Origin of the sequence: Haloarcula marina, from assembly GCF_024218775.1 — an archaeon.
In the GTDB taxonomy this organism is placed as follows: Archaea; Halobacteriota; Halobacteria; order Halobacteriales; family Haloarculaceae; genus Haloarcula; species Haloarcula marina.
Genome location: NZ_CP100404.1, coordinates 2306248 through 2416103, shown reverse-complemented (window position 1 = coordinate 2416103; position 109856 = coordinate 2306248). Strand labels below are relative to the sequence as shown.

Below are 109856 nucleotides of genomic sequence, written 5' to 3'. Positions count from 1 at the left end.
CGGGTGTTCCATCACCGTCTGCGCCGTCGACGACGAACTCAAGGACCTGCTGAGTGCACCGGCCGACACTCCCGCGCTGACGGTGAAATGAGCGCGGACGGCGAGGCGGTGGTCGCGGCGGTCCGAGCGGTCGCCGACCGCATCGAGGCCGAGCGGAGCTATCTGACCGACCTCGACTCGGCCATCGGGGACGCCGACCACGGCGGGAACATGGCCCGCGGGTGGACGGCGGCCGCCGAGAAAGCCGCGGAGATGGACGACCCGGAACCGGCCGACGTTGTCAAGACCGTCGGGAAGACGCTCATGTCGGAGGTCGGCGGCGCGTCGGGACCGCTGTACGGCGGGTCCCTCGTCTTCGCCAGTCCGGACCTCGAAGACGGTATCACCGCCGAGAGCGCCGTCGCGTTCGCCGAGACGTACTTGGAGAAGGTCCAAGACAGGGGCGACGCCCGCGTCGGCGACAAGACGATGGTCGACGCGCTGACGCCCGCGGTCCACACGTTCAAGAAGTCAGTCGAGACGGACGACCTCACGCCGCTGGAAGCGCTGGCGAAGGCCGTCGACGCGGCCGAACGCGGCGTCGCGTTCACCGTCCCGATTCGTGCCTCGAAAGGCCGTGCCTCCTACCTCGGATGGCGCTCTGTGGGCCATCAGGACCCCGGCGCGACGAGCACGCTGTACATCATGGAGGAACTGCTCGGCGTCGCACAGGAGCGGGTAGACGGCACCGAGGAACTCGACCGGGACGCCGCGTCGCCGACTATCCCCGACGGCGAGGAGGGCGCGGAGGACTGATGGTCGGTCTGGTCGTCGTCTCCCACAGCGCGAAAGCGGCCGAGGGTATCGCGGAGGTGGCCGCAGAGATGGGCGGGGACACCCGCATCGAACCGGTCGGTGGCGACGGGCAGGGCGGGTTCGGAACCGTCCCGGACGCCATCGAAGACGCTCTGGACGCGGCCGACGGGGGCGACGGCGTCGTCGTCCTCGTGGACCTCGGGAGCGCGGTGATGAACGCCGACGTGGCTATCGAGATGAGCGACGTGGACGCGGTCATCGCCGACGCCCCGGTGCTGGAGGGCGCGGTCAACGCCGCCGTGGCCGCGACGAGTCCGAAGGCCACGCTGGACTCGGTCCGCGAACAGGCCGAGGCGGCCCGCGACATCGCCAAACTCTGAGTCAGGTCCCGTCGTGGCCCTCCGCGATGCCGTTGAGTTTGGTCACGCGCAGGCGGACGACGTTGAACTCCAAGTCGTCGACCGGGCGGTCGTGGACCTCGAAGTACGGAATGTCGAGTTTCTTGGTGGCCTCCTCGACGGCGGAGTCGATGTTGCTCTCGGTCAGGACTTGGAGTTCGCCCTCGGCGACGACGCTCGTCCACCCCTCACCGGTCTGGTCGTAGACGACGAACGTCGCCTGTTCGGTCGCGTCGAGGAACTTCCGTTTCTGACTGCCGGGCGCGTAGCCCATCCGGAAGTAGATGCTCGAATCCTCCTCGCGGTACATGTACGAGAGCGGAACGCCGTAGCCGTCGTTCTCGCGGCCGAGACAGATGACGCCGGTTCGGTGACTCTCCAAGAAGTCGGTTATCTCGACGGCGTCGAGGTTGATTCGACTCATACGGTCGTTCCTTGGGCCGCCAGTTATCTATAGTTCTAGTGTCATTTCCGGGGCGCGGGTACTACCCAGCGGTTCGGTAGCAATCCCAAAGGAAACCGGTCGCGCTCTCTGTCGTCCCAGACACGCTAGTCAACGGTTCGAATCGTACTCCTCAGCGTCGTACTCATCCGTCAGCGACAGGAGCAGGAGCATTCCGAAACCGGCGACGGCGGCGTAGAAGACGTCGACGTGAACGAATCCGACGGTGACCACGTGGGTTCCCGGTTCAGCGAGGAGGACCGTCGCGGCGAGGCCACAGAGGCCGACGACCGGATACAGCGAGTGGTGAACGCGTGTCAAGACGTGGAGCCACCGTTCCATGTGGCGGCCAACGCGCGTTTCGCCCATGAGCCTTGTCGAAACTGGTACCCTGATAACGTCTACAGACCCAACGCCCCGCCCACCTCGGCGCGCGTCTCGCACGCCAGCACCTCGCTCGCGAGCGCTTCGGCGGCGTCGGTGTCGGTGTCCCGAACCCGCTGTTTGACCGCGGGGACGGTGACGGCGCTCATAGAGAGTTCGTCCAACCCGAGGCCGACGAGCAGTTCCGTCAGGTCGGGATCACCGGCCATTTCGCCGCACATCCCGACCCACGCGCCGCCCTCGTGCGCGGCGTCGACGGTGCGGTCGATGGCCCGCAAGACGGCCGGATGAAGCGGGTCGTGCAAGTCCGCGACCCCATCGTTCTCGCGGTCGGCGGCCATCACGTACTGGGTGAGGTCGTTCGTCCCGATAGAGAGGAAGTCCAGTCGTTCGGCGAGCGCGTCGGCGACGAACGAGGCGGCGGGCGTCTCGACCATCGCGCCCAGTTCCGGCATCGCGTACTCGACGCCCTCGCTTTCGAGGGCCGCCGCGACCGACTCGACCTGCTCTCGGACGGCATCGACTTCCTCGACGCGGGCGACCATCGGGACCATCACCGCGAGGTCCGCCCCGTGTTCGGTCGCCGCCGCGCGCAAGAGGGCCCGCAACTGCGTCTCGAAGAGGTCGGCGTGGTCGCCGAGCGACAGTCTGACACCGCGCTGTCCGAGGAACGGGTTCGGTTCCTCGGGGAGGTCAAGATACGGGACCTGCTTGTCGCCGCCCACGTCGAGGGTGCGGACGACGACGCGGTCGGTGGGGAAGGCGTCCAACGCGGCCGTAATCGCGTCAAACTGCTCGTCTTCGTCCGGCGGCGCATCGCGGTCCAGAAACAGGAACTCCGTGCGAAAGAGGCCGATACCGTCCGCGCCGCGCGCGACGGCGGGGTCCAACTCGGCGGGCCGACCGACGTTCGCGGCCACCTCGATTTCGCGGCCGTCGGCCGTCGCGACGTGGTCGTCGACGACCGGCGCGTCAAGTTCCGAAACCGCGGCCCGCCGCCCTTCGCTCGGGTCGAGGACGACTTCACCCGCCTCGCCGTCGACGAGGACCGTCGCGCCGTCGGGAATCTCTTCGAGTGCCTCGCCGACGCCGACGACGGCCGGAATCGCCAGCGAGCGAGCGATGATGGCGGCGTGTGAGGTGCGCCCGCCGGTGACCGTGGCGATGCCCGCGACGGCGTCGGGGTCGAGTCCGGCGGTGTCGCTCGGCGTGAGTCGCTCCGCGAGCAACACCGTCCCGTCGGGAAGCGCCGAGAGGTCGACGGCGTCCACGTCGAGCAGTTCGCGCAGAAGTCGGTCGCGCACGTCCCGCAGGTCGTCGGCGCGTTCGGCCATCCGGCCCTCCATGCCCTCGAACTGGGCAACGAACTCGCCGAACACGTCGTCGACGGCGTGCTCCGCGGTCACCCCGTCGTCGATGGTAGCTTCGATGCCGTCGACCAGTTGCGGGTCGTCGAGGAACTGCTCGTGGGCCTCGAAGACGGCGGCCTCCTCGTCGCCGACGCGTTCCGCCGCCCGGTCGTGGGCACGCCGGATGTCCTCGCGGACGCTGTCTCTGGCGCTCTCGAAGCGGTCGCGCTCCCGTTCGGGGTCGACCGCCTCGGGGTCCGGTCGGTCCGGAAGGTCCAGCGCCTCGTCGGGCCGGTACCACCGGACGGTCCCGACGCCCGACAGCGGCGTACTCCCGACGCCGGTGACCGTCGTCACGACGCCTCCTCCTCCACGGGCGTCGTCAGAATCTCCTCCAGAGCGTCGAGTACGTCCGCGGCGTCGTCGCCCTCGGCGACCAGACGGACCGACTCGCCGTGCTGGACGTTCAGGCCGGTGACCGAAAGCATACTGTTGCCCGGGACGGGGTCGCCGTCGTCGTCTGCCCTCCCGACGGTCACCGTCGCGTCGTACTGGTTGACGGTCTGGACGAACTTCGAGGCTGGTCGGGCGTGCAAACCGGCTTCCGGGACGACTTCGATGACGCGTTCCATACCCGACCTAACGTGTGCGTGAACCATTACCGTACTGCCACCAAACGGTTTAGTGGCCCCCCTCCCTCGGTGACGCTGTGAGTCGACCGGTCGGCTATCTATCGTTGGTCGTCGCTCTCCTCTGTGCCGCCGGGGGCGTCGTGGTCCAGCGAATCGGGATCGAAGGTGCCATCGAGGGGATAGCGGTGTCGCTCCTGCTCACGAAGGCGCTCTCGTTGCTGGCCGTCGCGTTCGCTACCTACGGCTGTTATCGGGTGGCGCTGGGCGCGTACGACCAGCGGACGCGGGACAAGCGCCGCCGACACGACGCGAAGAACCTCTTCCGTCTCGGGTTCGGCATCGCGGGGACGCTCGCGGCGCTGGGCATCGCCACCGAGCAGTGGGTCGGCCTGCTGTTCTCGCTGGGTGTGGTCGGGTTCGCGGTGACCTTCGCGCTCCAGCAACCGCTGTTCTCGTTGCTCGGATGGTTCTACATCATGGTCAAGCGCCCGTATCAGGTCGGCGACCGGGTGGCAATCGAGGACTCGAAGGGCGACGTGGTCGAAGTCTCCTTCCTCGTGACGACGCTGTGGGAGATAAACGGCGACCTCGTCTCCTCGAACCAGCCTTCGGGGCGGAGCATCACCCTCCCCAACAGCGTCGTGCTCTCCTCGCACGTCAAGAACTTCACGCAAGAGGAGTTCCCCTTCATCTGGAACGAACTGTCGATTCAGGTGGCCTACGAGACGGACTTCGAGTACGCCACCGAGACGATGCTGACCGTCGCCGACGATTACCTCGGCGACGAGATGGCCAACCGCATCGCGAACTACCGCGACCGACTGGCCGAGACGCCCGTCGAACTCGAAGTGCAGGACCGGCCGACGGTCAACGTCGTCCAAGAGGAGTCGTGGGTGGAGTTCCGCCTGCGCTATCTGGTTCACCCCCGGCGCGGTCAGCGCGTGAAGAACGAACTGTACAAGCGCATCCTCGCGGCGTTCAACGAGGACCCGGAGCGCGTGCGGTTCCCGGTCAGCCGCAACCGCTGAACCGGGGCTTAAGTCCCGCCGGGGCGCATCACCCGGTATGGACGAGACGCCGCTGCCAGAGGTGACCGAACAGTTCGCCCGAACGCTCGCGCCCGAACCCGACGCCGTCATCGAGGAGATGGACGCGAAGGCCGACCGAGAGGGATTCCCGACGGTCGGTCCGGCCGTCGGCGGGTGGCTTCGACTGCTCGCGCGCCTGACCGACGCCGAACGCGTCTTCGAGTTCGGGTCCGGGTTCGGCTACTCCGCGTACTGGATGGCCCCCGCGCTCCCCGCGGACGGCGAAATCGTGCTGACCGAAATCGACGCCGACGAACTCGACGAAGCGCGCGAGTTCCTCGCTCGCGGGGGGTACGCCGACCGCGCGGCGTTCGAACACGGCGACGCCATCGACATCGTCGACGCCTACGACGGCCCCTTCGACGTGGTGCTCGTCGACAACGAGAAGGACCGCTACGCGGAGGCGTTCGAGGCGGTTCGCGAGAAAGTCCCCGTCGGCGGCGTCGTCGCCGCGGACAACGCCATCGAGGCCGGACCGCTGGACTTCGACGACGTGCGGGCCCTCCTCGCGGGCGAGGACGTGGACGCCAACGACATGAGTCGCGGTATCGCGGCCTATCTCGAACGAGTGCGGGACGACCCGGACTTCGAGACGGGCCTGCTCCCGCTGGGGGAGGGCGTCGCCGTCAGCGTCCGGGTCGCCTGAGGCCACCCGATTCTCGCCTGCGAAAATGGGGGTGCATAGCTTATGTGGCAGGCCGGGCAAGTCAGCGCCAACCGACCACGCATGAGTCTGATGATAGACATCCGGAAGTTGGGGCTGTTCAACAAGATGGCCAAGGAGGGGGGCAACACCGTCGCCAACCACCTCAGCCAGATGACGGGGATGGAGACGGAGATGGAGATTACGAAGATAAACTTCATCGACATCCCGGACATCAAGACGCACGTCGGCCACGAGAAGCAAATCGGCATCAGCATCGAGATGGTCGAGAAACCGCACGGCTACATCCTCTTTCTGTTCAACGCCCAGAGCGCGAAGGACCTCGCCCACGGCATGATTGGCGACATGGGCGAGACGGACCCCAGCGCCAGCGGATTCACCGACATGGAGCGGTCGGCGATTCAGGAGATCGGGAACATCATGACCAGCGGGTTCATCGACGGATGGGCGAACGTCCTCGATACGACCATCGACATCTCGACGCCGAACTTCACGTTCGGGCCGGGCAGCGGGATGGTCGACCAGTTGGTCGGCGACCGGGAGAACGAGATGGCGCTCATGTTCGACTCGCGGGTCCACGCGCTGGACTCGAACATCAACGTCAAGGTGTACACGTTCCCCGAACTGGAGGAACTGGTCGACCTGATGCAGCAAATCGAGGTCTGAGCGGGAAAACTACTATTCCTTCACGATTAATTTACCGACCTTCATGTAGGATGAGCGCCATTGGCACGGTATGCCGGGTGGTTCACCCCAGACGCTCCGACCGTTCCTGACACGTGCGGCGCAACTGTACCCCGAGACGGAAATCGTCTCTCGGACCCACGAAGGCATGGTCCGGTACGACTACGACGAGTACGCCGACCGCGCGGCGCAACTCGCCAACGCCCTGTCTGCGGCGGGGTTCGGCGACGGTGACCGAATCGGGACCTTCTGTTGGAACCACCATCGACACTTCGAGACGTACTTCGGCGTTCCGTCGATGGGCGCGCAACTCCACACCATAAATCCGCTCCTCCCCGATAAGCACGTCCAGTACATCGTCGAGAACGCACAGGACCGCGCCATCTTCGTCGACGCCTCCTTCCTGCCGAAACTGGAAGGCGCGGTGGCCGACGACCCCGACCCGTTCGACTCCGTCGAGCAGTTCGTCGTCATGGGCGAGTCGGTTCCGGAGACGGACCTCGACGCCGTCGCCTACGAGTCGTTCGTCGAGGGGCACGCCACCGAGTACGACTGGCCCGCGCTGGAGGAGGAGCGACCGGCGGGCCTCTGTTACACGTCGGGGACCACCGGCCAACCGAAGGGCGTCGAGTACACCCAGCAGATGCTGTGGTCGCACACGATGGCCATCCAGTCCCCACAGGGGATTCCGCTGGCCGACGACGACGTGATGATGCCCGTGGTCCCGATGTTCCACGTCAACGCCTGGGGCCTGCCCTTCTCGGCGACGGCGGGCGGGGCGAAACACGTCTACCCCGGCCCGCAACCCGAACCCGCCGACCTCGCCCGACTCATCGAGGAGGAGGGCGTCACCGTCACCGCTGGCGTTCCGACGGTGTGGCTCGGCCTGATGGAGTACGTCAAAGAGAACGACGTGGACCTCTCCACGCTGGACCGCCTCGTCGTCGGCGGAAGCGCCGCCCCCGAAGCGATGATTCGGTTCTTCGACGACCACGGTGTCGAACTCGTCCACGCGTGGGGTATGACCGAGACATCGCCGGTCGGCAGTGTCGCCCACCTCAAATCTGACCTCGAAGACGCAGACTACGAGACGCAACTCGAAAAGCGGTCCAAGCAGGGTCTCATCACCCCCGGACTGGAGTATCGGGTCATCGACGACGACGGCAACGACGTTCCCCAGGACGGCGAGGCCTTCGGGGAACTCCACATCCGCGGCCCGTGGGTCACGACCGAGTACTTCGCGCGCCCGGAGGCCACCGAGGAGGAGTTCGAGGACGGGTACCTGAAGACCGGCGACGTGGTTTCCGTCGACGAGGACGGCTACATCAAAATCGTGGACCGCGCGAAAGACGTCATCAAGAGCGGCGGCGAGTGGATATCCTCACAGGAGCTAGAGAACGCGTTGATGGCCCACGACGCCGTCGCGGAGGCGGCGGTCATCGGCGTGCCGCACGAGCGCTGGCAGGAGCGTCCGCTCGCCCTCGTCGTTCCGGTGGACGGGGCCGACACCAGCGCGCTCGACGACGAGTTGCGCGACCACATCCTCGCGGAGTACCCGAAGTGGTGGGTTCCGGACGCAGTCGTCACAATCGAGGAAGTCCCGAAGACGGCCACCGGGAAGTTCAACAAACAGGCGTTACGGGCCGAATACGGCGACGAATCGCTCGTCGAGGGTCGAGTCCCGGACGACGCCGCGCCCGAGTCGTAAGCTACTGGACGCCCGCGGTGAGCGAGCGAACTTCTTCTCGGTAGGCGTCCGGCGTGAGACCGAGGTCCACGTCCACCGAGACGGCGATGCCGTTGGTCAGTTCGCTCTCGATGGTCTCCGCGAAGTTCTGTGCCGGGAACGCCCCGCCGGAGACGAGGACGTAGTCGCCGTGGTGCCAGACGGCGAGTACAGCGCCGATGCCGATGTCTTCGGCCGGGATTTCGACGCTTTCGGAGTCCGTGATGTCGAACGTGACGCCCTCGAAGGGGTACACCGCGCTCAGTTCGACCGTTTCGGCCGTCTCGCCGGTGTCGATGTCGAGGGTCCCGCTCCCGGTTTCTCGGATGTCGGTCAAGCCCTGATTCCGCATCTGCTGTTCGAACTGTTCGCGGGCGTTCGCCCGGACCTGGTCGACGATTTCGGCTTGCCCGGCCCCCGCCGGGAGGTTATCGAGATTCGGGCTGAAGTCGATTCGGGAGGCGAACCACACCGCGAGCGACGTCTCGACCTGTCCGAGGGTCCGGTCGGACACCTGCTGTCGCAACGCCGCGTCCTGAAACTGGAGGGTGTGCTGGACGGCCCGGAGTGTGACCGGTCCGTAACTCTCCTCTAGCACCGTGCCGCTGTTCTCGGCGCTCCGTTTCCACCCTTCTGACTGGAGTTCCTCGCTCGGAACGCTTGGTTCGGGCGTCTCTGCGGCGGCGAAAAACCCGGAACAGCCACTCAACGCGGCCGTACCGAGGCCTGCGCCGACTGCCAAGTATTCTCGTCGCTCCATGCCAATTAGTTACCACTTTTCTAAAAAAAAGCGTGGTGGCCGCGACAGCGATGGCACATTGAAACAACTTAGCTGAGGTTTGTCTGAGTTTCACGAATTATATGGTGGTTCCCGCCTTGGAGGGTTGCATGGAGCTACTCTCGGACCACCCAGTGCCGGAACACGCTCGCGAGGTCAAACAGGAAGCCCGCGAGTTCGCGCAGGAACACATCGAGCCGAACGCCGCCGACTACTACGCGTCGGGCGAGTACCCGTGGGAGATTCTCGAAGCCGGGATGGACGCCGGACTCGTCGCGCAGGACCTCGGCGAGGACCTCGGCGGCAAGGGGTTCGACCTCCACCAAGTGCTCGCCATCGCCGAGGAGTTCTACAAGGCCGACGCCGGTATCGCGCTGACGCTCCAGTTGGCGAGTTTCGGCGCGGAAATCGTCGAGGACCACGGCGCGGAGTGGCAGCACGAGGAGTTCCTGAAGCCGGTCGCCCAGAACGACCAGATTACGGGCCTCGCGGTGTCTGAACCGCAGACCGGGAGCGACCTCGCGGGGATGACCACCAGCGCCGAGAAGGACGGCGACGAGTGGGTCATCAACGGCGAGAAGTACTGGGTCGGTAACGCCGTCGAGGCCGACTGGCTCACGCTGTACGCGAAGACCGGCGACGACCCGAACAACCGCTACGGCAACTACTCGATGTTCATCGTGCCGACGGACGCCCCCGGCTACCACGCCGAGCACATCCCCGAGAAGATGGGCTTCCGCGCCTCCAAGCAGGGCCACATCGTCCTCGAAGACTGCCGCATCCCAGAGGAGAACCTCGTCGGCGTCGAGGGCGCGGGCTTCTACATGCTCGCGGAGTTCTTTAACCACGGCCGCGTCATCGTCGCGGGTCACGGCCTCGGGATGGCCGCCGCGGCCATCGAGGAGGCCTGGGAGTTCGTCCACGACCGCGAGGCGTTCGGCAAGACCGTCGACGAATTCCAAGCAGTCCAGCACAAACTCGCGGACATGCACTTGGCCTTCCAGTCCGCGCGCTCGCTCACGTGGGACGCCGCCGACCGCGTCGCCAATCAGGAGAACGCCGGGTACTGGGCGGCCCTCGCCAAGACCGAAGCGACCGAAGCCGCGATGGACTGCGCCGAGAAGGGGATGCAACTCCACGGCGGCCGCTCGGTCCTGACCGAGAACCGCATCTCCCGCGTCTACCGCGACGTGCGGATTCCGGTCATCTACGAGGGTGCCAACGACATCCAGCGCAACCTCATCTACCGACAAGCGCCGCAGTAACCCCTCGAAATCCCCGTCCCCAGCTTATGCGACCGGCAGTCGGAGTCTGACTTCGCCGCCGGTCTCGTCGCTATCGCCGAACCCGAGTTCGCCGCCGAGTTCTTCGACCGCCGTCTTCACGACCCAGAGCCCCAGTCCGCTGGCGTGTTCGACCTGCGTCCGGTCGCGTTCGCCGGTCAGAATCTGTCGCTCCACTTCCGGGATTCCCGGCCCGTCGTCCTCGACGACCAGCGTCACGGCTTGGTCGTCGCGCTCGGCGGTGACGCGTACCGTCTGTTCGTCCGTGTGGACGATGGCGTTCTCGACGAGGTGTCTGAGCGACGTCGACAGGTGGGTCGTCGCGAGAACGGACACGTCCGGAACCTCGGCCTCGATGGTCGCCTCCGGGTAGTCCGCCCGGCAGTCGGCGACGACGCCGTCCACGAGGTCGGGGAGCGAGCGCGCCGTCGGGGACGCCCCGTCGTCGACGATTGCCTGCATCTCTTTGAGACGTGTGCTCATCGACCCGAGGCTCTGGCTGACCGCTTCGACCCGTTCGCTCGCTTGTTCCCGAACCGCCAAATCCACGTCGGCCCCGTAGAGGTCCGCGACGCCAGCGAGCACCTGCGCGTCGTTCCGAAGGTTGTGCCGCGCGAGACGGTTCAGGACCGCCAACTTCTCCCGTTCCCGCGCCAGTTCGGTCGCGCGGATTCGCCGCACGTCGTTGATTCCGATGAGGACGTGGGCCACGGCGCTGACGCCGAGGACGCCCGCGGCGACGTACGCTGGCAGCGTCACGTCGCCCGTCGTCGACGCCAGCCCCAGCACTATCCCGAGAACGACGACGCCGAGGGCGTTCCACCCGGCGACGCGGACGACGTGGCCCGTCGAGATGTCGGTCCCGACGAGGAGCGCCGCGCCGCCGAAGAGGACGACGCCGATGACTATCCCGAGGACGGCGAGTACGGTCCCGCTCGTATCCAGCGGTCCCGTGAACGCCCGTGCGTTCGGCACGGCGACGAGAACCCCCGTCGCCGCAATCGTCGCCGCCGCGCTGGTTCGTTTGAGCCGTGTCACGGCCACCACCTACCATCGGGAATCGGCTTCGACAGCCGAGAACTGTGGCGATACATACCACTCTCTTACCACCTCGAAACCAATACTTATTGGGGCGGACGGCGGCGACCCCGACCGGTCGGCGAACGGCGGCCGACCCGACTGTGTCGGGGATGCACCTTATCGACGTTCGACCCGTACGTACTGTATGGTCGACACAACCATCACGTTCCTCGACCGCGGGCGGGTACAGGCCGACCGGAACTTCGTCGTCGACGGGACCAGCGTGGCGACCGCGTCGAACCGCGACCCTGCCCACGAGTACGAGACGTACGTCGTCTGGAACCTCGTCATCGAGACGCCGGAGACGACGATTCTCTGGGATACGGGGTCCCATCCGGACGCAGGCGACGGCTACTGGCCCGACCCCCTGTACGAGGCGTTCGCCCATGTCGACGCGGCCGACCACTCGCTCTCTGACGACCTCGCCGCCGCGGGGTACTCCCTCTCGGACATCGACGCCGTGGTGATGAGCCACCTCCACCTCGACCACGCTGGCGGCCTCTACAACTTCGCCGGGACGGACACCCCGATTTACGTCCACCGCGAGGAACTCCCGTTCGCGTACTTCAGCGCGAAGACGGCGGAGGGGTCCATCGCGTACCTCGCCAGCGACTTCGACCACGACCTGAACTGGCAGGTCGTCCACGGCGACGGCTACCGCCTCGCCGACGGCGTGGAACTGCTCCACCTCCCCGGCCACACGCCCGGTCTGCTCGGCGCACTCATCGAGCGAGAGGGCGACCCGCTGTTGGTCGTCGGCGACGAGGCCTACGTCGAGGCCAACTACGAGGGCGCGCCGATGGCGACGAGTCTCCTCTGGAACAACGGCGCGTGGAAGGAGAGTCTGGAACGGTGTCGGAACGTCCAGCGCGAGACGGGCGCGGAAATCATCCTGGGGCACGACCTCTCGGTGTTCGAGGACCTCGCGTGAACGGCGTCAGGGCTCGGGAACGAGCGTGAGCGTCTCGCCGTCCGCGTTCCGGACGGTCCAGCGCTCGCCCGTCTTCTCGACGACGCTCCAGACGCCGAAAAAGAGGTGGCAGTCGAGTTCGAGCGCGTTCACTCGCTGGCCGGTCTCGTCGATGCGGTAGGCGTCGGGGTCGTCGCTCATCGTCGGTTTCTCCGGATGACTGGAGTATTGGTGGGGCCTCGAAGCGTCTGATTCCGCGCTACTGCACCACCCTATTGCTCAGGGGCTCATTCCCTTCGCCGTTCCGCGTCGGGGCTGTCACTCCGTTCAAGCCTCGCTATCCACGAATCCGTAACTCGTCTCCAGATGCTCGATTATCCAGTCGACCGTCGATTCGTCGTAGGTCCAGAAGCCGTAGAACTTCCGCGGTTCCCGCTCCTCGGCGAGGAGCGCACACTTCTGGCTCGGGTCGTCGCCGCCGTCGAAGACGACGAACCACGAGTCCGCTATCTCCTGCGTGCGTTCGAGGTGGAGCGTGAAGGCGCTCTGGTCCGGCGGGTCGATGTCGGGGACGGCGTAGGCGTGGACGTCCACGTCCGAGTCGCCGAGGCGTTCGTAGAGGTCCAACTCGCCTTCCAGGGTGGACAGCGTCTGGAACCCGGCGTGGAGCGACCCGTTGCCGACGCGCCACGCCCGGTCCTCGATTTCGCGAGAGGCGGCGACCATCCGACCGATGGACCACGACGTGAACATCGTCTCGTCGAGGTAGTCGAGGACGGTCCGATACCCGGTGTGCGTCGTCGACAGGTGGCCGTCGTGGCTCTCGAGCGTCTCGTAGAAACTGTCGAGGTCTGTGGCCGTGAGCACGGTGTCGCCGTCACTCAGCGTCAGGAACTGCCCGGGGCGACCGCTCACCGTCTGCTCCGCGGTCACCGCGAGGTTGCGGTCGGCGAACTGCTCGCGCAGGTCGGACACGACCCGGGCGTCGGCGTTGAACACCGCGAGGGTCTTCTCGTGGTCTTCAACCCCGGTGATGAGTTCCGTCAGTGACATCCATGTGTTATTACTCGCGCGGGAGGCGCTTAGCCCTTGCGTCCACATCGAACCAGTCGACGGCGAAACAGTTCGTTTCTGGCGCGGAGACGATAACTGAGCCGCCCCGCGATATTAATAACGATTAATATACCTTGATGTAGTGGAAAATCTTTAGTCATGCCCCCCCAATCTCCCGATACGGCACCAGAGCTGGGGCCGAGGATTTCACCATGACAGACAACGAGCTAATCTGGCGAATCGCTGGGGGTTCCGGGGACGGAATCGACTCGACCAGCCAGAACTTCGCGAAGGCCCTGATGCGTTCGGGACTTCACGTTTTCACACATCGTCACTACCCGTCGCGCATCCGGGGCGGCCACACGTACGTGGAAGTACGCGCGAAGGACGAACCCGTCCAGTCGCGCGGCGACGGCTACAACTTCCTGCTGGCGCTGGGCGACTCCTTCGCCCGCAACCCGCAGGAAGAAGCGTACTACGGCAAAGAGGAACTGAAGCCGCTGTACGAGAACTTCGACGAACTCCGCGAGGGCGGCGTCCTCCTGTACGACGAGGGCCTCCTCGACGAGGACGACGTCGACGAAATCGGCCTCGAAGAGGCCGCCGAGGAGAACGGCTGGCACGTCGTCCCGATGGACCTTCGGGGCATCGCCAAGGAACACGGCCGCGAGATTATGCGCAACACCGCCGGTATCGGCGCGACGGCGGCCATCCTCGACATCGACACCGAAGAGTTCGAACAACTCATCGAGCAGAACATGGCTGGCGACATGCAGGAAGCCAACCTCAACGTTCTGCAGGACGCCTACGACGCGGCGTCGGAACTCGACATCGACCACGATATCGAGGTTCCCGAGAACTCCCACGACGAGGAACAGGTCATCCTCTCGGGGTCGAACGCCATCTCCTACGGGGCGCTCGACGAGGGCTGCCGCTTCATCTCGGGCTACCCGATGACCCCGTGGACCGACGTGTTCACCATCATGTCCCAACACCTGCCCGAGTTCGGCGGTATCTCCGAGCAGGTCGAGGACGAAATCGCCGCGGCGGCGCTGGCGCTCGGTGCGTCCCACGCTGGCGTGAAGTCCATGTCCGGGTCGTCCGGCGGTGGCTTCGCGCTGATGTCCGAACCGCTCGGCCTCGCGGAGATGACCGAGACGCCTATCGTGCTGGTCGAAGCGATGCGTGCCGGTCCGTCGACCGGGATGCCGACCAAGCCCGAACAGGCCGACTTAGAGTTCGTCCTGTACACGTCGCAGGGCGACTCCGCCCGCGTGGTCTTCGCTCCGGCGAACATCCGCGAGTGTTACACACAGACCCGTGCGGCGTTCCGAATCGCCTACGAGTACCAGATTCCGGCTATCGTCATCTACGACCAGAAGATTCAGGGCGAACTCCGGAACCTGCCTGCCTCGCACTTCGACGAGGAACCGAACGCCGACCCCGGGTCGGTCCTCACCGAAGAAGAGATTCAGGACGCGGCCCACCACTCCTCGGGTAAGTTCCAGCGTTTCCTCCACGAACCGGAGGACGGCTCGAACGTCAGTCCGCGGTCGATTCCCGGGCAGAAGGACGGCCGTTTCCTCGCGACGGGTAACGAACACAACCCGTCCGGACACATCAGCGAGGACCCCGACAACCGCATCGCGCAGATGAACCGTCGGCTGAACAAGCTCGACGACATCCGCGCGGACTTAGACGAGAACGCCGGTCACCAGACCTACCACGGTCCGGACGAGGCCGACTACGGTATCCTCGTCTGGGGGAGTCAGCAGGACACCGCCTTCGAGGCCGTCGACCGACTCAACGAGAACGGTCACTCCGTGAAGGCCCTGGGCGTCTCCGACATGATGCCTTACCCCGTCGAGGAGGTCAGCGAGTGGCTCGAATCCGTCGACGAAGCGCTCGTCGTCGAGATGAACGCCAGCGCCCAGTTCCGCGGGCTCACCCAGAAGGAACTCGGCCGGTACGGCGAGAAACTGTCGAGCCTCCTCAAGTACAACGGCAATCCGTTCGAACCCGCCGAAATCGTCGACGGGTTCGAGACGAGCATCAACGGCGAGGACCTCGCCGCGACCAACATGAAGTACCTCCCCGCAGCGGGTGACTAACTATGAGTGCATTCAGTGCAATCGGAGAAGAACGCGAGATCGACCGAGACGAGTTCACGCCCGGCATCGAGCCGCAGGCGACGTGGTGTCCCGGCTGTGGTGACTTCGGCGTCCTCAAGGCGCTGAAGCAGGCCATGCCGGAAGTCGGGAGGAACCCCGACGAAGTCGCGCTCTTTACGGGCATCGGCTGTTCCGGGAAGCTCAACAGCTACTTCAACAGCTACGGCTTCCACACCATCCACGGCCGCTCGCTGCCCGTCGCCCGGGCCGCGAAACTCGCCAACCCGAACCTCGAAGTCATCGCCGCTGGCGGTGACGGTGACGGCTACGGTATCGGTGGGAACCACCTCATCCACACGGCTCGTGAGAACCACGACATGACGTACATCGTGTTCAACAACGAGATTTTCGGGCTGACGAAGGGCCAGACGTCCCCAACGTCGCCGAAGGGCCACAAGTCCAAGACCCAGCCACACGGGTCGGCGAAGTCGCCCATCCGGCCGCTGAGCCAGTCGCTCAACGCCGGTGCGACCTATATCGCCCGGACCGCGGCGGTCAACCCCAACCAGGCGAAGGAGATAATCGCCGAGGCCATCGAACACAACGGCTTCGCGCACATCGACTTCCTGACCCAGTGTCCGACGTGGAACAAGGACGCGAAGCACTACGTCCCGTACACGGACGTGCAGCAGTCCGACGACTACGACTTCGACCTCTCGGACCGCACGGAAGCGGCCGAGATGATGCGACAGACCGAAGAGAAACTGTACGAGGGCGAAGTCCTCACCGGCCGCATGTACGTCGAGGACGCCCGCCCCTCCTACGGTGAGGAGAAGCAGGCCATCGGCGAGATGCCCGAGGAACCGCTCGCAGAGCGGTACTTCGACGAGGACGCCGAGTGGGAGCGGACCTACGACAACCTGCTGGAACACCACAAGTAAGCCCACTTCGGGCGTAGCCACCCCGTTTCCGACGGTTCGGCACGGGGGTTTCTGGTTCGGAAGATATTTTTTCATCCACGGAAAAGAAACGTACATGAGTGCTGAGTCTACGGAGCGTCGTATCCTGTCGGTCCTCGAAGAGGACGCGCAGGCATCATACGCCGACATCGCCGAACGGGCCGACGTGTCGAAACCGACGGTTCGAAAGTACATCCAGAAACTCGAAGACGAAGGCGTTATCGTCGGGTATTCCGCCGATATCGACCCGAAAAAGCTCGCCGGACAGTCTATCGCGATGGTCGGTATCGACGTCGCGAGCGAACGGTACGTCGAGGCGACCCGGCAGTTGAAAGACATCGACGCCGTCGAGTCGCTCTATACGTCGAGTGGTGACCACATGCTGATGGCCGAGGTGCGCGCGACGGACGGCAACTCGCTCGCGGCGGTCATCGAAGACGAGATTCTCTCTTTAACGGGCGTGACGGCGGCCCATCCGTCCTTCCTCCAAGAGCGACTGAAGTAACGGGTTTTTAGACGCTCCAGAGTGGAGGGTTCGCTATGCCGTCTCGGCTCGTACTCGGCGCGGGGTCGATTGCGATGGCGCTCGTCGACGCCATCAGCGAGGGGACCGACCCGCTTGCCGTCGTTACGGACGACGAACACCGGGCCGAGACACTCCGCGCCGACGGTATCGCGGTCACCGTCGGTGACCTGACCGACCGATCGCTTCTCGACGACCTCGACGTGCGCCCGGAGACGGTGGTCGTCGCGACGAGCGACCCCGCGGTCAACGCCGCCGCCGCCGAAACCGCACGCGCCGTCTTCGGGGACGCCTTCGTCCTCGGCTACGCTGGCCGAGGTGCAACGGATGCACAACTCGACACGCTCTCGGCGGCGGCCGACAAAGTGCTCGACCCCGCCAGCGTTCTCACGGACCGTTTCTCGGAGGTCCTCGACGATGAGGGGTCGCGCTGTCGCCACCTCCAGCGGGTGTTTCGCGACATCGACGGCCACCTCGCTATCGTCACGCACGACAACCCCGACCCGGACGCCATCGCCAGCGCCGTCGCGCTGGGAACGCTGGCCGAACGGGCGGGATGTTCCGTCTCGCTGTGTTACTACGGCGACATCTCCCATCAGGAGAACCGCGCGTTCGTGAACCTACTGGAGTACGACCTCGTCAACCTCGACGCCGACGACCCCGACGCGCTAGACGAGTACGACGGATTCGCACTTGTCGACCACTCTCGACCGGGGGTGAACGACCAACTCCCCGAAGACCTCTCCGTGGACATCGTCGTCGACCACCATCCGCCCCGACTCCCGGTCGAGGCCCGGTACGTCGACTTGCGGAGCGCCGCTGGCGCGACCAGCACGCTGTTGGTCGACTACTTCAGACGACTCGGCGTCGAACTGGAGGAGTCGATAGCGACGGGCCTCCTGTTCGGCATCCGCGTCGACACGAAGAACTTCCGGCGCGAGGTGTCGGCGGCCGATTTCGAGGCGGCCGCCCATCTCGTTCCGCACGCCGATATGTCGGTCCTCCAGCGCATCGAGGACCCGAGCATCAGCAACGAGACGCTGCGGACGCTTGGCCGGGCAATCGACAACCGCGAGCAGGAGGGGTCTGTGTTGCTGAGTTGCGTCGGCGAACTCTCCGACCGGGACGCTCTCGCACAGGCCGCCGACCGACTGCTGGACCTCGAAGGCGTCCAAGCGACGATGGTGTACGGCGTTCTCGACGGGACTATCTACGCCTCCGCTCGCGCCCGGGGCGCGGATATCGACCTCGGAGAAGTGCTTCGGGACGCGTTCGGACAAATCGGGTCCGCGGGCGGGCACGCCGACATGGCTGGCGCGCAGATAGCGCTCGGCGTGTTGGACTCCGTCGACGACCGGGACGAGTCGCTCCACGACATCGTCCGCTCGGTCGTCAGCGACCGCTTCCTCGACGCGGTTCAGTCTCGTTCGCACCGCCTGTTGACCGACGTGTACTCGGGGTCGGCCTACGGGTCTCAGCGCTTCGCCGAACTGGAACCCGATTCGGAGTTCAAACTCGTCGACGACGCCGCGGAGGAGGAGTAGGCGAGACTTTTTATCAGTTGCTGATGTTACATTCGATGATGGAGGACACGGGGCGGCCGACGGTTGGCGAGTACATGACTCGTGAAGTGTCGACCGTCGAACTCGACGATACGGTCGAAGAAGTCGCGAGGCGTATCGCCGAGAGCGAGGAGTTCAGCGGATTCCCCGTGACCGATGGGCGGCGTGTCGAGGGGTTCGTCAGCGCCCGAGACCTGCTTCTCGCGGAGGACCACGAACCGATGTTTCGGGTGATGAGCGAGAACATCCTCGTGGCCCACCCGGACATGGCCGTCCAGGACGCCGCCCGCGTCATCCTGCGCTCCGGCATCCAGAAACTCCCGGTCGTCGACGACGCGGGCAACCTCGTGGGTATCATCTCGAACGCCGACGTCATCCGCTCGCAAATCGAGCGTGCGACGCCCGATAAGGTGGATAAACTCGGGCGGACGCTCGAAAACATCCACGGCATCACCTCTCACGAGGAGCGGCGCAAAGTCCCGCTCAGTGAATTGACGCCCACCCAGACGACGGTGTACGCCGACGAACTCGAAGGACGGGTGTACGAACTCGAACGGGGACTGGCCGAACCCCTCGTCGTCATCGACAACGGCGGGGACCTGTTGCTCGCCGACGGGCACCACCGCGTGAAAGCGGCGGCGCGCCTCGGTATCGAAGAGATGGAGGCGTACGTCATCGTGCTCGGTGATACCGTCGAACTCGGCATGGCCGAGACGGCGGCCGACTCAGACCTCGAACGCATCGACGACATCGAAGAGGTCGACTACGCCCGCCACCCCCTCGTCGAGACGACTCAGCGGTTGCAAAACGAGAAGTAACGAGACGGCGGTCCGGCGGTCACCTATCCGCCGCGACGTGGGTTTTTACGCCATAACGAAGGAGCGGAGCGTATGTTGGAACAGACGAAAGAGACGCCTGCGATTGGGCGTCAGCTCTCCGTCGTTCGCCGAGCGTTTACACCGATGGTGCGCCACCCGCCGTCGCTCGTGTACCCCGCACTCATCGCGGTGCTGGTCCCGGGCGGTCTCCTCGTCTGGGGATGGCCGATATGGGCGATTTTCACCGGGCTCGATTCGTTTCCCGTCGTCGGTCGGCTCGCGCTGGTGTGGGGATGGACCGCCGTGTGGTACTGTAGTGCGGTCCCGGTCGTCGGAACCGTCCTCTCGGTCGCCTACTGCTACGAACTCCACGAACTCTTTCAGGGCCGTCGACCGCTCCCCGGAGCGGGACTGGCTGTCGCCATCCGACATCTGCCCGTCGTCGTTCTCGGCGGTCTCGCTGGCAGTTGGTCGTTCGTGCTCGGGTTCTACACCGCTTCGGAGACGTTACGCGTCGGGTCGAACGTCCTCTCGTTGCTGTTTCCCCCGGCACTCGCTATCGAGGGTGGCGGGGTTCGCTCACTCGTCTCGCACATCGACGCCGCGTCTACCGAGGCGTTCGGGAGCACGACCCTGGTCGTCTACGGGACGCAAACGCTCAACAGGGGTCTCGGCTGGGTCGCCATCCTCGGAAGCGTCGGTATCCTCGTCGCCAACGTACTGGGATATCTCCCGCTCGACATCGGCATCCTTCCGGTGCCCGCTGGCATCTCGCAAGCGGTCGTCCTCTCGGTCGCTTTCCTCCTCGGAGTCCTCTCCCTGTGGTTGACGCTGATAGCGCTGGTGACGGGACCGCTGTCGGTCCTCCTGTACTACCGTGCCACTGGGCGCGAGGTCACCGGGGAGGCGGCGTCTCCGTTACGCGGACTGTTCAGAATCGAATGACGGGAGCGAAAGCGTGGCTTACTGCGGTTCGCGATGCCGGGTCTCGTCGTCCAGTCGCCGCGAGATGAACACGACTAGCCCCAGCAGGATGCCGAGGCCGACGCCGACTGTCACAAGGCCGTAGATAGCGACGCCAACGGGCGTCGGCGGGAGCGCGATGAACCCGAACAGTTCAGGTTCGAGGTCGGCCGGTCGGATGTTTCCGAGAACGAACCCCATCACGCCAGCCAACGCGACGATGATGAGGTACAGCCAGACGACCACTTTCTCGCCGTCGATTCCCACCGACTGTTCACTCATGGCGCGGGGTAGGGGAGCGAGACGATTAGCCTTTTTCACTTCAAGCCCGTACCCTGCGTATGTCCCAGAAGGAGTTGCTGTTCATCGTCCTCGCCGGAATTGCCATCATGATGTTCGTGACGGCTATCGTCCTCGTCTCGGGTGCGTAACCCGGTGCGCGACTGCTCTCCCGTTTGACCGGGTGCGCCGCTGTCGGAGTGAGAACGGAAACCGAAAATTCAGCGTTCGCTTCGACGGCGAAACCGCCGGTGTCAGTCGTCGCCGCGTGCGCCGCCGTTCGTCAGTGCGGACTGGTCGTCTTCCTCGCCGCCGTCGGCGATGGCCGTTTCGAGTTTGCGGTCGAACCACTGGAACTCGCGGTCGAGCATCCCGTCGCGTTCGAGGTTCCACGGGTCGCCGTCCTCGACCTGCGGGCCTTCGAGCCACGATTGGACGATGTTCCAGACGAAGATGAGTTGGCCGACCAGCAGGATGACCGCGCCAGCGGTCGCCAGCAGGTGGTACGTCTCAACCTGTGCCAGCGGCGCGATAGCGCCGTTGAATTCGTAGGTCGCGTACCGGCGGGGCATGCCGAGGTACCCGAGTGCCAGCATGGCGAAGAACGTCACGTTGGTCCCGAGCATCGAGAGCCAGAAGTGGGCCTTTCCGAGCGTGCGCTGGTACATCCGGCCGGTGAACACCGGGAACCAGTAGTAGATGCCGGCGAAGGCGGCGAAGCCGATGGCGCCCATCACGATGTAGTGGAAGTGCCCGACGACGTAGTAGGTGTCGTGGAGCACGAGGTCGACGGGAATCGCGGCCAGGAAGACGCCGGTGACGCCGCCGATGATGAAGTTCGAGATGAACCCGATGCAGAACAGCATGGGCGACGTGAGGCGCAGTCGGCCGTTCCACATCGTCGTAATCCAGTTGAACGTCTTCACGGCGCTCGGGATGGCGATGGCCAGCGAGACGGCCATGAAGGATGCGCGCAGGCGCGGGTCCATGCCCGTCGAGAACATGTGGTGCGCCCAGACACCGAAGGAGAGCACGCCGATGGCGAGCGTCGAGTAGACGACGAACTTGAAGCCGAACAGTTTCCGGCCTGCGAACTTCGGCAGGATGAGGCTCACGAGTCCCATCGGCGGGAGGACGAGGATGTACACTTCGGGGTGGCCGAAGAACCAGAACAGGTGCTGCCAGAGCAGCGGTCCGCCGCCCTCGACGGCGAAGAACGTCGTCGCGAGGTTGCGGTCCAGCAGTAGCATGACGATGGCGCTCCCGAGCAGCGGGAACGCGAAGAGGATGAGCGCGGACTGGGTGAGGATGGTCCACGAGAAGATGTCGAGGTTCGCCCACGTCACCTCGCCGTCTCGCTCGGTGAAGATGGTCGCGATGAAGTTGATCGCACCCATGGTCGCCGCGACACCGGAGAGGTGCAGACCGAGCAACATCAGGTCGACGCCGGGGTTCTGCTGTTCGACCGACAGCGGCGTGTACATGGTCCAGGATGTCTGCGCCGGTTCGATCATGTTCTGGGTTATCGGCGCGAGGAAGAATCCGGCCCAGATGAGGAGTGCGGCGGGCGGGAGCAGCCAGAACGCGATAGCGTTGATGCGCGGGAACGCCATGTCGTCGGCCCCGATGAGCAGGGGAATGAAGTAGTTCGCGAACGCCGCGATGATGGGCGTCCCGAACAGGAACAGCATCGTGATACCGTGACTCGTCAGGATGGAGTTGTAGGCGTTCGCGCCGAGTATCGCTCCGCCCGGGGTGACGAGTTGGATGCGGATGAGCATCGCCATGATGCCGCCCACTGCGAACGCGATGACGGCGTAGACGCCGTAGAGGATGCCGATGTCCTTGTGGTCGACCGTCGTTAGCCAGCGAATGATACCTGCGGGTTTCTCTCTGTGGATAACGCCGACGTTCTCACCCGTCGCGGTCCCGCCCGCCAGTGGGGTATAGGACCGCCAGTTCTCGATGCGCGTGAGTAACGCGGCAATGCCGACGAGGAGCACGGCCATCAGCCCCGTCAGCACTAGGTCTCCTACTGCCATAGTCGCACGTCAGAACTGGCCGATAATGAAAGGGTCGGTTCCGCCGTCTGCCGGACTGTGAATTAGTGGTCGTCGCCGTCGTCGTCGAGTGCCCGTTCTTCTTCGACGCCGGTGTCGTCGAGGCCGCTCACTTCGCCCGAGGGTTCCTCGACGGCGCTGGCTTCCTCGGCGGACGCCTGTTTCTTCTCCGCGTTCTCGATAGCCTTGCCAGCGTAGTAGGTCAGGACCGCCAGCAGGAGGAACATCGCGATCATCAGTGCGAACTGCAATCCGCTGAACACGGGGTCCGTGCCGAACGCGGGCACGACTGCGAACGCCGCGATGAAGAAGACGATGATGCCCAGCGGAATGATGTTGACGGTGAGGTCAAGCAGGGTGTCTTTCTCGAACCCGAACAGAGCCATGTCTGTCTGCGGCTTGGCGGAGGCCAGTAAATAGGCTGTTGGTTTCGCTCAGGCGCTCGTCTGTTCTAAGATGGACGCCACGCCGCCCATCGCAGTCATGACGACGCCCGCGACGACGACAGCGACGAGTCGGGTGAGCAGTTCCCCCTCGCCGACGTTGGCGAGAGTGATGTCGGCCATCGGCACCTGCACCAGCGCTATCCCAATCGCGAGGCTGGCGAGAATCCCACCGACGGCCAGCAGTGTCGGCCACGGGCGGTCGGTGTAGCCCGACTCCGTGAGGATACCGGCGATACTGCCGCCGAAGAGGACGAGGCCGAAGACGGCCACGGGGAACAACCCGATGAAGACGCCGACCTCCGAGAGTGCCAGTCCCAGCGCGACGAACACCGGCCACGGACTCGCGGTCCGGTACTGGTCGCTCAATCCCGGTTGCTCTTCCATACCTCGACTTCGGACTCGGTCGGGATATGCGCATCGGAGTCACCGCCGGGAGTGTCGCCGCCGCCGACGCACCGAGGATGGGCGCCGCGCGGACGTGCCGCGCGGGCACAAACTATTTGTCTGCTATCCGGCTTGGTGGTGGTAATGAGTACCCGTACGGTCGAACTGGTTTCGGAGTGGGATTCCGCCCCCTTCGACGGCGGTTTCGAAGGGCTTCGGAGCCTCTCCGACCAAGACTTCTCCGGCGTCGTCGTCGCTGGACCGGCACGACTGTTCATGCTGAAGGGGACAGTCGTCGGCATCCTCGACGGCGACATCGACGACTTCGAGTCCGGTGGAACCGCTCGTGAAGCCCCGCACGAGGCACTGCCCCTCCTCGCGGTGATGCAAGAGCGTAGCGACGAGGTCAGAGCCAAGTACTACACGCAAGAGACAGCTATCTCCGAGGTCGACCGGACGCTGGCCGACGGCAACTTTACTGGGTTCGTCGAACTCTCCGAGAACGTCCTCTCGGGCGACTACTATCTCGTCTATCACCAGGGCCGCTCGATGAGCGTCGCGTGGGTGGGCAGTTCGAAGCGACTCATCACCGACGACGACGCGTTCGAGCAGGCCGACGACGAAGTGGGTATCTACGAGGTCAAACCGGCCGAGATTTCGCCGGTCGAGATTCCAGAACCGCCCGAGGACGAGACGGCGGCCGAATCAGACGCGGACACGGTCACCGGTGCGGAGGTCGCCGGGACCGACGCCGACCCGCCAGCGACCGACGCGGCGGCGTCGACGCCCGACGATTCGCCTGCGGACGAGACGGCGGCCGACGACCGACGGAACGACGACGCCGGGGGGACGGCCGAGACGACGGAGTCGGGCGGTCCCGAGCGCGGACCCGGTCCGGCGGCGGGCGGGCCGCCGGGGTCGAAAGCCGCCGGAGCCAGTCAGGGGTCCCGGGCCGGTCGAGCAGCGAGCTCCAGCGAACGGGACGAACCCGCGAACCGGACGGAGCGTCAGCGCTCCGGTCGCGCCGACGAACGCGGCGAGTCGGCCGGGTCGACGGCGGATAGCACGACGGCGGATAGCACGACGGTGGACGCGTCGGCGGCCGACTCGCCGCGGCAGGCCGAATCGACGCAACCGCCCGACCGAGCACAGGACGAGGCGACGCGGCGTGAATCCTCCCAGAACGGGGCTACCACGACCGACCCCGAACCGGTCGAAGACGGTGCGTTCGCCGACGTGGAATCGACCACGCCGACCCCGAAACAGGCCGAGTCCCCGGCGACGCGCCAACCGGAACCTGAACCCGAACAGGGCCAGTCCACCCCCTCCTCTCCCGCCGAGAGCGATAGCGGCTCGGGTTCCCTCTCGCTCGAAACGCGGGCCATCCCGTCGTTGGACCCGGACCAGTCGACCACGACGGCGGACCAGGTGCCTGACGACGCGTCGACACAATCGGCGGGCGCATCGACGAGTCGGACCCACGACCGGCGCGAGGAGGCAGAGTCGACACAGCCCACGTCTCCGCCGCAATCTACGCCCGACCGGTCGCAACAGCGGGCCGACCGAGAGACGGCGCGTCGTCAGGGGTCCGAACAGCGACAGGGGCAGGGCGGTCGACAGCAGGTAACCGAACTACAGGCGGAACTCGACGGCAAAGCGGCCGAAATCGACCGACTGGAGGGCGAAGTCGCCGACCTCGAAGCGACGAACGAGGAGCTACGGACCGAACGCGACCGCCTCGAATCGGAGTTGGAGACGGCGCAGGCCGAGATTCAGGAGTTAGAGGGCCGAATATCCGACCTGCAGAGTCAGAGCGACGACGCGGCGACCGGCGGGACGCGTCTCTCACCGGTCGAGGCCATCGACGGGACGAACCTGTTCGTCCGATACCACTCGAAGGGCGAGGCCACGTTGAAGGCGGCCCACGACGGCGACGCCGACCCGGCGCAGGTGGAGGAGAACCTCCGGCTTGAGTACCACACGCAGTTCGACGCCAGCGACACCGTCGTCGAGGGGACAGCGTTCGAGACGTACCTACAGGAAAGCATCCACTACCGGTTCGTCGAGTGGCTGATTCGCAACCTACTGTACGAAATCCGCGACACCGGCCACGCGGGCGCGATGCAAGGCCTCTACGACGCCCTGCCGGAAGTCGACCGGGCGGAACTGAACGGGAAGGTGTCGGTCACTTACACCGAGGACGGTCAGGAACACCGCTCACAGGAGCAGTTCGACGTGGTCGTCCGCGACCGGATGGGCAACCCGCTTATCGTCGCGAACATCAACGACTCCCGGCAGGCGGCGACGGACGGGCAGATGACGACAATCGTCCGTAACGCCGAGCGGGTCGGCAACGCGTCCGACTCGCTGGCGGCCGCGTTCCTCGTTACGAGCAGTTTCTTCGAACCGGAAGCGCTCGAAACCGCCAAGGAGGCGACTTCGAGCGGCCTGTTCAGTCGGGATAAGCGCAAAAGCTTCGTGAACCTCTCGCGCAAGGACGGCTACCACCTGTGTCTGCTAGAGGCACGAAACAAAGAGTTCCATCTCGCGGTTCCAGAACTCTGAGTAGCGAGAGAACGGCGTTAGCTCTCTATCTCGGCCGCGTCCTCGATTTTCATTCCTTCGAGCTTTTCGATGATCTCGTCTATCTTTTCATCTAAGTCGTCGACGAACTCGCTCGTCTGTTCGGTCGTGATTGCGCCTTGACTGGAGGGCTCGATGAGGTTCTCCTCTTCGAGGACCCGAAGCGAGTAGCGAACCTTGTGGTGGGGGTAGCCAGTCTCGTTAGACATCTTCACGATACCGATAGGCTCATTCTCGATGACCATGCGGAGCACCTGAAGGTGACGCTCCAACATGTCGACTTCCTTCTCAAGCCTGTCTATCATGGCAATTGTTAACTTGTGTTTGCAGGATTTAAAAGTTACCCCTCGAACGGTCGTCTTTGCCGGTTTTTACGTTCGTAGAGGTGGGTATTAAATGCGTCGTACTGTGTGCCATGGGAAACGGTGTCGTCCAGAGAGCGGTGGCGTGGGACCGTAATCTGTTTATCACGCTGGCCGGAACGTCCGGGCGATGACCGTAACCATCGTCGGCTCGCAGCTCGGCGACGAGGGGAAGGGCGGCATCGTCGACCTGTACGGCGACGACGCGGACGTCGTCGCGCGCTATCAGGGCGGCGACAACGCCGGCCATACCGTCGTTCACGAGGGCGAGAAGTACAAGCTCTCGCTCGTTCCGAGCGGAGCCATCCGCGGCAAGGTCGGCGTACTCGGCAACGGGTGCGTCGTCAACCCGCGAACGCTGTTCGCAGAGATAGACACGTTGCAGGACCGCGGGCTGGACCCCGACGTTCGCGTCGCCGAACGGGCACACGTCATTCTCCCGTACCACCGTATTCTCGACGGTATCGAGGAGGAAGTGAAGAGCGAGTCCGGCGACGAGGTGGGGACCACCGGTCGCGGTATCGGCCCGACCTACGAGGACAAGGCCGGTCGTCGCGGGATTCGCGTCGGGGACCTGCTGGACCCCGACGTGCTCCGCGAGCGACTGGAGTACGTCGTCCCGCAGAAGCGCGCCGTCGTCGAGGACGTGTACGGAATCGCCGTCGAGGACTTAGAGAATCCCGAGGCGCTCGACGTGGACGCGCTGTTCGAGGAGTACCGCGAGTTCGGCCGTCGCTTCGAGGAAGCGGGGATGCCGGTCAACGCCGGGCAGTTCCTCACCGACGCGATGGCCGAAGGTGAGCAAGTGATGATAGAGGGCGCACAGGGGACCATCATCGACATCGACCACGGCAACTACCCCTACGTCACGTCCTCGAACCCAACCGCTGGCGGCGCGGCGACGGGCACGGGACTCAGCCCCGGCGTCGTCGGGAGCGGGGAGGTAATCGGTATCGTCAAAGGCTATCTCACGCGCGTGGGCAGCGGCCCACTGCCGACGGAACTCGGTGGCGTCGTCGGTGACACGCCCGGCTACGAGGCGCAGGGCGAGGGCGAGAACGAGGAACTGGCCCACCAGATTCGCGAGGAAGGCGGCGAGTACGGGACGGTTACCGGCCGCCCGCGGCGGGTCGGCTGGCTGGACATGCCGATGCTTCGGCACGCCACCCGCGTCTCCGGGTTCACCGGCCTCGCTATCAACCACCTCGACGTGCTGGCCGGACTGGACGAGGTGAAGGTCGGCCACACGTACACGCTGGACGGCGAGGAACTCGCCACGATGCCAGCCCGAACCGAGCAGTGGGCGGAGTGTGAGGCGAACTTGCGTTCGTTCGACGGCTGGGAGGCCGTCGACTGGGCGGCCGCGGCCGAGGAGGGCTACGAGGCGCTCCCCGAGAACGCACGCACGTACGTCGAGTATATCGAGGACGAACTCGACACACCCGCCTACGCCATCGGCGTCGGCCCGGGCCGCGGCGAGACCATCGTTCGCAAACAGCCCTTCTGAGGCTGCCCGAACGCGCACCGTCTCCGTATCCAGACAGTATCCTTTTAGGCCTACCGCCCCGACTCGCGGGTATGAAAGAGGACCTGATGGACATCATCTGCTGTCCGCTGGACAAACACGACCTCGAACTCGCCGTCGACGAACGCGACGGCGAGGAGATTCTGTCGGGCCAGTTGGTCTGTACGGAGTGCGGCGAGGCGTTCCCCATCGAAGACGGCATCCCGAACCTCCTGCCGCCGGATATGCGCGACGAAGCACCCGCGTAATCGCCTGAACCTTTTTCTTTCACCGCCACCGACAAGAGACTGTGCCAGAGTCGTTGCCGGTCCACGTCAACCGCACCACGCTCCACGGGCTGGAGGTCCCCAAATCGTTCGAGACGAGCGAGAGCTTCGAAATCCGAATCGTCAACCACGGCGAACCGACCCACGTCCACCTGCACGTGGACGACGCGCTGTCAGAACTGGCGGCCATCGACGCGACGAACCACTACGTCAAGCGCGGGAGCGAGCGCCGCGTCCGCGTCACGCTCACGAAGGACGGTGCGACCCGCGGGAACCTGAAAGTCGCCACGGCCCACGGGGCGACGACGCGCTACGTCGAAGTGGTCGTCACGGAATCCGAAGCGGAGACGCAAGGGGTCGTGGTCGACGAGGACCTGGCGAAGCCACGGCCGAAGTCCGAAGCGGTCGAATCCGAGGACTTCTCTGGTCGCTTCGAGCGCTCGATTCCGGTCATCGTCGGTACCAGTCTGGCGCTGGGAGCCGCTGTCACGGCGACGATAGTTTTCGGTACCGACTTCGTGGCCCTCGCGGCGGGTGTGGTGGCCGTCCTCGCGTTCGCCATCGCGTTCGTCATCGCGTTCGTCGTCCTCACCGATTGACTATTACTCGTCGTCGGTTTCGACGCCACAGAGGTTCCCGTCGTCGTCGAACAGTTTCGCCCGCAAAAACCGCGTGCGGTAGCGGTTCGCGCCGTCATAGATGTCGGCCTCGCGGATGTCGGCCGTGCGACCGTCGGCCACGGCGTCGATGATTTCTTCGACCTGTTCCTTCTCGCTCGGGGTCAACTCGAACTCGTATGTCTGTGGCTCCTCGGCCTCGAGTTTCGTCCACTTGCGGGCGGCGGTGATGACCAGCGAGCAGGGTTCCCGGCAGGGGAAGGCGCCGTCCCCGCCGTCGACTGCCAACTCCGTGTCCTCGTCGTACTGCCACTCCCGACGCTTCAGACATTGGGAGTCGTCACAGCAGGCCTCGGCGACCCAGTCGACGTGCTCGTGGCCGTCGCCGCGGTCCCAGGTCTTGACGACGCCGTAGATACCGGTCTGCCGTTCGACCGTCTCGTGCCAGTGAGTAACGTCCAGTTCCCCCTCGCGCTCGCGGTACCAGTTCGGGACCGTCGCCGGGTAGACGGCGTGGACGGCGTCGACGAGTTCGGCCGGTCCGAGCGCCGGGAACTGCCATCCGGTCTGGAGCGACGGGGCGGTCTTCAGCGGCCGATACCCGCCATCGTCGTCGTGTTTCGCGATGTCGCGGGCCGCCAGCGAGTCGTCGTACGATTCGAGCGCGCTGTCCGCGTCGTCAGCGTCGTCGACGTGGCGGAGCGCGTACGAGCGACCGCCGCTTTCGTCGAGCGAAGCGGTGATTCGGAGTTGGCCCCACTCCGTCGTCAGGCCCCCGGCGAGCGCGTCGTACCGGTCGTCGAAACCCCGGTCGTCGGCCCCTTCCAGCCACCGGAGGAACGCCCAGCGGTGGTCGGTCTGGGGCGCGACGGCGTGCCAGAAGTACCAGTTCGAGACGTACGGCGAGTCGGCCGCGACCGAGCGCAGGTCGGCCTCGTCTAAACTGTCGTGGGATTCCGCGGGCGTCTCGAACGCGTATCGGTCGTCCTCGCGGTCGACAGTGAGGCCGTCGAAGGCGATACCGTCCGGCGCGGTAGCCACCAGCGCGTCCACGGGGTCCTCGTCCATACCCGAAGACGGGGCTGGCGAGAAAAAAGTTAGCCGGTTCCTCGCCGTCTTGCCGCAGTCTCAGTCGCCGGTCGCGGGATTCGCGCCGCCGGTCCGGTCCCGGATCTCCGCGATAGCGGCGTCGAGGTCGGCCCCGGCGTCGGCGGCCCGTTCGAGAATTACGTCGGCCATCAGCGGTTCCGTGCCGACCGCACCGGCGTACCAGATGTCGTGGCCGTCCACGTCGGTCGGCACGTCGTAGCCGTCGCGGTAGTCTTCACAGAGACCCATGTCCTCGGGGATGTCCTCTTGCGTGTGGTAGCCGTCGGCGATGAACAGGGGAACGACGACGACGTCCTCGCTCTCGAAGTAGTCGGTCACGTCGTCCACCTCGGGGTCTTCGTCCATGAACAGCGCCTCGACTTCGTCGAAGCGGTCCATCCCGCGGATGCGGTCGGCGTGGTACTCGATGGCCTTCGCGGAGTTCTCGTTTCGCTCCGTGCCGTGGCCGACGACGGCGAGGCCGAACCCCTCGCCCACGTCCGGGTCGTCGGTGACGGACTTGGCTCGCTGGACGATGACGTCGCTCATCGAGTCGTGGGTCCCGGCGGGGCCGCAGTAGTGGACCGTCTGCCCCGTGTCGCCCGCGGTGAGCGTCGCGTGGGTTGCGCTCGTGCCGTCCGAATCCCACATCTCGGGGTCCCAGCCGTCGAGTCGGAACTCCCGGGGGATGACCTGCTCGGTGAAGTAGCCCTCGGAGATGAACAGCGGGACCAGATACACCTCCTCGGCGTCGACGGTGCGGAGGGCCTCGCGGAACGACGGTTCCTCCTTCCAGAACGCCTCTCTGACCTCGCTGAACGCCCCGGTCGCACGGATTGTGTCGGCGTGTGCGAACGTCGGCGAACTCGACTCGGCGTTGAGGTGCGAACCGTGCGCCGCGATGACGAGTGCTGGGTCCGGGTTCATACGACGACGTTGGGACGAACCGGTCTTAGGGGCTTCGTTGGCGACGAGGTAGGCTTTTGGTGCCGCCGCGCCGCACCCTCTGCTATGTCACTCGCCGCCGAGACTCGCGACGCCGTCCGCGCCCGGCCGTTCCTCTACGACGCGCTCCGGGCGGGTGTCGTCAACTACACCGCCGCCGCGCGCACGCTCGACGTGGACGGAGAGACAGACGCCGTCGCCACCGCGCTTCGCCGCTTCGCCGAGGAACTACCGGCCGACCCGGCCCACGACAGCGAGGCCCGCGTCTCGATGCGGAGCGGCGTTGGTCCGGCCGAGGGGGACGAGGACCCGCTCTTGGTCGTCGGGGACACGCGATACGCCGACGGTTCGGGGTCGGCGACGGCAATCGTCGCCACCGGAGCCCTTTCACCGGCCGCACTCGGCGACGTGTTGGGCCGACTGCGCGCCGCCGACGTCCACGTCGAGGCGGCGGGCGTCGGGCACGAGACACTCGTGGTCGTCGTCGAGCGTCGGGACGGCCCGGACGCCGTGCGGGTCGTCGAGGGTGCGGTCGGTCGCTGACTCGGCGACGGTTCCGACGCCTTGAAGCGGCCCGGTCCTGTCCACTCCCCTAATGACGCTACGCGTGACGAACACGCTGACCGGCGAGACAGAGCCGTTCGAGCCACGCGACCCCGACTCCGTTCTCCTGTACTACTGCGGCCTGACGACCTCCGACCCGCCTCACCTCGGCCACGCCCGCGGGTGGGTCCACGTCGACGTGATGTGTCGCTGGCTGGAGTGGTTGGGCTACGACGTGCGCCACGTCGAGAACTTCACCGACGTGAACGAGAAAATCGTCGCCCGCGTCGGTGAAGACGGTGACAGCGAGGCCGAGGTGGCCCGCCACTACGTCCGGCAGGTCATCGAGGACATGCGCTCGCTGAACCTCGACCGGGCAGAGGTGTACCCCCGCGTCTCCGAGCACGTCCCCGAAATCATCTCGCTCGTCGAGCGACTCGTCGAGGGCGGGCACGCCTACGAGGCCGACGGGTCGGTGTACTTCGACGTGACGAGTTTCGAGGAGTACGGCAAACTCTCGAACCAGAAGGTCGAAGACATCGAAGCACAGGGCGAGGACACCGAGGGGGAGAAGCGCCACCCCGCAGACTTCGCGCTCTGGAAGGCCGGTGGCGTCGACCCCGAGGACATCGCCGAGCACCAGCACCCAGCGGCCGCCCCCGCCGAGGAAGCCTGCCGGACCGCCCAGACGTGGGACTCGCCGTGGGGCGAGGGCCGGCCGGGTTGGCACATCGAGTGTTCGGCGATGTCGATGTCCCACTTGGACGAAACCATCGACATCCACGTCGGCGGGCAGGACCTCGTGTTCCCCCACCACGAGAACGAGGTGGCCCAGAGCGAGGCCGCGACCGGCCAGCGCTTTGCCAACTACTGGCTCCACGTCCGCCTGCTGGAGACGAAAGGCGAGAAGATGTCCTCCTCGCTCGGCAACTACTTCACCGTCGCCGACGCCGTCGCGGAGTTCGGTCCGGACGTGCTCCGGACCTTCCTGCTCTCGACGGCCTACTCCTCGCGGGCCACCTACAGCGAGGCCACCATCGGCGAGGCCGAGGAGCGCTGGGACCGCCTCGAACGCGGCTACGACCGGGCCGTCGAGGCCTGTGACAGCGTCGACGCCTACGCGACGGTGACCGACGAACGGCTCCGGGCGGCAGTCGACGAGGCCCGTGCCGACTTCGAGGCGGCGATGAACGACGACTTCAACACCCGGGAGGCGACGACCGCACTGCTGGACGTCACGGGCGCCGTCAACGCCCACGTCGACGGCCACGATGGCGCGTACGATTTCCGCGGACTCCGACGCGCCGTCGAGACGTTCGAGGAGTTCGGCGGCGGTATCCTCGGACTCTCCTTCGGCGAGGGCGGCGAGAGCGATGGCGACGTGACACTGGCCGGTGACATCGTCGAACTCGTCCTCGACGTGCGCGAACAAGAGCGCGCCGCCGGCAACTACGAGCGGGCCGACGAACTGCGGGACGAACTCGAAGCGCTCGGCGTCGAGGTGCAGGACACCGACGACGGCCCGACGTATCGGTTGTAGGCCGGTCGTCGAGGTTCCGTTCGCCTTCGACGCCGTGCGAATCGTGATCCCTGGAGCGGAATAATGACGCGATTATCCCCGTCGCACCGTGCGTTACCCGCACAGTGTGGATTTAAGTCATCCCGAGTCGTCTCTCTCTTCATCATGAACTACATTCCAAACAGTTCTACGATACTTGCCACGTTACTATCCTTTTCGATGGTCCTCGCGGGGGGCCTGGCCGCACCCGCCGCCGCACAGGGCGACCAACCGGAATGGGGCGACCAGATGTACACCGAGTTAGAGGGCATGGTCGGTGTGTACAACGAGAACGTCAACGCCGAGGACCTCGGCGTCGCCGCCAGTCAGGTGCGAAACGAACGGGTGAATCTGGTGGTGACGGACTCCGACGGCAGTCAAGCGACGGCCTCCTTCCGGTTGGACAGCGAGTTGAAAATCCAGGAACTCCAGCAGGGAACCCGTGACGACGCGACGATGAAGATGAGCACGGACCGACAGACCGTGGACAGAATCGTCGAGTCGAACAACCCCTCCAGAGCGTTCCAGAACGCCATCCAGAACGGAGACATCACTATCGACGGCATCGGCACCATCAACGCCGTGAAATGGGTCGTCATCAACAACGCCGCCAACCTGATCCGGTCGTTCTTCTGAGTGCGGGAACTGAGCCGATTTGGGGGAGGCAGTCTTTTCAGTCGCGGTATAGTTCGAGGAGAGGGTCGGGACCGCTAACGAGAACGGTGACGCCAGCGACCACGGTATCGCCGGTGACCGGTCGAACAACGAACGGATGAACCCCGCGTCAACGGGCCGGATGGGATACAAGCAACGGCTTCTTTTCGGATGGACGGCGAACTGACGGGACGAGTAGCGCAGGTGGACTCGCGAGGACGCGACGGTGACGAGAACTCCCGACCGACAGACGGTCTAAGATATCGTCGGTCCGAACGACCGCTCGGGAGTTCCGGACCGCTATCATTGACGGCGACATCGCCATCGACCGATTCGGTACCGTGAACGCCATAATGTAGTCGGTCACCAACTTCTTCGCGGACTGCCTCCTGTAACCGGCGGCCAACAGAGATTTTTGCGGCGACGGCGTAGTTCACGCACACATGCGCGCTGGATTGTTGACCGCCGCCGTTGCCCTCCTGGTCGTCTCTTCCGGCTGTCTCGGCCTCGTTACCGGCGACGAAGTGGCGTTCGAAGCGTCGCCCGCGACAGTCGACGATAGCACGCTGGCCGACAGCGGCTACGAACTGAGCAACACGACCGAACAGAACATCACGCGACGGGTCTCCGTCCTCGGCCAAGAGCGGACGATTCGACTGGAAAATCACATTACGCAGTACCGCCGCGGGGTCGACCTCGGGCCACTCGGGACGCTTGAACTGTCCCGCGTCGTCGTCTTCTCGACGCCGAGCGCTACGGTCGCCGGACAGGACCTCAACCCCGCGACCACTTGGTCGAACCGTCGCGTCATCGAAGAAATCGCTGCTCGAACCGGAAGCGTCAGCGACGTGCAGTTCGAACGCAACCGGAGCGTCGAGGTACTCGGTGAACCACGCGACGTGAGCGTCTTCTCCGGGACGACGCGGGTACAGGGACAGGAGATAGACGTCCGCATCCACGTCACGAGCTTCGAGCACGAGGGGGACGTCATCGTCCTCCTCGCGGTCCATCCCGACCTGGTCAGTGAGCAGGAACGCGTGGACACGATGTTCCGTGGCGTCGAACACAGCGGCAACGAGGACTGACCGCGGGGAGTACGCTTTTTGAGTCGCGGCGTGACTGGTCGGCCATGACGCCGGTTTCGCTCGTGGGTCTGGTTCTCAGTGTCGGCGGATTCGTAGGGTACGTCGTCGGCGTCCTCGCCCCGTACCCCGGCCGGGCGTTCTCGCTGACCGCGCTCATGGTCGGCCTGACGGTGCTAGCGGTCGGGATGTCGGGTAACGGCGAGGAGGACCCGTGATTTCCGCGCTCGTCTTCGCGGACGACAGGGCCGTCGGGTACGACGACCTCGAGACGGCGCGGCGCGCCGTCGGGACCACGTGGGTTCACGTCGCGGATGCGACCGACCAGGAGATAGACGCCGTCGCCGCGGCGTTCGGGATCCATCCGCTGACCATCGAGGACGTTCAGACGGGCGTCAGGGCGAAAACCGAGGAGTACGCCGACTACACGTTCGTCCATCTAAAGAGCGTCAGGCTGACGCCCGGCGAAACCACCTTCGAGAAGGAGGTCGCGACCAGCCCCCTCGGTATCTTCGTCGGGCGTGACTGGGTCGTGACGCTCTCGCTCGGCCCGGCGAAACCCATCCAACGGGTGATGGACGCCGCCGAACGCGGCGACGAGCGACTGCTCAACCGCGGTCCGGATTTCACTGCGTACCGGGTCATCGACGTCATCGTCGACGCCTACTTCGACCTCTTGGACGAAGTCGAGACCGACATCGAGGAGATAGAAGAGGAGGTCACGGTGTCGACGGACATCGAGACGCTGGAGAAGATTAACGACGTGCGACGGGATTTACTCTCCTTCCGCAAGCAGGTGTGGCCCGCCCGCGAGGCCGTCGGCATCCTCGCCCGCGGCGACCCGCCGCAGATACAGGCCGAGACGGAGAAGTACTTCCGGGACGTGTACGACCACCTCGTCCAGATCGCCGACCTGACCGAGACGTACCGAGACCTGATGTCCGGCGCGCGGGACATCTACCTGAACACGCTCTCCCAATCCACCAACGAGGTGATGAAGGTGCTCACCGTCGTCGCCACCATCTTCATCCCGCTGACGTTCGTCGTCGGCGTCTACGGGATGAACTTCGCCGACAGCGCGTACAACATGCCCGAACTGGGGTGGACGTTCGCCTATCCGGCGACGATGCTCGGGATGGTTTTGATGATTCTCGTGATGCTTCTTCACTTTCACCGTCGGGAGTACCTATAAGATGAGGGGGACGAGGAGGACGCCCATCAGCGTCGCTCGCCGGCAACCAAATCGGGGCGGCAAGTGGCCGACGAGCGTCGCCGCGCCGAACGCGGCCACACCGAGTGGACCGGCGAATAGCGCTGAAAGACCGACGAGGCCCGCCAACACGGTTATCGCGAGCCACATCGGGTCGAGTCGACCGACGGTCCGCAGGTATCGGTCGCCCAGCGTCGGGACCAGCACCGCGCTGAGGACGCCAGCGACGAGGATGGTGACGACCAGGGGCGGCAACACCAGCGGTACGTCAGCGCGCTGGAGTGCGACCAGGACACCCGTCCGCGCGTCGCCGAAGGTGAGCAGCGCAAAGAGGGCGAAGACAGCCGTCGCTGTGTTGACACCGCTCGTCGCGACCACGAACGCGCGCGGCCCCCGCCGCGTCGTGAGTCCGAGCGCGAGCGTCGCCGCGATGGCGCTCGAAACACCGGGGAGGTACCCGACGACGGCCCCGCACAGCGTTCCGACGGTCGTCACGGTGGCGACCCCGCGCCGCGACATAGTCACCGCGGGGTCCGTTTGCGGGGGAACGCCGTCGCCCTCGATGGCCGCGAGCAACACCGGCGCGCCGAATAGCCCCGCGAACAGCGGAACGAGCACGTCGGTGACGGGGAGCGCACCGGAGACGGGCACGTCGAGAAACACGATGCCGAGGGCACCGCTGGCGGCGAACGAACAGAGCGCCCCGACTCGTTTCGAACGGTCTGGTTCGGTCGCGGCGAGGAGGGCGACGACGGCGCCGAGGACCAGCGGCAGATTGGCAGTCACGAGCGGGTAGCCCGCCCGCATTGCGGCGGTGAGGGGAACGGCGAGCGGCGCGGCCAGCAGCACTGCGCCGCTACTCCCGAGTGCCGATAGCCGGAGCGCCTCACGACCACGACCCTCGATGACGAGTTGATGACCCGGGAGCGACGACGCGGCCATCGCCGGGTCGGGAACCCCGAGTGCCAACGCTGGAACGACGTCCAGAAATGTGTGTGTCACGCCCGTCGCCAACATCGCGACGCCGACGTACAGCGGCGGCCCGGGAACCTCGCTCGCGGCGGCCGCGAGGAGGAGCGCCAGTGTGTTGGCGTGTAGTCCCGGCACGAGTCCGCTCAGCGTGCCGAGGGCGACCCCACCCGTGACGGCGAGGAGGAGCCACCCGACCGAGAACGGGTCTCCCGTCAGTCTGACCGGAGCCGAAACGGTAACCGGGACCATAGCGTCGCTGGTCCCGGCTTCGCACTTCAACCCTGCCAGCGGGCGCGATCAGTGGCCGACGTGGGCAGCGCTTGGGGCTATGGCTGGTGCCGTCGCTGGCGACACAGCGCGCGAAAGAAATGCTGGTTAGGCGATGTCCGACTTAGCCGAAGAGTTCGCCGAGGCCCTCGCCGCTGGCCTCGTCGTCCTCGTCGTCATCGTCGTCTTCGTCGGCGGCCTCTTCCTCGGCCGCTTCTTCCTCGTCGCCCTCGTCGTCGTCGCCCTCAGCGGGCGCGGCGGCGCCGCCACTGGCCGGAACGGGTGCGGCAGCGGCTTCCTCGACGGCTTCCTCGATGTCGACGTCTTCGAGGGCCGCGACGAGCGCTTTGACGCGGGACTCCTCGACGTCGACGCCAGCGGCCTCGAGCACGTCGGTGAGGTTCTCTTCGTTGATTTCTTCGCCCGATTCGTTCAGGATGAGTGCAGCGTAAACGTATTCCATTGTTCTGAAGTGGTGTGTTGGTTAGAACATCGCTCCGAGCGCGTCGCCAGCGTCTTCGTCGTCATCGTCGTCTTCGTCGTCTGCGTCGGCCTCTTCGGCCTCGTCGCTGGCGTCGTCCTCGGACGCGGTGTCGTCTTGGTCGTCAGCCGATTCCTCTGCGGCCGGGGCGGCCTCCACGTCTTGGAGTTCCTCCGGCAGCGCCTCTGTGTCGTCAATCTGCGCGGCGAGCGCACGGACCTGTGCGTCGGCCTTGCTCACGAGGTCGGGAACGACCTCGGGGTCCTCGATGGCGGCGTGGAGCGCGAGGCTCTTGGCGTCGCCACGAGCGGCCTGCAGCATCGTCGGGACCGTCTGCGCGGTCGGGAATCCGGCGTTGACCGAGAGGTTGAACGCCTGCCCGGCGGCCGCGCGGATGTCGCTCGCGTACTCGTCGACGTCGAGTTCGAGTTCCTCGGGTTCGAACAGGACGCCGTCGGCGAACACGCCGCGGAGGTCCAGTCCGACTTCCTTCGGTTCGATACCGAGTTCGTTGAGCACGTTCGCGAGGTCTTGGGAGACCTCTCCGCCCGCTTCGAGGACGGTCGAGTCCGAAAGGACCTGAATGGAGCCTTCCTGGATGCGTGCGTCGGCACCGATGCTCTGGAGTTCGCCGACGAACGGTCCTGGGTCGACGCCGGTGTCGCCTTCCGGCACGACGATGTCGTTCGGGGCGACTTCACCGGCACCGATGGGTGCGGGCGTCTTCGACGCTTCGAGTTCCTGGAACAGCGAGAACGGGTTGCTGTTCGTGCCGATGAGACCGACCTGGCCGGTCACGAACTCGTTGAGCTGTTCGAGGCCGTCGTCGACCTCGTCGAGCGCGCGGCGAAGGAGCGTGTTTCGCGAGACGCGAAGCTCCGCGGTGCCGTGCAGGTCACGGCGCATGTCCTGGAGCTGTCGGGACGGAATCCCAGCGATGTTGACGACGCCGACGCTCTCGTAGGATTCGATCATCTCGACGATAGCGTCGACCTCTTCGCGCTTCCACTGGGGAATCGTCTCTGTCTTGCGTTCAGATTCGGCGCTCATATCAGGCAACCTCCACGGCCGGGCCCATCGTCGTCTTCACGAAGATGGTGTCGACGTTGAGGGGACCCTTCTCGAGGTCGGCGTGCAGGCGGCGGATGATGACGTCGATGTTGTCGGCGATGTCCTCGGCGGACATGTCTTCGGCACCGACGCGGGTGTGGAAGGTCCGACGTTCACCGCTGCGGAGCTGCACGGTGTTTTTCATGCGGTTGATGACCTCGACGACGTCGTCGTCGGGGTCGAGCGGTTCCGGCATCTTCCCGCGTGGACCCAGCACGGTCCCGAGGTATCGGCCGATGTCCTGCATCATATTCTTCTCTGCGATGAAGAAGTCAGTGTCATCGGCGAGGTCCTTGGCGGCGTCGTCGTCGCCACCGAGTTCCTCGAGTTCGTTCTGGTCGAGTACGTCGTCTGCGACCTCCTCGGCACGAAGGGCGGTTTCGCCCTCGGCGAAGACCACAATCTTGGTCTCCTGACCGGTGCCAGCAGGTAGGACGACGGACTCGTCGACACGGTTCGACGGGTCGTTAAGATCTAAGTCGCGCAGGTTGACTGCGAGGTCCACCGTCTCGCGGAAATTCCGCGGGGGTGCATCCTCGAGTGCGCGAGAGACTGCGTTCTCTATTTCCTGGTCTGCCATTGTTCACCTCCGTAGTACGCCAATCGGCTTCTACGGGTCAGTGAAACAGGCGGATGCCTGTCTCGTGCGGCAAGAGGCCAATGCGACACTTAAAGCCGTCGAAGCACCGGTCCCGACGGTTTATTACACGGTAGCGTCTCTCTCGACGCAATGCGACTCCGGTCCGGATTTTTGGGGGTGTTACTGCTCGTCGCCCTAATTCTGTCCGGCTTGTTGTACACCGGTGTGTCGTTGCACAAGGCCGAGGTCACGGCCCAAGAGCGCTCGACGCTGGAAAACGAAGTCCGGAGCGTCGCCCACGACCTCGAAACGCGACTACACGAGAAGGAGTCGGCGGTCGCCCTCTGGGCGTCGAACGTCGCCGTCGCAGACCACGGCTCGGCCGCACAGCGTCAAGCGCTGGCGTCGTTTCGCCGAACGACCGTCTTCGAGGGTGCGTCCGTCGTCGCCGCCAACGGGACGATGGTCGCACTCGACGCGGCCGACCTCTCCGCCAACCGCAGGGAGGAACTAGTCGGCCAGGACTTCGGCGACCGAACGTACGTCCGAGAAGCGATTGACGGCGACTCCCACGTCAGCGACCCGTTCGAAGCCGAAAGCGGCAACTACGTCGTCATCATCTCCGCCCCCATCCGGGAGGGCGGTGATGTGGTCGGCACGCTCAACGCCGCGTTTCACCTCACGGAGACCGACTTCTTCGAGCAGTCGACGGTGTTGCTGTCGAACGAGCGCTCCTTGGCCGTCCGCACTACCGACAACGTCACGCTGTACGACCAGTCGCGGGCGTTCGACACCGCGCTGTACGCGACGGCGACCGTCGACGGGACAGGGTGGCGTGTGCGACTGCTGGCCGACAGCGGGGACCTCCGACAGCACCTCCGTCGAGCGACGGGGCTACTGGTCGGCGGGATTATCGGGACGTTGCTGCTGGTCGCGGCGCTCGGCGTCTGGGCCTCTCGGATGACCATTCAACAGATAGAGCGGTTGGACGACGGCCTGGACCGTCTCGAATCCGGGACCTACGACACCTCGCTCTCCCTCGGACCGGCCGCCGAGTGGCAGCGAATCAGCGACCGGTTCCACTCGCTGGCGACCACGCTCGACCGCCGCGAGTCACAGCTCTCGGTGTTCAATCGTGTGTTCCGCCACAACCTCCGCAACGATATGTCGGTCGTCATGCTCTCCTCGGAGCGCATTCTCGACAGCGACGAGACGAGCGAGGAAGTCGAGGCCTCCGCACAGCGGATTTACGACCGCGCCGAATCGTTCATGGCGACGACCGAACACGCGCGGGCGATTCACGAAGAACTGCTCACGGGACGGTCGGCGGACCCGGTTCCAGCGACGGTGGTGACGCTCGTTGAGGACGTCGCCCACTCACTCTGGACCAGCTATCCCGAGGCGAAAGTGGAGACGAGCGTCGAGGCGGCCACGGAGGTGTGTGGCGGCCGCCGCCTCCCGTTGATACTGCGCGAACTCGGTGAGAACGCGATTACGCACGCCGACGCGCCCATGGGCGAGCGGTCGGTTTCACTGACCGCCCGCCGAGACGGGTCGACGGTCGCATTCAGCGTCGACGACGACGGACCCGGCATCCCGGAGACGGAGCGAGAGTTACTGGTCGGCGAGCGACAGGAGACGCCCACGGCGCACGGCAACGGCTTGGGGCTGTGGATGGTGCGGTGGCTCGTCGATTCGCTGGACGGCACGGTGTCGGTGTCGACGCCCACCGACGGCGGGACGACGGTCACCGTCCGCGTTCCCCTCGCCGAGGACGAAGAGGGACTGCCGGGAGAGTGACGCTACTGTTCGGTCGCGTCGGAAATCGATCGAATACGGGAGAAAACGCCCGCGAGTAGACGGAACCGTCGCTTACGCCGACGCTTCGGCCGCGAACAGGTCGTCGTACTCGCCGTCGTCGATGCGCTCTTTGAACTCGCGGGGGTTGTTGCCCTCGATGGTGACGCCCAGCGAGGTGCAGGTCCCGACGACTTCCTTTGCGGCGTTCTTCAGGTCGTAGGCGAGCAGGTCGGACTGCTTCTGTTCTGCAATCTGTATGACCTGGTCGACCGAGAGGTCGGCGACGAACTCCTCGTGGGGTTCGCCGCTTCCGGTGTCGAACCCGGCTTCGTCTTTGACGAGTTCGGCCGTCGGCGGGACACCCACGTCGATGGAGAACGAACCGTCGTCCTCGTACTCGATGGTGACGGGGACTTCCGTGCCGTCGAACGCTTCGGTGCGGTCGTTTATCTCCTGCACGACTGCCTGCACGTCCACGGGCGTCGGCCCCAGTTCGGGACCGAGGGGCGGGCCAGGGTTGGCCTGCCCGCCGGGGACGAGCACTTCGATAGTTCCAGCCATGTACGAGCAATCCCCCTCGGAGGTTTAAAGGATTGCGTTTCGCCGAACGCCGCGTGAGGCCGACACACGGAGAGACGGACCGCGTTACACGTCGCGTCCGATGTCGTCTCAGTCGTCCTCTCAGCCTGCGTCCCGCTTTCGGTCGACGCACACGCCGAGCGAAGCGAGGCGTTTCACCCGACGCGACCACGGGAGGGTCCGGCGTTTTTCCATGGACGCTTTCGAGAAGCGGGTTGCGGGCCATTGACCCCGCAACGGCGTTGCGGCGTTGCCGTCACACCCTCCGCTCGATGCGCTCTACGTCTGCTGGAAATAAGGCGGGAAGGGAACAGTTCAGGCGAAGCTAATGCCGTTCATCGCCAAGAAGTCACCCGCTTCCTTGATCTCGACGGGCGAGCCGATGATGCGGACCTGATTCCCCTCGGAGTGGATGCTCACCACGAACTTCGCTTCGAGTTCCTCGCGCAGTCCGTCGAGGGTCCCGTCGGGGAGTAGGATTTGCGTGCTATCACGAAACCGCTCCGCACCAACCATTGTCGAATACTGATAGTGGATGTGGTAAAGGTGTGTCGAAATCCGGAAGTGGCGTGTCTGGAGGATTCTCGGTCGTCACCGCAGTCCTGCGTTCCTGCCTCCCGGTTTTCGAGATTGATACTGCGGGTCAGCACACGACCCCCGCTCCTCGGCGAGGGAAGAAAGCCTTATTCTGTGGGCGGGGCCGACGTACACCTAATGGGGCTCGAAGAGGAGATTCAGGAACTGGAAGACGAAATCGCCAGCACGCCCTACAACAAGTCGACAGAGTCGCATATCGGTCGACTGAAGTCGAAACTCGCCGAGAAGAAAGAGAAACTCGACCAGCAGTCGGGGTCCGGCGGCGGCGGTGGCTATAGCGTCGAGAAACACGGCGACGCGACCGTCGCTCTCGTCGGTTTCCCGAGCGTCGGGAAGTCAACGCTGTTGAACGCACTGACGAACGCCGATTCTGAAACCGGCGCGTACGAGTTCACGACGCTCGACGTTCACCCCGGGATGCTGAAGCACAAGGGGGCGGACATCCAGATTCTGGACGTTCCGGGCCTCATCGAGGGCGCGGCGGGCGGCCGCGGCGGCGGGAAGGAAGTGCTCTCCGTCGTCCGGACCGCCGACCTCATCGTCTTTCTCGTCTCCGTCTTCGAGATAGAGCAATACGACCGACTCCGCGAGGAACTGTACGCGAACAAGATACGGCTGGACAAACAACCGCCGCGCGTGAGCATCCGTAAGAAGGCCAAGGACGGTCTGTCGGTCACCAGTTCCGTCGACCTCGACCTCGACGAGGAGACGGTGAAGGACGTGCTCCGCGAACACGGGTACATCAACGCCGACGTAACCATCGGCGAACAGGTCGACCTCGACCGACTCATCGACGGGGTGATGGACAACCGGGTGTATCTCCCCTCCATCGTCACGGTCAACAAGGCCGACCTCATCGAACCGGACTACCTCCCGACGGTCAACGCCGACCTCGAAGAACGAGGTATCGACCCCGAGGAGGCAATCTTCATCAGCGCCGAGAAGGAGAAGGGTCTCGACGGACTCGTCGAACGCCTCTGGGAGGAACTGGGCCTCATCCGCATCTACATGGATAAGCCGGGTCGCGGCGTCGACTACGAGGAACCGCTCATCCTTCGAGAGGGCGACACCGTCGACGACGCCTGCCGGAAACTCGGCGGGAGCTTCGACGATCGGTTCCGGTTCGCCCGCGTCAGCGGTCCGAGCGCAAAACACGACGAGCAACAGGTCGGCCGGGACCACGAACTCGCCGACGAGGACGTGCTCCGTATCGTCGCCCGTCGGTAGCCTCGGCGTAGTTCGATACTCGTTCGTGATGCCACTCGATATTGTGTTTCTCGCGTACGCGCGGCGATAGCCACACTCATTTGCCTCTGGTCCCGCCTCTGGATATGGTCGCTGGTCCCCGCCGCCGTCTTCTCGCCGTCGTCGTCGCGGGTATCGTGCCGTGGACAGTCGTCGATGCGGGCGGCGGGGTGACGTTCGTGTTCGCGTTCGGCCTGTTCAACACAGACCCAATACGCCTCGTCACGGTTTCGGACTTTTTCTTCCGGTTCACGACCACCCTCCCGCCGTTCATCGAATCGTGGGGAACGGGAGTCGCGCTGTACCTCTTGGGACTTGTGAGCGCCGTGGGCGGCGTCCTCTGCCGCGAGGACCCGCGACTCACGGCGTTCGCGATAGTCGCCGCGGGACTCTCTCAGTTCGGGTTGCTCCTCGGGTTCAACAGGCGTATCGGGTATCTCGCACTACCGGTCGGATCGCTCCTCTTGGTCGTCGTCGGCTGGTGGTACTACTGGCCCCTTTTCGACGCGCCCGAACCCGCATCGCTCGTCGACCGCTGAGCGCCAGCGTCGGTAGCCTTTTCGCTCGCCCACTCGTCCACCGAAGCATGCTGACGCTCGACCACACAATGGTGCGTGTCGAAGACCTCGAAGACTCCCTCGAGTGGTACCAGACGCATCTGGACTACGAGGAGAAGGGTCGTTGGGAGGCCGACACGTTCACCAACGTGTTCCTCGGTCCCGAGAACGTCCACGAGGAGGGTGCCCTCCTGGAGTTAACGTACAACCACGACGGGCGCACGTACGAGATGGGTGATGCGTGGGGGCACATCGCTGTCCGATGTGACGACGTCTACGAGGCGTACGAGGAACTGATGGATGCCGGGGTCGAGGACTACCGAGACCCCGACTCCTGCGGTGGGTCCTACGCATTCGTCACGGACCCGGACGGCCACGAAATCGAAATCGTCGAGCGCGACCACGGCGCGGCGTGGTCCCTCGACCACACGATGCTCCGGGTCGAGGACGCCGACGAAGCAATCGGCTGGTACACGCGAAAACTCGACTACGAGATGTTCCGCCGCTCCGAACACGACTCGTTCGCGCTGTACTTCCTCAAGCCCGCGGACGCCGCCCCCGAGGCCATGTCGGTCGAACTCACGTACAACTACGACGGGCGCGCCTACGAGATGGGGGACGCGTGGGGCCACATCGCCGTCCGAACTGACGACCTCCACGAGACGTGGGACGCGCTGATGGGGCGCGACGCAGAAGACTACCGCGACCCCGAAAGCTGCGATGACCGGTATGCGTTCACGAAAGACGCCGACGGTCACGAAGTCGAAATCGTCACCAACTGACTGACGCGTCACGCTCTCACCAGCCGACGTAATCACGTTCGTCCATGCCCCGATAGCCCGAACCGCGGGCGTTGTGGGTCTCTAATCGTCGACATTTCTCTCGGCCGTCTGACGGACGAATGACACAGGTTTGAAACGAACCACAAAGCGCTTATACCCGGCCAATATCGTCTCTATTCGCTGATTTCCGGCATGTGTATCATTCTCATTCCACACGGCTGACCACAAAGCATTTATAACATCCGACGTTCGTTACGAGCGTACCCCTACCCATGGCGCCAGAAGTGAGTACACCGGTTCGGTCTACGCGTGGTCGCGGTGACCGCGTACCGACCACGTGGAAAACGGCTGACGCCGCCCGATAGCAACCTACAAACTATGACAGACAATTCAGAAAAACTCCGCAGCCTGTTCCTGACAGCGCTGATGGTCTTCTCGGTGTTCGCGATGAGCACTGCCTTCGCTGGTAGTGCTGCCGCGGCTCCGCTCGAGGCCGACTCCAGCGCCGAGTTCGGTTCAGGTAACGTGGAGATTGTATTCAACGACACAGTCTCCAGTGTCACCGTCAACAACGTTTATGTCGACGGTAACACTGGTATCGCAGCACAGTCCGGTAGTGCGTCGATCAACGGCGAGCGCGTCAACGTGCAGCTCGACCAGGACATCGACCCGAACCAGAACCTGACCCTCGACCTTAGTGTCACCGACCAGCAGGACAGTGACACCACCGACGTTGTCCTCGAGGATATCACGACGACCGCTGTCACCTTCGCTGAGGACGGCACGGAGAACAACTCCGCGTCGCGTGTCTACGGTGGCGCCCCGATTGCCATCCAGACCACGAGCGAGGACGCGTCCGTCTTCGTCGCCGAGGGTGAACAAGGTGAAGGCCAGACGGCCATCGACGGGTCGACTGGCGCGAACAGCCAGATTCTCGTGCTCAGCACGAGCGACCTCGACACCGGTACGGACTACCGCGCCGAGTTCGGCAACGACGTTCAGGTCTTCAGCCTGAACAACCTTGGCCTGTCGGCTGAAGCTGTCGACACCGAACTCACCACTCAGGACGATGTCGAAGTCGACGTCTCCGCCCGACGCGGTTCCTCGGATATCACGGCTGAACTGATCGACAGCGGCGACGATGTCGTCCAGACTGAGACGACGTCCCTCGATGGATCCGGTGAAGTCACCGTCAACTTCGGGACGCAGGACGAGGACGAGTACACCGTCGAAGTCACCGACAACCAGACCGGCAACAGCGTCACGACCGACCAGATCAACGTGAGCGAAGCCGCAGATGGTGAGGTGTCCTTCGGCACCTCCGTCGTCACGGAGAACACCGGTGACGTCGCAGAGATCCCGATCCAGATGGAGAACACGGATCAGGCTACTCTGAACATTGGGGACCGCCTCAACGACAACTACAACCTGACCCTGCACGTCGAAGACGGTAACGACGACGGCGTGGTCATCGTTGAGTTCAACACCTACTCCGCTGGTTCGACCCAGTCGTACGGGGAGGTCGTCACCACGAACGACAGCGACGACGACGTTGAGGTCCCGACGTGGGGCACCCCCAGTCAGCGCGCTGAGGCTGGCGAATTCGTCCGCGGCGGTGACGGCAGCCTCCAGGACTCCTGGAACGGCAACACCCGCGGCGAAAACCTCCTCGACGCGACCGAGTACGATATGAACCTGTCCGCTGGACACGCTTCCTCGTGGAGCAACTTCGAGGAAGACGCTGTCGCGACGCTCTCCCTTCAGGAAGCGTCCGTCGACAACGCCCAGGTCTGGACAGCCCCCGGCGGCATCAAGAGCGACCTCGAAAGCTCCGACGCTGACGCCTCGGATGTCTATGAGCTCGCTGGCAACAACAACATCACCCAGACCAACACCATCGCCCAAGACGACCTCATCGTCGTCCAGGTTGAGGCGTCCGGTCTGGAGGGTCTCTTCCAGTACCACGCTGAAGCGGATGACTTCAACGCATCGACGACCTACAAGGTCCACCACAACAACACGGTCAACGACACTGGTGTGTCCAACGGCGCATTCGCTCACACCATCGAAGAGGCCAGCGCTGGCCCGAACCAGGACGCTGGTGAGATCGGTATTTCGGCGGTGCCCTACTCCGCGATGAACGTCATCTACGACGAGGCCAACGACACACACTTCGTCGTCATCGACGAGTCGCCTGCCAGCCTTGACGATACCGAATACGTCGCGAACTTCACGGTTGACGACGCCTTCGAGCAGTTCGACGAAGACGTTGAAGTCAACGACTCCTTCACGGTCGAAGAGCGCACCTCTGAGCTGAACAACGGCAACGCTATCACGGTGCAGGCTGCCTCCGGCCAGACCATCTCCGGCACGACGAACGTCGCGCCCGGGACTGACGTCTCCGTGAGCATCCGCAGCACCAGCAGCGCCAGCCCGTTCCTGAAGCAGCCGAGCGCCACGGTTCAGGCCGACGGCACCTTCACGGCAACGGCTGACTTCAGCCAGAACAGCCCCGGCACGAACTTCACGGTCTCGACCGGTATCTCGGACGACGAGATCGACGGCACCATCGCGGCTGCCCCGACCGCGTCCGTGAGCATCAGTGACCAGGAATCCAACGGTGACACCATCGTCGTCGACAGCGCCACGCTGTCCGACGGTGGCTTCATCGCCATCCACGCAGGCTCCGCCTCCGGTGACGTCATCGGCGCCTCCTCGTACCTCGAGGCTGGCAGCCACTCCGACGTCGAAATTACGCTGGACTCCAGCCAGAGCGAGGACTTCACTGCGGTCGCCATGCCGCACCTCGACGACGATGGTGACCAGACGTACGACTTCCCGGACAACGACGGTCCGTACACGGCTGACGGTTCGCCCGTCACCGACTCGGCCAACGTCACGGTCGTCTCCGAACAGATGACCACGGAAGAGCCGACGGAAGAGCCGACCACGGAAGAGCCGACGGAAGAGCCGACGGAAGAGCCGACGGAAGAGCCGACCACGATGAGCACGGAAGAGCCGACGGAAGAGCCGACTACCACGGAAGGTAGCGGCCCCGGCTTCACCGCTGTCATCGCGCTCGTCGCTCTCGTCGCCGCTGCGCTCCTCGCAGTCCGTCGCGACAACTAACGGGAACACCTCCCGTCCCTGACTTTCGAACTTTCTTTGATGCGCTTTTCCGATAGCGGCAGCGCTATCGACGACTGTACGGGAGACGCGTATTCGCGTACGGCAAAGCATATACCGCGGATTCGCAAACGTATGGACAGATGGATTCGGCAGTGCTCCAGTCCAGCGTCACGCTCGGCGGGGCGACGTTCGACCCGCTCGTGTGGTCGGAACCGCTCATGTGGCTGGTTCTCGCGGCGTTTCTCGGGAGTGCAATGCTCCACCGAGTCGACGAGGCGTGGGCGCGACGCATCGCCGTCGGCGGATGGGTCCTCTTCGCGGCGTTCTGGCTCGTTCTGATTCCGCACTTCGCGCTGACACAGAAGAGTCTCATCGAGGGGGTCGGAAGCCTCGCCGCGGTACCGCTGTCGATGTACGCTGGCTATCTCCTCTGGAACGGACGGGACTCACTGTTCGTCCTCACGCGAGCGGTGGGACTGATGGGCGTCGTGTACGTCCCGTTCATCGCCGTCGACCCGCTTCGACAGTGGATTGTCGAACTCGTCACCGACCAGACGGCGTATCTCATCTCGCTGGTCGGAGCGGACCCGATCGTCGTCGAGGGATTCTCGCACAACGGTATCGAAATCGCGACGAAGGAGTACCCCTACGAGAGCACGTTCTGGTTCGACCACGAGGAGGGGCCGATTACGTACAACATCCTGCTCGCGTGTACCGGGATGGGTAGCATGTCTATCTTCGCGGGCGGTATCCTCGCCGTCTCCGCGCCGTGGCGGCGGAAGCTCCGCGCGCTGGCGGTCACGATTCCGGTCATCTACGTGCTGAACCTGTTCCGGAACGTGTTCATCGCCGTCTCGTTCGGTCAACAGCGGATGCAGTGGTTCGAGGGACTCGTCATGTCCCTGTTCGGACTGAGCGACCCGCGGATGGTGTCGTACTACATCGCCGACCGCATCCTCGCACAGACCGGGTCGGTCGTGGTACTCGTCGTCATCACGTGGTTGCTCGTCCGCGAACTACCTGAGATAACCGTGCTCGTGGAGGACCTCCTGTTCCTCGTGACCGGAACGGAGTACGACCTCCAGAGCGCGTTCGATACGGACGCAGAAGGCGAGGACGGGTCGGCGGTAGCTGGCGACGACTGAGCGAGGCGGCTACGGTGCGTCAGCGAGCGCGGTGAGCGCTTCCTCTTCTATCAGATGTAGCGAACCGGGTATCACCAGGAGATGTAGCGGTGATCCGAACGACCGGTCGGCCAGCGCCGAGAGCGTGTCGGCGGCCACGGCCGTATCGGGACCGCCAGCCCGCGCGACGACGACGGCGAGCGTGTCCGGAAATTCCTCGGCGAGGAGCGTTGCGGCGTGGTCCGCCGTCATGTAGGTGTCGTCGCCGTCGTCCCAGTGCGGGTCGTCGACCTTGATGTCGAGATAGACGAGGGTGTGAAGGTCGCGAGACTGGTTGTCTTCGATGGTCCGAACGACGCTGTCGGGAACGCCGTCGCCGCCGTGGGCCTTTTCGAAGGGGAGCGTCGTCGCCTTCCCGAACCGGTAGTTCTGGAGGCCGGTCAGCGACGCGGCGGCGGTCTGGGCGGTCGTCCCGTGGATGACGTGCGTCTCGATGCCGCGGTCGGCGGCCCGGAGGCGCAGGTCGGTGTGGGTGGTCGAGACCATCGTGTCGCCAGCGGTCAGGAAGACGACGTTCTCCGTCTCGGCGGCGTCGAGAATCGGGTCGGGGTCCTGTTCGACGCCCGCGCGGTCGCGGACCTCGATGGTCGTGTCGTGGTACGCTTCCAGCGATTCGAGGTCCGTCCCCACGAGACGGCTGGTGTAGAACTCGGCGAACACGCGGTCGGCGTTCCGTATCGCCTCGCGCCCGGCGACGGTGACCGACTGTTCGTCGTAGAGGCCGAGACCGACGAAAGTGAGCATACCCACGGTCGGGCGTCGGCGGGGATAAAGGGCGCGAAGCGTCAGGCTTACCGCCCGCGGCGGGGGAGTGTGGATATGGGCGTACCCTGCGTTCGCGTCGCTCGCGAAGACGGCGAGACGACCCGACAGCGATTGGCCGACGCGGACCTCGTCGACGACGGCTACGACATCACAGTCGCCGACGGATCGCTGTACGTCCCCGTCACGGACCCCACGGCGGTCCCCGAGGAGTTCGTGGTCGTGGAGTTCGACGCGCCCGTGCGGACGGGCCAGACGATGCCCGCAGACATCTTGGGATTCGACCCGAGTTACGAACGTATCGGGACCCTGGTCATCATCGACGAGGACGACCCAGAACGGGCGCGGGCAATCGCCGACGCCATCGTGGAGTCGGACCTCCCGGTCGACGGTGTCTTGAACCGCGCGTCGAAAATCAAAGGCGAGCAGCGCGTCCGTGACTGGGACGTTCTCGCCGGGGAGACGACCGCGGTGGTCCACCGCGAGTACGGGTGTGCGTTCGAACTGGACCTCGCCGAGGTGTACTTCTCGCCGCGCCTCGCGACCGAACGGCACCGTGTCGTCGAGCAAGTCGAGACCGATGAACGCGCCTTCGACATGTTCGCGGGCGTCGGCCCCTTCGTCGTCCCGTTCGCGAAACGGGGGGCGACGTGCGTCGGCACGGACATCAACGAGCGAGCCATCGAGTACCTGCGCCGGAACGCCGAACGAAACGGCGTCTCAGACCGGGTGACCGCCATCTGCGGCGACGTGCGTGATGTGGCCGTAGAGTACGAGGGATGGGCAGACCGAATCGTGATGAACCTCCCCCACAGCGCCGACGAGTTCCTCGATACGGCGGTCCGACTGGCGGGCGACGACTGCGTCGTCCACTACTACGACATCCAATCCGACGAGAATCCCTACGGACCGGGCGAGCATGCGATACGGAACGCCGCGGAACCCGAGTACCAAGTCAGCGTCGAGACGCGTCGAGCGGTTCGGTCGTACGCGCCGGGCGAACAGAACGTCGTCCTCGACGCGCGCCTCACGCGGCGGTAACGGGTGCGTTCCGACCGTGCCATACCGTCCCTCAACGGTCCCGATTCGCAATCCTTATTGCGGTTATCGGCACAAGATTGGATTGCAGACAGGCACACGCAGATGAGTTGTCGTCACGCGCGTCTGGTCGTGTGTGTCCGCGCCGGTGTAGCTCAGACTGGCAGAGCGAATCCTTCGTAAGGATTAGGCCGAGGGTTCAAATCCCTCCACCGGCTTACATCTTCTTGGCTAAATCCGGTAGTTCGATTACCGGCCGACGCCTCTGGTTCATATTTATACGGGGCGTCTACTGATCCCGCAGTTGACACTGACCTGTTTGGTCAGCTGTCAGTTTCCCTCATTTTGCGGGGTGAGGCTGGCTGTTCAAGCCTGCGGGGTGGATTGCGGTGATCCCCGACCCCCTTCGATCGGGTGCTGCCCGGTTGTTTATCGCTGTCCACGGTCCAGACGCTGATGTTGGGAAGCCGGGGAAGCGGCCGCGTGGCGGGACTGTCCACGGCGAACGGTACCATGCTGACGACTGGCGACTTTCGGCGTGGGTCGAATCGGGCGGCAACATCGGGCGGGTGCTGGACGACGATCTGGTGGCCGTCGACGTGGACAGCGCCCGACTGGCAGGGATCGCCGACACTCTCTTGCCGTCCACGTTCACCGTGCGGACCGGCAGTGGCGGCGAACACCAATTCTATCGCTGTCCGGGGTTCGACAGGAACACTCAGCTTTCGAGCGACCTCGGGTCAGTTCGATCTGATGGATGGTTCGTTGTCGTCCCGCCGTCACGCCATCCGTCGGGAACACGGTACCGAGTTCTCGACAGCCAGCGTGTTGCGTCGGTTGAGACAGACCTGCTGGAGTCACTGATCGAAGCGGCGAACGCCTCGGTCGAAGCAGACTGCTCGTCGAATGGGGCGACCGCAGACGCCACAGGAGGCTCCCCAGGCGCGTCAAGGCTGCCCGGTGACCTGGACGACCTGATCCATCACGACGACCGGCGTGCCGAGGTCTGGGAGGTTCTACGGGATCGAACCGCCGGTCACTACCGCCGGGTCTGGCTGGCGGGGTTCCTACTGGGGGCGGTCGATCTCTCGACAAGCCAGGTCGTCGCCGTCATCGACCGGCACAATCGCTGGCGGAACTACAACCGACAGGAGACGGCCCGTCAGGTCCGTGCGGTCGCGGAGAGCGCGGGGAGGTCGCGGTGATGTTCCATCTGCCTCCCGCCCCTCTTCACGGCGGTCTGGCGAGTGCGAGCGGCGCGAGCGCGAGCCAAGCGGTGCGGGGCGGGGCGTACCGGACCCTGCACTATGCGGCTGCAATGGTGAGTACCCATGAAACCACCGCGTACGGGCGCTCTATTCCGATTCAGGGGGAGTCTGCATGAGTACGCTGGAGTGGGGCGGACTGGTGCAGGACTGGACGCACCTGGACGACGAGGACGAGAGCAACGAGGTCGCGGAGATCGTTCAGCAGCCGGGGCGGTGGCAAGAGGAAATCGAGTATTCGGTGTACGCGGAATCCTCGATGACGCTGCCGGGACAGGGTGAGAAGGGGCCGAACTGCGGAGTGTGGAAACCAGCAGAGTTCTGCGACAACTGCGCGGAGATCGCGTACGCACCGAACCGCTGTGGTCGGCGCAGCTGTCCGGACTGCCGAGGCGAGTGGACGAAGGAGCGTGCGGTCGGTATCACGAAGCGGATTTCGGCCGCTCGACACACCGAACAGCCGGGCATAGACCGGCGGACGATTCACGCAGTGATGTCCCCACCAGAAGGCAAGATACGTACGCTTCAGCAGGTGTACGACGGCTACCGGGATGCGTACCGGCTGGCGGAGAAGAAGGGCGTACGTGGCGGTGTGGCGGTGTTCCACGGGTTCCGGGTCAAGAATGATGTGCAGGAGCAGTACCAGGCGGCGGACCCGGACATGGGAATCTGGCGGTGGCTGCTCGATGTTCGCCCGGAGTCGTGGCGGGATCTGACGTATTGGTCACCACACTACCACATCATCGGGCTGTGCCGGGAGTTCGAGGCGGACGACCCGGACGCCCAGGATGGGTGGGTAGCGCGGCGTGTGCGATCGTTCACGCCGTACGAGGGCCTGCGGGACCGCGAGGCGTACAACGACCTCGTAGGCGGTGTGCGCTACCTGATGAGCCACGCGACATTCGAGACGGACACGACTCGGGATTGCGTCCGCTGGTTCGGGGAATTAGCTACGACGAACTTCCAGCCGGAGGAGGCGCTTTCTGACGGTGCATACGGCGTGATAGATCGGGTGGTCCGTGAGGTGGTTGGGGCCGACGCTAAGAGCAGCGAGAACGAGGAAGAGTCCGACGAGTGCGAGTGCTGCGGGTCGCGGTCGTGGTCGCCGATCTGGGACGCTGGTGGTGCGCTCTCTGACCCCCGGTGGTGTGACCAAATCGGGCGGGAGAAAGAGCGGCGACTGGTGGCGGCGTTCGAGTGGGCGATAGGCGAGCGAGTACCGCCACCAGGACTGCGGAAGGCACGGACAGAGGAGGAGGCAAGAGACGCGCTAAAGGAATTACTGTGACGGTACTTTCATTTGACTAATCACTTGCGAGATTCGCAGGCCCGTTCTCACGGCTCATTTAGTCGCTTGTCTCTGAAATCATCGAGCCCAGATCGGTCAGTACGGAGAAGGGACTTCCCGCTCGATGGGGGCCTGGAGAGCGCAAGAAGACTTACCAGACACCATAGACGGATCCCGCCGTATCCGCCACGAAGATGGCCGAATCCACGATTGTCGCGGGTGCAGCGAGCGCGCTTTTCATTCGAAGCTCCCACTTCAGTTCTCCCGTCGCTTTCTCGATCGCATCTACATTCCGCCCCTGGTCGAGATAAATCGTGTTTTCGTCTGCGACGGGGTCTTGGAATGGCGGTCCGACGGGGCGTTCCCACTGGACGGTGCCATCCGCTTGGTTCAGTGCTACCAAGAACAGGTTCTCGGTCGAGGTCCCGGCGATGATGTACACCGACTCCTCATCGACGACTGGTGAGACGCCATCGGAGGATTCGCCGTACTCGTCGTACGTCCACAACAGGTCGCCTGTCTCGGTATCAAGGACGTACAGGACAGCATCCTCCGTCTGGGTGTAGACGGCACCGTCGACAACCGTGGGCGCGTGCAGCATATCCAAGTGATCCATCCCGGGGGAGAACGCCCACTCACGCTCGCCGGTCTCGGCGGTGAGCGCGTACAGCGAGAGATCCCAACTGGAGACGTAGACACGCTGGTCCGTCACCGCTACCGGCGCGAAAGGTTTTCCTTGGCGGCGTACCGCCGCGTGTTCATCGCTATCGCCCTCGATGCGAACGGTCGGGGGGAGTCCCTCGATATCGTGGATCCACCGAAGCGCGCCGGTGTCTGCATCTAATGCGAGGACCGCCCCGGGGTCAGCCGCGAGGTATACGACGCCATTCGCGACGCGTGGCGGCTGTAACCCCTCGATGTGAGACAGCTCCCCTTCGAGATGAAATGGAATGTGCCAGCGGGATGTCTGTGCGTGCACATCGACTGCATCGATGGCTGAGTAACTCACGAGATAGAGTGTGTCGTCGACGAGCGTCGGTGTCCGTCTGGGCGTCAATGGAAACCCATCGTAGTGCCACTGTTCATCGCCCGTTTCGGCAGCGAGAACAACGAACGAAACGTCATCAATCACCGAATGGGGTACGTAAGCGGAACCCTTGTCAATAACCGGTGTCCCAAATAGCCGCCGTTCTTGGGTCCAAGTCCACCGCGTCTCGACACACCCAGACGGTCCCGCGGCATCCGTCTGGCCGGTATTCTGCATATCGTGGAGTTCGGTCGGCCACGAGCCGTTACCGGGCCCGCTTGACGAGCTCGGTGGGAGGTCAGCGGTGCAGGTAACTTCCCCAGGACTTTGGCGGGGGTTCCCGGTGAACCTCCCGTGACATCCACTGAGGGCGACAGTCCCTGCCGCCGTCAAGTATGTCCGTCGGTTCATACCACGAGATGTCGCTACAAGTCCGTGAATAGCCGCAACATACTACCCGTCTACGCCCTGACCACACATTCGCACACCTACTGAGCGGTCGATACAGTGTGTGTAGGTAGCACTTATCTGAAGGGTACATTAGAGTTGATGAAGTGGGGATAACAGGCTATCTGGAACGGATTGTTTCGGAAATTCGCGTTCGGGACACGAAGTGATGAATCCCCCAGAAGGAAATAACCACACCGAGAGAGACGATGAAAAATCCGACGAGGCCGCTTCCTGAGCTATCCCACGTTATGAAATTATAGTACGTTCCATTATAGTTGATAAAATAGCTCATACTGTCATCAGCTGGGTAGGAAAACTCGGGTGGCGGGTTCTCATCAAGTACAACTGTCGGTAGAGAATTGTCAGAAGTGCTTATATATACTTCCAATGACTGACGGAAAACTCTCTTGCCCGATTCTGAGAGTTCAGAGTAATTCAAGACTCTAACTTGGCTGCGCTCGGCAATCGTATCAGGACCGACAGTCCCAGCAATTCTATGTGAATACTCACCTCGTGCCTCATGCATTAAGAACCCACCCTGCAGAATGAGGAGCAGTCCAAAAAGCACCATCAGGACCCAAGGCACCTCATAGATGTTGAACATCGTGTAGTACTCCATGTTTCTATGACAAATCTCTTGTGCGGAGTATGCAGTGACGTTCTAACAGTTCATTCGCTCGCTCTGGTCTGTAATCAGTGACCCATATCGATCAATAGAGACGAAACAATAGCCGTCTTACTGATATACGCCGATAGAAATACTATCAGGGCGGACTTCGACACGAAAGTTTCGACCGTATTCGATATGATATTCTCCGAGTGTCACCGACCCGGTATCACTCATACCGTTGCCCTCAACGCTCAGTTCGTATGTCCCCTGTTGGCGGATACCCGCTTCAACTACCGTGGCTTCGCCAGACTGGACTGTCACTGTCTCTTGTACAATCACTGAAGAGTCTGCTGACACCGTGATACTGATTGATTGTTCTGTCGAGGTGTTATTGATAACTCTCACATCTACCGCTGTTTCCTGTTCGGTTGTCTCGGTTGGTGAAGCTGATTTTGCTCCGGGAACAGAACACCCTGCGAGGGCGAGCATCGCACTTGACAGACCGTAGATAGCCTCTCGACGAGAATGGTCCATTATGTTGGATTTGACAATAGGATTGTAAGTGTTTTCTGTACCCTCGCTCTGTTCGCACGCACACTGAGAAGATATTTCGATTCGGAATGGTTGAATATTAATGAGGTTGCAGAGAACCGAAGGCACTATGCGCCGGAGGTCTTTTGTAATTCTCCGATGTGGCGATTTTTCGGTCCTGTAGTACCGTTGTGATTAATTTTATGTGTAACCGCGGTAACAGTGTGGGTATGGCTCGGTCGACGAAACCGATGCGAGTATTTGAGGAGGATGCGGAGCGCATCCAGCAGATCGCTGAGGCAACGGACCGTCGACCGGCAGAGATTGTCGCGGAACTCCTTCGAGAACCAGAGTACGAGTGTCCTCACTGTAGTGCACGATTTCATCCCGATGAGATCGACGGTGAGACAATTGAGGTACACAGTATCGTCAAAACGTCGGTGAACAGGCTTGTGCGAGGACAACGAGAGATCGCACGATTTGAGTGTCCCCACTGTTCGGAGGGTGTTACACCTCAAGAACTGGGAGTCGTTGACCGGTTGGACCAGGCCACAGCCGAGGAGATCGGCATTGACGAAGGGGAGAATTGACGTGGTACACCCGCTCCCTGTTGAGGTGACTCAGCAGGAATGATGATCGTCCGGGGCGAGGAGAACCCCGGTTGTCACGTTGGTTGGGAAGGAGTGACAACCGGTGGTACGGATGCTGTTCAGATGAACGCATCGGTGAGTGACAAGTCCGCGGTTGCTGATGACACGACTGGCTCAGAGCGTGTCGCTTTCGGCGGTGCCCCCCTGCAATTCGGCGATCCAGCCCTGTACGATATCCGATTCGACTGCTCCCCGAGCGTGGTCATGTGTGACGAAAGCTTCGGAGTCCATGACGATACTACGGACGAGACGATCTATATCCGGGTCATATGGCTCCTCGGCGTCAGAGGGCCAGAACAGCCGTTGTGCAACGTGTTTGGCGAGTACGTCAACGTCACCCGTGTAGGAACCAGCTTCGTATGCATCAAGCGGGTCAAACGGGAGGCTGCAGTGCTGGCACTGATCCCGGTCGCGGGGGGTCAACTTCCCGCATCGGGAGCACTCGCGAGGGCCGAGTTGTTCGGGTTCGTTCTCCTCCTCAACCTGACCAAACAGGCTCCGGTATTGAGTATCAGCATCTTCCTTGCCGAACCGGGCGACGTAACGGCTAGCGACATCACTTCCACGTGTCCTGCCTTGTCGATCCTCGATCAGGGCCTCGGTCGCGCCACGGTTGGCGAGCCAGTATGCATTCGACTTCCGGAAGTTAGTAGGGGTGACCGGCTTCGAGACGCCTGCCCGCTTCCCGGCGCGCTTGAACCACTTGATGAACGTCTGGTACGATGGACGTTCGGGAGTGTCGAGCTTCGACCACAGAGGAGCGCTTGGGTCGTCGCTGGGATGATCCTGTTCAAGCCAGGTGGTGAGGTGGGCAATCGCGTCACCGATGAGTTGAACATCCCGCTCGCCGGTTTTGCCGTTGGCGCGAATCCAAATGCCATCCTGGCCCTGGTGGACATCGCCACGGGTCAAGTCGTAGAGTTCACCGCCTCGGAATCCGCCTTCGTAGGCGACGGCGAACAGTGCTTTGTTGCGTCTGTTTCGGGACGTGTCAATCATCGGGATCACGTCCGCGTTCCAATCGAGCATATCCCGGTGGTTCGGGACGGGATTGTAGTTCTTCGGTGTCTTCGCCGGGACCCATCGAATACTCTCGGGCGGACCGTCCGTCTCTGGGTCACGCTTCAGAACGCGGGTACCGAACATACGAAGGGCAACTCGGTAGTCGCGATTCGTCTCGGGGTTGTCGTACTCCTGATTGATCCAGCGTACGATTTCCTCAGCAGCGCTTTTGTCTTCGAGCGCGTCGGACAGGCCGCCAACCTCCTCTGCGATGATGGTACAGTGGCGGAGGAGCTTCTCGTGGCGGTCGTCACTGTACTCCGCCTGTCCCAGCGTATCAAGCGCATCGCTGAAGGCGAGAAGACTCTCTCGGTCTTCGTCGGAGAGAGATTCCGAGGTCTGGATACGGTCCCTGAGCCGGTCGATCAACTGACGTTTGTCGGACACCATACACTCTGTAGCCCTCCACCGGATTTAGCCACCGGGGCTAGCTCCCTCCACCGGCTCTTTCTGACGAACGGCGTGTTGTTCCAGTGTCTTCTGTAGGTGAATCCGAACGAGTAACGAGCGGCTCCGATGGGCTAGAGCCACGTTTTCCGCTGCCGTCCGCATCGAACCGACGGTTCGGGTCAGCCGACGGGGTGGTGTTCAACGTCGGTAATAGTCGCCCGCCAGTACTCCAGAGGCCCATCCGGTAGCGTCCACTCGACACGGCCCCGGGTCGGAACGAGCACCCTGCCTCGCCGGTCGTAGTCACCGAAGTAACCGGTCCAGCGCGTCGTCTCGAAACCGTTTTCGACCGCTCTCGGTCGGTCGGCGACGACGCGACGAATCAGTCCGTCGTCGTCGAAGTGAACGGTCATCGACACCGTCGTCCCGCGGTGGGAGAGCGTCGCCAGCGCACTGGTGTCGTCGATGCCCGTCCACTCGACGCCGCTCGCTGGCAGGAGCGCCGTCGGGAACCAGACGGCTTCCGCGAGGTAGCGACTCAGTTCGGCCGCGTCGAGTTCGGGAGTGCGCTCGGCATCCGCGAGTGTGACCGTCCAGAGTGCCCGCGCGCTGAGGCTACCGACGCCGTCCACGTAGGCGTCCCGTACCTGTACCGGGAGAAGCGACCCGAGGCGAATCTGTGCCGCCCAGACGAATCCGGGCGGGTCGACCGAGTAGTGCTGTGTCGCCGTGAACGGATGCCACGCCGACTCCGCGTCTCCCAGTCGGAACTCGCCGGTCTGGGCCAATCGCGCGGTCCGGGTGCGGGGTAGGCCGGGTTCGAGAACGGTCTCGAAGTATCGCCTGACGGGCGACGGCAGGTCGGCGAACTCCGCAGTCGTGACTGTCTCGGACTGTTCGCTCGCGCCGTTTTCCAGGGCCGTCACCGACTGGTCGGTCTGTCGCCGCCACCGGCGTCGGTTCAGCGCAAGACCGAGAACCGCTCCGGCAGTGAGGCCGATTAGCGGCCGTATCGACTTCTGAGAGACGATTTCGGCGTCGTCGTCCGTGGTCGCTCGGTGGTCGGTCGGAGGCATCGTCTCGGGACGACAGTTGTCGCTCGAACGATAAATACCGGTCGGCGGTGTGTCGCGGTCAGTGAACAGTGGGTGTCGGTATAAACCCCCCTCAGGAGTGGTGCAGTAGACACAGGGTGTGCGTCGACGATTATCCGTCTGAACGATGCCACATTCGCACCGCTGTCCTGCTGTCGGGAGGCGATAACGCGTGTCCTCACGGAACGCGTGGCACCGCGGCAACGACGACGTGACCTGCATCGCGTGTGGCGCGTCGGTGTCACGAGACGACGCTCGCGAGTACGACAAGCAGGGTGACCGCTGGAACCGCGCCGAAAAAACGTTCGAGTTCCTCTGTAAGCCTTGCTACCGCGAGTGTTGTCACACCCCGCGGCGGGGATTGGAGGAGACGCTAGTCGCTGCGAACGCCGGAGAGACAAATCGCGAGACGTTCCTGCGTCGGTACTGCTCGCTTGCGCGCCGGGACGCGAGAGAGGCCTCGGAGTAGTTCAGGGCGTGATGACCGCGCGGCCCTCGATTTCGTTGTGTTCGAGTTGGACTGCCACGTCGTTGATTTCGTCGAGTTCGTACCGGGTCGTGTGCAGTTGGACGGCGTCGCGTTCGACCAGTGCGACGAGTTCCTGCAGTTCGGTGTAGCGGCCGACGATGTTGCCCTGATAGGCGAACTCGCCGTTGACGAGCGCTTGGGCGGGTTCGTGAATGTGGCCGCCGTAGCCGATGATGTGGTGGTCGCCACCGGCGGCACAGATGTCGGGCGCGAGCGCCGTGGTTTGGTCGGCCCCGACGAAGTCGAGTACCTGCGCCGCGCCCACGTCGTCGGTGATGTCCATGACCTCGCTCGCTACGTCTTGGCTCTCGGGGTTGATTGTGTAGTGCGCGCCGAGGTCCGTCGCCAAGTCGAGGGCTTCCTGCTTGATGTCGACGGCGACGATGTCCGCGGCGCTCATCTCGTCGATGCACTGCAGGCCGATGTGACCGAGGCCGCCGATACCCACGATGACGGCGGCGTCGCCGGGATTGAGGCCGTCGACGGCCTTCTTCGCGGCGTGGTAGGCGGTGATCCCGGCGTCGGCGTGGGGCGCGATGTCGGCCGGGTCGACGCCGTCGGGCAGGGGAATGACCGACCGCTCGCTCGTGTGTAGCAGGTCGGCGAACCCGCCGTCGGTGGTCAGCCCGTTGAACGCCGAATTCTCGCAGTACATCGTCTCGCCCTGTCGGCAGGGGCGACAGGTTCCGCAGGTCTGGACCGGGTGGCAGATGACTTGGTCACCTTCCGAGACGAGTGTCACCTCGTCGCCCGTCTCGACCACGGTTCCGGCGTTCTCGTGGCCCAGTGTCATCGGGAGAGGTTGGTCGACGTACTCGGTCCACATCCCCTCGATGATGTGATTGTCCGTCTGACACCAGCCGGCGCCTTCGACGTCGACGATAACGTCCTGACTGTTGGAAATCTGTGGCTCGTCTACCTCGTCGAGAGAGAGTCCGTGCGCCATCTCGTCCGTGTACTCGTGAAGTCTTGCTGCGCGCATCCCGTGACACTACGTGACAATCTAACAAAAAGACTTGGCGCGAACTCGTCTACGACCGCCGGGCGAGGACGGCGGCGATAACGCCGAAACCGGGGCTGAACGCCGAACTCGGGGTCTCGCTCTGGACACGGATGGGGTCCTCGAGGGGTTCGTTGGCCCGTTCTCCCAGACGGCGGTTTCGTTCTCGACGGTCGTGTTCACGTCGCTGTCCGGTCCCGGATTCCACCCGACGAACTGCATCTGAACGGAGGCGGTATCGCCGTCGAACGTCTGCTCGTAGGTGAGGTTCTCCATCCGATTCTCGGTGACGCCGTCGGTCAGGGACGCCTCGACGGAGTCGTCCCCCTCGCCCGCGGCAGTGCACTGGATGGCGTCGAAGCCGGTGCCGCTCATCTCCAACTCGGTTTCGTAGGCGGAGACAGTGCCGTCGGCGTCGACAGTCGCGTCGCCGGTGGCGGTCATAAGCCGGAGAGGGCGAGCAAGGCGGTCACTGCGACGAGGAAGCGTCGCTTTCGCAGACGCTCGTCGCAGGAGGGTCGAAATAAGTCTTGGTCCACGCAACACGAACACACTACGGTTTATCCGTGGGTCAACACGAGCACCTGGTCGTCGGTACGGACCAGACAGAACGGCCCGCCGGGATTCCCGAACGTGTTCTCTCGCTTCTCGCTGACGAACAGTCGCTCGAACGCGTCGCCGCAGGCGGGACAGGCGAAGTCGTTCCGGTTCTCGAGCGCCATCGTCTCTCGGTCTTGCTTGAGGAGTTTCAGGCCGTGGCGGTACTCGTGAACGTCGAAGCCGTCACCGACGTCGAGACGGGTCATAGCGAACAGACGGGCGAGTCCGGTTTGAAACTGCGGGGGTCACTCCGCGACGGACATCCAGGCGTCCGGCCCGTGCTCTTTGACGAGCGTGAGTTCTTCCTGTGCCTCCGCGCGGGTCGGGAAGGTGTCGACGCTACGGGCCATCTCGTTGCCGCCCTCGTCGACCAGTCGCCAGTGCCAGCCAGCCTCTCCTTGGTGGAACTCGAAGGCGGCGGAGTCTATCTCGATGACACTGGCGTCGGTAATGTGGGTTCTGACGCCGTCCAGTTCCTCGCGAGCGGCGGCCTGGCCGTCGTGTCGACTGGCCCCGGTGGCGATGACGCGCTGGTCCTCGTCGATGAACTGCCACGTCCAGCCGTCCTCGTCCTGAAACAGTTCGAACGCCACGTCGTCGTAGTCGACGAGTTCCGCCTCACCGGCGAGATTCCGAACGCGGCTGGCGGCCGCTTCGGCGTCCTCCAATCGCTCGTAGGTGTCCGGCGAGGTGGCGACCACGTCGTGGTCGGCGTCGACCAGTCGCCATCCCCACGCGCCGTCGTCCCGAAGGAAGCAGTCGAACGCGGCGGTCCGTATCTCGTAGACGGTCGTCTGGGTGGCCTCTCGCTGGATGGTCTCGACGGCGCTCTCGGTGGCGGTCCGGTCGGTGTGCTCGCGGGCACCGACGGCGACCCGGTCCCGGTCGGCGTCGACCAGTTCCCAGTGCCAGTCGGTCGGGTCGAGCGAGACGGCCAGCGAACCGATGCGTTCGATGTCGGCGGCGTCGGCGGCCCTCTGAACGTCTTCGACGGCGTCCTCGACGGCGTGGCGGGTCCCGTAGCTCACGGGGGCATCGGCAAGCACGTCCCCGGTCGGGGTGACGAAGCGCCACCACCACTCGTCGTCGCTGTCGGCGTACACTTGGAAGATGGCACGCCCCATCGACCGCTGGTCGGCCTCGCTCACGGTGGCGATGAGGCTGTCCATCGAGTCGTGGGCCCCGGCCTCCGTCTCGTGACGGTCGCCGCCCTCGGCGATAGTATCGCCGATGTCGTCGACGAGGCGCCACCCCCAGCCGTCGTCGTCCTGGAACAGTTCGAAGGCGGCAGTCTCTATCTCCAGGTGTTCGGCGTTCGGGGCGTGTTCTTTCAGCGTCGTCATCGCGCCCATGGCACCGTCTTTGGAGTCGTACTCGCCCTGTCCGCTGTCGGAGACGACGTTGCCGTTCTCGTCGATGAGACGCCACCGCCAGGCGCCCTGGTCGGCCTCGTACACCTGAAAGGCCGCGGTGTCGAACTCCAGTAAGTCGGCGTCGGGCGCCTCGTCGCGAACTCGTTCGACGCTCGCGGCGGCCGCCTGCTCGCTCTCGAAGGTGCCCGTACTGCGGGCCCGAACCTCGCGGTCCGAAGAGACGAGGCGCCAGCGCCAGACGCTCCCGTCCCGGTAGGTTTCGAACTCCAGGTCCTCTATCTGGACCACGTCGGCGTCGGCGGCGTCGGCCCGCACCTGCTGGGCCACCTGCGTCGCACTCGACGCGTCGCCGAAGTCGCTGTCACCGGCGGCGACGGGCGCGCCCGTCTCGTCGACGAGGCGCCATCCCCACCCGGTGTGGCCCGCGAACACGTCGAAAGTCGGCTGGCCAGCCTCGATGACGGTCGCGTCCGTGAGGTCGTCCAGCAGGTCGTAGACGGTGTTCTCCGCGACCCCCTTGGACTCGAAGGTGCGGGCGCTCTGGGCGACGTGACCGTGGCCGCTGTCCCGTAGCTCCCAGGTCCACTCGTCGCCGTCCTCGACGAGTTCGACCCCGTAGGACTCCACGACGAGGTCCATCGCGTCGGCCGAGAGCCGCTGGAACCGCTCTAAGTCCTCGATGGCGACGCTCCGGTCACGAAACGTTTCAGGTCCCAGTGCGACCGAGGAGCGGTCCTCGTCGACGAGGCGCCACCCCCACTCGCCCTCGGTCCGGTAGCAGTCGAACCGGGCCTCGTCGAGGACGAACGTATCGGCGTCTGCACCGTGGTCTTTCATCGCGTTGATGGAGTCCTCGGCGCCGTCACGCGAGGCGTAGTCGTCGCCGCCCTCGGCCAGCACGGACCCGTCCTCGGACATGAGGTACCACTGCCACGTGTCCGCGCTGGCCTCGTACAGGCGGAAGGCGGCGTGTTTGATTTCGAGCAATCCGGCGGCGGACACCTGTTCTTTGACCGTCTCCACGCGGTCCTCGGCCTCGATACGCGAGAGGAACGACTCCGTGCCAGCGGCCACCGCGCTCTGGTCGATGAGGCGCCACGTCCACTCCGTACCGCGCTTGAACACCGCGAAGAGGCCGCCGCGGTCCGTTTCACCGATCATGATGTCCGGGTGGTCGTACTCGGTGCCCTCGGCAGTCTCGGAGAAGTAACTGCGCTCGCCGGTGACGACGGGCACCATCACGGCGACCCCGGCAACCAGCGCTAGCCCGACAGTATAGATAGTGATAATTGGACCGCTGTAACTCGGCGTCCCCTGTGACCAGTTCTGCGGGTACGCGAGGGTGAACCACACGACACCGATGAGACAGAGTCCGGTGCCGACGAGCGCCAGCAGTGTCCCGCGGCGGCGGACGGGCAACATCAAGACGATGCCCAGTAGCGTCGCGGCAAGCCCCACCGCCGCTGGGGTGATGGCGACTTTCTGCACGAGGTACGCGAGGCCCGTGCTCCCGTCGGCGGGTCCGAGCAGATAAAGCGCGATACCGCTCATCGCCAGCAGGTACCCCATGACGAGCAGCGTGTACCCGTAGACGTGTTTCGTCGACTCGGGTTCGCTGACGTACTTGGTGTAGAGTTTGAACAGTTGTCCACTGACTCCGGTGTGTGCCTCGGCTTCGACGGCCATATGACCGAGACGAATCTCCCGACCGGAATTAACCCCTGTGACCGTTTAGCAGGGATAGGTGAACTTGACGCTCGCGGGTCCGATTGTCAGCTGTGAGAATTGCGGTGGTGACGCCGGTCAGACGAGGTTCGCGCCCATGTAGAGGACGACGACGAGGAACACCCAGACGACGTCGACGAAGTGCCAGTACATCGATGCCGTCGAGACGGAGGTGTGCCGCTCGGGCGAGTACTGTCCGTAGTAGGCCCGGACGAAGACGATGGCCAGCAGGACGGCCCCCATCGAGACGTGGAGGCCGTGGAGGCCGGTCAGGCCGTAGAACGCGGAGCCGTAGATTCCCTCCGTGATGGTGAACTGCTCGTGGACGATGAACTCGTAGTACTCGTACACCTGCCCGGCGATGAAGACGGCCCCCAGCAGGAGGGTCGTTCCGAGCAGTTTCATGAACCGCGAGCGGTTGCCGTTGAGGAGCGCGATGTGACTGTAGTGCAGCGTCACCGAGCTAATGAGCAGGATGACGGTGTTGACGACGACGAGCGAGCCCCACACTTCGGGAATCGCCGCATCGAGCCACACGTCCGTCCCCCGGACCATGAAGTAGTAGATGAACCCCGCGCCGAACGTCGCGACTTCCGAACCGAGGAAGAGGAGCATCGCGAACTTCAGCGTCCGTTCGGAGTGGTGGTTCGTCCCGCGCTCCCAGAAGTCCGAGACGAAGGCGTGGTATAGCCAGCCGTAGATGCCGACGAGGAACAGGCCGACGCTGGCGACGGTCGCTCCGGCCCCGATGGTCGTACTCACGAGCGCGTTCTCGCCCATGGAGAGGACGAGCAGCGCCATCCCGACGTAGATGCCCGAACCACCGATTGCCGTAACGAAGGGCCACCAACTCGCCTCGCCGAATCCGCGAGGCCAGTCCTCCGTCGCCGGGAGGTGGTGCTCCCCGTGTCCGCCCTCGGTGTGTTCTTCTATCTGGCTCATATCGACTCCTTACGAAGCGATTACTAAAAGCCCATCCAATTCGGTCCGGCGCGCTCACGCGGGTGCCCGTGAAGATGTCGGAAAGTACACGGACCGGAGTCACCTACGGCAACCGATGACAGCACACCGACGCCTCGCGGGCGTCGTCTCGGGGGCGGCCGCCCTGCTCCTCGTCGTCGGCACGGCGAGCGCCCACGGCGGGAGCCTCGCCGCCGGGGCCCGCGAGTCGCTGACGATTCCGACGTGGCTGTTTCTGACCACCGGCGGGGCCGCCGTCGGCGCGTCGTTCCTGCTCGCGTCGTTCGTCACCGACCGCGCGTTCGTCGAACGAGTCCACGCGTGGGGGCGGCCGCTGGTCGACAGCGGAACCAGAATCCCGCGACTGCTCGGCCGGACCGTCGGCCTCGTCGCGTTCGCCGCGGTGGTCGTCGTCGGCTTCGTCGGCCCGACGACACCCCGGACCAACCTCGCTATCCTCCTCGTGTGGGTCGGTTGGTGGGCCGGACTGGCGATGACGACGTACCTCCTCGGCAACAGTTGGCGCGTCCTCAACCCCCTGTCGACCATCGCGATGGCGCTTCCGTCGCTGGACCGTCCGTATCCCGAACGACTCGGCGCGTGGCCGAGCGTCGTCGGCCTCCTCGCCCTGGTGTGGCTCGAAGTCGTGAGCCCGCTGGCCGACGATTCGCGACTGCTCGCGACGACGATTCTGGGGTACAGCGCCCTGACGCTCGTCGGGGCCGTCGTCTTCGGTCGCGAGACGTGGTTCGCTGAGGCCGACCCCGTCGAGCGCGTGTTTCGGTACTACGGCCGCGTCGCCCCCGTCGGCCACGGCGACGAGGGCCTCCGTCTCAGACTGCCGGGGATGGACCTCTCGACGCCTCGATTAGTCGACGGCGCCGACGAAGTCGCCTTCGTCGTCGCGCTGTTGTGGGTCACCACCTACGACGGCCTCGTGACCACGCCCGCGTGGCGCGACCTGACGACGCCAATCGTCGCCGCCGGGTTCCCGCCGCATCTCCTCTACCCGCTCGCCCTCCTGGCCGGGTTCGGTCTCTTTCTGGGGGTCTATCGACTGGCGGTCCGGACGAGCACGCGGACCGCCGAGACGTACCTCGCGCCGCAACTCCTCGCCGAGCGGTTCGCCCCGCCGCTGTTGGCCATCGCCGCGGGCTACCACCTCGCGCACTATCTCGGGTACTTCCTCGCGCTCGCCCCGGCGCTCGGGACGGCGATTGCGGCCCCTCTCGCCGACCCCGCCGTGGTCCCCATCTACGAACTCCCGGGCTGGTTCGGTGGCGTCGCGCTGGCGTCGGTCATCGTCGGCCACCTCGTCGCCATCTGGGTGGCCCACGCCGCCGCGTTCGACCTCTTTCCCTCTCGCCTGCAGGCGATTCGCTCGCAGTACTCCTTCGTCGCCGTGATGGTGTTCTACACGATGACCAGCCTGTGGGTCGTCTCCCGCCCGGAGGTGCCGCTTCCCCACCTATGAGTCAGTCCCAGTACGACTACGACGTGCCCGCCGACGCACCGACCTACGAGTGCGCCCACTGCGGCCGCCCCTTCGCCCGCGAGGAGTGGCTGGCGCTCCACCGCGGCCTCGACCACCCCGCGGAACTCGACGACGAGGAAGTCGCGGCGTTCCGGGCGGCCCACGACGACGAGGAGGACGCGCTCGGGACCTTCCGGTTGCAGGCGCTCGGGGCCTTGGTTCTGTTGTACTTCGCCCTCCTGATGGTGTACGCGCTCGTCTGAACTGGCCGCTTACGCACTCGCTGGCGTTCTCACAACTCCCCGGAAGGGGTCGCTCACTCAGCGGCCGCGGGCGGTCGAGGGCTTTCGAGGGAATGTGACAGAGAGTCGGTTCGATGCGGTCGCCGACGCTCGACGTGAAGCGGGGAGTCCCGACACACCTCGCTGGGCCGCTGACAGTGGAGAAGCGACACGTTGATGGACGCCAGCCCCAGTACACGTATCCATGGACCTTCGCGTCATCGACAAATCCGACACGGAACTCTCTATCGAGATTGCTGGCGAGGACCACACGTTCATGAACGTCATCAAGGGCGCACTGCTGGAGACTGAGGGCGTCACGGCGGCGACGTACGACGTGAACCCCGAGCAGTCCGGCGGCCAGACGGACCCGGTCCTGACCATCAAGACGGACCCGGGCGTCGACGCGCTGGACGCGCTGGAGGCGGGCACGGACCGCGTCATCGAGAAGGCAGACGACCTGACCGAAGCGTTCGAGGCGGCGGCCTAACAGACGACGTAGGTGACGAAGACGCTCCCGTCGGGCGCGACGTGAACGTCGACGCCGACGGAATCTGCTTCTGCGCTCCGGAACGCCCGCCCGCGCTCGACGTAGCTATCGACCAGCGATGCGGCCAGCGCCTCGGGACTCTCGAACTCGCTCACTGAGCGGCCGGTCCGCTCGTAGGCGACCTGATAGGCGACGATACTCGGCCGCTCGCAGTCCAGCGCGAAGCGGTCGAAGGCGTCGCGGTCGGGGCCGGCCCCCTCTCCGGCGCGGGCGGCCACGACGGCCTTGTTGTAGTAGGCGGCGGCGTCGTCGACGGCCGGGTCGCGGGTCAGTTCGCCCGCGCCTTCCGCGGTCCGGCGGTCGTTCAGCGCCGCGACGAAGGCGTCCTCCGTCGCGGTGAGCGAGAGGCCGTCGACGCTTTCTGCGCTCCCGGGCGCGGTCGGAATCTCGGGTGGTCCGGCGGTGTCGCCGCCGAATCCCGGCAAGGAGACGACGCCGAACAGGCTGAGGGCGATGACGGCGATGAGGACGGCGACGGCGGCGTAGCCGAGGACGTATCTCGCCTCGATAACGTCCAGCCACCCGGTTCCGATTTCGTCCAGCGGGTCCGTCTCCGGCGGGCCGACGCGTCGCTCGAAGTCGGCCCCGCCACAGCGGTTACACGGCGGGGAGTTCTTCTGGTGTTCCCGGCCGCAGTCCTGACATACCCACACCGGCCCGCCCTCGACGACTTCGTGGCTCACCTGCGTCACCGCGCGTTCGAAGGTTCCGTGGCCGCAGTTGTCACAGGGTGGGTCGTTCTCCTCGTGTGGTTTGCCACACCACTCACACCGCCAGTCCATTGGCCGTAATACGCGGTCGAGACACAAAGAGTGCGCGAAGTGGGGGATTCTCCCCGGGGCACGGATGCACAACGACCAGATACAGTCATCTCGTCGCCGCACCTACCGCTCTACATGGCCGTGTCGCTCGACGATATCGACCGGAGAATCCTCCGCCTATTGCAGACCGACGGCCGCCACAACACGAACGCCGCCATCAGCGACCGCGTCGGCGTCTCACCGAGTACCGTCGGCAAGCGAATCGCCCGGCTTGAAGAGACTGGCGTCATCACGGGCTATCGTAGCGAGGTCGACTACGAGCGCGCGGGATACCCGCTCGAAATGTTGATTACGTGTACCGTCGGCATCGCAGACCGCGAGTGCCTCGTCGAGCAGGCGCTCGACATCGACGGTGTGGTCAGCGTTAGAGAACTGATGACCGGGTCGGAAAACGTCCACGTGCTGGTGGTCGGAACGAGCAAATCGGACATCATCCGAATCGCCCACCGACTGGACGCCCTCAACTTCGACGTGACCGACGAAACGCTCCTCCGGTCGGAGTTTTTCGGCCCGGTGGGCGACGGCGGCAGGTGGACGGACAGCGAAGCAGGGACCCCCGAGTAAGTGTCTGGAGAGCGGCCCGTCCCGCCCGCCCGCCCGGCCGTATATTCTATCGTCCGGGGACTTTGTTGCGAACGATTCGAGATGCGCCCGTGCAGTAATATTATGCCCTCACATCGGATAGTGTCACGAATTGGCATGACCACTGCATTCGGACTGCAAAATCCGCCCAGTCGGGAGGTCGTGGCTCGCGTCGCCGACGCCGAGGGAGTCGACCCTCTCGACCTTCGGATGCCACTGTTCGAGGCTATCGACCCGGATGCGTTGGACACAGTCCTCTTGGCCGGGCGCGACGAAAGGTATTCGAGTCCGGTCACCGTCGAATTTCGCTACCACGGCTACGTGGTGACGGTTCGCTCGGACGGGCGGGTCGAACTCTCGTAGGCGTCGGCGACCGTTTGCGGTGGAGAAAGACGGGCCGTCCGGGACTACAACCGGACGGGGATGCCCTTGCTGTCGAGGTACTGCTTGGTCTCCTCGATTGTGTACTCGCCGAAGTGGAAGATGGAGGCCGCGAGACCGGCGTCGGCACCGGCGTCGACGAACACCTCTTCCATGTCTTCGGGACTACCACACCCGGAGGAGGCGATGACGGGCGTCGAGACGGCGTCACAGACCGCTTTCATCAGGGGAATGTCGTAGCCGTCCTTGGTCCCGTCGGCGTCGATGGAGTTGACGAAGATCTCGCCAGCGCCGCGCTCCTCGGCCTCTATGGCCCACGTCACGGCGTCGATACCGGTCCCCTCGCGGCCGCCCTTGACCGTACACTCGAACCAGCAGGACTCGCCGTCCACCTCGACGTAGTGGTCGCCCTCGTCGTCGAAACGGCGGCGGGCGTCCAGCGAGATGACGATGCACTGGCTACCGAAGGCGGCCGCGCCCTCTTCGATGAGTTCGGGGTTCTCGATGGCCCCGGAGTTGATGGACACTTTGTCCGCACCGGCGCGCAGGGTCTCTTTGATGTCCTCGCGGGTGCGGATGCCGCCGCCGACGGTCAGCGGGATGAACACCTCGTCGGCCACTGCGGAGACGGTTTCGAGCATCGTCTCGCGGCCCTCCGCGGAGGCGGTGATGTCCAGAAAGACGAACTCGTCGGCCCCCGATTCGTTGTAGGCCTTCGCCATCTCTACCGGGTCGCCCGTGTACTCCAAGTCCTCGAAGTTGACGCCGGTGTAGACGGCGGCGTCCCCGTTCTCGTCGACGTCCACGTCGATGCAGGGGATGATGCGTTTCGTGAGGGTCATCTGATACTCGACCGTTCGCCACAGGGCCGTTTGACGGTTTCGACTGGCGCAATGTCTCGGCCGCGCTCGTCACCGCGAGAGCGCGAACACGCCGTCGTGACTCCCGACGAAGACGCGGTTCTCGTGGACCACCGGCGGGACCGAACTGTATCCGACGGGGACCGACCACCGACGCTCGCCGCTGTCCAGCGAGACGGCGTAGCAGTTGCCGTCGTTGCTTCCGACGTAGGCCGTTTCGCCGTCGGGGCCGACCGCCGGTTGGGTCACCAGCCAATCATCGGCGTCGAAGCGCCACCGCTGGTCCCCGCCGTCTCGGCGATGGGCGTGCAAGGACCCGCTGGCGGTCCCGAGGAGGACAGTCTCTCCGGCGAGGACCGGTCTGCTGTCGGCCAACGCCTGTCCGGTGTCGACCCGCCAGCGTTCGCGCCCGTCGGCGGCGTCCAGCGCCACCAATTGCCCGCGGTCGTCCTCGGGAACGCTCGTCGCGACGTAGGCGACGCCGTCGGCGACGGTGGGAATCTGGGTCCGATGGTCGCCGAGGTCGGTTCGCCAGCGCTCGCTCCCATCGGCGGTAGCCAGCGCGTAGACCATTCCGTCGTCGCTTCCGACGACCACTGTCTCGTCGCCGACGCCAGCCGCCGTGACCCCGTCTTCGTCCTCCAGCGCCGTCCATCGGACCGACCCGTCCGCGCCGTCGAGCGCCGTGAGACTGCCGCTGGGAACGTACACCGCGCCGTCGGCGGCCGTAATCGGCGCGAACGTGGACACGTCCGGCGTCTCCCAGACGGTCGTGCCCTCGGGTGCACCGAACGCGCGCGTACTCCCACACCCGGCGACGTACACCAGCGGGTCACCGTCGCCATCCGACCCGACAGCGAGGCCCGCGTCGAGACAGACCGTGTCGTCGGGGTCGTCGAGCAGGGCGCGCCAGCGTTCGCTCCCGGTCGTGTCGAACCCCAGCGCGCGCCACATCGTCAGGACGGCGAGCGTCCCGTCGGCGAAGGCGAGCGCACCGATAGTGCCCTCGGTCTCCCGCCGCCACGCGATTCGGTCGTTCCGGGTCCCGGCGACGCGGTCCAGACACCCCGCGACGCCGACGCTCGCGAGGCCGCCGACCGTCGTTAACAGACGCCGTCGCGTGTACTCCATACGCTCACTGCTCCCGCCACCGGAAAGTGTCTTCAGGTGGCTCAAAACTCGGTTTGAGCGAGGCAATCCGACAGTTACAGGTAGCCGCTCACAGAAGGGCCGCACATGGCAGACGACCACCACGAGGACGACCGGCCGGACTACGACCCCGCAAACGTCGAACTCCCGAGCAAGGAACCGCCGCTCCGCGAGACGGCCCCGCAGAGCGACTTCACGATGGGACAGGTCACGCAGGGCGCCGTTATCGCCCTCGTCGGACTGGCGCTGACGTTCGGTATCGCGTTCGCGCTCGTCTAAAACCGGATTTTCGCTCTCGTTTTCAGGCCAGTTCGTCGTCGATAGTCGACCGCAACCCCGCGATGTCCTCGGCGTCGTACTGGAGCGTGTCGTCGTTGACGCTGATGTCGAGGTGGGTCGACCCATTGGCCTCGCCGATTTCGGTCACCGGGGCGACGCCGTCGAAGGCTTCGGCCACGGCGTCGGGGTCGGTCGTCTCGAAGACCACGCGGCCCGGGCGCTCGTTGAACAGGAGGCGCTTTCGCGTCCCGCGGTCGACCGTCTCGACGTCGACCGTCGCGCCTGCGTCTTCGTGGACCATCTCCGCGAGAGCGACTGCGAGGCCCCCGTGGCTCACGTCGTGGCTGGCGAGGACGTGGTCCTCGTCGGCCACCTCGGCGATGGTCGAGATGAGCGCCGAGGGGTCGGCCGGGAGTTCGGGGAAGGCGTCGGTCCCGCCGAAGATGGCGGTGTACTCCGACCCACCGAGGCGCGGGTCGGCCTCGCCTTCGAGTGCCGAATCGCCGACGATGACGAGGGTCCCCTCGCCGGAGAGTTCCATCGGCGGCGCGTCGTAGCCTTCCTTCACGCCGACGAGCGCGAGCGTCGGCGTCGGCGGGATGGGGCCGGTCACCGAGTCGTTGTACAGCGAGACGTTGCCGCCGACGACGGGCACGTCGAGGTCGCTACACATGTCCGCGAGACCGTCGACGATGCCCTTGAAGCCGCCGTACACGTCGGGCTTCTCGGGGTTGCCGCCGTTCAGGCAGTCGACGGCGGCGTGCGGGAGCGCCCCCTTGGCGGCGACGTTCGTGGCGTTCTCTAAGGCGACCGCGCGTGCGCCCTCGTAGGGGGCGGCGTCGGTCCAGTTGGGGTCCGCGCCCGCCGAGAAGGCCAGTCCGGTCCCGGCCTCACGAATCGCCAGCAGGGCGGCGTCGTCGCCCGGCAGGACGCTCGTGCGGACCTGCACCTCGTGGTCGTACTGGCGGTAGACCCACCGTTTCGAGGCGGTGTTGGGGCTGGCGACGATGCGCTCGAACGCCTCCGCGAGGTCCACCGTCGGGAGGTCGCGCTCCTGTTCGGGCGGGTCCTCGGCGGGCAGGTCGTTCATCGGCGCACCGTCCCCGAGGAACTCCGCGTCCACGTCGACGACCGTCTCGCCCTCGAACGTGCAGACGTAGTTCGTCCCCGGTTCGGTGAGTTCGCCGATGACCGAGCAACCGAGGTCGTAGCGCTCGGCGAGTTCGGCCACGCGGTCGACGTTCTCCGGCGTGACTTCGTACACCATGCGCTCCTGGCTCTCGGCCAGGAGGTACTCCATGGCGTTCATGTTCGGTTCGCGCTCGTGGACGCGGTCCAGTTCGATGCGCGCGCCGAGGCCGCCCTTCGCGACGAGTTCGGAGGAGGCCCCGCCGAGTCCCGCCGCGCCGAGGTCACGGGCGGATTCGACGAGGTCCTCGTCCAGCAGGGCCTCGTTGCACTCGATGAGCAGTTTCTCCGTGTACGGGTCCCCGACCTGTACGGCCGGTCGGTCTTCCGTCTCGGCGTCCTCCGCCAAGTCTTCGCTGGCGAAGGAGGCGCCGCCGAGGCCGTCCCGACCCGTCGAGTTGCCGACGAGGACGAGTTTGTTGCCCGGTTGCTGGGCCTCGGCGGTGATAGTCCGCTCGGGGTCCAGCAGGCCGATACAGGAGACGTTGACGAGGGGGTTCCCCTCGTAGTCGTCGTGGAAGGCGACCGACCCGGCGACGGTCGGCACGCCGATGCAGTTCCCGTAGTGGGAGATGCCCTCGACGACGCCCTCGAAGAGGTACCGGGAGTGTTCGCGCTCGAAGTCGCCGAAGTACAGCGAGTCGGCCAGCGCGATGGGGTAGGCGCCCATCGAGAGGGTGTCGCGGACGATACCGCCGACGCCGGTGGCCGCCCCGTCGAACGGGTCGACGTAGGAGGGGTGGTTGTGGGACTCGACGCCCATCGTGATGTACATCTCCTCGCCGTCGTAGTCGGGGAGCGAGACGACAGCGGCGTCGTCGCCGGGGCCGATGACGACCTGGTCGCCCTCGGAGTCGAACGCCGTCAACAGCGGTCGAGAGGAGCGATACGCACAGTGTTCGCTCCAGAGGTTCTCGAAGAGAGCGGCCTCCGCCCGGGTGGGCTCCCGACCGATTTCGTCGACCACGATGTCGTGGTCACCGTCGGACAGGCTCATTAGGTGGTCCTGGCCCCCGCCCGGCTAAATCGCTTTCCATGCAGGTGCGCCGACGCCGACTACGCGGGCGCGGACCGGGCCTCGTAACGCCGCTGGAGGTACACCAGCACCGGCGTCCCGACGAGCGTGGGCCAGAGCCACCGGCCCACCGTCGGGAGAAAGACGAAGTTCACCGCCGAGAACGCCGTCACCGTGGCGATGTAGCCGCCGCCCATCCGCGTGGCGTGTTCGCCCAGCCACGCCCGCGGTTCGTTCTCGGTGCGGAACGAGCGCACGTCGCCCACGGCGAGCACCGTTCCGAGGCCGCCGAAGACGAGCATCACGGCGGCGAATCCGTTGCCCGCGAGCGACTGGGCGATACCCATGACGAGCAGGCCGACGCTGGCGAGGCCGTAGAGGCCGACCGCCGCCCAGTCGACGGCCGTCGGCGCGTCCGCCGGTCGCTTCCGCGAGAGGACGCGATAGCCCGAAAAGGCGAAGTAGAAACTGAACACCGCGACGAGCGCGAGAAACTGGCGGTTCGCCGTCGGGTCGAGCGCGAACAGGACGAGCGCCGTCCCCGAGACGACGGCCATCCCGTAGACGTAGGTGCGACCCAAGCGGCGGTGGCGCAGGCCGCCCTTCGTCGTGGCGAACGCGCCCGCCCCGGTGAACAGCGCGAGAAAGCCCGCGGCGATGTGGACCCACAGCGTCGCCGATTCGGCCGTCGTCATCGACTCACTCCACGACTCGCCCCGCCACACGCCCGATGGTTCATGGAGCGGTGTTCACGCAACGGGGCTATAAAGATACTGAGTATTCACTCAGTGCTCCCCATCGGCCACCAGACTGTCGACGTACGCCGACCATCCCGCCTGCAAGTCCCCGCCCACGTCCATCTCCAAGGCGAGGTGAAATCCGGTCGACCCGTCGGCGGCGGCCAGCAGGAACGCCGCCGTCGCCCGCGGGTCCACCGGCCGGAACGCGCCCGCGTCGACGCCGTCGGCGACGATGCGTTCGAGGCCGTCCAGCGTCGCTGATTCGAGGGCTAGCAAGGGGTCGCGAAGGGTCTCGTTGTACGGCGCGTGCGAGAGCAGTTCCATCACGGCGACGTGGACGCCCGCGTCGGGGTCGTCGGGCGAGAGGAACAGCGACTCACAGGCCCCCCGCAACGCCGCTTCGGGGGCAGTGGTGTCCGCCTCTGCGAAGTCGTCGGCGACCCGTTCGGCGGCGTCTTCGAGGAACGCCGCAATCATCTCGTCTTTGCTGTCGAAGTAGTAGTACAGGCCCGCCTCGCTCTTCGCGTACTCGGCGGCTATCTTCGCCGTCGTGAGGCGTTCGTAGCCGTGGGCGGCGAGGGCGCGACGGACCGCCCCGACCACTTCGGCCCGGGCCTCGGGGTCCATCTCGTCTGTGGGCATACGTTCGAGTGAGCGCTCACTCGTTTCACTGTTTCGCTGTCGTGGGCGGGACGCCGCGTCGACGCCGGTCGAACGGCCGACGTTTTGCCCGTGGAGGCCCTACGCTCCGGCGTGTCCGACGCCCCCGACCACCCGGTGTTGCTGTTCGACGGCGTGTGCAACCTCTGTAACGGCGTGGTCCAGTTCCTCATTCCCCGTGACCCGGCGGGGCGCATCAAGTACGCGCCGCTCCAGTCCGAGGCGGGACGGGAACTCGTAGAACGGACCGAACTCTCGACGGACGGACTCGATTCCGTGATTCTCGTCGAGGCCGGTCGGGCGTACACGAAATCGGCGGCGGTCATCCGCGTTGCCGAACTGCTCGGCTACCCCTATCGCTTCGCGCGGGTCGGCCGCCTCGTCCCCCGAGCGGTCCGAGACGCCGTCTACGACTTCGTCGCCGCCAACCGCTACGACTGGTTCGGAAAGAAAGACCGGTGTATGGTCCCAGACGAGGACGTTTCCGACCGATTTCTGGGATAGCGCTATCGACCCCGCAGACCGCCCCGGCGGTCAGCGGACGTACAGCGAGTAGAGGATGATGCCGAGGCCGATGGCGGTCAGGCCGCTGGAGACGAACACGCTCGTGTAGATGAGGTTGATGCCGTACAGTTGTCCCACGACGATGTCCAACGCACCGCCGATGACCGCCCCCAATGTGACCACCCCGAACCCGTACGTGAGCCACTTGTGTTCGGGCGACCCTGTCCGGGAGTACGCCTGATAGGAGTAGTAGGTGATGAGCCCTCCGATGATGAGGATGAGTGTCTTCGAAGCGACGATACCGACCTGCGAACTGGGAATGTGTGGACTCATGTTTCCTTGCGGACCTCCGACCAGATGTTTTCGAGCCGCTGGTCCGGCGACCGGGCGCTGTGTTCGATGTCGACGGCGAACGCGCGGTCCTCGTCCAATGCGATGACGACTTCCTCGAAGTCGACGGCGTACCGACTGGCGTGTTGGCCGTCCGCCCTGACCTCGACGCCCTCGTACAGGAGCGAGGACTCGGTGAGCAGTTCGAGTTTCCGGTAGGTCGTCGAGAGCGGAACGCCGCTCTCGTCGGAGATTTCGCTGGCCGTCATCGGCTCCTCGAGGACGCTGACGATGTCCCGACAGTCTTCGTCGTCGAGAGCGTCGAGTACCGTCGTCAACTCGGGAGTCTCCTCGTCGGCGAACGGGTCCCGGACCATCCTTGAGTCCGAGTCGACTCCCGCCACGCTTAATGCCACCGACTCGCGGCCCAGGCGGCCGCAGTCTCGGGGTTTCGCCATCGCTGCCCGTTATATCGAGGGGCGCATATATCGTTCGTGAGGGGGATTCTCACTTTCCGAGAACGGTTCTGCCGCGGCGAGAACGCGCCTCGGGGGGTATATGTGTCCTCGTCAAAGGTGCAGGTGTACATGACGAAGCGCATCGGTGCTCCCGGTTCAGGTATCTCGCGTCGTGATTTCGTGAAGGCATCCGGTCTCGGCGGGACCCTCGCGCTCGCTGGCTGTGCGGCCCCGGGCGACCCCGAAGAATCGGTCGGGACGGCAACGGAGACCCAAACCGCGCAGTCGGGCGGCAACCTGCCGACCACGTCGCCGCCGGAGATCGTCAACGTCGACGAGCAGGGCGGGCAGGTCACGCTCTCCTCGGTCCCGGCACGACACTCGGCCCACCCCGGCGAGTCGATGGGCGGCCCCGTCGAACTCCCGCAGGTGTGGGCGTTCAAGGCCGACGACGGTAATCCGAGCGTCCCCGGCCCAATCCTCCGGACGACCGAAGGCGAGGACATGGAGGTGACGCTGGACAACACGAACGGCATGCGCCCGCACACGATTCACTTCCACGCCGTCTCGAAAGACTGGGAGGACGACGGCGTTCCGACGACGACGGGCATCCGCGTCGACCCCGGCGAGAAACACACCTACACTATCCCGGCCGACGTTCCCGGCACGCACCTCTACCACTGCCACTACCAGACCCCGCGGCACCTCGACATGGGGATGTACGGCATCTTCCGCGTCGACCCGAAGGGGTACGAACCGGCCGACAAGGAGTACTTCCTCTCGTTCAAGGAGTGGGACTCCCGACTGAACAAGCAGATGGCGGGGATGGACGCCAGTTACAGCCCCCGGAACCGCCAGCCGGACGTGTTCACCGTCAACGGCAAGTCCGCGCCCCGCACCCTCCACCCCGAAGACGGCTCGCCGATAATCGTCGAACAGGGCGATACGGTCCGCCTGCACATGCTCAACGCGGGGTACATGGACCATCCGATGCACATCCACAACCACCGCTTCGAGGTAACGCACAAGGACGGCGGACAGATTCCCGACGCCGCCCGCCACGAACAGGACGTCTGTTCCATCCCGCCCGCGGGCCGCCGGACCGTCGAGTTCACCGCCGACGCGGACCCGGGCATCTACCTCATGCACTGCCACAAGGTGAACCACGTGATGAACGGCAACGCCTACCCCGGCGGGATGCTCACCGGCGTCGTCTACAAGGAGGCGATGGACACGGACATCTTCGGGAAACTGATGGAGTACGCGGGGTACGAGGGTTGAGCGTAGCGAAACCCTCGTACCAGACGAACGGGGAGCGTAGCGACCCGTGAGTTACGAAGGGTGAACGGAGTGACCCCTTCGGAACAGGCGAGCGGCTGAGACACAACTCTGTGCGACCGTTTTCGCGGCGGACGCGCGCCACTCGACGGCGGTATGCCCGCCGTACGCCCGCTAAGTAGCGCGTTACCTTCGCTCGGGTGTCCGTAGTCCGAGCATGCTCACCGGCTGGCAGACGCTCGTCATCGTCGTGACCGCCACAGTCGTCGCTGCGGGTGCTGGTCCGGTGCTGTCGTCGCCGTCGGCGGAGGCAGTCCACGGGCCGTCGTCGGCCGTCGCCCAGAACGACACGACGGACTTTCCGCCGGGCACGTCGGCCGACGGCATCGAGAACGCGACGCTCCTCGTCGAGACACAGCGGGCCCTCCTGCGGAACACGTCCTACGTCGAGCGCTCCGACTGGGAGACGGTCACGCGCGTCTCGGACGGGACCGGGACCGTCCGGAAACTGGCCGTCGACCAGTATCGGATACGCACTGCGGTGGGGGACAACGGCACCCACATGCGCATCGTCGCCGCGAACGAGTCACAGGGCTACTGGCTCACCGACGATGCCGTCGCGCTCAACAGCAGTTCGACAGCGTACGGCGTCCCGGAGATGTGGTACGAGTATTCGCGGACCGACCCGTACCGAGGGCGCTTCGTTCTGCTGGCGACGGCGTTTCAGTCGTCCGAGTTGGTCCCGTATCTCCGTGACCTGAACTACGACCTCGTGAACACGACGAGCGACGGCGACAGGACGCTCTACACGTACCGGTCGACCGGCATCGCCGACGGCGTCCGACCGAACGCCGGGGCGGTACCGCTCGAGGAGACGACCGAGCGCATAAACGCCACCGTCGTCGTCAGCGACCGCGGCGTCGTCCGGTCCTTCACCGCCCGCGAGGTCCACGCCGTCGAGAACGAAACGGCCACCGCCACACAGCACTACAGTGTCGACGGACTCGGTGAGACGACCACGCGGGCCCCAGCGTGGCTTTCGACGGAACTCGCGCGGGTCGACGCCTCGCTCACCGGCAACGGCACCGTCGTCGAAGTGACCCATCTCGGCGGGACGGCAGTGGCCGACCCGGTGGTGTTCCTGCACGGCCCCGACGAGAGTCGGTCCCTGCGGGCCAACGGGACGCTCGAATCCGGCGACACGCTGTCCCTGTACGTGACGACCGACGGCGCGTATCGGACGTTCCGCGCGAGCGTGAACGACCCGCCAGTCGTGACCGACTCGTTCGTTCCGCTCGGCGACGGCAACCTCTCCGTGGTCGCGTTCCGCTACGTGTTCGACGACTACGACTCGGGCGTCCAAATCGAGGTGACGGTACGCGAATCGAACGAATCCGAATGACGGGCCGGACACACGGTCCCGGTATCCCAACCGAACCGAGATAAACGCCATTTTGATTTATCAAACGCTGCCCGGTGAGCGACGGGAGGGCCGACACGACGGTTCCCGCCCGCTGGGAACGCGGGTCATCCGTTTTTTGCGGGGACTACAACCGATGGGTATGGGAGAACTCGACCACGAGGTGGACGCCCCGCGCGGCGCGACGAGTCGCGAGTGGGAGGTATTCTGCCGGGAGACATCGGCGGACCCGCTGACCCACGTCGGGAGCGTCAGCGCGCCGTCGGCCGACATCGCGCGCCAGCAGGCGACGCAACTGTTCGCTCACGCGGCCGAGGCGCTGTGGCTCTGTCCGGCCGACGAGACGGTCCGGGTACAGTCGGATGCACTCGCTCTCGCCGCCGAGAGCGACGAGACGGACGCGACGATGGACGCGGCGGCGATGCACGAGGAGACGCTGCGAGGTGAGGCCGAATGATTTCCGTCTCGAAACTGTTGACGGATTTGGACGCGGAGGGCGACGGCCTGCGCTACGACGCCGCCGAGGAGTCCACGAAGTCACAGATTCGGGACCGGAAACAGCGCCGTCCGGTCGTCGTCTGGAACGTCACCAAGCAGTGCAACCTCTACTGCGACCACTGTTACGCCGCCGCCGACACCGACATCGCGGACGGGGAACTCACGACGGCGGAAGGGAAGGCCCTGCTCGACGACCTCGCCGACTACGGTGCACCGGTCGTCCTCTTCTCCGGCGGCGAACCGCTCGTCCGACAGGACCTGGAAGAACTTGTCGCCTACGCCGCCGACGCGGGAATCCGTCCGGTGTTATCGACCAACGGGACGCTCATCACCGAGGAGCGCGCCCGGTCGCTCCGCGAGGCTGGCCTGCAGTACGCGGGCGTCTCAGTCGACGGTCTCCCCGAGCGAAACGACGACTTCCGCGGGATGGACGGCGCGTTCGACGGTGCGGTGCAGGGCATCCGGAACTGCCTCGACGCGGGCCTGAAGACCGGTCTCCGCTACACCATCACGGAGCGCAACGCGCCGGACTTGGAGGGCGTCGTGGACCTGTTGACGGACGTGGGCGTCGACCGATTTTGCTTCTATCATCTGGACTACGGCGGCCGCGGGACCGAAATCGTGGACGCCGACCTGTCGCCGGTCGAACGGCGAGAAGCGGTGAAGCGCGTCTGTGACATGACCCGCGAGTACCACGACCGGGGCGAGGAGATAGAGACCCTGCTCGTGGGGAACTACGCCGATGCGGCCTACCTCGTGGAGTACGCCCGCGAGCACATGGGCGAGGCCCAAGCCCGCCGGGTGTACGAGTACCTGCGGGTCAACGGCGGCGACCCGACCGGCGAACGCGTCGCCGACGTGGACTATCAGGGCAACGTCCACCTCACGCAGTTCTGGCAGGGGTACTCGCTCGGAAACGTCCGAGACCGGCCGTTCGGCGACATCTGGGAGGACGAGTCGAACCCGCTCTTGCGGGCGTTGCGCGACCGGGACGAGCGCCTCACCGGCAAGTGCGCCGACTGCCGGTACAGCGAGGTCTGTCGCGGGGCCTCCCGTCTCAGGGCGCTGACCGTCGAGGACGACCTGTTCGCGCCAGACCCGCAGTGTTACCTCGACGAGTCAGAAATCGAGGGACCGGCCCCGCTCGCGGGGAACGACCCGCCGACGCCAGCCGACTGAGTCGAGCGAGCGGACGGGCGGCCGCGTACCGGGGCGCTTTTGCCGTCCCCTCCGTTACTGGTGTGTGTGCTGTCGGTCGAGCTTCACACCCACTCGTCGCTGTCCCACGACGGTCGGGACCCCATCGAGTTGTTGCTGGCGCAGGCCCAAGCCGTCGGACTCGACGCGCTGGCTATCACCGACCACGACGAAATCGAGGCGAGTCGCCGGGCGGCCGAACTCGCCCCGGAGTACGACCTCGTCGGCATCGTCGGGATGGAGATCACCTGCGACGCGGGCCACGTCCTCGGACTGGGTATCGAGGAGGCCGTCCCACCGGGCCTCTCGTTCGGCGAGACGCTCGACCGCATCCGCGAGCAGGGCGGCCTCGCGGTCGTTCCCCACCCCTTTCAGGAGTCGCGCCACGGCGTCCTCGAACACATCTCGAAGGACGAACTCGCGGACGCCGACGCCATCGAAGTGTACAACTCACGCCTGCTGACGGGCCGGTCGAACCGACAGGCCGAGCGGTTCGCCCGCCGCCGCGGCCTGCCGATGACCGCCGGGAGCGACGCCCACATCGCCGAGATGGTCGGGCAGGCGGTGACGAAAGTCGACACCGACGAACACTCGGTCGACGCCATCCTCGACGCCGTCCGGAAGGGAGAGACGACCGTCGAGGGGGAGCGGACGCCGTGGCGCATCAGTTTCCGGCAGGCCGCTGGCGGGGCCAAGCGCCGCGTCGTGAGCCGTCTCGGAAATTTCTGGAGCGAGTGACGTGATGCAGGGCGCAGACGAGACGACGGTTCGAGAGGCCATCGCCAGCGGCGACCCGCTCCCCGGAACCGGGGGCTTTGCGGGCGTCGTCGACGACAGTCTCGCGCGGGACGTGCTGGGTCGGTATCCGCTGTTCGTGGAGTCCGACGCCCAATCCGGACCGCTCCCGCGGTCGGCCTGGAGTGCCGACCCGACCGACCTCGACGACCCAGACCCGTTTCCGGCGGGCCACGTCCGCGACGAGGGCGGAACTCGGGAGGTCTGGACGCTCCCGAACCCGGACCCGTTCGCGGACCGCGAGACGGCCGTCGACGCGGTTCGGGATGCAGTCGAACGGAGCGTCGACGCCGTCGACACCGACGGCCTCGCCATCGCTTTCTCCGGCGGCGTCGACTCGGCGTTGCTGGCGGCCCGACTCGACGCGCCGCTGTACGTCGCCGGGTTTCCGGACAGCCACGACGTGGAGGCCGCGCGGTCTGCCGCCGACCTGCTGGACCGCGACCTGCGCGTCGTGGAGTTGACTCACGAGGCAATCGAGCGAGCGGTCCCGGAGATTGCCGCCGCCACGGGACGGACGAACGCGATGGCCGTCCAAATCGCCCTGCCCCTGTATCTCACCGCCGAACGGGTCGCAGCCGACGGCTTCGACCGCCTCGCGCTCGGACAGGGTGCGGACGAACTGTTCGGCGGCTACGCGAAGGTGGCGAAGGCTCCGAACGACCCGCGCGTCGACGCCGACACCGTTCGCGGGGCACAGCGGGAGGTGCTGGCGACGCTCCCCGACCAACTCACGCGAGACGTGCTGGCCCTGCGCGCGGCGGGCGTCGAACCGGTGACGCCGCTCCTCCACGACCGCGTGGTGTCCGCGGCGCTCCGACTGGACGACGCGATGCTGGTCGACGGCGAGACGCGCAAGTGGGCGCTCAGACGAGCGGCCCGTGACTCGCTTCCGGAGGCCGTCGCGACGCGGGACAAGAAGGCGGCCCAGTACGGGTCACTCGCGGCCCGCGAACTCGACCGACTGGCCCGACAGGCGGGCTACAAGCGTCGGATGGACGACCACGTGACTCGGTACGTCGAGTCGCTGGTCGAGTGATTCAGCTATCCGACGCGCCGCTTCCCGTGACCGCGACCGGCCGTTCAGAGTCGAGGATGACGGCCTGACTCACGCTCCCGAAGACGAGTGCGCCGAGCGGCGAGCGCTTTCGGCCGCCGAGGATAATCATGTCCACGTCGTGTTCTTCGGCGTGGTTAGTTATCTGCCGTTCGGGGTCGCCGTGGCCCGTCTCCGTCTCGAAGTGGACGCCCTCGGCGCGCAGCAGTTCGACGGTCTGCTTGCCCGCGGGCGTCTGTTGAACGGTCGTCTTCTCGGCCGTCTCCTCGTCGTCGAAGACGTGCAAGACGATGGCTTCGACCTCGTCGCTGGCGTGCGGGAGCGCCGCCGTCGCATCCACTTGCGCGCGTGCCCGTGACTCGCTGTGGTCCACCGGAAGTAAGACGCGGTACATGTACGAATCGACGCCAGTCAGGCGATTAGTTACCGACCGCTTACCGCCTCGATGGCCCGCTGGCCGACTTCGACCACGTCAGCGGGGAGTTCGTCGCTCCGTGCGGCCAACTGTTCGGGCGTGAACCACGTCCAGTCCTCGGCCGGTTGCTCGCCGGGGCCGGGGTCGATGTCCCGAGTCGGCGCGGCCCCGTAGAAGATGAAGTCGATGTGCTGGTGGCCCACGTCGCCGCTCTCGTGGACGTTGATGTCTTCGAGGAGGAAGTGCTGTGGCTGAGGAATCGAGCGGACCGTCTCGCTCTCGATGTCCTCCTCGGGAGCGACGAGGTCCACGTCGAAGCCGAGTTCCTCGCGGGTCTCGCGGAGCGCCGCCTCGTGGGGCAGTTCGTCCCGGTCGACGTGGCCGCCTGCGGGCAACCACATGTCGAGTTTGTCGTGTTCGTGTAGCGCGACGGCCCCGTCGCTGACGACGTAGACGGTCGCGACGAAGTGGCGTGTCGTCTCCATGCTCGCGGCGAAGCGCGGGGAGAAAGTGTAGCTTACGACCCGTTAGGGGTGGACGCTGTCCTCGGCTTCGAGCAGTTCGTGGTAGCGGTTGCGGATGGTGACCTCGGAGATGCTCGCCACCTCGCTCACCTCGCTCTGGGTGACCTTCTCGTTGGTCAGCAGGGAGGCCGCGTAGACGGCGGCCGCGGCCAGTCCGACCGGGGACTTCCCGGAGTGGACGCCCTCCGCTTTGGCGTTCTGGAGGAGCTGTCGGGCGCGTCGCTCGACCTCCTCGGAGAGGTCGAGGTCCGAGGCGAACCGAGGGACGTAGCTCTCGGGGTCCGCGGGCTGGATTTCGAGGCTCAGTTCGCGGACGACGTAGCGGTAGGTCCGGGCGATTTCGTCTTTGTCGACGCGGGAGACGTTGGCGATTTCGTCCAGCGAGCGTGGGGTCCCGGCCTGTCGGGCGGCGGCGTACAGCGACGCCGTCGAGACGCCCTCGATGGAGCGGCCCGGCAGGAGGTCCTCGTCCAGCGCGCGGCGGTAGATGACGGAGGCAGTCTCGCGGACGTTCTCGGGGAGGCCGAGCGCCGAGGCCATGCGGTCGATTTCGCCGAGCGCCTGCTTCAGGTTGCGCTCTTTGGAGTCGCGCGTGCGGAAGCGCTCGTTCCACGTCCGCAGTCGCTGCATCTTCTCGCGCTGGCGCGAGGACAGGGAGTTGCCGTAGGCGTCCTTGTCCTGCCACCCGATATTGGTCGAGAGGCCCTTGTCGTGCATCATGTTCGTCGTCGGTGCGCCGACGCGGGACTTCTGGTCTTTCTCCTTCGAGTCGAAGGCGCGCCACTCGGGACCGGGGTCGATTTCGTCCTCCTCGACGACCAGCCCACAGTCTTCACAGACGGTCTCGCCGCGTTCACTGTCGGAGAGCAGGGACCCACCACACTCGGGACAGACGAGTGACTCCTCGTCCGTTGTCTCTTCCTCATCGGCTTCGCGCTCATTCGTGTATCGGCGGATGGTGGTATCGGTCATTGGTTGCGAATAGACGGGTCTGGATACCCGAAAAACGGTTCTTGTGGTCTTTTGTTGTGGCCGGAGCAACTTAAACGCTTTGCCAAATCGCAAAGATTGCATTGCCAATCGGAAAAACAGTCTTCCCGCTCGTGTTCGAAAACGTCCGTCTGAACGAATCGCCCCAAACAGTTCGGGCTTCACCTTTCGAAACGCTTACCGCCGGGCCAACACTCCGCGAACACATGAGCGACAACGCCGTCGACCCGGACGAGGTACGCCACATCGCCGACCTCGCCCGCATCGACCTCGACGAGGGCGAGGTCGAGCGGTTCACCGAGCAGTTCGGCGAGATTCTGGCCGCGTTCGAAGCGCTGGACGAGGTCCCGGAGACCGACCGCGACGCCGACCTCGCGAACGTCATGCGCCCCGACGAGGTCCGCGACGGACTCACCCAAGCGGAAGCGCTCCAGAACGCCCCCGAGTCCGAGGCCGGACAGTTCAAAGGCCCGAAGGTGTCGTGAGATGACCGGCTACAACGGCTACATCGCCACCGACACCATCGAGGGGTCCGACGACGGCCCGCTGGCCGGTCGGACCGTCGCCGTCAAGGACAACATCTCCACCGAGGGGGTCCGGACCACCTGTGGCTCCGAGATGCTCGACGACTACGTGCCGCCCTACGACGCCACCGTCGTCGAACGCCTGAAAGACGCCGGTGCGACCATCCCCGGCAAGACGAACATGGACGAGTTCGGGATGGGGACGACCACCGAAACGTCGGCGTTCGGCGCGGTCGAGAACCCCGTCGCCGAGGGCCGCGTCCCCGGCGGGTCATCGGGCGGGTCGGCGGCCGTCGTCGCCGCTGGCGACGCCGACATGGCCCTCGGTAGCGACACCGGCGGCTCTATCCGCTGTCCCGCCGCGTTCTGCGGCGTCGTCGGCATCAAACCGACATACGGCCTCGTCTCCCGCTACGGACTGGTCGCCTACGCAAACAGCCTCGAACAGATCGGTCCTATCGCGCCGAGCGTCGAGGAGGCCGCTGAACTGCTGGAGGTCATCGCCGGGCCGGACGAACGCGACGGGACGACCCGCGACGCGAGCGAGCAGGTCGAGGACTACGCGTTCGCCGACGCCGCAGACGGCGACGTGGAGGGCCTCTCCATCGGCGTTCCGACGGAACTACTCGACGGGGCCGACGAGGGCGTCGTCGAGACGTTCTGGGACGCCATGGACGAACTCGAATCACAGGGCGCGACCTACCACGAAGTGGACCTCCCGAGCGTCGAACACGCCGTCGAGGCCTACTACGTCATCGCCATGAGCGAGGCGTCCTCGAACCTCGCGCGATTCGACGGCGTCCGCTACGGGAAGTCCGGCGGCTACGACGGCAACTGGAACGAGTCGTTCGCAAACGCCCGCGAAGAGGGCTTCGGCGAGGAGGTCAAACGCCGCGTCCTGCTGGGCACCTACGCGCTCTCGGCGGGCTATCACGACAAGTACTACAAGAAGGCCCAAGACGCCCGCGCGTGGGTCAAACAGGACTTCGACGAGGCGCTCTCGGACGCCGACGTACTCGCCTCCCCGACGATGCCGGTGCCGCCGATGAAACGCGGCGAGAGCCTCGACGACCCGCTGACGATGTACCTCGCGGACGCGAACACGACGCCGGTCAACCTCGCCAACCTCCCGGCCATCTCCGTGCCCGCTGGCGAGACGGACGACGGCCTGCCGGTCGGTCTCCAACTCGTCGGTCCGGCGTTTGGCGAGCGGACGATAATTCGGGCGGGCAGCGCGCTGGCGTAGTTCCGCGAGCGGGCGGGCTTTGTTACCTGCACGCAGTCTGGTACGCTTTTGTATTCGCTCGTCGTGCAAACCGTATGAGCGAGGACGCAGGACGATTGGAGTGGATTCACTGGCCGACGATGGTGAAAGCGATGGCGGTCGGTATCGGCGGTGGCCTCATCTTGGCCGTCGCACTCGAGGACTTCGTCCTCGGGATGGTGTTCGGCGTGGCGAACGGCCTCGCGTTCGGTATCGGGTGGTCGCGGTCGCGGTCGCGCCAGTCCGACTGAGAATTGGCGCGCCGGAGGGTTGTTGAACCGCCTGTGCGTAGCGCCGCGTAGCAACTCGTGGCGAACGTAGCCACGCTCGGACGGTCGACGGCCCGCGTCGTCTGGCATCGGGCGGCCCTCCGAACGACCGACAACGCTGCGCTGGCGGCCGCGAAGCGACGACGTGGGGGACGGGGACAGGCGAGTCTGGACGACTTCTGACTACAGGACGCGGTCGTAGACGGTCGCGAGTTTGTCCACGGCGTGGTCGACGCTCACCTGCTCACGGCGGGCGAGACAGTTCTCGGCGAGTCGGTCGCGTTCGTCCAGCGTCCGCTCGATAGCCCGGCGGAAGCCGTCCACGTCGCCCTCGGAGTAGTGGTATCCCGTCTCGCCGTCGTCGACGGTGTCGCTGAGCGCGCCCGCGTCGACGCCAGCGACGGGGGTCCCACAGCAGTTGGCCTCCAGCGCCACGATGCCCTGCGTTTCGACAGGACTCGGAAAGGCGAACACGTCGAGGGCCGCGTACAGTTCGGGGAGTTCCTCGCGGTCGAGAAAGCCGAGGAACCGGGCGTCGATGTCGGTGTCGGCGGCCGTCGCCTCCAGGGACTCACGGGCCGGACCGTCGCCACCGAAGACGACCGTCACATCGAGGCCCTCGCAGGCGGTGAGAATGTCGTCGAGACACTTCTCGTGACCGTGTCGTCCGGTGTACCCCACGAGCGGACCGTCGGGCAGGCCGTGCCGGTCGCGAAAGCCCTCGGTCGCCGTCGGTCGGAAGAAGTCGATGTCGACGCCGTTGGAGATGACCTCGACGGGGGTGTCGGTCCCGACCATGCCCCGGACTTGCTCCGCCGTCCGTTCGCTGGGCGCGACGACCAGCGCCGTGCTGTCCAGAAACCACCGCTCGTAGTGTTCGGCGCTGGACTGGACCGCCGACTCGACGGTGTCGTTCGAGGCGACGTACTCGGCGTACTCGCCGGTCGGCGTGTGATAGGACGCCACCAGCGGGGCGTCGAGTTTGCGGGCGAGGCGCTTGCCCGCCATCCCGAGGCTGAACGGCGTGTGGGCGTGAACCACGTCGGCCTCGTTGACCGCGTCTGGAATCTGGGGCATTCCGAGTCGGAACCCCTCGTAGAACGGGAACGGGAGGCTCCGGACCGGGTACTCGCCGTCCTCGGGGTCGTGGTCGCCGCGGGGGTAGACCACGTCCATGCGGCCGCCGCGTCGCCGCCAGCGGTCCCGCCACGTCTTGACCGTGTAGGTCACGCCGTTGACGGTCGGCAGATACGTGTCGGTGAATGCGGCGACCTGCGGCAGTGCCATCGACGCGGCGTTGTCGCACCAACGGGTAAACCCTTGCTATTGGTCGGTGTCGGTCCGTCGCCGGGCAATGGGCTTTTTACACCCGACCGTGACCATCCGCCAATGGCTTCGGACCGCTGGCTGTACGCGTGGGCGCTGGGTTCCGTCGCGCTCGGGGCTGCCTCGCTGCTCGTCCCGCTCTATTTCGTCACAATCGGTGGAAGCACGCTCTTACTGGGCGTTCTCGCTGGCGTCGCGGCCGCCGCGGGCGCGCCGGGCGCGCTCATCTTCGGTCGCATCGCGGACAAAACTGGCAAACGTCGGTCGCTCGTCCTCGCGGCGCTCGCCATCGCCGCCGGGGCGCTGGTCGTCGTCGCGCTCTCGGAGTCGGAGTTGGTCGTCATCCTCGGCAACGGCGTGCTGTGGTTCTCCGCCGGGGCCGTCGCGCCGGTCCTGACCCTACTGGTGACGGTCGGTGCGCTCGAACGGGACTGGCCCGGCCGGTTCGCCACGCTCAACCGCTACCAGGGCTGGGGCTGGGCGGGCGGCCTCGTCCTCGGCCTCGGGTGGACGGCGCTCCTCTCGGGACCGCTCGGGACGCAAACCGCACAGCGGTCGCTCCTCTTGGTCTGTGCGGCCGTCGCCTTCGTGTCAGCGACCCTCGTCACGCGCTGGCTCCCCTCGGACGCGAAAGCCGTCGAGAAACCCCGACCCAGTCGCATCGCGCGGGCCCTCGCCCGTTCGCGCCGCCTGCCGGTGCGAAGCGCCACCTTCCCGGTCGGTCCGGGACGGCTCTACTGGCTCACGCGGTCGTTCCACCCGCGACAGGTCTTCGCCCGACTGACGCCGTCGCTGTCGCTGTACTTCCTCGCCATCGTCGCCGTCTTCGTCGGATTCGGCGTGTTCTGGGGGCCGCTCCCGTCGTACCTCTCGGGGACGCTCTCGTACGACTCGGGGACGATATTCGCGCTGTACCTCGTTTCCAGCCTCGGGTCGGCGCTGTGCTACGGCGCGGCAGGACGCCTGGTCGAGCGCTACGACGCGGCGGGCGTCCAGACCGGCGGTCTACTGGCGCGGGCCGTCCTCCATCCCGCCGTGGCACTCGTCGTCGGCGTCGTTCCGGCGGCGACGGTGGCGCTCGTGACCAACGCCGCCGTCTTTCTCCTCATCGGCGTCGCGTGGGCGCTCATCGCCGTCACCGCCGCGAGCATCGTCACCCAGTTCGCACCGTCCGCCATTCGGGGCGAGGCGCTCGGTCTCTACACGGCGCTGTCCGGTCTCGCCAGTGGGGTGGGGTCCGTCCTCGGGGGATGGCTCGGCGGGTACGGCTTCACCCTCGCGTTCGGCGTCGCAGGCGGGTTCGTCTTCGTCGGGACAGTCGTGGTCGCCGTCCTCTGGTGGCGTGCGCCACAACAGGCATCTGACGCGCTGACGACGGCAGACTGACGCTCACTCCGCCACCGGGCGGTCCGTCGCGGCGAACAGCGCATCGGTGACTCACGCTGGCGGTCGAACGCTACTCTCTCAGACCAGTTCCGCGTACGTCTCGACCAGACGCTCGCCGACGCGGTCCAGTCCGTGTTTTCGGGCCGTCTCCTTCGCGTTCTCGCCGAGTCGCTCTCGCAGGTCGGGGTTCGATTCCAGGCGTTCCAGCGCCTCGCGGAACTCCGACTCGTCCGAACAGATGAGGCAGTCGTGGCCGTCCTCGTAGTACTCGCGGAAGACGGGGATGTCCGAGAGGACGACGGCCTTCCCGCAGGCCATCGCTTCGAGGACGACGATACCCTGATTCTCGACCTTCGAAGGAAAGAGGAACACGTCGCCAGCGCCGTAGGCACCGCGAATGTCGTCGACCCACCCGGTGAACGTGACGTTCTCTGGCGGGTTCGAAGTCCACTTGCGGACTTCGCTGGACCCGTGCGGGCCGTCGTCGTACGTGCCGAACCACGCGTAGTCGTGGTCGGTCCGCTGGGCGAGTTCGCAGAAGGTGGTCAGGCCCTTGCGCTCGAAGACGCTCCCGACGGCGAAGACGACCATCCCCGACAAGTCGTACTGCTCGCGGTACTCGTCGCGGAAGGACTCGTACCCTTCCAGCGGGGCCGTGTCGACGCCGTTCGTGATGGGGCGAATCGGCGCGTCGACGGGGTAGTCTTCGAGGACGCCCTTCGTGTACTCGGAGGGACAGAGGACCATATCTGCCTGCGAGTAGAACCACTTCAGGTACTCGCCGAGGGCGGGCGCGACGAGGTTCGACCCGCGGAAACTCCCGCGGAAGTCCTCTCTGGTCACGTGAGCGTGGAGGACCAGTGGGATGTCGTGATTCCGCGCGTGGCGAGCGACGGCGACCGAACCCGGCCCGATCATGTTGCAGTGGGCCACGTCGAAGTCGGCGAAGACAGGGTCGCCGAAGGCGAAGTTCCCGCCGACGGCCCACGCCGGATGGCCGTCCGTCCACGGCGTCGTCACCACGTCCACGTCGGTATCGGCGAGCGCCTGCCGCTGGTGGTCGACGGACGTTCCGATGCCGGAGCGGTCGAGTTGGTCCGCGAGTTCGAGGTAGTTCAGGACGCGCACGGACAGTCGCTCAGGGCCTGCGAGCAAAACTGTACCGACTCTCTGGCGGGCCGGGTCCGGAAGGCGTTTTTACGCGCCGCTCGGACTCCCGACGATGACAGACGAGGCGACCATCGCCCGCGAGCGCATCGACCGACTCCAGTCGATGGCTCGTAAAGCGGTCCGCGAGGGTCGCGAGGACCGGGCGCGCGAGTACGTCCGGCGGGCGCGGCGCATCGCAGAACGCCACCGTCTCCGCCTCCCGCGGGAGTTCGCCCGCGCCATCTGCCGCGACTGTGACACCTACCTCGTTCCCGGCCGGAACGCCCGCGTTCGGACCCAGTCGGGGCACGTCGTCGTCACCTGTGAATGTGGTTCACACGCACGCTATCCCTACGACTGACTTTCTTTACGACTATTGGTTTTTTAGGTATCGACGGCCTTTATCGCCCTATATGTCTGATGCGTCTCGAAAACAGCGGATTCACGAACTCGACGCGACCCTCCGCGTGGGGAAAAGCGGCATCGACGCCGTCGCAGACGAGTTGAACACACAGCTACAGGATCGCGACTTCGTGAAGGTGAAGTTCCTCCGGTCGTCTCGCGGCGGGACGACCACCGACGAACTCGCCGACGAACTGGCTGAGCGAGTCAACGCCGATGTCGTCCGCGTACGCGGCCATACGGCGGTGTTCGAGCGATGATGCAGGTCGGTCCCATCGCCGGTGCCCTCGAAAACTTCGGTATCCCGGCCGCGGCGGCCCTCGCCTCGGCCATCGTCTTCCTCATTGTCTTCGTCCTCGTGTATCTCGTGGGGAAGGCGCTCGTCATCCCCATCGTCGACCGCTCGCTGAAGTCCCGGGACCTGGACGAACACGCCCGCCGTCCCATCAAGAAACTGGCGAGCATCGTCATCGTCTTCGCCGCCGTGGCGGTCGCGTTCGGGATGGCCGAGTACGGCAACTTCCTGCAGTCGCTCGCGACCATCGCGGCGGCCGCGACGCTGGCAATCGGCTTCGCCATGCAGGACGTGCTGAAGAACTTCGTCGCTGGCCTGTTCATCTACACCGACAAGCCGTTCCGAATCGGCGACTGGATAGAGTGGGACGGCAACGCGGGCATCGTCGAGGACATCAGCCTGCGCGTCTCCCGCATCCGCACCTTCGACAACGAACTGCTGACCGTGCCGAACTCCAACCTCACCGACGGCGTCATCAAGAACCCCGTCGCGAAGGACCAACTTCGCCTGAAGTTCGTCTTCGGCATCGGCTACGACGACGACATCGACAAAGCGACCGAAATCATCGTCGAGGAGGCAGAGAAGCACAAGGGCATCCTCGAAGACCCCGGCCCGTCCGTTCGACTGATCGAACTCGGCGACTCTTCGGTCGGCCTCCAGTCCCGCATCTGGATTGACAACCCAAGCCGCGCCGACTTCGTGAAGACCCGCGGCGAGTACGTCCAGTCGGTCAAAGAGCGATTCGACGAGGAGGGTATCGACATCCCCTACCCGAACCGCACCATCGGCGGCGGCCTCGAACTGGCCGGGATGGACGGCATCGTCGAACCCGCCGACGACTGACGACACACCGACTTCCGTCGCTCGTTCGACACGTGCGACACCTCTATCTTCGTTGGACAGTTAGTCGAAAGTGACTACTCTATGTCACGACACACGTCAGGCGGGGTCCGATGGCGGCGCTCGCTGGTCGTCGCCGCCGTGTTGCTGTGCGGGTCGCTCGTCCCGTCGCCGCTGGGCCGCCACGAGAGTTGGCGGTACGTCGGCCCCGATAAGGTCCTCCACTTCCTCGGCCACGGCGGATTCGCGGCAGTGCTCGCCGAGGCGTTCGACGACGGTCGGCCCGGCCCTCGACGCGCGGGCCTCTCGGCCATCGCCGTCTCCGTCGCCTACTCCGTCGTGCTGGGGCGACTGCAAGAGTGGGTCCCCGGGCGGATGCCCGAAACCGCCGACACCGTCGCCGGACTGCTCGGTTCGGTGGTCGGCGTCCTCGCGTGGCACGCACACTGCGAGGACTGACTGGACCGTACGGCCGCGGACGGCGACGCCGCTCCGCGGTCGTTCGATACTCGAAGATGAATGCGGACCCCGAGATTGCCCGGCGTTCGGGCGCGGGTAATCCCGTTTGCCTCCTCCACCCCGCGACCCCACGAGCGAAGGGTGTTCGATGGTCCGCTGCTCACTTCCGTGCCTGGCGGGCTGCCATCGATTAACCACGTGGGCGCATCCCTGCAGATGCGACCACGTGGACCGCCGTCCCCGTGGGACGAGGCTTCGACGTTAGCTCACGGGGTCCACGTCCGTCTGACCGGACGCCCCCGGGCTTCGGTCCCCGCTAATGACCGTAATGCGGGCGTGGAGGGGGGCCAAACCCCCCGACCTAGTCCATTCCGAAGTCCGCCGCCGCTACATAAGGGCCTTTCGGAACACCGGGGGACTGCGCGGGGATAGCGCTCAGAACAACCCGAGTGCGCGGGCGAACCACGCCGCACCGACGGGGACGGGGACGCCCGCGAGAACGAGGACCCAGCGGTGGTGTTCGATGAGCGTCGACTCGGACAGGCCGAGCACCAGGCTCACCGGGACCGTCGCCGCCCAGAGGAGGCTCAGGCCGACGATGAACAGTCCCAACACGAGTCCCGCCCCGGCGGCGATGCTCGGGTCGGTGCGTCCCTCGCGGCCCGCGGCGAGGACGATGATGGTCACCAGCGCCAGAATCGCCGCGAACACGGGGGAGAGCGCGCCCGACGCGTAGTACGCGCCGACGGCGCTCGTCGTCTCGACGATGAGGTACGGCACCCCGAGGACGACGAGATAGAGGAGACAGCCGACGATACCGACCAGCGGTGCGGTCCGTAAGTCGTTCATACCGCGGGTCCGAACGGCGGCGTCTTAACACCGACGTTCGAGCGAAACGCCGAAATGGTCGCTCACGTAACCGTAGCCTATGGGACTTGGTTCGACGGCGAAAAAGATTCAGAAGGTCGCCGACATCGCCGAGGAGTTGTACACGAAGGTCAACGAACTGAAGACGCAACTGCAGGAACTCCGCGGAACGGTCGAGGACACGAACGACCGCGTCGACGAGGTGGAGCGCCGACTGGACGACCAGCGCGCCCTCCTCGAAGCGATAGCGGCGGAGCAAGGCATCGACGCCGACGCCGTCCTGACCGACGCGGTCATCGACGACGCCGAGGACTGAGACGCGACACGTCGATGGTCCGGTTCGCGACGCCCGGGAGCGAAAGCGTCGCTCGCTCGGCATCGTCGACGCTGATGCTCCCGTCGAACAGCGCTTCGAGCGAATCCATTGCGTCCTCGTCGTGGGCCGTCGATTCTGCAATATAGAGCCCCAGTGACCCGGCGTTCTCGACGCGTGCGGTGAACACGTGAAGGGACCGAAAGACCGTCTGGAGCGGTGAGTACATCAGCAACGACGACACCGAATCCACGAGCACGCGCATCCGCGCAACCCCGTCGTCCCCGTCGTTCGACTGGACGAACTCGGCGAACTTGACCGTGATTCCAGTCATGTCGGTGGGCGCGGCCGAGTACTTCGGACGTTGTCCGTCGGCCCCAGCGCTCCCTATCTGGTCGGACACCGCATCGACGACGGCGAGTCCGGCGTCGTCCGTCCCGCCGAGAATCGTCCCGTAGTCGTCTCGCACTCGCTCGGCGCAGTCGCGTGCGGTCACGACGACGGCGTTGTCGCCGCGCCGTGACCCCGCCGCCAGCGTCTCCAGCGCCAACCGCCGTTTGCCGGTCAGCGGCGGGCCCTTGAGCAGGATGTTCGTGCCCGCCGCGACGGCGACATCGTCCAGGTGTGGTCCTAAGTCGTACATGATGAGCGCGAGCGGACAGCACCGACCGTATTTGTTTCTCGACGCATCGTCATAAATTCGTTTCGTAAACATCGAAATTTGGACGCGGTTGACGGTACCGACTCCCGTGCGTCTGATTCACGCCCGCGAACCGGAACCGGATGGTTTAAACCGGAACACCGGATTATGTGATGACGTAGGGCGCTTAGCTCAGCCTGGACAGAGTGCTTGGCTTCGGACCAAACCGTCGGGGGTTCAAATCCCTCAGCGCCCGTATCCGAATTCACGCTTAAAACCGCCAGACGGCGGCAGGTCTGTTCCCCCACTGTACGAACTGGAGCGCTGCTTTCGTTCGGTATTCGAACGGAATTGGCTCTGAGGTTCACGTAGGTCGATACTGGTCAGGAAGGAGAACATCAATCTCCGATTGAATCACTTCAATGCCCGATGGCTGAAATTCGGATCGTTACGAGTTCGTCCGAAGACGGACGGTTTTCCCCTCGTAATCCTCGATAAACGCGCCGGGTCCACCAACGCTCACCTCACCGTTGTCCGTTTCGAGAAACAGACTCATCTCCAGTGTGTAATCGTTCGTCGCTGGCTCGATAATCGCCTGTCGGACCTGACTCACCGCTCCCGAGATTAGTTCGCCGCTTTCAGTTTCGACGTCAGCCCACAGGTCCGTGCCCTGTTGTTCGTGAAGGTACGCATGAAAGACTGCCTGTCGAAACCAACTGTACGTTTTCGGTAGTGGGTCGGGCTCACTCACGTACAGTTCGGCCGATGCGGACCAATATGCACTGAGATACATCCCAAAAACTGACCCCGTTAGATGTTCTTGTGAAACGGCAACTATCTCGTATTTCGTGCTTGGACTGGAGAAGATATCTGGTTCGCCGATTATCGACGTGGTACCGTCAACGACGGTAACGAACGGGAGGCTTTCCTCCCAGTAGCGAATCGCTTCCGCAACGCCCGCTAGCTGTTCGATATCGCCTGGAGTAGCGAGTTCTCCGATGAGTAACAGGACAAAGACATCTCTGTCGACCGCATTTCGCAGGTCGGATTCGATTTCCGGATAGACGTGCTCGGGAATCGCAACCACGATCTCGGACTCGGCTTCGGAGATAGACTCCCGGAGCCGCTTGATTGCCGTCTCTCGAGACTTTATCATCTGAATCTCGGGTTCCGTTTCGGTCGTCTCATTGAACCTGTCTTCAAGCGACCCCGTTATCGATTCAAGCCGTTCTGAGAGTGACCCAATTGCCTCTGCTGGCGGCAGCGCTTGGATGACGGTTGGCGACGCATATTCCTTTACACGTACGAGTCCACGTTTTTCCAGGCGCTCGGCGATATTGTACACTGCTCGCTGTGTTACCTCTGCTTCCTCTGCGACCGTACTCGTTGGTGCCTCGCCTAAGGGCAAGAGCGCGAGATAGGTGTCGATCTCCGTATCAGACAGCCCCAGGATACTCAGCTCATTTCTGAGCTCGGTCTCATTTATCTCATTAGATTGCGTCATCGTGATGTTTGCTTGAGCCGCGTCGGTGAAATAGTTAGTCAGACCTGCTTAGGACGCGCCTCATTCCATCGAGGTGGTCACGAAACCGTCGAAATTGAGGAGGACTCGCTGGGTACGGTCTCCGAATACGGCTTTCCCAGTCGGAGATCGTCGAGACCCCGGGATGAAGACGTGATCACTGCCTGTCTCGGTCGCTATCTCGATGACCGCGTCTGCTTGCGCCCCTTTCTCTTCGACGACCGTACGCAGGACGTATTCCACAGCCTCACCGAGTACGTCGCTGGCAAGGTCCTGGACGTCTCCGGACAGCCCTTCGAGAATATCGTCTTCGTCGTAGCTCGTGTGCTCGACGCGGCCGATCTCGTCGAGCGTCGATGCGACGTCTTCGTACTCGTCAGGCGTCGCAAGTGCGACGACCACGATATCGTTCCCTTCGCCCAATGCAACGGTCCGTGCTTTCTGTAGCAATGCTCTGTCGCGGTCTGTATCTTCGATAACGGTGAGTGTGCGTGTCATGGTGTACGGTGAATCGGTCAATGTAGTTCAGATCGATGCGCTCAACGATTCGGCTCCAGCAGTTCCTCGAACGGATTCCAGTCGAGGTAGATGAACGCGGCCGAGGCCACGAGCATTACCACGAGCATGCCGAGGCTCACGATGCTGATTACGAACGTACTCGTTCCGGGTTCGATATACGGGACTGACAGTGCCAGCAGTGCGAGCAACACGAGGCTCGAAGCAAAGATGGCTCGCCAGACAGCAGTCATCGGACTGTCCTCCGAACAGGTTCACCGAGCGGTGATTTCCGGACAGACGAGTCGCCGACTGTCCGGGCGACTCGTTCGGCAGTTTCGACCGTGAGGTTAGTCGTCATCGGTAACCTTCGGAGTCTCCGTACTCTCGACACCGTCGAGTGGGGCGCTGTCCCAGTATTCGTGATCGGGGTCGGTTCGGTGGCACGCTGCACAGCGAGTACCCGGCTCGCCGGCTTCCGCGCCGAGTTCGGGCTTGTCGGTCTTGCACGCCTCACGTGCTTCGGGACACCGAGTGTGGAACCGACAGCCAGACGGCGGGTTCACCGGGTCCGGGATGTCGATGGAACGGACCGGTGGGTCGACCATCTTCTGCTCGCTCGGGTCGAGGTCGGCCGTCGCCCACCGCAGTACCTTCGAGTACGGGTGTTTCGGGTCGTTCAGGACCTCGTCGGGTGGTCCGATCTCGATGATCTCTCCAAGGTACATGATGCCGATACGCCCGTCTGCCTTCTCGGCGAGATAGCGGGCGTTCGACAGCGTGTGCGAGATGAACACGAAGGACGTGTTGAACTGCTCTTGCAGTTCCAACAGCAGGTCCATCGTTTCGACCCGGAGCGAGACGTCGAGTGCCGACACGGCCTCGTCGGCGAGAATGACGTCTGGGTTCATCAGGAGTGCCCGGACCAGCGCCACACGCTGTTGTTCCCCGCCGCTCAGCTGGTGAGGGAACCGATGGGCGTACTCCTGTGGTGGCTCCATCCCGACCCGATCCAACAGTGCAAAGATGCGTGCCCGTCGGTCCTCGGTCGACATGTCCGGATCCCAGCGCTTCAATGGCGCTTCGAGTGATGTCAGCACCTTCTGGTTGGGGTTGAGTGCCCCACCGGGGTCCTGATGGATAATCTGCAGGGCTTTTCGGATATCGCCGTACGGGATTTCGACGTCACCCTTCCCGTCCTTGGCGTCCCAGATGTCCTGACCGCGGTACTTGACGCTCCCGTGGGTCGGACGCTGGACGCCGATAATCGTCTTCCCGAGCGTGGTCTTCCCGCAGCCAGACTCACCGACCAGCGCAAGCACGTCGTTTTCGGGGATGTCGATAGAGACACCGTCGACTGCCTGGACCTGCGGAGCGTCTTTCCGCAACGAGTCGATGAATCCCTGTTCCTTCTCGAAATGGACCGAGACGTCGTCGAGCGACATCACGACCTCCTCGTCGTCGTTCTGCCGAGGAGACGAACGGTCGCTCATTGGTCCACCACCTCGGCTTCCATCGGGACGGCCTTCTCGGCCTCGTCGTGGTGGAAGCACGCTGTCTCCTGGTCGTCTGCTACCTGGAACCACTCTGGTTGTTCTTCGTGACATTGCTCGGTCGCCAGCGGACACCGCGGCGCGTAATGACACCCCGCCGGTGTGTGGGCTGGATTGGGGGCCGTCCCTTCGATGGGTTGCATCGTCGACAACGGGGCATCTAGGTTGGGGACGGCCTTCAGGAGCGCTCGCGTGTACGGGTGCTGCGAGTGTCGGACAATCTGTTCGGTCGGCCCGACTTCCGCCAGTTTGAACGCGTAGAGAATGGCCAACCGGTCGGACAGGCCAGCCACGAGCGGCAGGTCGTGCGTGATGAACAGTATCGAGAGTTCGTACTTCTCTTTGATGTCGTCGAGCAGGCTCAGAATCGAGCGTTGCATCAGCAGGTCCAGCGCGGCCGTCGGCTCGTCCATCAACAGCACCTTCGGCTCCAGTACCAGTGATAGCGCGATGAGCGCTCGCTGGCTCATCCCGCCTGACAACTCGTAGGAGTAGGAATCGAGTACCCGGTCAGGGTCCAGATAGAGGTCAGAGAGGAGTTCACGCGCCCGTTCCATCCCCTCGTCGACGTCGTAATCGTGGGCTTCCAGCGTCTCTACGAAGTGCCCACGAATCTTCATCGTCGGATTGAACGAGGAGAGGGCACCCTGGAACACCATCGAGATTTCCTCCCAGCGGAGCTGTTTCAGCTCTCTGTCGCTCAACTCGAGGACGTTGACTGGGTCGTCACCTTTCTCGGGGTAATATCGTATCTCTCCGGTCGTAATCCCGGGTTCTTCGACAGCGTCCATCATCGCGTTGGCAAGCATCGATTTGCCCGATCCGGATTCACCGACGACGCCGAGTATCTCACCCCGCCGGAGGTCGATACTCGCGTCGTCCAGTACCATCGCGTCTCTGTGCTCCAGGTCGTAGGTGACGCTGACGTTGCGAGCCTCGATGATCGGGTCCGCCGCGTCGCGCCCTGTGTCGTTTGCAGTTCGTGACATGTTAGGAACCTCCAGCGGTCGACATTCCGGGGGCAGTGGTAGACGTCGTCGGCGGGTCACCGTCTTCGTCGTCTCCATCGTCATCGTCGTCGCCGCCGCCGATCGACTTGGCGTGTCGGGCGCGAACCCGCGGATTGAAGATACGGTCGGCCCCCTGCGCCAACAGCGTCAATCCGAGTGCGAGGACGATGATGGTCAGCATCGGCATCAACAGCCAGTGGAAGGCTAACGGAGAGGACACGGCACCTGCTCGCTCGACGGCCGCGTTCATCATCACGCCCCAGTTGACGTTGTTGTACGGCAGCACGCCCAGGAAGTACAGGCCGACCGAGCCGAAGATGACCGCTCGGGCCTGCTGGACGAAGTTCATCGTGATGTACGGCATCAGGTTGGGGATGATGTCGCCGGTGATGATCGTCGGCGTCTTGATCCCCATAATTCGTGATGCCTCAACGTACTCGGAGTCGCGGAGCGTCAGGACCTGTGACCGAATCGCGCGGCCGAGACCGGCCCAGGCGTTGACCGTGATGAGGATTCCGATGACCGCAGGGTTCCCCTTGATTTGGAGCGCGGCTGCCAGGACGATCGTCAGTGGCAGTCCCGGAATAGTCATCATGATGTCGGTGACCGTCATCAACGCGCTGTCCGTCCGTCCGCCCTTGTATCCGGCCAGCGTGCCAACGGCTGTCCCGAGGACGACGGTAAACACGGCTCCCGATGCGATCATGACGAGCATCGAGGGAGTCGCGTGGATGATCTGCGCGAAGATGCTCTCGCCTGACGCAGTCGTCCCGAGCGGGTACTGCAGTGACCGGAACGCACCGATGAGCCGGGGGCCTTGATTCGGTTGCGGGGCGGTGACCAAGAGGGGGCCAAGCGTCCCCATCAACAGGTACACGAGAACGATGAAAGCCCCCGTTCGAGCCCGCCAGTCGTCCCAGACGATACGGCCAGGGGCCAGTATCTTCTCTTCGAACCACTGTCTGCGACGTTCGGCCGTCGTCATCGAGACGTCGGCCATCTGCTCGAACTCGGAAACCGTTCCGCCGTCAGTCAGTGCCTGCCCCTGCTGGTCGTGCCCAGTAATCGACGACCGAGGGCGGGTGTCGGACTGGCGGTCCTCGACCGACTCGCGTCCGACGGCGTCGACGACAGGGTCGCTATCTGCCGAGTCGTTTCCGTCAGTAGGATTCACGCGACCCACCTCCTTTGGCGCGCGGGTCGAGCCATCCGTAGGTGAGGTCCGCGATGGTGATGCCGATGACCATCGCGACCGTGATGAGGATGAACCCGCCCATCATCAGCGGATAGTCGCGGGCGTTGATCGCCTGAATCAGGTAGAACCCGACGCCCGGGTACGCGAAGATGTTCTCGATGATGACCGCACCGCCGAAGACGGTCCCGATGGCGATCATCAGGCCGGTGTACATCGGCAGGATGGCGTTTCGGGCGACGTATCGAATGGCGATTCGTCGAGTTGACAACCCACGCAGCCGAGCCACGCGGAGGTAGTCCTCCCCGAGGACACGGATACTGTTGCCTCGCATCGAGAGTGCCCAGCCGCCGAAGCCGACGAGGGCCATCGACATGATGGGTAACACTCCGTGATAGGCGACGCTCGCCAGGAAGGGGATGTTGAATCCCGTCGTCAACTCGGAGGCGTAGCGCCCGCCAGTCGGAAACAGCTGGAACCGGTAGCCGAGGAACGCGATGAGCAACAGCGCGACCACGTAACTGGGGGTGGAGTTGAGGAAGAGTCCGATACCCGTACTGGCGATGTCGAACGACGAGCCTTCCTTGTATGCCATGAACGCCCCGAGCGAGATGCCGACGGTGAACGCCAGAAACAGCGCCGACGCCGTCAGGAACACTGTCCATGGAATCGCCGGGCCGATGATGCTCGCGACGGGCTCCTCGTACCAGATGGACTGTCCAAAGTTCCCCTGGACCATCGCGATCATGTAGTCGAGGTACTGAACGTACAGCGGCTCGTCGACAGCGATGTTGGTCTGGGCGGCGATACGCCGGTTGATCTCGGCGGAGGATAGGTCGCTGCCCTGTTGTATCATCTGAGCCCGCAAGTAGTCCATTGGGCCACCGGGGAGCAGCCGAACGAGGCCAAAGCTCGCCGATACCACCACGAAGACAGTGAGCAGCGATTGGCTCAACCGTTTAAATATATAGTTCATGCGTACCCCCCTTAGTCTCCGGCCGTGGACAGGTCCGAGACGAGCGATGCAGGAGTGACAGTCTGGCCGTCACGCAACTGGTCGTGCAGGATCGGTGCCTCGAGTTCGCTGGGCATGTTCCAGAAGTTCGCGGCATCGGAACTGTCGAACAGGAACTTGAAATGGAAGTACGGGTGTGACTGGTTGTACGACGCCCAGCCCTGAAGCCCGACGACGAAGTCGGCGTTCGAGTAGTCTTTCCCCCAGTAGGTCGAGGTGTCTTTCATTACGCTCTCGGCCTGAATGCCGAACTGCTTGAGTTGTGAGACGACGGTTTCCGCACCCGCAACCCAGTCGGAGAACCCGGACGGGCCCTTGATCGGGATGCGGAGCGGGTTGCCGTCTTTCTTCCACGTCCCACCCTGCTTCTGGTAGCCAGCGTCCTGAAGCAGCGCAGCGGCCTTCTCTGTCTGAGAAGTACTTCGTCCGTACGTCTCAAACTGGTCGGTGACACCCTTGAGCCAGGTTCCCTCGACCTGCCCGCTGAATTCGCTGGTCAACCCACTCGGGTACGTGACTGCGATTTTCGAGTTTGTACCAGCACCGGAATTCCCGGCAACCGCCTCACGATTAACCACGTGGGCGATTGCCTTGCGGACGCGCACGTCGTTGACCGGTTCTCGCTCGTGGTTGAACAGGAGGCCGAGCCCCCAGTGTCTCGGGATGAGGCTGACCTGCACCGAGTCCGGAAGCTGGCGCAGCTTGTTGCTCGGCATGAACAGCGTCGCCGACCCGTCTGTTTCGTTGTTGATGAGAGCGTTCCAGCGGCTCTGGTTCGACGGCTTGTAGAGGTACTCGGCCTCGGAGTAGTTGATTTTATCCGCGTCAGGATGGTCCTCGAACTTCGTGAGGAGCGTTCGCTGGCTGTCGGCGTCTTCGAACTGGAAGGGGCCGGAGCCAACCGGGTCCGTGACACTCTTACTCGTGAGTTCGCCGACGATCCTCGACCGCTCGTCCTGTGAGCCCGCCTCGTCGAGCCGAGTCACGAACTCGCCGTAGGTCCCTTCGTGAGCCGAGAGGTACTTCGGCTGGATGTACGGTAAGATGACGTCCTCGTTGAACGCTTCGACGAATGATACCTCGACGGTCGACTCATCGGACGCGGTGATGCGGTCAGCGACCTTCCCTTCGTCGTCGGGTGCCACGAACTCGCCGAGGTTGCCACCAGCGTAGATGTCGAGCTTGAGCTGATTCACCACGTCGGTCGCCGTAACGGGACTCCCGTCTTGCCAGACACCGTCCTCGCGGACGTTCAGGGTAAGCGTCTTCCCGTCGAGCGACCAATCCGTGATGACGTAGCCCCTGTACTCCTGGCTGGAGAGTTCGTACTTCATGAACCGGTCGAACATCATCCGGCGTGCCTCGGCGAAGTTCTTCCCGTTCCAGGGGTTGTACTGGGAGTCCGCGGGAACGGCCCACTGTGCCAGCGTCAGTCGCTGGTCGTCAGAGCCGTCCGCGCTAGTCCACTCGCCCTCGCGTGGGAGCCACTCGGTTGGCCAGTAGGATTGAATCTTCGGGCTGTCTTTCGAGGGGACGTTCCAGTCGTCGGTCGTCTGGAACGATTGTGCGAGTTTCTCCTGAAGTGGCAGTACTGGTAGCGTCTGGTTCGTGACATACGCCAGCTCCTGGATCAAGCCCAGTGACTCGTCGTCAACATCGATGGGTGTGGACGCAACTTGGGTGTTGCTCTCTGTCGGCGTGTCTTCTACCGCTTGCTGGCCGCCGCAACCCGCAAGCCCTGCTACGAGTCCGGTTGCACCGATTGCCCGAACGAATTGGCGGCGTGTGGTCTGTTGTCCGCTTCGGTCATTGTCGTTGAGCCTGTCCATCATAGACTATTGACAACTGTAGTCTGAGGGATTATAAATGTTTTGGATATATAGAAGAACGACTTCTTCTAGATTTTATATCTTTAAGTAGGTGGGGGGAATAGCGTATTCTCAGGTGGGCAAATCGCTCAGGGATCAGAATATGAACAAACGGCATTCATGCGGACGAACACACAGAAGCAAGAACAGGACGGCGCGCAAATCTCTGGGAGACCAGTGTAACGCACCGGAGTTGACGCAGCAGGGTGGAAACGCCGGTGATCGACGATGAGCAAGCCGGAGTCGAAGACGCTCGAACAACCCGACCGTCAATGGTGGAAGGAAGCCGTCGTCTATCAGATATACCCTCGGTCTTTCAACGACAGTGATGGCGATGGCATCGGTGACCTGGGCGGTATCATCGAGAAAGTCGACTATCTCGATGCGCTCGGTGTCGACGCCGTCTGGCTCTGCCCCATCTACGAATCTCCGCAGGCCGACAACGGGTACGACATCAGCGACTATCGATCCATCCACGATACCTACGGCGATTTGAACGACTGGCGAGACCTCCTCGACGCACTTCACGACCGGGATATCCGGTTGATTATGGACCTGGTCGTCAACCACACGTCCGACGAACACGAGTGGTTCCAGCAGTCCCGTCGGCGCGAAGGCGAGTTCGAGGACTACTACATCTGGCGCGACGGCCGGTCCGCCGACGATGCCGACTACGACACCGCTGACGGCCCGACCGACGAGGTCGCCCCAAACAACTGGGAAGCGGCCTTTGGCGGGCCTGCATGGACGTACGACGTGGAACGTGGCCAGTGGTACCTCCACCTCTTCGACGAGAAACAACCGGACCTGAACTGGCGCAATCCGACCGTTCGCGATTCAGTCTACGAGATGATGAATTGGTGGCTTTCGCAGGGTATCGACGGCTTCCGGATGGACGTCATCAACCTCATCTCGAAGACGGAGGGACTGCCGGACGGCGACGCGGAATCGGGACAGACTGGTGCGAAGCACTTCATGAACGGCCCGAAGGTCCACGACTACCTCCAGGAGATGCACCAGGAGGTGCTCACTGACGACTCGCTCCTGACTGTCGGAGAGGCCCCCGGTGCGCACGTCGACGACGCCCAGCAGTACGTCGGGTCAGACGGAGACGGACTCTCGATGGTGTTCCAGTTCGAACACGTCACGTTCGACCACGATGGCGACAAGTGGGACGCCGGCGACTGGTCGCTCGTCGAGTTCAAAGAGATTCTCTCGAAGTGGCAGAACGGCCTCGCCGATGACGGGTGGAACAGTATCTACCTCAACAACCACGACCAGCCGCGGATGGTCTCTCGCTTCGGCGACGACGGCGCGTATCGCACCGAGAGCGCGAAACTGCTCGCGACGCTCACCCACACGCTCCAGGGGACGCCGTTCGTCTACCAGGGCGAGGAACTCGGCATGACGAACGCCGAGTTCGCGTCCACCGAGGAACTCCGGGACGTCGAGGCGCTGAACTTCGTCGAGGCGGCTATCGAAGCCGGGGACGCAGCGACCTACGACGACGTCCGGGACGCCATCGAGTACGTAGGAAGGGATAACGCTCGTACGCCAATGCAGTGGGACGACGCCGAACACGCTGGCTTCACTGACGGCGAGCCGTGGATCGACTGCAACTCGAACTACGAGACGGTCAACGTAGCGCGCGCTCGGGCGAACGAGGACTCCGTCTGGCACTACTACCGCGACCTTATCGAACTCCGCGAGGAGCACGATGTCCTCGTCTACGGCGAGTTCTCGCTTCTCTGTCCCGAAGATCCCGCCGTCTTCGCTTACACGCGAACGCTCGGTGAGGAGCACGGCCTCGTGGTGCTCAACTTAGAACCCGAGCCGGTCGAGTTCGAGGTCCCGGCCGACGTCACGCTCGACGGACTCGAATTGGCAATCGCAAACACCGAGGTCCCGACGGCACCGCGTCCGTCGTTCGAACTCGGTCCGTACGAAGCGCGGGTCTACCTCACTTCGTAACCTCACCGATACAGAAACTATACCAGAATGACACAGTTCAATTCACAGCCCACGACCGAATCGGCACAGCGCACAGACATCGACGAACAATGGTGGAAGGAAGCCGCCGTCTACCAGATCTATCCCCGGAGTTTCAACGACAGCGACGGCGACGGCGTCGGCGACATCCCCGGAATCACCGAGAAGGCCGACTACCTTGACGACCTCGGCGTCGACGTCGTCTGGCTCTGCCCTGTTTACGAGTCGCCCAACGCTGACAACGGGTACGACATCAGCGACTATCGCTCGATAATGGACGAGTTCGGGACGATGGCCGACTGGGAGGAACTACTGGCGGAACTGCACGCACGTGACATCCGCCTCATCATGGACCTGGTCGTCAATCACACCTCCAAACAACACGAGTGGTTCCAGCAATCCCGGCGGCGCGAGGGCGAGTTCGAGGACTACTATCACTGGGTCGACGGCACTCCCGACGAGCCGCCGAACAACTGGAAATCCGTCTTCGGTGGACCGGCCTGGACCTACGACGAGGAACGCGGTCAGTGGTACCTCCATCTCTTCGACCCCGAGCAGCCCGACCTGAACTGGCGTAATCCCGCCGTCCGTGACGCGATCACAGAGATGGTCACGTGGTGGCTGGAAAAGGGCATCGACGGCTTCCGCCTCGACGCCATCGACCACCTCTCGAAGGCCGACGGCTACCCGGATGGAGACCCGGACGAACCGATTGTCGGCGTCGAGCACTTCAGCCACGGCCCTCGCCTCCCCGAGTATCTCGAGGAACTCGCGGCGGCGTTCGAGGACTACGACACCATGACCGTTGGTGAGATGGGCGGCGCAGATATCGAGCAGGTCGACGACTTTGCAGGCGACGACGGCCTGGATATGATCTTCCAATTCGAGCATATGGGCATCGACGCTGGACCCGATGGCCCGTGGGATCCGGAACAGTTCGGTGAGTGGGAGCTCGGAGACCTCAAGGAGATCATCAGCCAGCAACAGAACCAGATCGACTGGCCCACCCTATTCTTTGGGAACCACGATCAGCCTCGCCCCGTTTCGCGATTCGGCGACGAGAGCTACCACGCCGAGAGCGCGACGCTCATCGCGACCCTGCTGTTGACACTTCGGGGGACTCCCTACATCTATCAGGGTGAGGAGATCGGCATGACCAACAACGAATTTGACGGTCTCGAAGAAATCGACGACCCGATGACCGTCGGCGCGGTCGACGACCTCATCGCCGACGGCGTCGTCGACTCTTACGAGGAGGTTGCAGACCTCGTCAACTACCAGAGCCGCGACCACGCTCGAACGCCGATGCAGTGGGACGACACTGAGAACGCCGACTTCACTGACGAGAATCCCTGGTTCGACCTTAACGAGAACTTCGACGAGATCAACGTCGAGGCACTGCGGTCCGACGCAGATTCCATCTGGCACCACTATCAGGACTTGATCGACCTCCGCCAGGCAGAGGACGTGCTGGTCTATGGTGACTACGAGCTCTTGTTACCCGATCACGACCAGTTCTACGCCTACCAGCGGACGCTTGACGACGAGCGGTTCGTGATCGTTCTCAACTGGTCCAGCGAACCCGCAACATTTGACGCCGATGTGGAGGCAATCGATTCAGAGATACTGATCAGCAACTACTCTGACTCACCGAGCACCCCGTCCGGCGAGGCGTTTCGGCCGTACGAAGCAGTGGTCTATCGCTGTTGAGCACCCTCTCAACTCTCACTGTTCTGTATTCTCAGTCGTCCTCGACACTACCGCTTCGGAGTAAATTCAATAGTAGCAGGCCGGATCCGGGTGCAGATGCCGAAGGGGTGTCGAAGATGGTAAGATTCGGCCCATTTCGTTCGACAGTCGAACGGTTCCGAATTGGAGTAGTGTCGTCTGGTGATTCGCGTACATCTACACCGGTTTCCTTAGAGAAAATCAACCGCCAATTGAGGCAGCATTATCGCTAGTGTCGGTAACTCACTGGCTTCGAGCACCGACAGGGACTCTGTCAAGAGGGTCGTGCTGAATATAGCGGATGTAGGCAGCTACGATGAGGCAACCAATACCCAACCGGTTTACGGGTCGCAATCCTCCTGCGAAGAGAGGTCGCTTACTAAATGGGATTCCTTGATTCGTTCGGTGCGTTAGCGAGTAGTATCGTCGCGGCAATTGTCATGCTAGCGTTTGCTATCCTCAGCTTCTTCGTGACGATATTTATCGTGCAAGTCGGGGCTGGATTGGCTGGCTACTCACCGAGCGGAGACTTCGTTGTTCTGTCTGCCGCACTTCTCGCAACAGGTGCTATCGTCGCTGGAGCTACGCCGATGACCAGTCTCAGCGGGATTTCCGAGTAAATTCGACCGGCCTGTCGATCGTTCACCAGTACGTTGCGATTCACCCCGCTGCAACTGGGGGCGATATGCATGGCCGATTTGCGCTCTGTATGCAGCAGCGTCTTTTCGACTTACTAGGCGTCTCTCAGTAACGGTGTGGCCGTTACAGATGGTGGATTCAGCACGCTGGTTCGACTACTCGCCCCTTGACTCGGGCCTATCAACGGACACGGCGGGTGACCCGAATCCGACGAAACTGATAACGATCACCCAGTCCTCGGTGGTGGGATTCACCACCCGCCGAATGGTGTGAGGCGGTACGTACACGAAGTCACCCGCATCAAGAACAACCGAGTCTTCGCCTGCTGATCCGTACTCCATCGTTGCGTGTCCTTGCACCACATATCCGTAGACGTGGCGGTCGCTGTTATGGTGCCATCCCGTAGTGGTCCCACCGCCGACCCGCGACTGAACCATGATGGTATCCTCTGTTTCGAAAACTACCTGCCGCGAAACGTCGGCAGTCTCGTCTGGGTCTTCGACATCGGCAAGCGAAGTGACCGTAACTTCGTCCATATCGAGGTCCCCATACATCTGAGGAGTGCTAACAAAATAACAGCTCTGTTCGAGGTATCGCCGGTAGATACGTACGCTGTATATCGCAGTGCCTTTTCGACTCACTCAGGGTCTGGCAGTAACGGTCTACTGCATACAGAGAGTGGGTTCAGCAGACAAGAAAGAAGAATTCCCACGATGGTTTGAAAGTGCCCTCGGGCCTGTTTCCGTTGACCAGTCGGGTTCGACTCCGGAACCTGATACTGGTACTCGACAGCGCTACAGCATCCGGGAAGGGGTAGTCCTATTCACGGTAGCGGGCGTCACAAACTTGGTCGGCCCAGCGTTGAACGCCGTCGTGTTCTCGTTCCGACACTCGTTCAGAGAAAATCGCTCACAGAGGACTCTACTATCGGCTGTCCCGCCAGCGCGAATAGCTCGATACAGAATCACCTCTGGTTTTTCAGATGGTACGTGATGAATAGAGGGGGCGGATTCAGAACCCCCATCTGACTTTGTCGAACCGACGACTCACTCGAGCAGTTGTTCTCTGGAGAGGATGAAACCGTAATCGGCCGAATTCAGCACAATACGCCATTGTATGCCAAGCTGAACATACTTATATTTCCAAAGTTAGTCATCTGACATGGATGGCGAACCCGGCGGCGATAAGGGGTCAACGTCGGACGTGCCCGAGTCCCCTGAAAAGGAACTGCCGCCACCGAACTTCTTAGAAATCGAACCGATATACGAAGCATTGGGGCACCCCCGACGGCGCTACCTGTGCTACACCCTTCTCAAAGACACTGAATGGTCGCTGAACGACTTGGCGACGAAGATAGTCGCGTGGGAGACCGACGTACCCGAACACGCAGTTACAGAAGACCAGCGTGAAGAAGTGTATATTTCGCTGTACCACGCTCACATTCCGAAGTTGGTTGCGGAGGGCGTGGTTACGTTCGATGAGGGGACCGAGAGGGTCACAGCCGCAGAACACGCCGACCAAGTCTTGACTGCGCTCGAAGGGATGGGTGGTAGTCTCGACGCTGCTCAGGAAACGCATGCACGGAGTGAGATGGATGAACGAGAAGACTAACGGCGGAACCATGCCAGACGACTCTACTACTGGTGCCAATACAAAGTGGTCGCAAGTAGCACAGCATCACTACGAACCCGATGGACGGGGTGAACTTACGACCGCAATCGTATACGCCATCGCAGAGGCCGAAGGCGTCTCCCCGAGTGAGGTGAAATCGCCACCACTGTATGACACTGTGGACGTGCCAGCGATTGAAAACGCGTTTTTCGGGCCGACCGTGGTCGGAGAATCTCGACAGAGCGTTGGCAGCGTGGAGTTTCAGTACACTGAGTATCTCGTGAAAGTCCGAAGCGACGGATGGGTCCAGGTGTACGAACCGACCGAAACAGTCCTCTCCTAGCAAGTCACTTCGGAGCCGCTACGTCCTCGTACGCCGGATTCTCGGTCGCAGACCGTGTTTGCGAGACCAGCATTTTTGTCGCCTTCCCGCGCTTGCTTCGTTCGTGGATGACCGCGCTTGTGTTTCGGCCGAAATTGAACGAGCCACCATCCCGGACGTGCGTTCAGAAATGTGCGAGAAGCGCGCGCTGTAATCAGCACGAGCCAGGGAGGAGTTTGCGCTATCCCTGATTCAAACCGCTTAGTGCTGGTGTTCTGCCGCGAGATTGG

Annotated in this window: 120 protein-coding genes, 2 tRNA genes and 1 other RNA gene (1 of these 123 running past the window's edge); 66 read left to right on the top strand and 57 right to left on the bottom strand. The window is 64.4% G+C overall.

The genetic code is table 11. The features are described 5' to 3' along the window. The 3 genes in view from dhaK to dhaM are tightly spaced (each overlapping or abutting the next) and all read left to right on the top strand, a layout consistent with a single transcriptional unit that may run on beyond the window. Positions 1-91 carry the end of a dihydroxyacetone kinase subunit DhaK gene (gene dhaK / locus NJQ44_RS12680; protein WP_254271715.1) on the top strand. The gene continues 908 nt to the left of window position 1, outside the view, so 91 of the gene's 999 nt are visible here — the last part of the coding sequence; the start codon falls outside the window, past its left edge; its stop codon occupies positions 89-91. Then, positions 88-795, top strand: coding sequence for a dihydroxyacetone kinase subunit DhaL (gene dhaL / locus NJQ44_RS12675; protein ID WP_254271714.1), 708 nt, complete (start codon positions 88-90; stop codon positions 793-795). The genes dhaK and dhaL overlap by 4 nt, the downstream gene beginning before the upstream one ends. Then, positions 795-1175, top strand: coding sequence for a dihydroxyacetone kinase phosphoryl donor subunit DhaM (gene dhaM, locus NJQ44_RS12670; RefSeq protein WP_254271713.1), 381 nt, complete (start codon positions 795-797; stop codon positions 1173-1175). Before dhaL ends, dhaM begins: the two co-directional genes overlap by 1 nt. Before the next feature lies 1 nt (position 1176). On the opposite strand, the gene NJQ44_RS12665 is transcribed toward dhaM, so the two are convergent. From NJQ44_RS12665 to ptsH1, 4 genes are all read right to left on the bottom strand, one after another. Continuing rightward, on the bottom strand, positions 1177-1617 hold the full coding sequence (locus NJQ44_RS12665; RefSeq protein WP_254271712.1) for a pyridoxamine 5'-phosphate oxidase family protein: 441 nt from the start codon (positions 1615-1617) through the stop codon (positions 1177-1179). A 129-nt stretch (positions 1618-1746) separates the two neighbouring features. Further along, entirely contained in the window at positions 1747-1977 is a 231-nt protein-coding gene (locus tag NJQ44_RS12660) for a hypothetical protein (RefSeq protein WP_254271711.1), read from the bottom strand. 59 nt (positions 1978-2036) lie between these two features. Next, positions 2037-3725, bottom strand: a complete 1689-nt coding sequence (ptsP, locus tag NJQ44_RS12655) for a phosphoenolpyruvate--protein phosphotransferase (RefSeq protein WP_254271710.1) — start codon at positions 3723-3725, stop codon at positions 2037-2039. Further along, on the bottom strand, positions 3722-4000 hold the full coding sequence (gene ptsH1 / locus NJQ44_RS12650; RefSeq protein ID WP_254271709.1) for a phosphocarrier protein HPr: 279 nt from the start codon (positions 3998-4000) through the stop codon (positions 3722-3724). The genes ptsP and ptsH1 overlap by 4 nt, the downstream gene beginning before the upstream one ends. Positions 4001-4077: 77 nt before the next feature. Between ptsH1 and NJQ44_RS12645 the strand changes: the two genes are divergently transcribed. The 4 genes from NJQ44_RS12645 to NJQ44_RS12630 all read left to right on the top strand — a co-directional run bounded on the left by NJQ44_RS12645 (position 4078) and on the right by NJQ44_RS12630 (position 8144). Next, entirely contained in the window at positions 4078-5028 is a 951-nt protein-coding gene (locus NJQ44_RS12645; RefSeq protein WP_254271708.1) for a mechanosensitive ion channel family protein, read from the top strand. 37 nt (positions 5029-5065) lie between these two features. Beyond that, positions 5066-5734 carry an O-methyltransferase gene (locus NJQ44_RS12640; protein ID WP_254271707.1) on the top strand — a complete coding sequence of 223 codons (669 nt, stop codon included), beginning with the start codon at positions 5066-5068 and terminating at the stop codon, positions 5732-5734. Between the two features lie 81 nt (positions 5735-5815). After that, a complete protein-coding gene (locus NJQ44_RS12635; protein ID WP_254271706.1) occupies positions 5816-6418 on the top strand; it encodes a chemotaxis protein CheC in 603 nt (200 codons plus the stop codon). 70 nt (positions 6419-6488) lie between these two features. After that, positions 6489-8144 (top strand): long-chain fatty acid--CoA ligase, encoded by a 1656-nt coding sequence (locus tag NJQ44_RS12630; protein WP_254271705.1) that lies wholly within the window; start codon positions 6489-6491, stop codon positions 8142-8144. Position 8145: 1 nt separating this feature from the next. Here the strand turns inward: NJQ44_RS12630 and NJQ44_RS12625 are convergent, their stop codons facing one another. Next, positions 8146-8922: a DUF6517 family protein gene (locus NJQ44_RS12625; RefSeq protein ID WP_254271704.1), complete on the bottom strand. Its 777-nt coding sequence runs from the start codon at positions 8920-8922 to the stop codon at positions 8146-8148. Between the two features lie 128 nt (positions 8923-9050). Between NJQ44_RS12625 and NJQ44_RS12620 the strand changes: the two genes are divergently transcribed. Continuing rightward, a complete protein-coding gene (locus NJQ44_RS12620; protein WP_254274339.1) occupies positions 9051-10205 on the top strand; it encodes an acyl-CoA dehydrogenase family protein in 1155 nt (384 codons plus the stop codon). Positions 10206-10229: 24 nt separating this feature from the next. Here NJQ44_RS12620 and NJQ44_RS12615 read toward each other — a convergent pair whose 3' ends face one another. Next, entirely contained in the window at positions 10230-11261 is a 1032-nt protein-coding gene (locus NJQ44_RS12615; RefSeq protein WP_254271703.1) for a sensor histidine kinase, read from the bottom strand. A 187-nt stretch (positions 11262-11448) separates the two neighbouring features. Here NJQ44_RS12615 and NJQ44_RS12610 point away from each other — a divergent pair, with 187 nt between their 5' ends. Continuing rightward, complete coding sequence (locus NJQ44_RS12610; RefSeq protein ID WP_254271702.1) at positions 11449-12234, top strand: N-acyl homoserine lactonase family protein; 786 nt, start codon at positions 11449-11451, stop codon at positions 12232-12234. A 6-nt stretch (positions 12235-12240) separates the two neighbouring features. Here NJQ44_RS12610 and NJQ44_RS12605 read toward each other — a convergent pair whose 3' ends face one another. Continuing rightward, on the bottom strand, positions 12241-12414 hold the full coding sequence (locus NJQ44_RS12605) for a hypothetical protein (protein WP_254271701.1): 174 nt from the start codon (positions 12412-12414) through the stop codon (positions 12241-12243). A gap of 126 nt (positions 12415-12540) precedes the next feature. Beyond that, positions 12541-13266: a DICT sensory domain-containing protein gene (locus NJQ44_RS12600; protein ID WP_254271700.1), complete on the bottom strand. Its 726-nt coding sequence runs from the start codon at positions 13264-13266 to the stop codon at positions 12541-12543. A 212-nt stretch (positions 13267-13478) separates the two neighbouring features. On the opposite strand from NJQ44_RS12600, the gene NJQ44_RS12595 reads away from it, so the two are divergent. From NJQ44_RS12595 to NJQ44_RS12570, 6 genes are all read left to right on the top strand, one after another. Continuing rightward, the gene (locus NJQ44_RS12595) at positions 13479-15377 is read left to right on the top strand and encodes a 2-oxoacid:acceptor oxidoreductase subunit alpha (protein WP_254271699.1); all 1899 of its coding nucleotides are present in this window, start codon (positions 13479-13481) and stop codon (positions 15375-15377) included. Between the two features lie 2 nt (positions 15378-15379). Beyond that, positions 15380-16318, top strand: a complete 939-nt coding sequence (locus tag NJQ44_RS12590) for a thiamine pyrophosphate-dependent enzyme (protein WP_254271698.1) — start codon at positions 15380-15382, stop codon at positions 16316-16318. A gap of 94 nt (positions 16319-16412) precedes the next feature. Further along, positions 16413-16841, top strand: coding sequence for an HTH-type transcriptional regulator LrpA1 (gene lrpA1, locus NJQ44_RS12585; protein ID WP_254271697.1), 429 nt, complete (start codon positions 16413-16415; stop codon positions 16839-16841). Between the two features lie 35 nt (positions 16842-16876). Further along, positions 16877-18403: a DHH family phosphoesterase gene (locus NJQ44_RS12580; RefSeq protein ID WP_254271696.1), complete on the top strand. Its 1527-nt coding sequence runs from the start codon at positions 16877-16879 to the stop codon at positions 18401-18403. 38 nt (positions 18404-18441) lie between these two features. After that, positions 18442-19239: a CBS domain-containing protein gene (locus NJQ44_RS12575; RefSeq protein WP_254274338.1), complete on the top strand. Its 798-nt coding sequence runs from the start codon at positions 18442-18444 to the stop codon at positions 19237-19239. A gap of 72 nt (positions 19240-19311) precedes the next feature. Further along, on the top strand, positions 19312-20184 hold the full coding sequence (locus tag NJQ44_RS12570) for a hypothetical protein (protein ID WP_254271695.1): 873 nt from the start codon (positions 19312-19314) through the stop codon (positions 20182-20184). An 18-nt stretch (positions 20185-20202) separates the two neighbouring features. On the opposite strand, the gene NJQ44_RS12565 is transcribed toward NJQ44_RS12570, so the two are convergent. The 4 genes from NJQ44_RS12565 to NJQ44_RS12550 form a co-directional block, all read right to left on the bottom strand. Then, the gene (locus NJQ44_RS12565) at positions 20203-20484 is read right to left on the bottom strand and encodes a DUF7520 family protein (RefSeq protein WP_254271694.1); all 282 of its coding nucleotides are present in this window, start codon (positions 20482-20484) and stop codon (positions 20203-20205) included. A gap of 251 nt (positions 20485-20735) precedes the next feature. After that, entirely contained in the window at positions 20736-22523 is a 1788-nt protein-coding gene (locus NJQ44_RS12560) for a cytochrome c oxidase subunit I (protein ID WP_254271693.1), read from the bottom strand. A 62-nt stretch (positions 22524-22585) separates the two neighbouring features. Then, positions 22586-22927 carry a DUF6684 family protein gene (locus NJQ44_RS12555; RefSeq protein WP_254271692.1) on the bottom strand — a complete coding sequence of 114 codons (342 nt, stop codon included), beginning with the start codon at positions 22925-22927 and terminating at the stop codon, positions 22586-22588. Between the two features lie 48 nt (positions 22928-22975). Continuing rightward, a complete protein-coding gene (locus tag NJQ44_RS12550) occupies positions 22976-23371 on the bottom strand; it encodes a DUF7541 family protein (RefSeq protein ID WP_254271691.1) in 396 nt (131 codons plus the stop codon). Positions 23372-23515: 144 nt separating this feature from the next. Here NJQ44_RS12550 and NJQ44_RS12545 point away from each other — a divergent pair, with 144 nt between their 5' ends. After that, complete coding sequence (locus NJQ44_RS12545; protein ID WP_254271690.1) at positions 23516-25936, top strand: DUF7527 domain-containing protein; 2421 nt, start codon at positions 23516-23518, stop codon at positions 25934-25936. Between the two features lie 17 nt (positions 25937-25953). Here the strand turns inward: NJQ44_RS12545 and NJQ44_RS12540 are convergent, their stop codons facing one another. Beyond that, positions 25954-26259 carry a hypothetical protein gene (locus NJQ44_RS12540; RefSeq protein ID WP_254271689.1) on the bottom strand — a complete coding sequence of 102 codons (306 nt, stop codon included), beginning with the start codon at positions 26257-26259 and terminating at the stop codon, positions 25954-25956. Positions 26260-26446: 187 nt separating this feature from the next. On the opposite strand from NJQ44_RS12540, the gene NJQ44_RS12535 reads away from it, so the two are divergent. The 3 genes from NJQ44_RS12535 (at position 26447) to NJQ44_RS12525 (ending at position 28706) form a co-directional block, all read left to right on the top strand. Beyond that, positions 26447-27823 (top strand): adenylosuccinate synthase, encoded by a 1377-nt coding sequence (locus NJQ44_RS12535; RefSeq protein ID WP_254271688.1) that lies wholly within the window; start codon positions 26447-26449, stop codon positions 27821-27823. Positions 27824-27894: 71 nt separating this feature from the next. After that, positions 27895-28089 (top strand): methytransferase partner Trm112, encoded by a 195-nt coding sequence (locus NJQ44_RS12530; RefSeq protein ID WP_254271687.1) that lies wholly within the window; start codon positions 27895-27897, stop codon positions 28087-28089. Between the two features lie 41 nt (positions 28090-28130). Further along, positions 28131-28706, top strand: a complete 576-nt coding sequence (locus NJQ44_RS12525) for a DUF7524 family protein (protein ID WP_254271686.1) — start codon at positions 28131-28133, stop codon at positions 28704-28706. 3 nt (positions 28707-28709) lie between these two features. Here the strand turns inward: NJQ44_RS12525 and NJQ44_RS12520 are convergent, their stop codons facing one another. Together NJQ44_RS12520 and NJQ44_RS12515 are read right to left on the bottom strand one after the other, a co-directional pair. Beyond that, positions 28710-29792 carry a DR2241 family protein gene (locus NJQ44_RS12520; RefSeq protein ID WP_254271685.1) on the bottom strand — a complete coding sequence of 361 codons (1083 nt, stop codon included), beginning with the start codon at positions 29790-29792 and terminating at the stop codon, positions 28710-28712. A gap of 60 nt (positions 29793-29852) precedes the next feature. After that, positions 29853-30740, bottom strand: coding sequence for a CbiX/SirB N-terminal domain-containing protein (locus NJQ44_RS12515; protein WP_254271684.1), 888 nt, complete (start codon positions 30738-30740; stop codon positions 29853-29855). Positions 30741-30824: 84 nt separating this feature from the next. On the opposite strand from NJQ44_RS12515, the gene NJQ44_RS12510 reads away from it, so the two are divergent. The 6 genes from NJQ44_RS12510 to corA all read left to right on the top strand — a co-directional run bounded on the left by NJQ44_RS12510 (position 30825) and on the right by corA (position 35787). After that, positions 30825-31301 carry a DUF7523 family protein gene (locus tag NJQ44_RS12510; protein ID WP_254271683.1) on the top strand — a complete coding sequence of 159 codons (477 nt, stop codon included), beginning with the start codon at positions 30825-30827 and terminating at the stop codon, positions 31299-31301. Positions 31302-31353: 52 nt separating this feature from the next. Further along, positions 31354-32841: a cysteine--tRNA ligase gene (cysS, locus tag NJQ44_RS12505; protein ID WP_254271682.1), complete on the top strand. Its 1488-nt coding sequence runs from the start codon at positions 31354-31356 to the stop codon at positions 32839-32841. A gap of 198 nt (positions 32842-33039) precedes the next feature. Beyond that, complete coding sequence (locus NJQ44_RS12500; RefSeq protein ID WP_254271681.1) at positions 33040-33495, top strand: MEMO1 family protein; 456 nt, start codon at positions 33040-33042, stop codon at positions 33493-33495. A 461-nt stretch (positions 33496-33956) separates the two neighbouring features. Then, positions 33957-34598, top strand: a complete 642-nt coding sequence (locus NJQ44_RS12495; RefSeq protein ID WP_254271680.1) for a DUF6517 family protein — start codon at positions 33957-33959, stop codon at positions 34596-34598. A gap of 44 nt (positions 34599-34642) precedes the next feature. Continuing rightward, positions 34643-34813: a hypothetical protein gene (locus NJQ44_RS12490; protein ID WP_254271679.1), complete on the top strand. Its 171-nt coding sequence runs from the start codon at positions 34643-34645 to the stop codon at positions 34811-34813. After that, the gene (gene corA / locus NJQ44_RS12485; protein WP_254271678.1) at positions 34810-35787 is read left to right on the top strand and encodes a magnesium/cobalt transporter CorA; all 978 of its coding nucleotides are present in this window, start codon (positions 34810-34812) and stop codon (positions 35785-35787) included. The genes NJQ44_RS12490 and corA overlap by 4 nt, the downstream gene beginning before the upstream one ends. On the opposite strand, the gene NJQ44_RS12480 is transcribed toward corA, so the two are convergent. The 4 genes from NJQ44_RS12480 to NJQ44_RS12465 all read right to left on the bottom strand — a co-directional run bounded on the left by NJQ44_RS12480 (position 35782) and on the right by NJQ44_RS12465 (position 39215). Then, positions 35782-37026, bottom strand: a complete 1245-nt coding sequence (locus NJQ44_RS12480) for a tripartite tricarboxylate transporter permease (protein ID WP_254271677.1) — start codon at positions 37024-37026, stop codon at positions 35782-35784. The genes corA and NJQ44_RS12480 overlap by 6 nt on opposite strands. Positions 37027-37168: 142 nt before the next feature. Further along, the gene (rpl12p, locus tag NJQ44_RS12475) at positions 37169-37507 is read right to left on the bottom strand and encodes a 50S ribosomal protein P1 (protein WP_254271676.1); all 339 of its coding nucleotides are present in this window, start codon (positions 37505-37507) and stop codon (positions 37169-37171) included. A gap of 21 nt (positions 37508-37528) precedes the next feature. Continuing rightward, positions 37529-38575: a 50S ribosomal protein L10 gene (locus tag NJQ44_RS12470; RefSeq protein ID WP_254271675.1), complete on the bottom strand. Its 1047-nt coding sequence runs from the start codon at positions 38573-38575 to the stop codon at positions 37529-37531. Position 38576: 1 nt separating this feature from the next. Continuing rightward, entirely contained in the window at positions 38577-39215 is a 639-nt protein-coding gene (locus NJQ44_RS12465; RefSeq protein ID WP_254271674.1) for a 50S ribosomal protein L1, read from the bottom strand. 150 nt (positions 39216-39365) lie between these two features. On the opposite strand from NJQ44_RS12465, the gene NJQ44_RS12460 reads away from it, so the two are divergent. Beyond that, positions 39366-41015, top strand: a complete 1650-nt coding sequence (locus tag NJQ44_RS12460) for a sensor histidine kinase (protein ID WP_254271673.1) — start codon at positions 39366-39368, stop codon at positions 41013-41015. A gap of 72 nt (positions 41016-41087) precedes the next feature. Here NJQ44_RS12460 and NJQ44_RS12455 read toward each other — a convergent pair whose 3' ends face one another. Continuing rightward, positions 41088-41576: a 50S ribosomal protein L11 gene (locus tag NJQ44_RS12455; RefSeq protein ID WP_254271672.1), complete on the bottom strand. Its 489-nt coding sequence runs from the start codon at positions 41574-41576 to the stop codon at positions 41088-41090. A gap of 333 nt (positions 41577-41909) precedes the next feature. Further along, the gene (locus tag NJQ44_RS12450) at positions 41910-42110 is read right to left on the bottom strand and encodes a VNG_1110C family protein (protein ID WP_254271671.1); all 201 of its coding nucleotides are present in this window, start codon (positions 42108-42110) and stop codon (positions 41910-41912) included. A gap of 198 nt (positions 42111-42308) precedes the next feature. Here NJQ44_RS12450 and NJQ44_RS12445 point away from each other — a divergent pair, with 198 nt between their 5' ends. From NJQ44_RS12445 to artA, 5 genes are all read left to right on the top strand, one after another. Continuing rightward, positions 42309-43418 carry an OBG GTPase family GTP-binding protein gene (locus NJQ44_RS12445; protein ID WP_254271670.1) on the top strand — a complete coding sequence of 370 codons (1110 nt, stop codon included), beginning with the start codon at positions 42309-42311 and terminating at the stop codon, positions 43416-43418. 104 nt (positions 43419-43522) lie between these two features. Continuing rightward, complete coding sequence (locus NJQ44_RS12440; protein WP_254271669.1) at positions 43523-43975, top strand: TIGR04206 family protein; 453 nt, start codon at positions 43523-43525, stop codon at positions 43973-43975. A gap of 47 nt (positions 43976-44022) precedes the next feature. Beyond that, complete coding sequence (locus NJQ44_RS12435; protein ID WP_254271668.1) at positions 44023-44775, top strand: VOC family protein; 753 nt, start codon at positions 44023-44025, stop codon at positions 44773-44775. Between the two features lie 309 nt (positions 44776-45084). Beyond that, positions 45085-47904 (top strand): DUF7282 domain-containing protein, encoded by a 2820-nt coding sequence (locus tag NJQ44_RS12430; RefSeq protein WP_254271667.1) that lies wholly within the window; start codon positions 45085-45087, stop codon positions 47902-47904. Between the two features lie 140 nt (positions 47905-48044). Next, positions 48045-49049, top strand: a complete 1005-nt coding sequence (artA, locus tag NJQ44_RS12425) for an archaeosortase A (protein WP_254271666.1) — start codon at positions 48045-48047, stop codon at positions 49047-49049. Between the two features lie 9 nt (positions 49050-49058). On the opposite strand, the gene dph5 is transcribed toward artA, so the two are convergent. After that, positions 49059-49832: a diphthine synthase gene (gene dph5 / locus NJQ44_RS12420; RefSeq protein ID WP_254271665.1), complete on the bottom strand. Its 774-nt coding sequence runs from the start codon at positions 49830-49832 to the stop codon at positions 49059-49061. A gap of 75 nt (positions 49833-49907) precedes the next feature. Here dph5 and NJQ44_RS12415 point away from each other — a divergent pair, with 75 nt between their 5' ends. From NJQ44_RS12415 to NJQ44_RS12400, 4 genes are all read left to right on the top strand, one after another. Next, positions 49908-50891: a class I SAM-dependent methyltransferase gene (locus NJQ44_RS12415; protein ID WP_254271664.1), complete on the top strand. Its 984-nt coding sequence runs from the start codon at positions 49908-49910 to the stop codon at positions 50889-50891. A 141-nt stretch (positions 50892-51032) separates the two neighbouring features. Then, a tRNA-Thr gene (locus NJQ44_RS12410) sits at positions 51033-51106 on the top strand. Between the two features lie 171 nt (positions 51107-51277). Beyond that, entirely contained in the window at positions 51278-52093 is an 816-nt protein-coding gene (locus NJQ44_RS12405) for a bifunctional DNA primase/polymerase (RefSeq protein ID WP_254271663.1), read from the top strand. A gap of 175 nt (positions 52094-52268) precedes the next feature. Next, entirely contained in the window at positions 52269-53441 is a 1173-nt protein-coding gene (locus NJQ44_RS12400; protein WP_254271662.1) for a transposase zinc-binding domain-containing protein, read from the top strand. Between the two features lie 151 nt (positions 53442-53592). Here the strand turns inward: NJQ44_RS12400 and NJQ44_RS12395 are convergent, their stop codons facing one another. The 3 genes from NJQ44_RS12395 to NJQ44_RS12385 form a co-directional block, all read right to left on the bottom strand. Then, positions 53593-54705, bottom strand: coding sequence for an outer membrane protein assembly factor BamB family protein (locus tag NJQ44_RS12395; protein WP_254271661.1), 1113 nt, complete (start codon positions 54703-54705; stop codon positions 53593-53595). Positions 54706-55036: 331 nt separating this feature from the next. Further along, the gene (locus NJQ44_RS12390) at positions 55037-55537 is read right to left on the bottom strand and encodes a DUF7979 domain-containing protein (protein WP_254271660.1); all 501 of its coding nucleotides are present in this window, start codon (positions 55535-55537) and stop codon (positions 55037-55039) included. A 117-nt stretch (positions 55538-55654) separates the two neighbouring features. Beyond that, positions 55655-56062 carry a hypothetical protein gene (locus NJQ44_RS12385; protein WP_254271659.1) on the bottom strand — a complete coding sequence of 136 codons (408 nt, stop codon included), beginning with the start codon at positions 56060-56062 and terminating at the stop codon, positions 55655-55657. 227 nt (positions 56063-56289) lie between these two features. On the opposite strand from NJQ44_RS12385, the gene NJQ44_RS12380 reads away from it, so the two are divergent. Continuing rightward, on the top strand, positions 56290-56649 hold the full coding sequence (locus NJQ44_RS12380; RefSeq protein WP_254271658.1) for a hypothetical protein: 360 nt from the start codon (positions 56290-56292) through the stop codon (positions 56647-56649). Positions 56650-56823: 174 nt separating this feature from the next. Here NJQ44_RS12380 and NJQ44_RS12375 read toward each other — a convergent pair whose 3' ends face one another. Continuing rightward, a complete protein-coding gene (locus tag NJQ44_RS12375) occupies positions 56824-58161 on the bottom strand; it encodes a tyrosine-type recombinase/integrase (RefSeq protein WP_254271657.1) in 1338 nt (445 codons plus the stop codon). 179 nt (positions 58162-58340) lie between these two features. Next, complete coding sequence (locus NJQ44_RS12370) at positions 58341-59237, bottom strand: DUF6544 family protein (RefSeq protein ID WP_254271656.1); 897 nt, start codon at positions 59235-59237, stop codon at positions 58341-58343. Positions 59238-59427: 190 nt separating this feature from the next. Here NJQ44_RS12370 and NJQ44_RS12365 point away from each other — a divergent pair, with 190 nt between their 5' ends. Next, positions 59428-59724, top strand: coding sequence for a DUF7562 family protein (locus tag NJQ44_RS12365; RefSeq protein WP_254271655.1), 297 nt, complete (start codon positions 59428-59430; stop codon positions 59722-59724). 1 nt (position 59725) lies between these two features. On the opposite strand, the gene NJQ44_RS12360 is transcribed toward NJQ44_RS12365, so the two are convergent. The 5 genes from NJQ44_RS12360 to NJQ44_RS12340 form a co-directional block, all read right to left on the bottom strand. Next, positions 59726-60766: an NAD(P)-dependent alcohol dehydrogenase gene (locus NJQ44_RS12360; protein WP_254271654.1), complete on the bottom strand. Its 1041-nt coding sequence runs from the start codon at positions 60764-60766 to the stop codon at positions 59726-59728. 21 nt (positions 60767-60787) lie between these two features. Continuing rightward, on the bottom strand, positions 60788-61228 hold the full coding sequence (locus NJQ44_RS12355) for a hypothetical protein (RefSeq protein WP_254271653.1): 441 nt from the start codon (positions 61226-61228) through the stop codon (positions 60788-60790). 116 nt (positions 61229-61344) lie between these two features. After that, complete coding sequence (locus NJQ44_RS12350; protein ID WP_254271652.1) at positions 61345-61590, bottom strand: DUF7385 family protein; 246 nt, start codon at positions 61588-61590, stop codon at positions 61345-61347. 39 nt (positions 61591-61629) lie between these two features. Then, complete coding sequence (locus tag NJQ44_RS12345) at positions 61630-64443, bottom strand: DUF1508 domain-containing protein (protein WP_254271651.1); 2814 nt, start codon at positions 64441-64443, stop codon at positions 61630-61632. 117 nt (positions 64444-64560) lie between these two features. Then, the gene (locus tag NJQ44_RS12340; protein ID WP_254271650.1) at positions 64561-65424 is read right to left on the bottom strand and encodes a cytochrome c oxidase subunit 3; all 864 of its coding nucleotides are present in this window, start codon (positions 65422-65424) and stop codon (positions 64561-64563) included. A gap of 115 nt (positions 65425-65539) precedes the next feature. Here NJQ44_RS12340 and NJQ44_RS12335 point away from each other — a divergent pair, with 115 nt between their 5' ends. The 3 genes from NJQ44_RS12335 to NJQ44_RS12325 all read left to right on the top strand — a co-directional run bounded on the left by NJQ44_RS12335 (position 65540) and on the right by NJQ44_RS12325 (position 67687). Beyond that, positions 65540-66916, top strand: a complete 1377-nt coding sequence (locus NJQ44_RS12335; protein ID WP_254271649.1) for a hypothetical protein — start codon at positions 65540-65542, stop codon at positions 66914-66916. After that, positions 66913-67179, top strand: a complete 267-nt coding sequence (locus NJQ44_RS12330) for a DUF7410 domain-containing protein (RefSeq protein ID WP_254271648.1) — start codon at positions 66913-66915, stop codon at positions 67177-67179. Before NJQ44_RS12335 ends, NJQ44_RS12330 begins: the two co-directional genes overlap by 4 nt. Before the next feature lie 223 nt (positions 67180-67402). After that, entirely contained in the window at positions 67403-67687 is a 285-nt protein-coding gene (locus tag NJQ44_RS12325) for a DNA-directed RNA polymerase subunit L (protein WP_254271647.1), read from the top strand. On the opposite strand, the gene NJQ44_RS12320 is transcribed toward NJQ44_RS12325, so the two are convergent. Next, positions 67684-68529 (bottom strand): hypothetical protein, encoded by an 846-nt coding sequence (locus NJQ44_RS12320; RefSeq protein WP_254271646.1) that lies wholly within the window; start codon positions 68527-68529, stop codon positions 67684-67686. The genes NJQ44_RS12325 and NJQ44_RS12320 overlap by 4 nt on opposite strands. Positions 68530-68643: 114 nt before the next feature. On the opposite strand from NJQ44_RS12320, the gene NJQ44_RS12315 reads away from it, so the two are divergent. Then, positions 68644-69132 carry an Lrp/AsnC family transcriptional regulator gene (locus tag NJQ44_RS12315; protein ID WP_254271645.1) on the top strand — a complete coding sequence of 163 codons (489 nt, stop codon included), beginning with the start codon at positions 68644-68646 and terminating at the stop codon, positions 69130-69132. Positions 69133-69267: 135 nt separating this feature from the next. Beyond that, positions 69268-69513, top strand: coding sequence for a DdfA family disk-determining factor (gene ddfA / locus NJQ44_RS12310; RefSeq protein WP_254271644.1), 246 nt, complete (start codon positions 69268-69270; stop codon positions 69511-69513). 44 nt (positions 69514-69557) lie between these two features. Here the strand turns inward: ddfA and hisF are convergent, their stop codons facing one another. Together hisF and NJQ44_RS12300 are read right to left on the bottom strand one after the other, a co-directional pair. Further along, positions 69558-70373, bottom strand: a complete 816-nt coding sequence (gene hisF / locus NJQ44_RS12305) for an imidazole glycerol phosphate synthase subunit HisF (RefSeq protein ID WP_254271643.1) — start codon at positions 70371-70373, stop codon at positions 69558-69560. 69 nt (positions 70374-70442) lie between these two features. Beyond that, the gene (locus tag NJQ44_RS12300; protein WP_254271642.1) at positions 70443-71522 is read right to left on the bottom strand and encodes an outer membrane protein assembly factor BamB family protein; all 1080 of its coding nucleotides are present in this window, start codon (positions 71520-71522) and stop codon (positions 70443-70445) included. 105 nt (positions 71523-71627) lie between these two features. Here NJQ44_RS12300 and NJQ44_RS12295 point away from each other — a divergent pair, with 105 nt between their 5' ends. Beyond that, positions 71628-71819, top strand: coding sequence for a DUF7550 family protein (locus NJQ44_RS12295; protein WP_254271641.1), 192 nt, complete (start codon positions 71628-71630; stop codon positions 71817-71819). Positions 71820-71841: 22 nt separating this feature from the next. Here the strand turns inward: NJQ44_RS12295 and purL are convergent, their stop codons facing one another. The 3 genes from purL to NJQ44_RS12280 all read right to left on the bottom strand — a co-directional run bounded on the left by purL (position 71842) and on the right by NJQ44_RS12280 (position 75404). Beyond that, the gene (gene purL, locus NJQ44_RS12290) at positions 71842-74004 is read right to left on the bottom strand and encodes a phosphoribosylformylglycinamidine synthase subunit PurL (RefSeq protein ID WP_254271640.1); all 2163 of its coding nucleotides are present in this window, start codon (positions 74002-74004) and stop codon (positions 71842-71844) included. Between the two features lie 59 nt (positions 74005-74063). Then, entirely contained in the window at positions 74064-74717 is a 654-nt protein-coding gene (locus NJQ44_RS12285) for a DUF2306 domain-containing protein (protein WP_254271639.1), read from the bottom strand. Between the two features lie 90 nt (positions 74718-74807). Then, positions 74808-75404, bottom strand: coding sequence for a TetR/AcrR family transcriptional regulator (locus NJQ44_RS12280; RefSeq protein WP_254271638.1), 597 nt, complete (start codon positions 75402-75404; stop codon positions 74808-74810). Positions 75405-75494: 90 nt separating this feature from the next. On the opposite strand from NJQ44_RS12280, the gene NJQ44_RS12275 reads away from it, so the two are divergent. Further along, on the top strand, positions 75495-75926 hold the full coding sequence (locus NJQ44_RS12275; RefSeq protein WP_254271637.1) for a thiol-disulfide oxidoreductase DCC family protein: 432 nt from the start codon (positions 75495-75497) through the stop codon (positions 75924-75926). Positions 75927-75956: 30 nt separating this feature from the next. Here the strand turns inward: NJQ44_RS12275 and NJQ44_RS12270 are convergent, their stop codons facing one another. Together NJQ44_RS12270 and NJQ44_RS12265 are read right to left on the bottom strand one after the other, a co-directional pair. Further along, complete coding sequence (locus tag NJQ44_RS12270) at positions 75957-76259, bottom strand: DUF7521 family protein (protein ID WP_254271636.1); 303 nt, start codon at positions 76257-76259, stop codon at positions 75957-75959. Further along, entirely contained in the window at positions 76256-76633 is a 378-nt protein-coding gene (locus NJQ44_RS12265) for a winged helix-turn-helix domain-containing protein (protein WP_254271635.1), read from the bottom strand. Before NJQ44_RS12265 ends, NJQ44_RS12270 begins: the two co-directional genes overlap by 4 nt. A gap of 210 nt (positions 76634-76843) precedes the next feature. On the opposite strand from NJQ44_RS12265, the gene NJQ44_RS12260 reads away from it, so the two are divergent. The 6 genes from NJQ44_RS12260 to NJQ44_RS12235 all read left to right on the top strand — a co-directional run bounded on the left by NJQ44_RS12260 (position 76844) and on the right by NJQ44_RS12235 (position 82941). Further along, complete coding sequence (locus NJQ44_RS12260) at positions 76844-77995, top strand: multicopper oxidase domain-containing protein (RefSeq protein ID WP_254271634.1); 1152 nt, start codon at positions 76844-76846, stop codon at positions 77993-77995. A gap of 214 nt (positions 77996-78209) precedes the next feature. After that, positions 78210-79394, top strand: a complete 1185-nt coding sequence (locus tag NJQ44_RS12255; protein ID WP_254271633.1) for a hypothetical protein — start codon at positions 78210-78212, stop codon at positions 79392-79394. Between the two features lie 160 nt (positions 79395-79554). Beyond that, complete coding sequence (locus NJQ44_RS12250; RefSeq protein ID WP_254271632.1) at positions 79555-79869, top strand: Htur_1727 family rSAM-partnered candidate RiPP; 315 nt, start codon at positions 79555-79557, stop codon at positions 79867-79869. Continuing rightward, a complete protein-coding gene (locus tag NJQ44_RS12245; RefSeq protein ID WP_254271631.1) occupies positions 79866-81089 on the top strand; it encodes a TIGR04347 family pseudo-SAM/SPASM protein in 1224 nt (407 codons plus the stop codon). Before NJQ44_RS12250 ends, NJQ44_RS12245 begins: the two co-directional genes overlap by 4 nt. A gap of 66 nt (positions 81090-81155) precedes the next feature. Beyond that, positions 81156-81845, top strand: a complete 690-nt coding sequence (locus NJQ44_RS12240; RefSeq protein WP_254271630.1) for a PHP domain-containing protein — start codon at positions 81156-81158, stop codon at positions 81843-81845. Between the two features lie 4 nt (positions 81846-81849). After that, positions 81850-82941 carry an asparagine synthase C-terminal domain-containing protein gene (locus tag NJQ44_RS12235; RefSeq protein ID WP_254271629.1) on the top strand — a complete coding sequence of 364 codons (1092 nt, stop codon included), beginning with the start codon at positions 81850-81852 and terminating at the stop codon, positions 82939-82941. A 1-nt stretch (position 82942) separates the two neighbouring features. Here the strand turns inward: NJQ44_RS12235 and NJQ44_RS12230 are convergent, their stop codons facing one another. From NJQ44_RS12230 to NJQ44_RS12220, 3 genes are read right to left on the bottom strand one after another with little or no spacing between them, the layout of a single operon-like run. Beyond that, positions 82943-83353 (bottom strand): universal stress protein, encoded by a 411-nt coding sequence (locus NJQ44_RS12230; protein ID WP_254271628.1) that lies wholly within the window; start codon positions 83351-83353, stop codon positions 82943-82945. A 29-nt stretch (positions 83354-83382) separates the two neighbouring features. Continuing rightward, the gene (locus NJQ44_RS12225; RefSeq protein WP_254271627.1) at positions 83383-83859 is read right to left on the bottom strand and encodes an NUDIX hydrolase; all 477 of its coding nucleotides are present in this window, start codon (positions 83857-83859) and stop codon (positions 83383-83385) included. A 42-nt stretch (positions 83860-83901) separates the two neighbouring features. Continuing rightward, positions 83902-84870, bottom strand: coding sequence for a transcription initiation factor IIB (locus tag NJQ44_RS12220; protein ID WP_254271626.1), 969 nt, complete (start codon positions 84868-84870; stop codon positions 83902-83904). Between the two features lie 224 nt (positions 84871-85094). Here NJQ44_RS12220 and gatC point away from each other — a divergent pair, with 224 nt between their 5' ends. The 4 genes from gatC to NJQ44_RS12200 all read left to right on the top strand — a co-directional run bounded on the left by gatC (position 85095) and on the right by NJQ44_RS12200 (position 87128). Next, complete coding sequence (gene gatC / locus NJQ44_RS12215; protein WP_254271625.1) at positions 85095-85373, top strand: Asp-tRNA(Asn)/Glu-tRNA(Gln) amidotransferase subunit GatC; 279 nt, start codon at positions 85095-85097, stop codon at positions 85371-85373. Between the two features lies 1 nt (position 85374). Beyond that, entirely contained in the window at positions 85375-86658 is a 1284-nt protein-coding gene (gene gatA, locus NJQ44_RS12210; RefSeq protein WP_254271624.1) for an Asp-tRNA(Asn)/Glu-tRNA(Gln) amidotransferase subunit GatA, read from the top strand. A gap of 74 nt (positions 86659-86732) precedes the next feature. Further along, entirely contained in the window at positions 86733-86927 is a 195-nt protein-coding gene (locus NJQ44_RS12205; protein WP_254271623.1) for a hypothetical protein, read from the top strand. Between the two features lie 57 nt (positions 86928-86984). Continuing rightward, positions 86985-87128, top strand: coding sequence for a hypothetical protein (locus NJQ44_RS12200; protein ID WP_254271622.1), 144 nt, complete (start codon positions 86985-86987; stop codon positions 87126-87128). On the opposite strand, the gene NJQ44_RS12195 is transcribed toward NJQ44_RS12200, so the two are convergent. Beyond that, positions 87129-88232: a glycosyltransferase gene (locus NJQ44_RS12195; RefSeq protein WP_254271621.1), complete on the bottom strand. Its 1104-nt coding sequence runs from the start codon at positions 88230-88232 to the stop codon at positions 87129-87131. A 102-nt stretch (positions 88233-88334) separates the two neighbouring features. On the opposite strand from NJQ44_RS12195, the gene NJQ44_RS12190 reads away from it, so the two are divergent. Further along, on the top strand, positions 88335-89657 hold the full coding sequence (locus NJQ44_RS12190; protein WP_254271620.1) for an MFS transporter: 1323 nt from the start codon (positions 88335-88337) through the stop codon (positions 89655-89657). Positions 89658-89735: 78 nt separating this feature from the next. Here the strand turns inward: NJQ44_RS12190 and NJQ44_RS12185 are convergent, their stop codons facing one another. Continuing rightward, the gene (locus tag NJQ44_RS12185; protein WP_254271619.1) at positions 89736-90785 is read right to left on the bottom strand and encodes a glycosyltransferase family 4 protein; all 1050 of its coding nucleotides are present in this window, start codon (positions 90783-90785) and stop codon (positions 89736-89738) included. A gap of 94 nt (positions 90786-90879) precedes the next feature. On the opposite strand from NJQ44_RS12185, the gene NJQ44_RS12180 reads away from it, so the two are divergent. The 4 genes from NJQ44_RS12180 (at position 90880) to NJQ44_RS12165 (ending at position 92802) form a co-directional block, all read left to right on the top strand. Continuing rightward, the gene (locus NJQ44_RS12180) at positions 90880-91167 is read left to right on the top strand and encodes a ribonuclease P protein component 4 (RefSeq protein ID WP_254271618.1); all 288 of its coding nucleotides are present in this window, start codon (positions 90880-90882) and stop codon (positions 91165-91167) included. Positions 91168-91219: 52 nt separating this feature from the next. Further along, a complete protein-coding gene (locus tag NJQ44_RS12175; RefSeq protein WP_254271617.1) occupies positions 91220-91468 on the top strand; it encodes a YhbY family RNA-binding protein in 249 nt (82 codons plus the stop codon). Beyond that, on the top strand, positions 91468-92346 hold the full coding sequence (locus NJQ44_RS12170) for a mechanosensitive ion channel family protein (RefSeq protein ID WP_254274337.1): 879 nt from the start codon (positions 91468-91470) through the stop codon (positions 92344-92346). Before NJQ44_RS12175 ends, NJQ44_RS12170 begins: the two co-directional genes overlap by 1 nt. 81 nt (positions 92347-92427) lie before the next feature. Beyond that, the gene (locus tag NJQ44_RS12165) at positions 92428-92802 is read left to right on the top strand and encodes a VanZ family protein (RefSeq protein WP_254271616.1); all 375 of its coding nucleotides are present in this window, start codon (positions 92428-92430) and stop codon (positions 92800-92802) included. 58 nt (positions 92803-92860) lie between these two features. On the opposite strand, the gene ffs is transcribed toward NJQ44_RS12165, so the two are convergent. Then, an RNA gene (gene ffs, locus NJQ44_RS12160) (signal recognition particle sRNA) lies at positions 92861-93174 on the bottom strand. 63 nt (positions 93175-93237) lie between these two features. Then, complete coding sequence (locus NJQ44_RS12155) at positions 93238-93651, bottom strand: DUF7548 family protein (protein WP_254271615.1); 414 nt, start codon at positions 93649-93651, stop codon at positions 93238-93240. 79 nt (positions 93652-93730) lie between these two features. On the opposite strand from NJQ44_RS12155, the gene NJQ44_RS12150 reads away from it, so the two are divergent. Next, positions 93731-93985 carry a DUF5798 family protein gene (locus tag NJQ44_RS12150; protein WP_254271614.1) on the top strand — a complete coding sequence of 85 codons (255 nt, stop codon included), beginning with the start codon at positions 93731-93733 and terminating at the stop codon, positions 93983-93985. On the opposite strand, the gene NJQ44_RS12145 is transcribed toward NJQ44_RS12150, so the two are convergent. Further along, the gene (locus NJQ44_RS12145; protein ID WP_254271613.1) at positions 93963-94625 is read right to left on the bottom strand and encodes an RAD55 family ATPase; all 663 of its coding nucleotides are present in this window, start codon (positions 94623-94625) and stop codon (positions 93963-93965) included. The two genes, NJQ44_RS12150 and NJQ44_RS12145, sit on opposite strands and share 23 nt — an antisense overlap. A gap of 178 nt (positions 94626-94803) precedes the next feature. Between NJQ44_RS12145 and NJQ44_RS12140 the strand changes: the two genes are divergently transcribed. Beyond that, positions 94804-94878 (top strand) — tRNA-Arg (locus NJQ44_RS12140). Positions 94879-95070: 192 nt separating this feature from the next. On the opposite strand, the gene NJQ44_RS12135 is transcribed toward NJQ44_RS12140, so the two are convergent. The 8 genes from NJQ44_RS12135 to NJQ44_RS12100 all read right to left on the bottom strand — a co-directional run bounded on the left by NJQ44_RS12135 (position 95071) and on the right by NJQ44_RS12100 (position 103241). Beyond that, entirely contained in the window at positions 95071-96126 is a 1056-nt protein-coding gene (locus NJQ44_RS12135) for a TrmB family transcriptional regulator (protein ID WP_254271612.1), read from the bottom strand. Between the two features lie 60 nt (positions 96127-96186). Further along, positions 96187-96642 carry a universal stress protein gene (locus NJQ44_RS12130; protein WP_254271611.1) on the bottom strand — a complete coding sequence of 152 codons (456 nt, stop codon included), beginning with the start codon at positions 96640-96642 and terminating at the stop codon, positions 96187-96189. A gap of 41 nt (positions 96643-96683) precedes the next feature. Next, positions 96684-96893, bottom strand: a complete 210-nt coding sequence (locus NJQ44_RS12125; protein WP_254271610.1) for a hypothetical protein — start codon at positions 96891-96893, stop codon at positions 96684-96686. A gap of 96 nt (positions 96894-96989) precedes the next feature. Then, on the bottom strand, positions 96990-98132 hold the full coding sequence (locus NJQ44_RS12120; protein ID WP_254271609.1) for an oligopeptide/dipeptide ABC transporter ATP-binding protein: 1143 nt from the start codon (positions 98130-98132) through the stop codon (positions 96990-96992). Next, a complete protein-coding gene (locus NJQ44_RS12115; protein ID WP_254271608.1) occupies positions 98129-99181 on the bottom strand; it encodes an ABC transporter ATP-binding protein in 1053 nt (350 codons plus the stop codon). The genes NJQ44_RS12120 and NJQ44_RS12115 overlap by 4 nt, the downstream gene beginning before the upstream one ends. 1 nt (position 99182) lies before the next feature. Beyond that, positions 99183-100376: an ABC transporter permease gene (locus NJQ44_RS12110; RefSeq protein ID WP_254271607.1), complete on the bottom strand. Its 1194-nt coding sequence runs from the start codon at positions 100374-100376 to the stop codon at positions 99183-99185. Then, positions 100363-101370, bottom strand: coding sequence for an ABC transporter permease (locus NJQ44_RS12105; protein ID WP_254271606.1), 1008 nt, complete (start codon positions 101368-101370; stop codon positions 100363-100365). Before NJQ44_RS12105 ends, NJQ44_RS12110 begins: the two co-directional genes overlap by 14 nt. A gap of 11 nt (positions 101371-101381) precedes the next feature. Next, complete coding sequence (locus tag NJQ44_RS12100; protein ID WP_254271605.1) at positions 101382-103241, bottom strand: ABC transporter substrate-binding protein; 1860 nt, start codon at positions 103239-103241, stop codon at positions 101382-101384. Positions 103242-103505: 264 nt separating this feature from the next. Between NJQ44_RS12100 and NJQ44_RS12095 the strand changes: the two genes are divergently transcribed. The 3 genes from NJQ44_RS12095 to NJQ44_RS19510 all read left to right on the top strand — a co-directional run bounded on the left by NJQ44_RS12095 (position 103506) and on the right by NJQ44_RS19510 (position 107614). Continuing rightward, positions 103506-105248, top strand: a complete 1743-nt coding sequence (locus NJQ44_RS12095; protein ID WP_254271604.1) for a glycoside hydrolase family 13 protein — start codon at positions 103506-103508, stop codon at positions 105246-105248. 27 nt (positions 105249-105275) lie between these two features. After that, on the top strand, positions 105276-106976 hold the full coding sequence (locus NJQ44_RS12090) for a glycoside hydrolase family 13 protein (RefSeq protein ID WP_254271603.1): 1701 nt from the start codon (positions 105276-105278) through the stop codon (positions 106974-106976). Positions 106977-107377: 401 nt separating this feature from the next. Next, the gene (locus NJQ44_RS19510; RefSeq protein WP_348533058.1) at positions 107378-107614 is read left to right on the top strand and encodes a hypothetical protein; all 237 of its coding nucleotides are present in this window, start codon (positions 107378-107380) and stop codon (positions 107612-107614) included. Between the two features lie 174 nt (positions 107615-107788). Here the strand turns inward: NJQ44_RS19510 and NJQ44_RS12085 are convergent, their stop codons facing one another. Continuing rightward, a complete protein-coding gene (locus NJQ44_RS12085; protein ID WP_254271602.1) occupies positions 107789-108169 on the bottom strand; it encodes a cupin domain-containing protein in 381 nt (126 codons plus the stop codon). A gap of 625 nt (positions 108170-108794) precedes the next feature. On the opposite strand from NJQ44_RS12085, the gene NJQ44_RS12080 reads away from it, so the two are divergent. Together NJQ44_RS12080 and NJQ44_RS12075 are read left to right on the top strand one after the other, a co-directional pair. Further along, positions 108795-109244: a DUF7344 domain-containing protein gene (locus NJQ44_RS12080; protein ID WP_254271601.1), complete on the top strand. Its 450-nt coding sequence runs from the start codon at positions 108795-108797 to the stop codon at positions 109242-109244. Further along, positions 109228-109587, top strand: coding sequence for a HalOD1 output domain-containing protein (locus NJQ44_RS12075; RefSeq protein ID WP_254271600.1), 360 nt, complete (start codon positions 109228-109230; stop codon positions 109585-109587). The genes NJQ44_RS12080 and NJQ44_RS12075 overlap by 17 nt, the downstream gene beginning before the upstream one ends. Positions 109588-109856 lie beyond the last annotated feature (269 nt).

Bases quoted from the DNA above. Each gene is read 5' to 3' on its own strand.
- dhaL (WP_254271714.1), top strand. From the start codon at position 88: ATGAGCGCGGACGGCGAGGCGGTGGTCGCGGCGGTCCGAGCGGTCGCC.
- dhaM (WP_254271713.1), top strand. From the start codon at position 795: ATGGTCGGTCTGGTCGTCGTCTCCCACAGCGCGAAAGCGGCCGAGGGT.
- NJQ44_RS12665 (WP_254271712.1), bottom strand. From the start codon at position 1,617: ATGAGTCGAATCAACCTCGACGCCGTCGAGATAACCGACTTCTTGGAG.
- NJQ44_RS12660 (WP_254271711.1), bottom strand. From the start codon at position 1,977: ATGGAACGGTGGCTCCACGTCTTGACACGCGTTCACCACTCGCTGTAT.
- ptsH1 (WP_254271709.1), bottom strand. From the start codon at position 4,000: ATGGAACGCGTCATCGAAGTCGTCCCGGAAGCCGGTTTGCACGCCCGA.
- NJQ44_RS12640 (WP_254271707.1), top strand. From the start codon at position 5,066: ATGGACGAGACGCCGCTGCCAGAGGTGACCGAACAGTTCGCCCGAACG.
- NJQ44_RS12635 (WP_254271706.1), top strand. From the start codon at position 5,816: ATGAGTCTGATGATAGACATCCGGAAGTTGGGGCTGTTCAACAAGATG.
- NJQ44_RS12630 (WP_254271705.1), top strand. From the start codon at position 6,489: ATGCCGGGTGGTTCACCCCAGACGCTCCGACCGTTCCTGACACGTGCG.
- NJQ44_RS12625 (WP_254271704.1), bottom strand. From the start codon at position 8,922: ATGGAGCGACGAGAATACTTGGCAGTCGGCGCAGGCCTCGGTACGGCC.
- NJQ44_RS12620 (WP_254274339.1), top strand. From the start codon at position 9,051: ATGGAGCTACTCTCGGACCACCCAGTGCCGGAACACGCTCGCGAGGTC.
- NJQ44_RS12610 (WP_254271702.1), top strand. From the start codon at position 11,449: ATGGTCGACACAACCATCACGTTCCTCGACCGCGGGCGGGTACAGGCC.
- NJQ44_RS12605 (WP_254271701.1), bottom strand. From the start codon at position 12,414: ATGAGCGACGACCCCGACGCCTACCGCATCGACGAGACCGGCCAGCGA.
- NJQ44_RS12600 (WP_254271700.1), bottom strand. From the start codon at position 13,266: ATGTCACTGACGGAACTCATCACCGGGGTTGAAGACCACGAGAAGACC.
- NJQ44_RS12595 (WP_254271699.1), top strand. From the start codon at position 13,479: ATGACAGACAACGAGCTAATCTGGCGAATCGCTGGGGGTTCCGGGGAC.
- NJQ44_RS12590 (WP_254271698.1), top strand. From the start codon at position 15,380: ATGAGTGCATTCAGTGCAATCGGAGAAGAACGCGAGATCGACCGAGAC.
- lrpA1 (WP_254271697.1), top strand. From the start codon at position 16,413: ATGAGTGCTGAGTCTACGGAGCGTCGTATCCTGTCGGTCCTCGAAGAG.
- NJQ44_RS12580 (WP_254271696.1), top strand. From the start codon at position 16,877: ATGCCGTCTCGGCTCGTACTCGGCGCGGGGTCGATTGCGATGGCGCTC.
- NJQ44_RS12575 (WP_254274338.1), top strand. From the start codon at position 18,442: ATGGAGGACACGGGGCGGCCGACGGTTGGCGAGTACATGACTCGTGAA.
- NJQ44_RS12570 (WP_254271695.1), top strand. From the start codon at position 19,312: ATGTTGGAACAGACGAAAGAGACGCCTGCGATTGGGCGTCAGCTCTCC.
- NJQ44_RS12565 (WP_254271694.1), bottom strand. From the start codon at position 20,484: ATGAGTGAACAGTCGGTGGGAATCGACGGCGAGAAAGTGGTCGTCTGG.
- NJQ44_RS12560 (WP_254271693.1), bottom strand. From the start codon at position 22,523: ATGGCAGTAGGAGACCTAGTGCTGACGGGGCTGATGGCCGTGCTCCTC.
- NJQ44_RS12555 (WP_254271692.1), bottom strand. From the start codon at position 22,927: ATGGCTCTGTTCGGGTTCGAGAAAGACACCCTGCTTGACCTCACCGTC.
- NJQ44_RS12550 (WP_254271691.1), bottom strand. From the start codon at position 23,371: ATGGAAGAGCAACCGGGATTGAGCGACCAGTACCGGACCGCGAGTCCG.
- NJQ44_RS12545 (WP_254271690.1), top strand. From the start codon at position 23,516: ATGAGTACCCGTACGGTCGAACTGGTTTCGGAGTGGGATTCCGCCCCC.
- NJQ44_RS12540 (WP_254271689.1), bottom strand. From the start codon at position 26,259: ATGATAGACAGGCTTGAGAAGGAAGTCGACATGTTGGAGCGTCACCTT.
- NJQ44_RS12535 (WP_254271688.1), top strand. From the start codon at position 26,447: ATGACCGTAACCATCGTCGGCTCGCAGCTCGGCGACGAGGGGAAGGGC.
- NJQ44_RS12530 (WP_254271687.1), top strand. From the start codon at position 27,895: ATGAAAGAGGACCTGATGGACATCATCTGCTGTCCGCTGGACAAACAC.
- NJQ44_RS12520 (WP_254271685.1), bottom strand. From the start codon at position 29,792: ATGGACGAGGACCCCGTGGACGCGCTGGTGGCTACCGCGCCGGACGGT.
- NJQ44_RS12515 (WP_254271684.1), bottom strand. From the start codon at position 30,740: ATGAACCCGGACCCAGCACTCGTCATCGCGGCGCACGGTTCGCACCTC.
- NJQ44_RS12510 (WP_254271683.1), top strand. From the start codon at position 30,825: ATGTCACTCGCCGCCGAGACTCGCGACGCCGTCCGCGCCCGGCCGTTC.
- cysS (WP_254271682.1), top strand. From the start codon at position 31,354: ATGACGCTACGCGTGACGAACACGCTGACCGGCGAGACAGAGCCGTTC.
- NJQ44_RS12500 (WP_254271681.1), top strand. From the start codon at position 33,040: ATGGTCCTCGCGGGGGGCCTGGCCGCACCCGCCGCCGCACAGGGCGAC.
- NJQ44_RS12495 (WP_254271680.1), top strand. From the start codon at position 33,957: ATGCGCGCTGGATTGTTGACCGCCGCCGTTGCCCTCCTGGTCGTCTCT.
- NJQ44_RS12490 (WP_254271679.1), top strand. From the start codon at position 34,643: ATGACGCCGGTTTCGCTCGTGGGTCTGGTTCTCAGTGTCGGCGGATTC.
- NJQ44_RS12480 (WP_254271677.1), bottom strand. From the start codon at position 37,026: ATGGTCCCGGTTACCGTTTCGGCTCCGGTCAGACTGACGGGAGACCCG.
- rpl12p (WP_254271676.1), bottom strand. From the start codon at position 37,507: ATGGAATACGTTTACGCTGCACTCATCCTGAACGAATCGGGCGAAGAA.
- NJQ44_RS12470 (WP_254271675.1), bottom strand. From the start codon at position 38,575: ATGAGCGCCGAATCTGAACGCAAGACAGAGACGATTCCCCAGTGGAAG.
- NJQ44_RS12465 (WP_254271674.1), bottom strand. From the start codon at position 39,215: ATGGCAGACCAGGAAATAGAGAACGCAGTCTCTCGCGCACTCGAGGAT.
- NJQ44_RS12460 (WP_254271673.1), top strand. From the start codon at position 39,366: ATGCGACTCCGGTCCGGATTTTTGGGGGTGTTACTGCTCGTCGCCCTA.
- NJQ44_RS12455 (WP_254271672.1), bottom strand. From the start codon at position 41,576: ATGGCTGGAACTATCGAAGTGCTCGTCCCCGGCGGGCAGGCCAACCCT.
- NJQ44_RS12450 (WP_254271671.1), bottom strand. From the start codon at position 42,110: ATGGTTGGTGCGGAGCGGTTTCGTGATAGCACGCAAATCCTACTCCCC.
- NJQ44_RS12445 (WP_254271670.1), top strand. From the start codon at position 42,309: ATGGGGCTCGAAGAGGAGATTCAGGAACTGGAAGACGAAATCGCCAGC.
- NJQ44_RS12440 (WP_254271669.1), top strand. From the start codon at position 43,523: ATGGTCGCTGGTCCCCGCCGCCGTCTTCTCGCCGTCGTCGTCGCGGGT.
- NJQ44_RS12435 (WP_254271668.1), top strand. From the start codon at position 44,023: ATGCTGACGCTCGACCACACAATGGTGCGTGTCGAAGACCTCGAAGAC.
- artA (WP_254271666.1), top strand. From the start codon at position 48,045: ATGGATTCGGCAGTGCTCCAGTCCAGCGTCACGCTCGGCGGGGCGACG.
- dph5 (WP_254271665.1), bottom strand. From the start codon at position 49,832: ATGCTCACTTTCGTCGGTCTCGGCCTCTACGACGAACAGTCGGTCACC.
- NJQ44_RS12415 (WP_254271664.1), top strand. From the start codon at position 49,908: ATGGGCGTACCCTGCGTTCGCGTCGCTCGCGAAGACGGCGAGACGACC.
- NJQ44_RS12400 (WP_254271662.1), top strand. From the start codon at position 52,269: ATGAGTACGCTGGAGTGGGGCGGACTGGTGCAGGACTGGACGCACCTG.
- NJQ44_RS12395 (WP_254271661.1), bottom strand. From the start codon at position 54,705: ATGCAGAATACCGGCCAGACGGATGCCGCGGGACCGTCTGGGTGTGTC.
- NJQ44_RS12390 (WP_254271660.1), bottom strand. From the start codon at position 55,537: ATGGAGTACTACACGATGTTCAACATCTATGAGGTGCCTTGGGTCCTG.
- NJQ44_RS12385 (WP_254271659.1), bottom strand. From the start codon at position 56,062: ATGGACCATTCTCGTCGAGAGGCTATCTACGGTCTGTCAAGTGCGATG.
- NJQ44_RS12380 (WP_254271658.1), top strand. From the start codon at position 56,290: ATGGCTCGGTCGACGAAACCGATGCGAGTATTTGAGGAGGATGCGGAG.
- NJQ44_RS12375 (WP_254271657.1), bottom strand. From the start codon at position 58,161: ATGGTGTCCGACAAACGTCAGTTGATCGACCGGCTCAGGGACCGTATC.
- NJQ44_RS12370 (WP_254271656.1), bottom strand. From the start codon at position 59,237: ATGCCTCCGACCGACCACCGAGCGACCACGGACGACGACGCCGAAATC.
- NJQ44_RS12360 (WP_254271654.1), bottom strand. From the start codon at position 60,766: ATGCGCGCAGCAAGACTTCACGAGTACACGGACGAGATGGCGCACGGA.
- NJQ44_RS12355 (WP_254271653.1), bottom strand. From the start codon at position 61,228: ATGACCGCCACCGGCGACGCGACTGTCGACGCCGACGGCACTGTCTCC.
- NJQ44_RS12350 (WP_254271652.1), bottom strand. From the start codon at position 61,590: ATGACCCGTCTCGACGTCGGTGACGGCTTCGACGTTCACGAGTACCGC.
- NJQ44_RS12345 (WP_254271651.1), bottom strand. From the start codon at position 64,443: ATGGCCGTCGAAGCCGAGGCACACACCGGAGTCAGTGGACAACTGTTC.
- NJQ44_RS12340 (WP_254271650.1), bottom strand. From the start codon at position 65,424: ATGAGCCAGATAGAAGAACACACCGAGGGCGGACACGGGGAGCACCAC.
- NJQ44_RS12335 (WP_254271649.1), top strand. From the start codon at position 65,540: ATGACAGCACACCGACGCCTCGCGGGCGTCGTCTCGGGGGCGGCCGCC.
- NJQ44_RS12330 (WP_254271648.1), top strand. From the start codon at position 66,913: ATGAGTCAGTCCCAGTACGACTACGACGTGCCCGCCGACGCACCGACC.
- NJQ44_RS12325 (WP_254271647.1), top strand. From the start codon at position 67,403: ATGGACCTTCGCGTCATCGACAAATCCGACACGGAACTCTCTATCGAG.
- NJQ44_RS12320 (WP_254271646.1), bottom strand. From the start codon at position 68,529: ATGGACTGGCGGTGTGAGTGGTGTGGCAAACCACACGAGGAGAACGAC.
- NJQ44_RS12315 (WP_254271645.1), top strand. From the start codon at position 68,644: ATGGCCGTGTCGCTCGACGATATCGACCGGAGAATCCTCCGCCTATTG.
- ddfA (WP_254271644.1), top strand. From the start codon at position 69,268: ATGACCACTGCATTCGGACTGCAAAATCCGCCCAGTCGGGAGGTCGTG.
- hisF (WP_254271643.1), bottom strand. From the start codon at position 70,373: ATGACCCTCACGAAACGCATCATCCCCTGCATCGACGTGGACGTCGAC.
- NJQ44_RS12300 (WP_254271642.1), bottom strand. From the start codon at position 71,522: ATGGAGTACACGCGACGGCGTCTGTTAACGACGGTCGGCGGCCTCGCG.
- NJQ44_RS12295 (WP_254271641.1), top strand. From the start codon at position 71,628: ATGGCAGACGACCACCACGAGGACGACCGGCCGGACTACGACCCCGCA.
- purL (WP_254271640.1), bottom strand. From the start codon at position 74,004: ATGAGCCTGTCCGACGGTGACCACGACATCGTGGTCGACGAAATCGGT.
- NJQ44_RS12285 (WP_254271639.1), bottom strand. From the start codon at position 74,717: ATGACGACGGCCGAATCGGCGACGCTGTGGGTCCACATCGCCGCGGGC.
- NJQ44_RS12280 (WP_254271638.1), bottom strand. From the start codon at position 75,404: ATGCCCACAGACGAGATGGACCCCGAGGCCCGGGCCGAAGTGGTCGGG.
- NJQ44_RS12270 (WP_254271636.1), bottom strand. From the start codon at position 76,259: ATGAGTCCACACATTCCCAGTTCGCAGGTCGGTATCGTCGCTTCGAAG.
- NJQ44_RS12265 (WP_254271635.1), bottom strand. From the start codon at position 76,633: ATGGTCCGGGACCCGTTCGCCGACGAGGAGACTCCCGAGTTGACGACG.
- NJQ44_RS12260 (WP_254271634.1), top strand. From the start codon at position 76,844: ATGACGAAGCGCATCGGTGCTCCCGGTTCAGGTATCTCGCGTCGTGAT.
- NJQ44_RS12255 (WP_254271633.1), top strand. From the start codon at position 78,210: ATGCTCACCGGCTGGCAGACGCTCGTCATCGTCGTGACCGCCACAGTC.
- NJQ44_RS12250 (WP_254271632.1), top strand. From the start codon at position 79,555: ATGGGAGAACTCGACCACGAGGTGGACGCCCCGCGCGGCGCGACGAGT.
- NJQ44_RS12245 (WP_254271631.1), top strand. From the start codon at position 79,866: ATGATTTCCGTCTCGAAACTGTTGACGGATTTGGACGCGGAGGGCGAC.
- NJQ44_RS12235 (WP_254271629.1), top strand. From the start codon at position 81,850: ATGCAGGGCGCAGACGAGACGACGGTTCGAGAGGCCATCGCCAGCGGC.
- NJQ44_RS12230 (WP_254271628.1), bottom strand. From the start codon at position 83,353: ATGTACCGCGTCTTACTTCCGGTGGACCACAGCGAGTCACGGGCACGC.
- NJQ44_RS12225 (WP_254271627.1), bottom strand. From the start codon at position 83,859: ATGGAGACGACACGCCACTTCGTCGCGACCGTCTACGTCGTCAGCGAC.
- NJQ44_RS12220 (WP_254271626.1), bottom strand. From the start codon at position 84,870: ATGACCGATACCACCATCCGCCGATACACGAATGAGCGCGAAGCCGAT.
- gatC (WP_254271625.1), top strand. From the start codon at position 85,095: ATGAGCGACAACGCCGTCGACCCGGACGAGGTACGCCACATCGCCGAC.
- gatA (WP_254271624.1), top strand. From the start codon at position 85,375: ATGACCGGCTACAACGGCTACATCGCCACCGACACCATCGAGGGGTCC.
- NJQ44_RS12205 (WP_254271623.1), top strand. From the start codon at position 86,733: ATGAGCGAGGACGCAGGACGATTGGAGTGGATTCACTGGCCGACGATG.
- NJQ44_RS12195 (WP_254271621.1), bottom strand. From the start codon at position 88,232: ATGGCACTGCCGCAGGTCGCCGCATTCACCGACACGTATCTGCCGACC.
- NJQ44_RS12190 (WP_254271620.1), top strand. From the start codon at position 88,335: ATGGCTTCGGACCGCTGGCTGTACGCGTGGGCGCTGGGTTCCGTCGCG.
- NJQ44_RS12180 (WP_254271618.1), top strand. From the start codon at position 90,880: ATGACAGACGAGGCGACCATCGCCCGCGAGCGCATCGACCGACTCCAG.
- NJQ44_RS12175 (WP_254271617.1), top strand. From the start codon at position 91,220: ATGTCTGATGCGTCTCGAAAACAGCGGATTCACGAACTCGACGCGACC.
- NJQ44_RS12170 (WP_254274337.1), top strand. From the start codon at position 91,468: ATGCAGGTCGGTCCCATCGCCGGTGCCCTCGAAAACTTCGGTATCCCG.
- NJQ44_RS12165 (WP_254271616.1), top strand. From the start codon at position 92,428: ATGTCACGACACACGTCAGGCGGGGTCCGATGGCGGCGCTCGCTGGTC.
- NJQ44_RS12155 (WP_254271615.1), bottom strand. From the start codon at position 93,651: ATGAACGACTTACGGACCGCACCGCTGGTCGGTATCGTCGGCTGTCTC.
- NJQ44_RS12150 (WP_254271614.1), top strand. From the start codon at position 93,731: ATGGGACTTGGTTCGACGGCGAAAAAGATTCAGAAGGTCGCCGACATC.
- NJQ44_RS12145 (WP_254271613.1), bottom strand. From the start codon at position 94,625: ATGTACGACTTAGGACCACACCTGGACGATGTCGCCGTCGCGGCGGGC.
- NJQ44_RS12135 (WP_254271612.1), bottom strand. From the start codon at position 96,126: ATGACGCAATCTAATGAGATAAATGAGACCGAGCTCAGAAATGAGCTG.
- NJQ44_RS12130 (WP_254271611.1), bottom strand. From the start codon at position 96,642: ATGACACGCACACTCACCGTTATCGAAGATACAGACCGCGACAGAGCA.
- NJQ44_RS12125 (WP_254271610.1), bottom strand. From the start codon at position 96,893: ATGACTGCTGTCTGGCGAGCCATCTTTGCTTCGAGCCTCGTGTTGCTC.
- NJQ44_RS12120 (WP_254271609.1), bottom strand. From the start codon at position 98,132: ATGAGCGACCGTTCGTCTCCTCGGCAGAACGACGACGAGGAGGTCGTG.
- NJQ44_RS12115 (WP_254271608.1), bottom strand. From the start codon at position 99,181: ATGTCACGAACTGCAAACGACACAGGGCGCGACGCGGCGGACCCGATC.
- NJQ44_RS12105 (WP_254271606.1), bottom strand. From the start codon at position 101,370: ATGAACTATATATTTAAACGGTTGAGCCAATCGCTGCTCACTGTCTTC.
- NJQ44_RS12100 (WP_254271605.1), bottom strand. From the start codon at position 103,241: ATGATGGACAGGCTCAACGACAATGACCGAAGCGGACAACAGACCACA.
- NJQ44_RS12095 (WP_254271604.1), top strand. From the start codon at position 103,506: ATGAGCAAGCCGGAGTCGAAGACGCTCGAACAACCCGACCGTCAATGG.
- NJQ44_RS12090 (WP_254271603.1), top strand. From the start codon at position 105,276: ATGACACAGTTCAATTCACAGCCCACGACCGAATCGGCACAGCGCACA.
- NJQ44_RS19510 (WP_348533058.1), top strand. From the start codon at position 107,378: ATGGGATTCCTTGATTCGTTCGGTGCGTTAGCGAGTAGTATCGTCGCG.
- NJQ44_RS12085 (WP_254271602.1), bottom strand. From the start codon at position 108,169: ATGGACGAAGTTACGGTCACTTCGCTTGCCGATGTCGAAGACCCAGAC.
- NJQ44_RS12080 (WP_254271601.1), top strand. From the start codon at position 108,795: ATGGATGGCGAACCCGGCGGCGATAAGGGGTCAACGTCGGACGTGCCC.
- NJQ44_RS12075 (WP_254271600.1), top strand. From the start codon at position 109,228: ATGAACGAGAAGACTAACGGCGGAACCATGCCAGACGACTCTACTACT.